Origin of the sequence: Mediterranea sp. An20, assembly GCF_002160055.1 — a bacterium.
In the GTDB taxonomy this organism is placed as follows: Bacteria; Bacteroidota; Bacteroidia; order Bacteroidales; family Bacteroidaceae; genus Bacteroides; species Bacteroides avicola.
On the sequence record NZ_NFJV01000007.1, the window covers coordinates 1 to 115343 of the forward strand.

At 47.4% G+C, this 115343-nt stretch carries 97 protein-coding genes, 8 tRNA genes and 1 pseudogene (1 of these 106 running past the window's edge); 56 read left to right on the forward strand and 50 right to left on the reverse strand.

Annotated elements, in window-relative coordinates:
- Positions 1–671: 671 nt before the first annotated feature.
- A complete protein-coding gene (rpsA, locus tag B5F34_RS05455; protein WP_087335914.1) occupies positions 672–2471 on the reverse strand; it encodes a 30S ribosomal protein S1 in 1800 nt (599 codons plus the stop codon).
- 538 nt (positions 2472–3009) lie between these two features.
- On the opposite strand from rpsA, the gene fldA reads away from it, so the two are divergent.
- Positions 3010–3516: a flavodoxin FldA gene (gene fldA, locus B5F34_RS05460; RefSeq protein ID WP_087335916.1), complete on the forward strand. Its 507-nt coding sequence runs from the start codon at positions 3010–3012 to the stop codon at positions 3514–3516.
- 114 nt (positions 3517–3630) lie between these two features.
- On the forward strand, positions 3631–3999 hold the full coding sequence (locus B5F34_RS05465) for a DUF2023 family protein (RefSeq protein ID WP_087335918.1): 369 nt from the start codon (positions 3631–3633) through the stop codon (positions 3997–3999).
- Positions 4000–4084: 85 nt separating this feature from the next.
- Here B5F34_RS05465 and B5F34_RS05470 read toward each other — a convergent pair whose 3' ends face one another.
- Both B5F34_RS05470 and B5F34_RS05475 read right to left on the reverse strand, forming a co-directional pair.
- Positions 4085–6649, reverse strand: a complete 2565-nt coding sequence (locus B5F34_RS05470) for a glycosyltransferase family 1 protein (protein WP_087335920.1) — start codon at positions 6647–6649, stop codon at positions 4085–4087.
- A gap of 24 nt (positions 6650–6673) precedes the next feature.
- Positions 6674–8344 carry a glycogen/starch synthase gene (locus tag B5F34_RS05475; protein ID WP_087335922.1) on the reverse strand — a complete coding sequence of 557 codons (1671 nt, stop codon included), beginning with the start codon at positions 8342–8344 and terminating at the stop codon, positions 6674–6676.
- Positions 8345–8579: 235 nt separating this feature from the next.
- Here B5F34_RS05475 and B5F34_RS05480 point away from each other — a divergent pair, with 235 nt between their 5' ends.
- Positions 8580–9065 (forward strand): hypothetical protein, encoded by a 486-nt coding sequence (locus B5F34_RS05480; RefSeq protein ID WP_087335924.1) that lies wholly within the window; start codon positions 8580–8582, stop codon positions 9063–9065.
- A gap of 18 nt (positions 9066–9083) precedes the next feature.
- On the opposite strand, the gene B5F34_RS05485 is transcribed toward B5F34_RS05480, so the two are convergent.
- Together B5F34_RS05485 and clpB are read right to left on the reverse strand one after the other, a co-directional pair.
- Entirely contained in the window at positions 9084–10223 is a 1140-nt protein-coding gene (locus tag B5F34_RS05485) for an acyltransferase (protein WP_087335926.1), read from the reverse strand.
- 497 nt (positions 10224–10720) lie between these two features.
- Positions 10721–13315, reverse strand: a complete 2595-nt coding sequence (clpB, locus tag B5F34_RS05490; RefSeq protein WP_087335928.1) for an ATP-dependent chaperone ClpB — start codon at positions 13313–13315, stop codon at positions 10721–10723.
- A 475-nt stretch (positions 13316–13790) separates the two neighbouring features.
- On the opposite strand from clpB, the gene B5F34_RS05495 reads away from it, so the two are divergent.
- Positions 13791–15080, forward strand: a complete 1290-nt coding sequence (locus B5F34_RS05495) for a histidine-type phosphatase (protein WP_087335930.1) — start codon at positions 13791–13793, stop codon at positions 15078–15080.
- A gap of 114 nt (positions 15081–15194) precedes the next feature.
- On the opposite strand, the gene B5F34_RS05500 is transcribed toward B5F34_RS05495, so the two are convergent.
- The 5 genes from B5F34_RS05500 to B5F34_RS05520 form a co-directional block, all read right to left on the reverse strand.
- Positions 15195–16763: a peptide chain release factor 3 gene (locus B5F34_RS05500; RefSeq protein ID WP_087335932.1), complete on the reverse strand. Its 1569-nt coding sequence runs from the start codon at positions 16761–16763 to the stop codon at positions 15195–15197.
- A 74-nt stretch (positions 16764–16837) separates the two neighbouring features.
- Positions 16838–17698: a dTDP-4-dehydrorhamnose reductase gene (rfbD, locus tag B5F34_RS05505; RefSeq protein WP_087335933.1), complete on the reverse strand. Its 861-nt coding sequence runs from the start codon at positions 17696–17698 to the stop codon at positions 16838–16840.
- 34 nt (positions 17699–17732) lie between these two features.
- Positions 17733–18275, reverse strand: a complete 543-nt coding sequence (locus B5F34_RS05510; RefSeq protein ID WP_087335935.1) for a DUF4924 family protein — start codon at positions 18273–18275, stop codon at positions 17733–17735.
- 29 nt (positions 18276–18304) lie between these two features.
- Positions 18305–18958 (reverse strand): LysE family transporter, encoded by a 654-nt coding sequence (locus B5F34_RS05515; protein WP_087335938.1) that lies wholly within the window; start codon positions 18956–18958, stop codon positions 18305–18307.
- 436 nt (positions 18959–19394) lie between these two features.
- A complete protein-coding gene (locus B5F34_RS05520; RefSeq protein WP_087335940.1) occupies positions 19395–20822 on the reverse strand; it encodes an aspartate ammonia-lyase in 1428 nt (475 codons plus the stop codon).
- Positions 20823–21101: 279 nt separating this feature from the next.
- Between B5F34_RS05520 and B5F34_RS05525 the strand changes: the two genes are divergently transcribed.
- From B5F34_RS05525 to B5F34_RS05560, 8 genes are all read left to right on the forward strand, one after another.
- Entirely contained in the window at positions 21102–22427 is a 1326-nt protein-coding gene (locus B5F34_RS05525; protein WP_087335942.1) for a DEAD/DEAH box helicase, read from the forward strand.
- Positions 22428–22698: 271 nt separating this feature from the next.
- Positions 22699–23766, forward strand: a complete 1068-nt coding sequence (gene serC / locus B5F34_RS05530) for a 3-phosphoserine/phosphohydroxythreonine transaminase (RefSeq protein ID WP_087335945.1) — start codon at positions 22699–22701, stop codon at positions 23764–23766.
- 98 nt (positions 23767–23864) lie between these two features.
- Complete coding sequence (locus tag B5F34_RS05535) at positions 23865–24788, forward strand: NAD(P)-dependent oxidoreductase (protein WP_087336128.1); 924 nt, start codon at positions 23865–23867, stop codon at positions 24786–24788.
- A gap of 95 nt (positions 24789–24883) precedes the next feature.
- Positions 24884–25117, forward strand: coding sequence for a hypothetical protein (locus tag B5F34_RS05540; RefSeq protein ID WP_140392964.1), 234 nt, complete (start codon positions 24884–24886; stop codon positions 25115–25117).
- Positions 25095–26348: a DUF1015 domain-containing protein gene (locus B5F34_RS05545; protein WP_087335949.1), complete on the forward strand. Its 1254-nt coding sequence runs from the start codon at positions 25095–25097 to the stop codon at positions 26346–26348. The genes B5F34_RS05540 and B5F34_RS05545 overlap by 23 nt, the downstream gene beginning before the upstream one ends.
- A 520-nt stretch (positions 26349–26868) precedes the next feature.
- On the forward strand, positions 26869–29550 hold the full coding sequence (locus B5F34_RS05550) for a TonB-dependent receptor (protein WP_087335951.1): 2682 nt from the start codon (positions 26869–26871) through the stop codon (positions 29548–29550).
- Positions 29551–29568: 18 nt separating this feature from the next.
- Positions 29569–31401: a choice-of-anchor J domain-containing protein gene (locus B5F34_RS05555; RefSeq protein WP_087335954.1), complete on the forward strand. Its 1833-nt coding sequence runs from the start codon at positions 29569–29571 to the stop codon at positions 31399–31401.
- Between the two features lie 81 nt (positions 31402–31482).
- A complete protein-coding gene (locus B5F34_RS05560; protein ID WP_087335957.1) occupies positions 31483–32478 on the forward strand; it encodes a DNA/RNA non-specific endonuclease in 996 nt (331 codons plus the stop codon).
- A gap of 93 nt (positions 32479–32571) precedes the next feature.
- Here the strand turns inward: B5F34_RS05560 and ettA are convergent, their stop codons facing one another.
- Complete coding sequence (ettA, locus tag B5F34_RS05565) at positions 32572–34266, reverse strand: energy-dependent translational throttle protein EttA (RefSeq protein ID WP_087336130.1); 1695 nt, start codon at positions 34264–34266, stop codon at positions 32572–32574.
- 459 nt (positions 34267–34725) lie between these two features.
- Between ettA and B5F34_RS05570 the strand changes: the two genes are divergently transcribed.
- The 6 genes from B5F34_RS05570 to B5F34_RS05595 all read left to right on the forward strand — a co-directional run bounded on the left by B5F34_RS05570 (position 34726) and on the right by B5F34_RS05595 (position 38291).
- Positions 34726–35166, forward strand: coding sequence for a transcriptional repressor (locus B5F34_RS05570; protein WP_087335959.1), 441 nt, complete (start codon positions 34726–34728; stop codon positions 35164–35166).
- 19 nt (positions 35167–35185) lie between these two features.
- A complete protein-coding gene (locus B5F34_RS05575; RefSeq protein WP_087335960.1) occupies positions 35186–35743 on the forward strand; it encodes an NADH peroxidase in 558 nt (185 codons plus the stop codon).
- Between the two features lie 137 nt (positions 35744–35880).
- The gene (locus B5F34_RS05580) at positions 35881–36396 is read left to right on the forward strand and encodes an RNA polymerase sigma factor (RefSeq protein WP_087335962.1); all 516 of its coding nucleotides are present in this window, start codon (positions 35881–35883) and stop codon (positions 36394–36396) included.
- The gene (locus B5F34_RS05585) at positions 36393–36824 is read left to right on the forward strand and encodes a hypothetical protein (RefSeq protein ID WP_087335964.1); all 432 of its coding nucleotides are present in this window, start codon (positions 36393–36395) and stop codon (positions 36822–36824) included. The genes B5F34_RS05580 and B5F34_RS05585 overlap by 4 nt, the downstream gene beginning before the upstream one ends.
- 19 nt (positions 36825–36843) lie before the next feature.
- The gene (locus tag B5F34_RS05590; RefSeq protein ID WP_087336133.1) at positions 36844–37302 is read left to right on the forward strand and encodes a DUF6108 family protein; all 459 of its coding nucleotides are present in this window, start codon (positions 36844–36846) and stop codon (positions 37300–37302) included.
- A 77-nt stretch (positions 37303–37379) separates the two neighbouring features.
- Positions 37380–38291 carry a hypothetical protein gene (locus tag B5F34_RS05595; RefSeq protein ID WP_087335967.1) on the forward strand — a complete coding sequence of 304 codons (912 nt, stop codon included), beginning with the start codon at positions 37380–37382 and terminating at the stop codon, positions 38289–38291.
- A gap of 132 nt (positions 38292–38423) precedes the next feature.
- On the opposite strand, the gene B5F34_RS05600 is transcribed toward B5F34_RS05595, so the two are convergent.
- Positions 38424–40094, reverse strand: a complete 1671-nt coding sequence (locus B5F34_RS05600) for a hemin receptor (RefSeq protein WP_087335970.1) — start codon at positions 40092–40094, stop codon at positions 38424–38426.
- A 102-nt stretch (positions 40095–40196) separates the two neighbouring features.
- A complete protein-coding gene (locus tag B5F34_RS05605; RefSeq protein ID WP_087335972.1) occupies positions 40197–41492 on the reverse strand; it encodes a hypothetical protein in 1296 nt (431 codons plus the stop codon).
- Between the two features lie 155 nt (positions 41493–41647).
- Here B5F34_RS05605 and prmA point away from each other — a divergent pair, with 155 nt between their 5' ends.
- On the forward strand, positions 41648–42499 hold the full coding sequence (gene prmA / locus B5F34_RS05610; protein ID WP_087335976.1) for a 50S ribosomal protein L11 methyltransferase: 852 nt from the start codon (positions 41648–41650) through the stop codon (positions 42497–42499).
- Positions 42500–42651: 152 nt separating this feature from the next.
- On the opposite strand, the gene B5F34_RS17305 is transcribed toward prmA, so the two are convergent.
- Positions 42652–42927 carry a hypothetical protein gene (locus B5F34_RS17305; protein ID WP_140392966.1) on the reverse strand — a complete coding sequence of 92 codons (276 nt, stop codon included), beginning with the start codon at positions 42925–42927 and terminating at the stop codon, positions 42652–42654.
- Here B5F34_RS17305 and map point away from each other — a divergent pair.
- From map to B5F34_RS05640, 6 genes and pseudogenes are all read left to right on the forward strand, one after another.
- Positions 42914–43768 (forward strand): type I methionyl aminopeptidase, encoded by an 855-nt coding sequence (map, locus tag B5F34_RS05615; protein ID WP_087335978.1) that lies wholly within the window; start codon positions 42914–42916, stop codon positions 43766–43768. The two genes, B5F34_RS17305 and map, sit on opposite strands and share 14 nt — an antisense overlap.
- Before the next feature lie 33 nt (positions 43769–43801).
- Complete coding sequence (gene xpt / locus B5F34_RS05620) at positions 43802–44368, forward strand: xanthine phosphoribosyltransferase (RefSeq protein ID WP_087335980.1); 567 nt, start codon at positions 43802–43804, stop codon at positions 44366–44368.
- Between the two features lie 7 nt (positions 44369–44375).
- Positions 44376–45697, forward strand: a pseudogene (locus tag B5F34_RS05625) (nucleobase:cation symporter-2 family protein).
- A 230-nt stretch (positions 45698–45927) separates the two neighbouring features.
- Positions 45928–46629, forward strand: a complete 702-nt coding sequence (locus tag B5F34_RS05630) for a hypothetical protein (RefSeq protein WP_087335982.1) — start codon at positions 45928–45930, stop codon at positions 46627–46629.
- Between the two features lie 14 nt (positions 46630–46643).
- Positions 46644–47654: a GGGtGRT protein gene (locus B5F34_RS05635; RefSeq protein ID WP_087335984.1), complete on the forward strand. Its 1011-nt coding sequence runs from the start codon at positions 46644–46646 to the stop codon at positions 47652–47654.
- A gap of 287 nt (positions 47655–47941) precedes the next feature.
- Positions 47942–49174 carry a DEAD/DEAH box helicase gene (locus B5F34_RS05640; protein ID WP_087335987.1) on the forward strand — a complete coding sequence of 411 codons (1233 nt, stop codon included), beginning with the start codon at positions 47942–47944 and terminating at the stop codon, positions 49172–49174.
- A 181-nt stretch (positions 49175–49355) separates the two neighbouring features.
- Here the strand turns inward: B5F34_RS05640 and rfbC are convergent, their stop codons facing one another.
- Complete coding sequence (gene rfbC / locus B5F34_RS05645; RefSeq protein WP_087335989.1) at positions 49356–49904, reverse strand: dTDP-4-dehydrorhamnose 3,5-epimerase; 549 nt, start codon at positions 49902–49904, stop codon at positions 49356–49358.
- Between the two features lie 317 nt (positions 49905–50221).
- On the opposite strand from rfbC, the gene B5F34_RS05650 reads away from it, so the two are divergent.
- The 5 genes from B5F34_RS05650 to mobV all read left to right on the forward strand — a co-directional run bounded on the left by B5F34_RS05650 (position 50222) and on the right by mobV (position 55244).
- Positions 50222–51430 (forward strand): site-specific integrase, encoded by a 1209-nt coding sequence (locus B5F34_RS05650; protein WP_087336134.1) that lies wholly within the window; start codon positions 50222–50224, stop codon positions 51428–51430.
- 10 nt (positions 51431–51440) lie between these two features.
- The gene (locus tag B5F34_RS05655; protein WP_087335990.1) at positions 51441–51812 is read left to right on the forward strand and encodes a hypothetical protein; all 372 of its coding nucleotides are present in this window, start codon (positions 51441–51443) and stop codon (positions 51810–51812) included.
- A 296-nt stretch (positions 51813–52108) separates the two neighbouring features.
- Positions 52109–53302: a DUF5906 domain-containing protein gene (locus tag B5F34_RS05660; protein WP_087335992.1), complete on the forward strand. Its 1194-nt coding sequence runs from the start codon at positions 52109–52111 to the stop codon at positions 53300–53302.
- A gap of 90 nt (positions 53303–53392) precedes the next feature.
- On the forward strand, positions 53393–53659 hold the full coding sequence (locus B5F34_RS05665; RefSeq protein ID WP_087335994.1) for a hypothetical protein: 267 nt from the start codon (positions 53393–53395) through the stop codon (positions 53657–53659).
- 214 nt (positions 53660–53873) lie between these two features.
- Complete coding sequence (gene mobV, locus B5F34_RS05670; protein ID WP_087335996.1) at positions 53874–55244, forward strand: MobV family relaxase; 1371 nt, start codon at positions 53874–53876, stop codon at positions 55242–55244.
- Between the two features lie 78 nt (positions 55245–55322).
- Here the strand turns inward: mobV and nim are convergent, their stop codons facing one another.
- The 5 genes from nim to B5F34_RS05695 all read right to left on the reverse strand — a co-directional run bounded on the left by nim (position 55323) and on the right by B5F34_RS05695 (position 59327).
- Positions 55323–55817 carry a NimABCDEF family 5-nitroimidazole reductase gene (gene nim, locus B5F34_RS05675; RefSeq protein ID WP_087335999.1) on the reverse strand — a complete coding sequence of 165 codons (495 nt, stop codon included), beginning with the start codon at positions 55815–55817 and terminating at the stop codon, positions 55323–55325.
- Between the two features lie 12 nt (positions 55818–55829).
- Positions 55830–56150: a multidrug efflux SMR transporter gene (locus B5F34_RS05680; RefSeq protein WP_087336001.1), complete on the reverse strand. Its 321-nt coding sequence runs from the start codon at positions 56148–56150 to the stop codon at positions 55830–55832.
- A gap of 12 nt (positions 56151–56162) precedes the next feature.
- Positions 56163–56489, reverse strand: coding sequence for a multidrug efflux SMR transporter (locus tag B5F34_RS05685; protein ID WP_087336003.1), 327 nt, complete (start codon positions 56487–56489; stop codon positions 56163–56165).
- A 362-nt stretch (positions 56490–56851) separates the two neighbouring features.
- Positions 56852–58096: an ABC transporter permease gene (locus B5F34_RS05690; protein WP_087336005.1), complete on the reverse strand. Its 1245-nt coding sequence runs from the start codon at positions 58094–58096 to the stop codon at positions 56852–56854.
- Between the two features lie 31 nt (positions 58097–58127).
- On the reverse strand, positions 58128–59327 hold the full coding sequence (locus tag B5F34_RS05695; protein WP_087336006.1) for a pyridoxal phosphate-dependent aminotransferase: 1200 nt from the start codon (positions 59325–59327) through the stop codon (positions 58128–58130).
- Positions 59328–59736: 409 nt separating this feature from the next.
- On the opposite strand from B5F34_RS05695, the gene B5F34_RS05700 reads away from it, so the two are divergent.
- From B5F34_RS05700 to B5F34_RS05715, 4 genes are all read left to right on the forward strand, one after another.
- On the forward strand, positions 59737–60972 hold the full coding sequence (locus B5F34_RS05700; RefSeq protein ID WP_087336008.1) for a fucose isomerase: 1236 nt from the start codon (positions 59737–59739) through the stop codon (positions 60970–60972).
- 118 nt (positions 60973–61090) lie between these two features.
- Positions 61091–61297 (forward strand): hypothetical protein, encoded by a 207-nt coding sequence (locus B5F34_RS05705; protein WP_087336010.1) that lies wholly within the window; start codon positions 61091–61093, stop codon positions 61295–61297.
- 98 nt (positions 61298–61395) lie between these two features.
- Positions 61396–62706: a HAMP domain-containing sensor histidine kinase gene (locus tag B5F34_RS05710; protein WP_087336011.1), complete on the forward strand. Its 1311-nt coding sequence runs from the start codon at positions 61396–61398 to the stop codon at positions 62704–62706.
- 98 nt (positions 62707–62804) lie between these two features.
- Positions 62805–63512 carry a response regulator transcription factor gene (locus B5F34_RS05715; protein WP_087336013.1) on the forward strand — a complete coding sequence of 236 codons (708 nt, stop codon included), beginning with the start codon at positions 62805–62807 and terminating at the stop codon, positions 63510–63512.
- A gap of 118 nt (positions 63513–63630) precedes the next feature.
- On the opposite strand, the gene B5F34_RS05720 is transcribed toward B5F34_RS05715, so the two are convergent.
- The 9 genes from B5F34_RS05720 to B5F34_RS05760 form a co-directional block, all read right to left on the reverse strand.
- Complete coding sequence (locus B5F34_RS05720) at positions 63631–64092, reverse strand: hypothetical protein (protein WP_087336015.1); 462 nt, start codon at positions 64090–64092, stop codon at positions 63631–63633.
- Between the two features lie 29 nt (positions 64093–64121).
- Positions 64122–64484, reverse strand: a complete 363-nt coding sequence (locus tag B5F34_RS05725; RefSeq protein ID WP_087336018.1) for a hypothetical protein — start codon at positions 64482–64484, stop codon at positions 64122–64124.
- Positions 64485–64534: 50 nt separating this feature from the next.
- A complete protein-coding gene (locus B5F34_RS05730) occupies positions 64535–65089 on the reverse strand; it encodes an RNA polymerase sigma factor (RefSeq protein ID WP_087336020.1) in 555 nt (184 codons plus the stop codon).
- 51 nt (positions 65090–65140) lie between these two features.
- Complete coding sequence (locus B5F34_RS05735) at positions 65141–66055, reverse strand: ribonuclease Z (protein ID WP_087336022.1); 915 nt, start codon at positions 66053–66055, stop codon at positions 65141–65143.
- A 134-nt stretch (positions 66056–66189) separates the two neighbouring features.
- Positions 66190–66759 carry a crossover junction endodeoxyribonuclease RuvC gene (gene ruvC, locus B5F34_RS05740; protein ID WP_087336024.1) on the reverse strand — a complete coding sequence of 190 codons (570 nt, stop codon included), beginning with the start codon at positions 66757–66759 and terminating at the stop codon, positions 66190–66192.
- On the reverse strand, positions 66756–67058 hold the full coding sequence (locus B5F34_RS05745; protein ID WP_087336026.1) for a DUF4286 family protein: 303 nt from the start codon (positions 67056–67058) through the stop codon (positions 66756–66758). The genes ruvC and B5F34_RS05745 overlap by 4 nt, the downstream gene beginning before the upstream one ends.
- A gap of 153 nt (positions 67059–67211) precedes the next feature.
- Positions 67212–67802, reverse strand: coding sequence for a YqgE/AlgH family protein (locus tag B5F34_RS05750; protein WP_087336028.1), 591 nt, complete (start codon positions 67800–67802; stop codon positions 67212–67214).
- A 27-nt stretch (positions 67803–67829) separates the two neighbouring features.
- On the reverse strand, positions 67830–69143 hold the full coding sequence (locus B5F34_RS05755; protein ID WP_087336030.1) for a pyridoxal phosphate-dependent aminotransferase: 1314 nt from the start codon (positions 69141–69143) through the stop codon (positions 67830–67832).
- 215 nt (positions 69144–69358) lie between these two features.
- Positions 69359–70111 carry an ATP-binding protein gene (locus B5F34_RS05760; RefSeq protein ID WP_087336136.1) on the reverse strand — a complete coding sequence of 251 codons (753 nt, stop codon included), beginning with the start codon at positions 70109–70111 and terminating at the stop codon, positions 69359–69361.
- Positions 70112–70640: 529 nt separating this feature from the next.
- On the opposite strand from B5F34_RS05760, the gene B5F34_RS05765 reads away from it, so the two are divergent.
- From B5F34_RS05765 to B5F34_RS05825, 13 genes are all read left to right on the forward strand, one after another.
- Entirely contained in the window at positions 70641–71786 is a 1146-nt protein-coding gene (locus B5F34_RS05765) for an SPOR domain-containing protein (protein ID WP_255376953.1), read from the forward strand.
- Between the two features lie 8 nt (positions 71787–71794).
- Positions 71795–72322 (forward strand): FHA domain-containing protein, encoded by a 528-nt coding sequence (locus B5F34_RS05770; RefSeq protein WP_087336035.1) that lies wholly within the window; start codon positions 71795–71797, stop codon positions 72320–72322.
- A 342-nt stretch (positions 72323–72664) separates the two neighbouring features.
- Positions 72665–73870, forward strand: a complete 1206-nt coding sequence (gene pncB, locus B5F34_RS05775; RefSeq protein ID WP_087336038.1) for a nicotinate phosphoribosyltransferase — start codon at positions 72665–72667, stop codon at positions 73868–73870.
- Positions 73871–73941: 71 nt separating this feature from the next.
- Positions 73942–75387, forward strand: a complete 1446-nt coding sequence (locus tag B5F34_RS05780; protein WP_087336138.1) for an RNase adapter RapZ — start codon at positions 73942–73944, stop codon at positions 75385–75387.
- 1 nt (position 75388) lies between these two features.
- Positions 75389–76126 carry a nucleotidyltransferase family protein gene (locus B5F34_RS05785; RefSeq protein ID WP_239448824.1) on the forward strand — a complete coding sequence of 246 codons (738 nt, stop codon included), beginning with the start codon at positions 75389–75391 and terminating at the stop codon, positions 76124–76126.
- Positions 76127–76502: 376 nt separating this feature from the next.
- Positions 76503–78782 (forward strand): UvrD-helicase domain-containing protein, encoded by a 2280-nt coding sequence (locus tag B5F34_RS05790; protein WP_087336040.1) that lies wholly within the window; start codon positions 76503–76505, stop codon positions 78780–78782.
- A 56-nt stretch (positions 78783–78838) separates the two neighbouring features.
- Positions 78839–79975, forward strand: coding sequence for a carboxynorspermidine decarboxylase (nspC, locus tag B5F34_RS05795; protein WP_087336044.1), 1137 nt, complete (start codon positions 78839–78841; stop codon positions 79973–79975).
- A gap of 109 nt (positions 79976–80084) precedes the next feature.
- Positions 80085–80157, forward strand: a tRNA-Gly gene (locus B5F34_RS05800).
- A gap of 48 nt (positions 80158–80205) precedes the next feature.
- Positions 80206–80287: transfer RNA gene (locus B5F34_RS05805), tRNA-Leu, on the forward strand.
- A gap of 33 nt (positions 80288–80320) precedes the next feature.
- Positions 80321–80404, forward strand: a tRNA-Leu gene (locus B5F34_RS05810).
- Positions 80405–80421: 17 nt separating this feature from the next.
- A tRNA-Gly gene (locus B5F34_RS05815) sits at positions 80422–80494 on the forward strand.
- A gap of 30 nt (positions 80495–80524) precedes the next feature.
- A tRNA-Leu gene (locus tag B5F34_RS05820) sits at positions 80525–80606 on the forward strand.
- A 28-nt stretch (positions 80607–80634) separates the two neighbouring features.
- Positions 80635–80707 (forward strand) — tRNA-Gly (locus B5F34_RS05825).
- A 58-nt stretch (positions 80708–80765) separates the two neighbouring features.
- Here the strand turns inward: B5F34_RS05825 and B5F34_RS05830 are convergent.
- Both B5F34_RS05830 and yihA read right to left on the reverse strand, forming a co-directional pair.
- On the reverse strand, positions 80766–81362 hold the full coding sequence (locus B5F34_RS05830; RefSeq protein ID WP_087336047.1) for a DUF4923 family protein: 597 nt from the start codon (positions 81360–81362) through the stop codon (positions 80766–80768).
- Positions 81359–81970, reverse strand: a complete 612-nt coding sequence (gene yihA / locus B5F34_RS05835) for a ribosome biogenesis GTP-binding protein YihA/YsxC (protein ID WP_087336050.1) — start codon at positions 81968–81970, stop codon at positions 81359–81361. Before yihA ends, B5F34_RS05830 begins: the two co-directional genes overlap by 4 nt.
- A 221-nt stretch (positions 81971–82191) precedes the next feature.
- Here yihA and B5F34_RS05840 point away from each other — a divergent pair, with 221 nt between their 5' ends.
- From B5F34_RS05840 to B5F34_RS05850, 3 genes are read left to right on the forward strand one after another with little or no spacing between them, the layout of a single operon-like run.
- Positions 82192–82797 (forward strand): thiamine phosphate synthase, encoded by a 606-nt coding sequence (locus B5F34_RS05840; protein ID WP_087336052.1) that lies wholly within the window; start codon positions 82192–82194, stop codon positions 82795–82797.
- Between the two features lie 6 nt (positions 82798–82803).
- The gene (locus tag B5F34_RS05845) at positions 82804–86004 is read left to right on the forward strand and encodes a UvrD-helicase domain-containing protein (protein ID WP_087336054.1); all 3201 of its coding nucleotides are present in this window, start codon (positions 82804–82806) and stop codon (positions 86002–86004) included.
- Between the two features lie 8 nt (positions 86005–86012).
- The gene (locus tag B5F34_RS05850) at positions 86013–88898 is read left to right on the forward strand and encodes a PD-(D/E)XK nuclease family protein (protein ID WP_087336056.1); all 2886 of its coding nucleotides are present in this window, start codon (positions 86013–86015) and stop codon (positions 88896–88898) included.
- Positions 88899–89197: 299 nt separating this feature from the next.
- On the opposite strand, the gene B5F34_RS05855 is transcribed toward B5F34_RS05850, so the two are convergent.
- The 4 genes from B5F34_RS05855 to serB all read right to left on the reverse strand — a co-directional run bounded on the left by B5F34_RS05855 (position 89198) and on the right by serB (position 92743).
- Positions 89198–89746, reverse strand: a complete 549-nt coding sequence (locus tag B5F34_RS05855; protein ID WP_087336058.1) for a ParB/RepB/Spo0J family partition protein — start codon at positions 89744–89746, stop codon at positions 89198–89200.
- Positions 89743–91032 carry a DUF3440 domain-containing protein gene (locus tag B5F34_RS05860; RefSeq protein ID WP_087336060.1) on the reverse strand — a complete coding sequence of 430 codons (1290 nt, stop codon included), beginning with the start codon at positions 91030–91032 and terminating at the stop codon, positions 89743–89745. Before B5F34_RS05860 ends, B5F34_RS05855 begins: the two co-directional genes overlap by 4 nt.
- Positions 91019–91429 (reverse strand): hypothetical protein, encoded by a 411-nt coding sequence (locus B5F34_RS05865; protein WP_087336062.1) that lies wholly within the window; start codon positions 91427–91429, stop codon positions 91019–91021. Before B5F34_RS05865 ends, B5F34_RS05860 begins: the two co-directional genes overlap by 14 nt.
- 75 nt (positions 91430–91504) lie before the next feature.
- Entirely contained in the window at positions 91505–92743 is a 1239-nt protein-coding gene (gene serB / locus B5F34_RS05870) for a phosphoserine phosphatase SerB (protein ID WP_087336064.1), read from the reverse strand.
- Positions 92744–93029: 286 nt separating this feature from the next.
- Between serB and B5F34_RS05880 the strand changes: the two genes are divergently transcribed.
- The gene (locus B5F34_RS05880; RefSeq protein ID WP_087336066.1) at positions 93030–93530 is read left to right on the forward strand and encodes a thioredoxin-like domain-containing protein; all 501 of its coding nucleotides are present in this window, start codon (positions 93030–93032) and stop codon (positions 93528–93530) included.
- Between the two features lie 376 nt (positions 93531–93906).
- Positions 93907–93979: transfer RNA gene (locus B5F34_RS05885), tRNA-Lys, on the forward strand.
- Between the two features lie 177 nt (positions 93980–94156).
- On the opposite strand, the gene B5F34_RS05890 is transcribed toward B5F34_RS05885, so the two are convergent.
- The 5 genes from B5F34_RS05890 to B5F34_RS05910 form a co-directional block, all read right to left on the reverse strand.
- A tRNA-Arg gene (locus tag B5F34_RS05890) sits at positions 94157–94230 on the reverse strand.
- Positions 94231–94713: 483 nt separating this feature from the next.
- The gene (locus B5F34_RS05895; RefSeq protein ID WP_087336068.1) at positions 94714–95676 is read right to left on the reverse strand and encodes a D-2-hydroxyacid dehydrogenase; all 963 of its coding nucleotides are present in this window, start codon (positions 95674–95676) and stop codon (positions 94714–94716) included.
- 34 nt (positions 95677–95710) lie between these two features.
- A complete protein-coding gene (locus B5F34_RS05900; protein WP_087336070.1) occupies positions 95711–96994 on the reverse strand; it encodes a replication-associated recombination protein A in 1284 nt (427 codons plus the stop codon).
- A gap of 168 nt (positions 96995–97162) precedes the next feature.
- Positions 97163–99751 carry a DUF5686 and carboxypeptidase-like regulatory domain-containing protein gene (locus B5F34_RS05905; protein ID WP_087336072.1) on the reverse strand — a complete coding sequence of 863 codons (2589 nt, stop codon included), beginning with the start codon at positions 99749–99751 and terminating at the stop codon, positions 97163–97165.
- Between the two features lie 336 nt (positions 99752–100087).
- The gene (locus B5F34_RS05910) at positions 100088–101176 is read right to left on the reverse strand and encodes a UDP-N-acetyl glucosamine 2-epimerase (protein ID WP_087336141.1); all 1089 of its coding nucleotides are present in this window, start codon (positions 101174–101176) and stop codon (positions 100088–100090) included.
- 92 nt (positions 101177–101268) lie between these two features.
- Between B5F34_RS05910 and B5F34_RS05915 the strand changes: the two genes are divergently transcribed.
- On the forward strand, positions 101269–101889 hold the full coding sequence (locus tag B5F34_RS05915) for a trimeric intracellular cation channel family protein (RefSeq protein WP_087336073.1): 621 nt from the start codon (positions 101269–101271) through the stop codon (positions 101887–101889).
- 624 nt (positions 101890–102513) lie between these two features.
- Here the strand turns inward: B5F34_RS05915 and lysA are convergent.
- The 8 genes from lysA to B5F34_RS05955 all read right to left on the reverse strand — a co-directional run bounded on the left by lysA (position 102514) and on the right by B5F34_RS05955 (position 109717).
- A complete protein-coding gene (lysA, locus tag B5F34_RS05920; protein ID WP_087336075.1) occupies positions 102514–103674 on the reverse strand; it encodes a diaminopimelate decarboxylase in 1161 nt (386 codons plus the stop codon).
- Between the two features lie 174 nt (positions 103675–103848).
- Positions 103849–105165 carry an aspartate kinase gene (locus B5F34_RS05925; protein ID WP_087336144.1) on the reverse strand — a complete coding sequence of 439 codons (1317 nt, stop codon included), beginning with the start codon at positions 105163–105165 and terminating at the stop codon, positions 103849–103851.
- A gap of 26 nt (positions 105166–105191) precedes the next feature.
- Complete coding sequence (locus B5F34_RS05930) at positions 105192–105899, reverse strand: ATP-binding cassette domain-containing protein (protein WP_087336077.1); 708 nt, start codon at positions 105897–105899, stop codon at positions 105192–105194.
- Positions 105884–106495 carry a bifunctional phosphoribosyl-AMP cyclohydrolase/phosphoribosyl-ATP diphosphatase HisIE gene (gene hisIE / locus B5F34_RS05935; protein WP_087336079.1) on the reverse strand — a complete coding sequence of 204 codons (612 nt, stop codon included), beginning with the start codon at positions 106493–106495 and terminating at the stop codon, positions 105884–105886. Before hisIE ends, B5F34_RS05930 begins: the two co-directional genes overlap by 16 nt.
- A gap of 32 nt (positions 106496–106527) precedes the next feature.
- The gene (hisF, locus tag B5F34_RS05940; protein WP_087336081.1) at positions 106528–107286 is read right to left on the reverse strand and encodes an imidazole glycerol phosphate synthase subunit HisF; all 759 of its coding nucleotides are present in this window, start codon (positions 107284–107286) and stop codon (positions 106528–106530) included.
- 52 nt (positions 107287–107338) lie between these two features.
- A complete protein-coding gene (gene hisA / locus B5F34_RS05945; protein ID WP_087336083.1) occupies positions 107339–108076 on the reverse strand; it encodes a 1-(5-phosphoribosyl)-5-[(5-phosphoribosylamino)methylideneamino]imidazole-4-carboxamide isomerase in 738 nt (245 codons plus the stop codon).
- Between the two features lie 12 nt (positions 108077–108088).
- Positions 108089–108679 (reverse strand): imidazole glycerol phosphate synthase subunit HisH, encoded by a 591-nt coding sequence (gene hisH, locus B5F34_RS05950; protein WP_087336085.1) that lies wholly within the window; start codon positions 108677–108679, stop codon positions 108089–108091.
- A gap of 333 nt (positions 108680–109012) precedes the next feature.
- Positions 109013–109717 carry a NigD-like protein gene (locus B5F34_RS05955; protein ID WP_087336087.1) on the reverse strand — a complete coding sequence of 235 codons (705 nt, stop codon included), beginning with the start codon at positions 109715–109717 and terminating at the stop codon, positions 109013–109015.
- A gap of 242 nt (positions 109718–109959) precedes the next feature.
- Between B5F34_RS05955 and B5F34_RS05960 the strand changes: the two genes are divergently transcribed.
- From B5F34_RS05960 to hemW, 3 genes are all read left to right on the forward strand, one after another.
- Positions 109960–110508: an RNA polymerase sigma factor gene (locus B5F34_RS05960; RefSeq protein WP_087336090.1), complete on the forward strand. Its 549-nt coding sequence runs from the start codon at positions 109960–109962 to the stop codon at positions 110506–110508.
- 22 nt (positions 110509–110530) lie between these two features.
- Positions 110531–111814, forward strand: a complete 1284-nt coding sequence (locus B5F34_RS05965; RefSeq protein ID WP_087336092.1) for a porin family protein — start codon at positions 110531–110533, stop codon at positions 111812–111814.
- Positions 111815–112224: 410 nt separating this feature from the next.
- Positions 112225–113352 (forward strand): radical SAM family heme chaperone HemW, encoded by a 1128-nt coding sequence (gene hemW / locus B5F34_RS05970; RefSeq protein WP_087336094.1) that lies wholly within the window; start codon positions 112225–112227, stop codon positions 113350–113352.
- Here hemW and B5F34_RS05975 read toward each other — a convergent pair whose 3' ends face one another.
- Positions 113353–113958 carry a TetR/AcrR family transcriptional regulator gene (locus B5F34_RS05975; protein WP_087336096.1) on the reverse strand — a complete coding sequence of 202 codons (606 nt, stop codon included), beginning with the start codon at positions 113956–113958 and terminating at the stop codon, positions 113353–113355.
- Positions 113959–113962: 4 nt separating this feature from the next.
- Positions 113963–115343, reverse strand: the final stretch of a protein-coding gene (locus B5F34_RS05980; protein ID WP_087336097.1) for an acyl-CoA dehydratase activase. It continues 2825 nt past the right edge of the window; 1381 of the gene's 4206 nt are visible here — the last part of the coding sequence; the start codon falls outside the window, past its right edge; it ends in the stop codon at positions 113963–113965.

Sequence of the window (115343 nt, forward strand, 5' to 3'; positions counted from 1 at the left end):
TACATCTCTTACGAAGAGATGTAGCGTTTTCCCAAATTTTCCCTCTTTTTATATACACTTTTATATCCCCACACATATACTTTGCGTGGGTTAGAATTGCGCATTTCCACATTGCCTGCCCTGCATGCACTGACATCTCGCACGCCTGACTCTTTTTTGCCTCGCACATCTGCAACGGAGAGGTTGAACTATGAGTAAGAGGGGTAAGTAAATGTGCAAAATTAAATGATACTAAACACAGAGGCACGGAGACACAGAGTTTTTGTTTTCTTGCCCATAGAGTTTATTTTCCTTCTCTCGTATGCGGCGAAGCCGCGAACTCTGTGCCCTCCCGTCATTTTCCCGACAGACAGTTACAGAACTTTGTGTCTCTGTGTTTGATATAAACCAATTCTGATTGATTAGTTAAACTAAATCTGACTACAAAAGATTCGCAGGGTAGCAGTCACTTACTTTTGCACAGCCCGATTCTGCCCCTCCCCATAAGAAGGTGTGTAATTCCCGCTATCAGGGCTTATCGGGACTTGCGCCCGTTTGGCAACATTCATGCCGGGCGAACTAAAAAGGAGGATGCATCCTTCGACACACCCTCCTTTCATCAATAAGGAAATATTTATCCTGTTCTTTTCCGGACTCAGTCCTTTCCGATTGAATCAGCGTAAAGAATCAGTTTATTTCTGCTTTTCAGCTTCCATTTGTTCCTTCAACGCAGCCAATGCGCTAATGTCACCCAATGTAGTAGAAGCAGCCTGATTCTGGATTACCGGAATTTCTTCCTTATCCTTCTTGCTGTTGACCTTCTTAGCAGCCTTCTTCTCGGCTCTTTCTTCTGCCTTGGCTACATCTTCGAACACCCGGCTGTGAGAAAGAATGATGCGCTTGGCATCCTTGTTGAACTCAAGCACCTTAAAAGGCAGCTTCTCGTTCAACTGGGCCTGCGTACCGTCTTCCTTCACCAAGTGCTTCGGAGTAGCGAAACCTTCTACGCCATAAGGCAGGGCAATTACCGCACCCTTGTCGAGCATCTCTACGATAGTACCTTCGTGAACAGAACCTACTGTGAATACAGTTTCGAACACATCCCAAGGATTGTCTTCCAACTGCTTGTGACCGAGGCTCAGACGACGGTTTTCCTTGTCTATTTCCAATACAATCACATCAATATCGGCGCCGATCTGAGTGAATTCAGAAGGATGCTTAACCTTCTTTGTCCAAGACAGGTCGGAAATGTGAATCAGTCCGTCTACACCTTCTTCGCATTCTACAAATACACCGAAGTTCGTGAAGTTGCGAACCTTTGCCGTGTGCTTGCTGCCGATAGGATACTTCTCTTCAATAGTTTCCCAAGGATCGGGTTTCAGCTGCTTAATGCCCAAAGACATCTTACGCTCTTCGCGGTCCAGAGTCAATACAACAGCCTCTACTTCGTCGCCCACTTTCATGAAATCCTGAGCCGAACGCAGGTGCTGCGACCAAGACATCTCCGACACGTGAATCAGACCTTCCACACCCGGAGCGATTTCGATGAATGCTCCATAGTCGGCCATAACCACTACTTTACCCTTTACATGGTCACCCACCTTCAAGTTAGGATCGAGGGCATCCCAAGGATGCGGAGTGAGCTGCTTCAGACCCAAAGCGATGCGTTTCTTCTCGTCATCGAAATCGAGAATAACCACGTTCAGCTTCTGGTCGAGTTCAACAACTTCATGCGGATCGCTTACACGGCCCCAAGACAAATCTGTGATATGAATCAGACCGTCTACGCCACCCAGGTCGATAAATACACCATAGGAAGTGATATTCTTGACAGTTCCTTCGAGAACCTGTCCTTTCTCGAGTTTGCTGATGATTTCTTTCTTCTGCTGTTCCAGTTCGGCTTCGATAAGAGCCTTGTGAGAAACAACCACGTTCTTGAATTCCTGGTTAATCTTAACCACTTTGAATTCCATTGTCTTTCCTACGAATACGTCATAATCGCGGATAGGCTTCACATCAATCTGAGAGCCGGGCAAGAATGCTTCAATGCCGAATACATCGACAATCATGCCACCCTTGGTACGGCATTTGATGTAACCCTTAATAATTTCTTCGTTCTCCAACGCTGCATTGATGCGGTCCCAAGCACGGGCAGCACGAGCTTTGCGGTGAGACAGAACCAACTGGCCTTTCTTGTCTTCCTGGTTCTCGATGTAAACTTCCACCGTATCACCCACTTTCAACTCGGGATTGTAACGGAATTCGCTCATCGGAATGATACCGTCAGACTTGTAACCGATGTTTACAACTACCTCACGCTTGTTCATTGCAATAACGGTACCGTCTACAACTTCGCGATCGCTCACTTTGTTCAGCGTATTATCATACGCTTTTTCCTGTTCTTCGTGGCTTACGTTTGTTGCCGTTTCGCCATTTTCATACGCTTCCCAGTTGAAGTCTTCAACAGGAGCTACATTCTTTAAATTTTCCATTAATAAATAAATTGTTAAAACTCAATTAATTAAGTGAGACATTATATTGACTCAATAAATCGGGTGCAAAGATAGGAGTATTTTCTTGAACGACAAGACAAAAGAACATTTTTTATCGCAAAAACGAAGTTAGTTTGCGAGAAAAGTCGAACGCAGAGACGCAAAGACGCAGAAGAATCATTTAGAGAAGGCAAAGAATACTTTATATCAAACACAGAGGCACAGAGACACAGAGACACAAAGTTCTGTAATTCTCTGTCGGAAATATGACAAGGGAGGCCACAGAGTCCGCGGCTTCGCCGCATGAGAAAAGGGGGAATAACTCTGTGACTTCAGGAAGATATGTCTAAAAAAACTCTGTGACTCCGTGTCTCTGTGTTCCATCCCCTACTTATCCACCTAAAACATAACACTGATTATCAAAAAGATAGAATACACACTAAACCTACATACCCTCAAAATCCCTACAAATAGGTATTTCAAAGTCCGCTACAAAGCCCTTACTTTGCAAGCGACAAATTTAATCCAGATACAAACAATGAAGAAAATTGGAATTTTTTACGGTTCAAGTACAGGAACCTGTGAAGACCTGGCTCACCAGATAGCCGGGAAGTTGAATGTAAGCGAGGCTGATATCTATAGTGCAGAAAAACTATCTGCCGAGTTGGTCAGCAAGTATGAGGTACTGATACTGGGCACCTCCACTTGGGGAGACGGAGAAATGCAGGATGACTGGTATGACGGCATCAAAGCATTGAAGGCAGCCGACCTCAGTGGAAAAGAAGTGGCTCTCTTCGGCTGCGGAGATTCAGAATCGTATGCCGACACTTTCTGCGACGGGATGGGAGCCATTTACGATGCCGTCAAAGACAAAGGATGCTCCATTATCGGCAACCATGTAGATGCCGGCAGCTACAACTATTCGTCTTCCACCGCTGTGGTAGACGGTTATTTCGTGGGACTGGCACTTGACGAAATCAACGAAAGTGAGAAAACGGCCTCCCGTATCGAGGAATGGACCGGCGAGTTGAAGCAATGCCTGTGAACCGTGAACAGGAAAACAAAAACTCTGTGTCTTCGTTCCCCTGCGTTTAGTATCATCTCATTTTGCACATTTACTTTACCGTACACCCTATAAAATTATCCACTCTTGTCCACAATGACGACCCACTGTCCAGAACAATACACTGCCGACCTGAAAGTATTCCTCAACCACATCTATGAGTTGAAGAAAGGCGTGCGGCACATGGTGCTTTACACCATGAAACAGCAGTATAAGACCTATGCCATCCAACGGTTGGAAAGCCAGCACATAGCCTACGTAATCCAACCGGTAGACCAGTCTAAAATAAATATCTTCTTTGGCAAAGACGAATGCATACATGCCATACGCCGCTTGATAACACGCCCTTTAAACCAGTTGACACCGGAGGAAGATTTCATTTTAGGAGCCATATTGGGATATGACATCTGTGCGCAATGTGAACGGTATTGCAGCCGCAAAGACAAATGTGCAAACAGGGCCTGAGCGGACACCCTAAAAAGAAAAGGGAATGCCGGTTTGCAGGCATTCCCCTTTTCTTTTAAAGGTCTTTCAGTTATATTCTGTCAAATCAATAGAACCAACGTACATAACAGAAGTCCTGGCGGTGAGGCAGATCCTGGTTCTTCGGGAACATGCGGTATGCTACCTTGAAGCTGCCTGCATTTTCCAGTTTATGCTTTACCTGGAAAGTATAAAGCGTACCTTCTTTCTTGACCACCTGGAACGGCTCAACCGAATAAATGTGTTGCTTACCATCCTGGCCGGCATGAGTAGTTACCAATTCCAAGCCGATGGCATCGTCCAGACCCTTTTCGTCGATGACATAAGTAATGGTGTACTCCTTGCCACTTTCGATAGAGCCCTTTACCAGTTCTTCCGTCTTCTCAGAGGAAACCACCTCAATGCTGTCCCACTTCTCAACGACCTGTTCCTTCCAGGCAGCGATTTCCTTTGCCTTGGCATAATCGTTAGCAGCCAGCATCTTGAAGCGGTCTGCTTCCTTGTTATAGAACTTCTTGTAATAATCGTCCAACTGACGTTTCATTGTATAGTGAGGAGCGATTTGTGCAATAGAGTTCTTGATGGTACGCACCCATCCTTCGGAATACCCCTTCTTGTTGCGTGCATAGAACAACGGCAGAATCTCCTGCTCCAGAATGCTGTAGATTGTGGCAGCATCCAGCTGATCCTGATATTCCTGGTTCTGGTAAGTACGCTTCTCGGTCAATGCCCAGCCGGCACCTTCGCGATAGCCTTCCAACCACCAGCCGTCGAGCACGGAGAAGTTGACAACACCGTTCATCAAAGCCTTTTCACCAGATGTACCGGATGCTTCGAGCGGACGGGTCGGAGTGTTCAGCCAGATATCTACACCCGAAATCAGGCGACGTGCCAACTGCATATCGTAATTCTCAAGGAAGATAATCTTACCCAAGAACTCGGGACGGCGTGAAATCTCAATGATCTTCTTAATAAGCCCCTGGCCGGCACCATCATGCGGGTGAGCCTTTCCGGTGTAAAGGAACTGAACGGGATAATCGGGATTGTTCACAATCTTGGCCAGACGGTCGAGGTCGGTAAAGAGCAGGTGAGCACGCTTATAGGTAGCAAAACGGCGACCGAAACCAATCAGCAAGGCATTCGGATTAATCTTATCCAGCAAAGACACGATGCGTGAGGGATCTCCCTGGTTCTTCAGCCACGTTTCGCGGTACTGCTTGCGCACGAAGTCTATCAGCTTGTTCTTCATCTGCATGCGCGTCTTCCAGATTTCCTCATCGGGCACATCATAGATAGCCTCCCAAATCTTGGGGTTGGACTGGTCGAACCAGAAGTTCTCATCGAAATGAGCGGCATAAAGCTGCTTCCATTCAGTAGCACTCCACGTGGGGAAGTGTACACCATTCGTCACATAACCTACGTGCATTTCTTCAGGGAAGTATCCCTTCCAGATGGGAGCAAACATCTCCTGCGAAACCTTTCCATGCAGCCAGCTTACGCCATTCACCTCTTGCGAGGTGTTGCAGGCGAAGATAGACATGCAGAAACGCTCTCCCTTATCGCCCGGATTGTTGCGGCCCAGATCCATCAGGTCGTCCCAGCTGATGCCCATCCGTTGCGGATAACCGCCCATGTACTTGCCGAAGAGACCTTCGTCGAAATAGTCATGTCCGGCAGGAACAGGAGTGTGGACAGTGTAAAGAGAAGAAGCACGCACCAGTTCGATGGCCTGGTCGTAGGTCAGCCCTTCTGCCACATAATCGCAGATGCGCTGCACATTAATCAGCGCAGCATGTCCCTCGTTGCAGTGATAAATGTCTTTCTTAATGCCCAGCTTCTTCAGCGTCAGGATACCGCCGATACCCAACAGGATTTCCTGCTTCAGGCGGTTTTCCCAATCACCTCCATACAGCTGGTGCGTAATACGGCGGTCGAACTCACTGTTCATATCGTTATCGGTATCAAGCAGGTAAAGAGATACACGACCTACATTGACACGCCACACATAAGCATGTACGTAATAATCCAGATAAGGAACATCAACGATGACCTGGTTGCCATTCTCGTCCAGCACACGGTCAATAGGCAGCTGTCCAAAGTTCTGAGCCTCATAGTTGGCTATCTGCTGGCCATCCATAGACAAAGTCTGGGTGAAGTAACCATAACGATAGAGGAAACCGACGCCACACATATCTACATTGCTGTCCGAAGCTTCTTTCAAGTAATCGCCGGCCAGCACGCCAAGGCCTCCGGAATATATCTTAAGCACATGGGTCAACCCATATTCCATGCTGAAATATGCCACAGAAGGACGTTTCTTATCGGGCTCCACATCCATGTAGTTGCGGAACTTGGAATATACCGCATCCAGCCGACGCAGAATCACTTTATCGTTGGCCAGAGCTTCCAATTTGGCATAGCTCATACGCTCCAACAGAAGAACCGGGTTCTGGCCCACTTCCTTCCAGATAACAGGGTCAAGGTCTCTAAACAATTCGGTAGCCTCGTAATTCCATGCCCACCAAATGTTGCGAGCCAGTTCAGACAGTTTCTCCAATTCGGCCGGAATGTGAGATTTCACATTCACGTCTTTCCAATTGGGAGTGTTTACATTACTAACTTTAATCTTCATTGTATGATAACTTGAGTAAAAAATTTAATTCTGTCCATTTAAAAGGCGTTTCATGGCATTGCGAAGAGCGATGTCATACGCCTCATAATAATATTGTATAAAATATTTCCACAAAGCCTGTTCGGCCACTTGCCCGGCACGCCGACGAATAACCTTCACCTCGTCCTCGCTTTTGTTCGAGAAGAGAGAAACCGTGTCTTTGATGCCATCTGCCACCTCCGAATAATTATAGTCAGAGCGATGCAGCACCTGTACCCCATCTTCAATGCCATGCTGGTTGCGCAAGCTGTTGACCCACAACCCGAAACCAGCCAAGTCGGTAGTAATGGTAGGAACATGGAAAGCCACACTTTCCAGCGGCGTGTAACCCCACGGTTCGTAATAAGAAGGATAAATCGTCAGGTCCTCGCCCACAATGAGGTCGTAATAGTGTTTATTGATAATGCCGTCTTTGCCATCCAGATAGCAGGGAACAAAGATAACTTTGACCGGGTCTTGCGGACGGTTATTGAGGTCGAGATACTTCAGCATGTCCAGCACCTGGTCGTGCGTCATATTATGCAGCCAATGCGTAATCAGAGGAGCCGGCAGAGGAGTGGTAAACTTTTCCTTGCTCTTCATACGCTCCAGCAGGTCTTCACGCGGACTGCCCACCCATCCGGGTACGCTGACCATGGCCAAGACTTTCTTCTTCAGGTTCCTATCGCGATTCAGCCGGTTCATAGCCTCCAGGAACACATCAATGCCCTTATTCTTGAATTCATAGCGCCCGCTGGTTCCCACAATGAGCGTATCATCGTCGAACTCCTCCCCTATCAGACAATTGGCCAGTCGGAAGAAAAGCGAACGGGCCCGTTTGCGCTTGCCGGCATAAGTGCTGCCTTTGGGCACAAAGTCATCCTCAAAACCATTCATCAGGATGACATCTGCAGGCTTGTCGAGCAGTTCCTTACATTCGTTGTTGGTTATTTCGCTCACGGTAGTGAAGCAATCCACATAATGGGCAGTCTGTTTCTCGATGGAATGTTTAGACTGCATATTCAGCTCCTGTGCCATCTGGTCGCCGTTATAGGCAAAAAGATAATCGTAGAGAGGCTTATTGTTGCCTGCAATGGAACGACCTATCGAAGTAGCATGTGTTGTGAATACGGTAGCAATCTCAGGCACAGCCGTCTGCAAATAGAGGGCAGCCATACCCGTCATCCACTCATGCGCCTGGAAAACCACCTTGTCCGTTTCAGTCAGATTGAAACGGTAAAAGCTTTCCACCACTTTGCCGGTAGCAAAAGCGAACATGCTCGACTCGTCATAATCGCCGTAAGCATGAAGGGAATCCACCTGGTAGCGGTTCCACATGTCCGTATAAATATCGTTCTTTTGAGAATAGAATTGTTGGAAATCAACCAAAAAGACAATAGGTTCACCCGGGATATTCCAGCGCCCCACACGAACCTTGAGATGATCTTTTTCAATGGCATATTGCCGCCAGGCGGCACAAAGGTTGTCTGACTCGATAAACAGCGGGTTGTCTTTTCCCTGCCAAAAATCAGGACCTATATAAAACAATCTGTCATGAAATTTAGCCTGCAAAGTGTTAGCCTGCGTAGACAAGACGGTGTAAATACCGCCCACTTTGTTACACACTTCCCAGCTTGCCGCGAAGACGTAATCGGGGGTTTGTAGTCCTTCAATCATATATGTCCGTAAATCACTCTGTTATAAATGCGGTGCAAAGTTACACATTCTTCTTTGAAAAATAGCCTTTTAATGCAAAAAACTGACAAACGCAACAAAAGAAAATCCTCTCCCCCTTTCACAATACCGTGTAGACAAGGTTTGCGCGGGAAATAAGCAAAAATTAAACAAGCTATAGGGCAGAAACTACGAAATGCTTTTGTATCTTTGCCGCCGGAAAATTATCTGAATACAAATGGAACCGGAAAAGAAAGAAAACGAAATCCCTTTGTTGAACGCGCACAACAAAGAAGAACACCGTCCCTCGCATACCTGTGAGCACATTGTCAACCAAACCATGATCCGGCTCTTCGGATGCGGACGCTCTGTTTCTGCGCACATTGAACGCAAGAAAAGCAAACTGGACTACCGCCTTGACCATTGCCCCACGGCAGAAGAAGTGAAGCAACTGGAAGAAGCTGTCAATGAAGTCATAAGCCGCCACCTGCCCATAACCACCGAATTCATCACTCAGGAAGAGGCCAAGGGACGTTTCGACATGGAACGCCTGCCCGAAGGCGCCTCACAAACAGTAAGGGTGGTGCACGTTGGCGACTATGACGAGTGTCTTTGCATTGGTTCCCATGTGGAGAACACATCAGAAATAGGCACTTTCCATATCATCAGCCACGATTGGAATGAAGACAAGAAAATCTGGCGGATGCGGTTCAAAGTAGGCTGATGGCACGCAGGAAACACCTCATTGCCGGGCATGTTTCAGGAAACGGTTGGTCAGCCAACGGCGAACAGGCTCATCGTAAAGCTTTAAGGAACCATAGGCCAGACCGGCAGCCCCTACCAGCACCAATGCCATATAAGGAAGTCCCTGCGTGATGGTAGTCCCCGTGTTGGCAACCCAGGCCGTATAAATATATATCAACGGATAATGGGTGATGTAAATGGGATAAGAAAGCTCACCCAGGAACTTGCAAATGGCTGTAGAGCGACGCCCGGTAACTTTTCCACCCGCTCCCATCGATACAATGACCGGAAAAACAAGAATGATACAAAACGCTTCGTAAAGCCCATTCATCCAAAAGTGTTCCTCGCCTCCCAAGCGAGGAACAGAAAGTATCGCCACGATAAGTAGACTACAATACCAGAACGCCCTTTTCCTTACCCGGATTAACCACCCCAGACGGGATAGCAGCAGCCCGCAGAAAAAAGGAAACATCAGGCGCACGAATCCCACATACTGCTGTTCCCACGTCAGCGACCAGCCTCCCACCATATCACCCGACGGAGCAGTCTGACTGTGGTAAACCGTGAAGCAGGCTGCCACTGCCACCAAAACCGCCAAGGCTGTCTTGCTGAAACGTCTGACAAACAATGCATACAGAATGTTGGCAATGTATTCATAATAAAGCGACCACGCCGGTCCATTGAGGGGGTGCATTTCCGACCATCCCCTCACATCCCACTTCAGCGGAAGCGGCAGCAAAGTACATCCCCACACCATCAGCAGCAGCAGTTTCCATACCGGGGTCTCCCCCATTGCCGGGAAACAGATATCCGACTGCTGAAAATAGAAAAAGGCCGCCCCCACTATGCTGCCCATAATCACCATAGGATGCAGACGGATGATGCGGCGTTTGAAAAAAGACCCCAAAGTCATACGGTCCCAACGGTCGTCGTAGGCATAACCGATAACGAAACCGGACAACATAAAGAAGAAGTCTACGGCCAGATAGCCATGATTGACGATTTGTTCCAAATGATTGCCGCCCGAATGAGCTTCAAACATGTGAAAGATTATCACCATGACAGCAGCTACACCGCGCAGGCCGTCCAGAATTTCATAATGGGGCTTTGATGACAGATAAACAGGGGTTGTCTTCATCGGTAGATAGATTATCAAGCAGTTTTATGAAGTTGTTTTTTAATACAGGCAAAGGTAATTAAATTAAGTAAATGTGCAAAATTAAATGATACTAAACACAGAGGCACGGAGACACAGAGTTTTTGTTTTCTTGTCCATAGCTCACAGAGTTAATTTCTCTTCTCTCGTATGCGGCGAAGCCGCGGACTCTGTGCCTTCCCGTCATTTTTACCGACAGACAGTTACAGAACTTTGTGTCTCTGTGTCTCTGTGTTTGATATAAACTAATTCTGATTGATTACTTATTAATCTGCTTTAGTCCCCTGTGCTTAAATTTTCTTCGTAAAGATTTTTATCCAACCGTTCAGAGTCAGTTTCCGGCCCCATAGTTGTTTCCCGTCACGCGCAACCTGACGATGATTGCAGCAGAAACAACAAAGGCAGGCTGCACGGTTCTTAGTAAGCCATGCAACCTGCCCTGTTTTCATTCAAAGCCTGCCAAAGACCAGGCTTTTCACTCAATTCCGGAATGCAAGTCCGTCGTTGCTGTCATTTACATCTACAACTATAGGCTTGCTGCGGTCTACTTCCTGTGCCAACAGCTTCTTGGAAAGGTTGTTGAGCATATAATGCTGTATGGCACGCTTAACCGGCCGGGCACCGAATTCGGGATCGTAGCCCATACGCGCCAAGAAGTCGACAGCTGCGTCGGTCATCTTCAGTTCAACGCCATTCTCATGCAACATCTTTTGCACACTGCCAATCTGCAGGCTGACTATTTGTTTGATTTCCTTCTCCGTCAACGGCAAGAACATAATAGTCTCATCAATACGGTTCAGGAACTCAGGACGAATGGTCTTCTTCAGCATGTTCATCACCTCATCCTTGGTTTCCCGGATAATCTGGGCACGGTTACTTCCCGTCATTTTCTCCATCTGGCTCTGAATATACGAGCTGCCCATATTCGAGGTCATAATGATGATGGTGTTCTTGAAGTTTACGGTACGTCCCTTGTTGTCAGTCAGCCGTCCGTCGTCAAGTACCTGGAGCAGTATGTTAAATACGTCCGGATGAGCTTTCTCGATTTCATCGAACAACACTACCGAATAAGGCTTACGCCGTACAGCCTCCGTCAACTGGCCACCCTCATCGTAACCTACATATCCGGGAGGAGCTCCAATCAGGCGAGATACCGTATGCTTCTCCTGATACTCACTCATATCAATACGCGTCATCATCGACTCATCATCGAAGAGGAATTCGGCCAACGCCTTTGCCAGTTCGGTCTTTCCGACACCCGTCGTACCCAAGAAGAGGAACGAACCGATAGGCCGTTTCGGGTCCTGCAACCCTGCCCGGCTGCGCCGTACCGCATCGGATACAGCCTCAATGGCTTCTTCCTGCCCGATGACACGTTTGTGAAGCTCATCCTCCAGGTGGAGCAGCTTCTCCCGTTCACTTTGCAGCATCTTGCTCACCGGGATGCCTGTCCAGCGAGATACCACATCGGCAATGTCTTCTGCATCCACCTCCTCTTTAATCAGAGCTTTGTCGCCTTGCATCTGATGAAGCTTCTGTTGCGTCTCTTCGATTTCTTTATTCAAAGCCTGCAACTTGCCGTAACGAATTTCAGCCACCTTTCCGTAATCGCCTTCACGCTCGGCTTTTTCCGCTTCAAACTTCAGATTTTCAATCTCTACTTTATTCTGCTGAATCTTGTTGACCAGCGTCTTTTCACTCTGCCACTTGGCCTTGTATGAGCTTTCCTGCTCTTTCAATTCCGAAAGTTCCTTGCCAATCTGTTCTAATTTGGCCGTGTCGTTTTCCCGTTTGATGGCCTCACGCTCAATCTCCAGTTGTTTGATTTTACGCGAAATCTCATCCAACTCTTCCGGCACGGAGTCAACCTCCATGCGCAGTTTGGCAGCAGCTTCATCCATCAGGTCAATCGCCTTATCCGGCAAGAAACGGTCGCTGATATAACGGTTACTCAGTTCAACGGCTGCAATAATAGCATCGTCTTTGATACGCACATGATGATGGTTCTCATAACGTTCCTTCAGTCCACGCAGAATGGAGATCGTGCTTGCCGTATCCGGCTCGTTGACCATCACCACCTGGAAACGGCGTTCCAAAGCCTTGTCCTTCTCAAAGTACTTCTGATACTCATCCAATGTAGTGGCACCAATGCTACGCAACTCACCCCGCGCCAGAGCCGGCTTCAGGATATTGGCAGCATCCATGGCACCTTCGCCCTTACCGGCGCCTACCAAAGTATGAATCTCGTCAATGAAAAGGATGATATTGCCATCCGACTTCTTCACCTCATTGATAACCGCCTTCAGACGTTCTTCAAATTCACCCTTGTATTTGGCACCAGCCACCAAGGCTCCCATATCCAGCGAATAAACCTGCTTGTTCTTCAGATTTTCGGGCACATCTCCCCGCAAGATACGATGGGCAAGCCCTTCTACGATAGCCGTCTTACCGGTACCCGGCTCACCTATCAGGATAGGGTTGTTCTTCGTCCGGCGGCTCAGAATCTGAAGAACCCTCCGGATTTCCTCGTCACGTCCGATGACCGGATCCAGCTTTCCGTTCCGGGCAGCCTCGTTCAGGTTAATGGCATATTTCTCCAACGCCTGATACGTGTCTTCACTCGACTGAGAAGTCACCTTGTCACCTTTACGCAATTCCTCAATAGCTTTGCGCAACTCGCTCTCCGTCATCCCGGCATCTTTCAAAATAGACGATGCCGTACTCTTTACATTCAGAATAGCCATCAGTATGGGTTCCAACGAAACAAACTCGTCTCCCAACTGTCTGGAATAATCCATGGCCTTCTGCAACACCTCATTGGCTTCACGGCTCAAATAAGGCTCACCGCCCGATACCTTGGGCAACGAATCTATTTGCCTGTCAAGCAACAAGGCTATCTGCTGAGGATTCATGGCCAACTTCTGGAATATAAAGTTGGTAATGTTCTCCCCCACTTTCAGCACACCAGCCAGCAAGTGTTCCGGCCCCACAGCCTGCTGCCCCTTGGCTTGCACCAAGTTCACAGCTTCCTGCACAGCCTCTTGCGCCTTGATTGTAAAATTGTTGAAGTTCATATCTTCTTCTCCTTTCTTTATTTATCTTTTTCAAAATCACTCATACCCCAGCAAAACACTTGCCAGCTGGACAAAGCAGACAAAATGTCGTTATTTTTCTTCAACAAAAAGACATTATGACAGCATTCGCATGTTTTCTACCCAAACAGAAAGCTTCATTACATTTCTGTGACAAACAAGCATCAGGGAAACACCCACACAAGAAAAGCCTTATTTTTGCATCCGGAAACCCCATAAGCATTCGGCAAGCGGCTTATATCTTGTTTCTGCGGATAAACGACCGACACGCGAAGTATGTATCTTGCTAACCGACAACAAGTTGCGTTTCATGCGTTTCGAGCCACTTCCAAAGCGCTCCGAAGTCGGCTTCCAAGCGCTTGGAAATTTGCTCCTTATCGCTCCGCAGTCTGCCTCCGGAAGCTTACAAGGTTTGCCCACCAATAAAGAAAAGATGAACCATTCAACCCATTACGCAATGAAAAAGAAATTGGCAACATGGACAGCCACCGTGATGTTTTCGCTGACCATCACGGCTCAGACAGCCTGGCAGGAAATTCTTCAAAACCCCTCATTGGCTGCAGGGAAGTATTTAGCCTACCAGGCTCCCCAAGAAAAAGTTATCACTCCACCGGAAGGCTACACGCCATTCTACCTCTCCGTATTTGCACGCCACGGTTCGCGTTATCTTACCGATCGGGAGAAATATGATGAACCTGCCGCCATCCTGAAAGCGGCCCGGCAGGCAGGCAAACTGACAACCGACGGACAACGCGCCTTGGACATTATCTGCCGACTGGCCCGGGAAGCCGAAGGACGCTACGGAGAACTGACAGTCAAGGGGGCCCGGCAACACAGAGAATTGGCGAACCGGATGTTTCACCACTATCCAACCATATTCTGCGATGATGTACACGTTGATGCCCGTTCTACCACCAAAAGCCGAGCGTTCCTTTCTATGGCCAACGGGTGTGTGGAATTGGCACGGTTGAACCCCAGGCTGAACATTACGATGGATGCCAGCCTGCACGACTCCTACTACATCAAATATAAGAATAAGAATTACGAACAACGCCATCTGGCTAAAGCCGACAGCATATACCGCATAGCCGACAGCATCTATGTGCATCCGCAACGGCTAATGAAACAATTATTCTCCGATGCCGGTTATGTAGAAAAACACATCACTTCTCCCGCTACCCTGATGCAACAGCTTTTCGAACTGGACGGCATCAGTCAAAGCAGCCGGAATATGCCAGACCTCGGTTTCTTGTTCAACAAACAAGAACGATATGACCTGTGGCAACGCAACAACTTCGAATGGTACTACGAAAAAGGTCCCTCGCCTTTAAGCGACACCTGCATGTACAAACTGGGAAGGAATCTTCTGGAAAACTTCATACTTACGGCAGACACCGTCATCGCCTCCGGACGCCCTTGTGTTACCCTCCGTTACGGACATGACACCAACCTGGCTCCCCTTGTCACGCTGATGGGCTGCAACAGTCTGTCACACCCCACCACAGACTGGCAAGCCATAGCCGACACTTACCGCACTTACCAACTAATTCCGATGTGCGGCAACATACAACTTGTGTTTTACCGTAAACCAAACAGCGATGATATTCTGGTACGTGTATTACTGAATGAGAAAGATGTGACCCTGCCCGTCCAGACAGAGACAGCCCCATTTTACCATTGGAAGGACCTTCGCTCCTACTGGATGGCCACAGTCCGCTCCATTTCTTTGGATGACGGTGCAAGATAAGCATCCTGCCAAACAGAAATTCAGTTGACAGAGCTACAGAACGCTTGATTCCTGCTTCTCTGTCAACTGAACGCTATCGGCTTAACTCAATGAGAGAAAAGCTGATTGTATTTCCTAAAACTCGCTGGTAAAGTGGAACTTGATGTGTTTGAAATCATTCTGTGCCATTTGCAGTACATAGTTACTGTCTGCCAAAAACACATCGCGACCATCCCGGTCCTTTGCCAGGAACTGATACTTACGTTTCTTGAACGCCTCCAGCTCAGCCGGATCATCGCTTTCAATCCAACAAGCCTTATAGAGACTGAGCGGTTCCCAACGGCAAGAAGCATTGTACTCATTCAACAAACGGTATTGAATGACCTCAAACTGCAACTGACCTACAGTCCCAATGATTTTCCGCCCGTTGAACTGGTTGACAAACAATTGCGCCACACCCTCATCCATCAGCTGATCGATGCCTTTAGCCAATTGCTTTTGCTTCATCGGGTCAGCATTCTCAATATACTTGAACATCTCTGGCGAGAAACTGGGCAAACCACGGAAATGAAGTTTCTCTCCTTCGGTCAGCGTATCACCAATCTTGAATGTCCCATTGTCCGGCAGACCAATGATGTCACCAGCCCAAGCCTCGTCAATGGTTGTCTTGCGTTGCGCCATAAACTGAGTAGGACTGGAGAAACGCATAGTTTTGTCGTGACGCACATGATAATAAGGTGCATTGCGTACGAATTTTCCAGAACATATCTTACAGAAAGCCACACACGAACGATGATTTGGGTCGATATTGGCCGTTATCTTAAAGATAAAACCGGTGAATTTGGGTTCATCCGGATTCACCACCCGTTCTTCAGCCTGCACCGGACGCGGACAAGGAGCTATTTCCACGAAAGTATTCAACAGTTCTTCTACCCCGAAGTTATTCAGAGCCGAACCGAAAAACACAGGCGCCAGATGTCCTTCCAGATAATCAGCCACACTGAAATCGGGATACACGCCCTCTATCAGTTCCAACTCACCCCGCAAACGGTCGGCCAGTTCCTTACCTATTCTATTATCCAGTTCCTCCGTGTGAATATCTACCGCCACTTTCTCCGTCACCACCTGCTTGCTTGGCTGAAAGAGATTCAGGTTATGTTCATAAATATTATATACTCCCTTGAAACGCACACCGCTTTCGATAGGCCAAGTCAGAGGACGTACTTTGATGTCCAATTCTTCTTCCAGTTCATCCAACAAATCAAAAGGGTCTTTGGCCTCACGGTCCATCTTGTTGACAAAGATAATGACAGGAGTATTGCGCATACGGCAAACTTCCATCAGTTTGCGTGTCTGCGTCTCTACACCCTTGGCTCCGTCCACCACAATGATAACACTGTCTACAGCAGTCAATGTTCGGTAAGTATCCTCCGCAAAATCCTGGTGTCCCGGCGTATCGAGAATATTGATTTTATATCCATGGTAATCAAACTCCATCACAGAGGTGGTTACTGATATGCCACGTTGCTTTTCTATATCCATCCAATCGGACGTGGCTGTTTTCTTGATTTTATTGCTTTTTACCGCACCTGCCACCTGAATCTGCCCACCGAACAGCAACAACTTTTCCGTAAGCGATGTTTTACCGGCATCGGGGTGTGCTATGATGGCAAATGTTCTTCTTCTTTCTATCTCCTGATTCATATCTGACTATTTGAAAGTTTGAAAAATAATCTTCCTTTCAGTTACAAAAAATCTCTATTCCCAACCTTCCCTTACTAACATTCTGTCTCCAACTTCTTCAAACACGTTTCCAAGCTGCTTTCCCAATGAGGTATCTCTATGCCGAATGTTTTTTTTATCTTTGTCTTGTCCAACACGGAATAATGAGGCCGGGGAGCTTTGGCTGGATATTCATCTGTGTGCAACGGACTGACCCTACAAGTTGTAATGCCCGCCAGACGATGGATAGTTACCGTGAAATCATACCAAGAACAAACACCCTCGTTGCTGAAATGGTATATGCCCGGTACAACACCTTTCTCAATGGCTTCAAATATAACAGCAGCCAAATCTCCTGCATAAGTCGGCGTCCCAATCTGGTCAAAGACAACCCCCAATGTCTCGCGCTCTCTGCCAAGACGCAACATCGTCTTCACGAAATTATTTCCATACTCTGAATAAAGCCAGGCTGTACGGATAATCATGGCACGGCTGCAACGCTTCATCACCTCCTGCTCTCCAGCCAGTTTTGTAACACCATACACTGAATTCGGGCAAGGAGCCACCTCTTCAGTATAAGGCACATGCGCCGTACCGTCGAAGACGTAATCTGTCGACACATGGATGAGCGCCGCCCCACAGTGTTCTGCCACATCAGCCAGACCGGCGGGTGCCCAGTGGTTCAGTTTGTCGCACAATTCACGATTGTCTTCAGCTTTATCTACTGCAGTATAAGCGGCACAATTCACAATGAGGTTGATATTATTGCCTTCCACGAAAGACTGTACAGCTTCCTGGTTACAAATATCCAAATCCTGTACATCCGTAAAAAAATATGCATGGTGCGGATATTTCCGAGACCACACACGCATTTCATTACCAAGTTGACCGTTGGCACCGGTTATCAATATATTCATATCGTTCCCTATATTTGTTTTACAGTAATAATCTTCAATCAAAGTCCAACTCTCCGTTACGTTCCTTATTATAATAACTTGCCAATAAGGAGATAAAACCGCTTATACTTTCCATGGCCTTAGCCGTGGCAGGAGAAACTTCTTTTTTCTGAAGACGCAGCAACAATACTCCATACAAGGCTTCGAAGCAGGTTTCTAATTCCGGTTCATCGGTATGCCTGTTCTTATGCCTCAATTCAACAATAAAAGGAAGTGCCTTGAAATAAGCGGCATTGTAAAAAGGGAACTTTGTAGAAGCCAGAAGGCGGGCATGCAATTCTGTCAGATTTAAAATGACATTCTGATTAATCTGCAAATGGCCTTTTTCTTTCACTCCTTCCGAGTGCATCATGTCTACCAAGTTTCCATACCATTCTTCCAACGCGGGATGCTCTTCGGCCGGGAACAAACGGATAACGTTTGCCCGGATTTTGTTTAAATCGCAATCATTAGCCCGAATCAAGTCTTCCGTCTGCCACATGTATAGAAGGTATTCTGCTATGTTCTTTTCTTTCAACTGTTGCGCTATCTTATCCATTTCCGGTCTATGTTTAAATCAAGCATCCATTAGTAAAGCGACTCGCCCATCAATGTAAAACCCAACCCCAAGAGAGAGACAACCACCACAATACTGCCGATAACCCGGTTCAAAATCCAAATGCCCCGCAGGTTAAACTGCTTACGGACTTTGTTGACAAAGTAAGTTATGCCGAACCACCAGGTCAGAGCACCCAGTATGATGGCTACATATCCGGTGACAGTTTCTGACACCAAAGCTCCATTTCCTACAAACGAAAAACGAGCGAAAAGTCCGATAAAGAGGAATATGACAAGAGGATTGGAAAGTGTAACAAAAAAAGCCGTTACAAAATTATGCAGGTAGGTACCTTTGGTTCCCGATGGGGGCCGCAATGAACGCACAGGATTACTGCGAAAGGTATAAACGCCAAAGCAAAACAGCAAAATACTGCCAAACAGCTGCAAATAAAATATATTCTTATTGACATAGTCAAAGACGAAACTCATTCCATAGCCCGTCAGCAAAGCGTAACAAATGTCACTCAGTGAAGCCCCTACGCCTGTGACAAAGCCATACCAACGCCCCTTATTCAGAGTTCGCTGTATGCACAACACTCCTACCGGCCCCAACGGCGCCGATACGATAACACCGATGATGAAGCCTTTCCACAATATGTCAAATATAGTCTCTATCTGAATCATGTCTGCAAATATCGGACTTTTTTGCGATATGACGAAAACTTTTCTATGGTATTTCCAATACGTCAAATTCCGCTTACACCCATCTCCGGATATTGTATAGCCTTACCCTCAAGCAGTTCTTATCCGAAAAGACACAAATGACCGGCCATGACATTTCCGTATCCACCGGCTCTCTGCAACTGTCCTCACGGCTATGCGAAATAGTAAGGATAAAAAAAGACATACCATCCTGTATACCAATAGATTACTGCTTATATACAAGAAGCCCGCTCCTTATAGGTAAGAAACGGGCTTCTAATATAGAACGAATCTGATCCTTCTATAGAAGGAGTTCTACGCAAAGGGTAACTACAGACAAACAACACCCAAAGACACGGAAAGCCCTCGGCTCCCGTGCCTTTGTATTGATACCTGAATTAAAAAGTGCATACCCGACCTATTTCCGGGCACGAATATCCAATTTCACCGGGCGAATCATATTCTTAGGATCCAAAATGGCATTCAAATCCTCCTGGGTCAGGATGCCCTCCTCCAATACCAGGTCATACACACTACGTCCCGTCTCCAAGGCTTTCTTGGCAATATTCGTAGAATGATCGTAACCAATATAGGGGTTGAGTGCCGTCACAATGCCGATGCTGTTCCGCACCTCTGCCTGACAACGCTCCGGATTAGCCGTGATACCTTCCACACAAAGAGTACGTAAAGTATCAAAAGCATGTAGCATAAGCTCGACAGACTCAAAGCAGCATTGAGCCATTACCGGCTCCATGGCATTCAGTTCCATCTGGGCAGCTTCGCCTGCCATCGTGACACAAAGTTCATTGCCTATCACCTTGAAAGCCACCTGGCTCACCACCTCCGGAATTACCGGGTTGACCTTGCCCGGCATGATGGAGGAGCCAGGCTGGCGAGCGGGAAGATTGATTTCTTCGAACCCACAACGAGGACCACTGGCCAGCAGACGGAGGTCATTGCAAATCTTGCTCATCTTCACAGCCACACGCTTCAGTGCAGACATATAACCGACCATGCACGAAGTGTCGGAGGTAGCTCCCACCCAATCTCTGGCAAGTTTTACATTCCATCCGGTGATACGCCCCAAAGCTTCTACGGCTTTTTCTGCATACCCCGGCTCCGAACAAATGCCCGTGCCAATGGCCGTAGCCCCCAGATTGACAGTCAGGAAATCGGCCGCAGCTTCATCCAAATGCTGCAACTCGTCTTCGAGAATGCTGGCAAAGCCATAGAAGGTCTGTCCCAAAGTCATAGGTACGGCGTCTTCCAACTGCGTACGTCCCATTTTCAGGATATGTGCAAAATCATCGCCCCGATGGCGAAACTCAGCAATCAACTCCCTCAAGTGCGGCAACAGAGCCAAGTGGCTGGCATAAAGCCCCATGTGAATAGCTGTGGGATAGGCATCATTGGTCGACTGCGAACGGTTCACCTGATCGTGAGGGGAGCAATATTCATATTCGCCCGGCTGGTGTCCCATGTGCATCAGGGCCACATTGGCTATGACTTCGTTGGCATTCATATTCGTGGTGGTTCCGGCACCGCCCTGAATCATGTCTACGGGGAAAGCATCATGGTATTTACCATGCAGAATATCTTCGCAGGCAGCCTTTATGGCATTGTATTGTTCATCAGTAAGCAGTCCCAACTGGTGATTGGCATCGGCAGCAGCCATTTTGGTCCAAGCCAGTCCGTTGATGAAAGCGGGGTAATACGACAACTTGAAACGGCTGATAGAAAAGTTCTCCAACCCGCGCAATGTCTGAATGCCATAAAGCGTATGGGCAGGCAATTCTCTTTTGCCCAGTAAATCGTGCTCGACACGTGTATTGTTTTCTTTTTCCATGATTATATATAGGTGTTTAATGTTTTTTTGTCAAAAGCCATGCCTGTTGGATGGTCTTCCACAACTAACACTTTGACAACAAAAACCATTCCAAACAGGTATTTCCTGGGGGATAAAACAGCTTCAAGCGGTAATACACAGCACTTTCTGTTACATTTTTGCAAGAAACATGTCTCCCACTCCATAAAGCTGTTGGCTGCTATGGCAGAATTTTCTAAATTTGTGCCATGAAAAGGAAATGAATTTATTCACCTACATATTTTAAATAGCAGCATTCTCATGGAAACTACCGACATCTTACTCCGGCTGGGCATCGGTGCCCTTACTCCCATGCAGCAGGCTATGGACAAGGCCTGGGATACGGACAATGACATTGTACTACTCTCTCCTACCGGAACGGGCAAAACTCTGGCCTTTCTTCTGCCACTGGTCCGCTCGCTAAGCCCCTCGGCCGAAGGAGTGCAAGCCGTGGTGCTGACTCCTGCCCGCGAACTGGCTCAACAAACCGAACAGGTGTTCCGCTCTATGGGTACCCCTTATGGAGTAATGAGCCTGCATGGCGGAAGACCTGCCATGGACGAGCACCGGCTGATGCGTGCCTCACAGCCTTCGGTACTTATTGCTACACCCGGTCGTCTGGGAGACCACCTGCGCAAGGGAAATTTCAATGCAAACACGGTGGAGACACTTGTCATTGATGAATTTGACAAATGCCTTGAATTGGGCTTTCAAGAAGAAATGGAAGGCATCTTGAAACAGCTTCCCAACTTACGCCGGCACATCCTGCTCTCTGCCACCGATGCGGAAGAAATACCTCGTTTTGTGGGAATAGGTAAAGAGACAACAAATACTGTCCGCCTTGACTTCTTGTCGGCAGACACCTCAGCCTCACGCCTGCAGCTGTACACTGTAGCCTCCATGCAGAAAGACAAACTGGAAACCCTCTTCGGGCTGCTCTGCACATTGGGCAACACTCCGACACTGGTATTTGCCAACTACCGGGAAAGCGTAGAGCGCATTGCGGCCTTTCTTCGCGACAAGCGTTTCCCATGCGGAGCTTTCCACGGAGGAATGGAGCAGGAAGACCGGGAGCGGACCCTCTACAGGTTTCGCAATGGCACTCTGCCTGTGCTGATTTCTACCGACTTGGCCGCACGCGGATTAGACATCGAAGGAGTGGAAAACATCGTCCACTATCATCTGCCCGCCTCGGCCGATGCCTTCACACACCGCAACGGACGCACCGCCCGTTGGGAGGCTACAGGCAATGCCTACCTCATTATCGGTCCCGAAGAGCATCTGCCTGACTATCTGCCTCAGGTCCCCTCTGGCTTCCGTCTGCCCAATCCGCTTCCCGCTTTACCCCGCCCGCAATGGACTACATTATATATAGGTAAAGGCAAAAAAGACAAGCTGAGCCGGGCAGACATCGTAGGGTTCTTATACAAAAAGGGAGGATTGGGACGCGACGACGTAGGAAGGGTGGACGTATTGCCCCACTTCGCACTGGCTGCCGTGCGCCGCGACCGCCTGCGCCAGGTGTTGCAACTGACACAAGGTGAGAAAATAAAAGGGATAAAGACACGAATCGAAGAAGCGAAGTAACAGACCTGTAGTCTCCAAGAGACAACAACAACAAACAACGCCATAAACCGTCTTATTTTCTACAATTTGAAAGTTGCAAAAAGCAGTTGCTACATACACTTGACAAAAAGGACGTCAAGGTCCCGCTAAAGCAATAAAAAGACAGAAAAATGCACCTCAATCCCTAAAAAAACAGCAAAATGATTGGGATTGCAGAAATTAATCTGTAACTTCGCCTTGTCGATTCATACCGACAAAAGAACCCAATGTATAACTAAAAACACATTTACCTATGAAGAAACATAACTTCAATGCGGGACCTTCCATCCTTCCTCGTGAAGTGATTGAGAAAACAGCTCAAGCCATTTTGGACTATAATGGTTCGGGACTTTCGTTGATGGAAATCAGCCATCGTGCCAAAGACTTCCAGCCCGTTGTGGACGAAGCCCGTGCACTGTTCAAAGAACTGCTCGGCATACCCGATGGATACTCAGTCCTCTTTCTGGGAGGAGGCGCCAGCCTGGAGTTCTGCATGGTGCCCTATAACTTCCTGGAACATAAAGCAGCTTACCTCAACACCGGCACATGGGCCAAGAAGGCCATGAAAGAAGCTAAAGGATTTGGCGAAGTGGTGGAGGTGGCTTCATCGGCCGATGCCAACTTCACTTTTATCCCGAAGGATTACACTGTACCGGCCGATGCTGACTATTTCCATATCACGACCAACAACACCATCTTCGGCACGGAAATGCGCAAAGACCCCGATGCTCCGGTTCCCCTTGTGGGCGACATGTCTTCGGATATCTTCTCACGCCCTGTAGACGTATCGAAATATATCTGCATCTATGGCGGTGCACAAAAGAATCTGGCCCCTTCGGGCGTGACGTTCGTCATCGTGAAGGAAGACGCATTGGGCAAGGTGAGCCGCTACATCCCCACCATGCTGAACTATAAGACGCATGTTGATGCCGGCACCATGTTCAACACGCCACCTGTAGTGCCCATCTATGCCGCCCTGCAGACGTTGCGCTGGATTAAAGAACAAGGTGGAGTACCCGAAATGGAGCGCCGTGCTATCGAACGTGCCGACATGCTTTACGGCGAAATAGACCGCAACAAGCTCTTCCAGGGAACAGCCGTACAGGAAGACCGATCTCGCATGAACATTTGCTTCGTCATGGCACCCGAATACAAGGAACTGGAGGCTGACTTCCTGAAGTTTGCCACCGAACGCGGCATGGTAGGTATCAAGGGACACCGCTCAGTAGGCGGATTCCGTGCTTCATGCTACAATGCCATGCCTAAAGAGAGCGTACAGGCTCTCATCGACTGCATGCAGGAGTTTGAGAAACAACATTAATATACAACGGCGGGCGAATCGGAAAGCAGGAGGAGGAAAGACAGCCGATGCCCTTCCGATTCTCCCGCCCTAACTTTACCTATTTATTGTTAATCCCCATGAAAATATTAGTAGCAACCGACAAGCCGTTTGCCCAAGTGGCCGTAGACGGCATACGCAAAGAAGTGGAAACTGCAGGCTATACGCTGGCACTGCTGGAAAAATATGGCGAGAAAGCCAAATTGCTGGAAGCTGTGGCCGATGCCGATGCACTCATCATACGCAGCGACGTGATAGATGCTGAAGTGCTGGACGCAGCCAAACAGTTGAAGATTGTGGTACGAGCAGGAGCTGGATACGACAATGTGGACTTGGAAGCCGCCACCGCCCACGGAGTGTGCGTAATGAACACCCCCGGACAAAACTCGAACGCCGTGGCAGAACTGGCCTTCGGACTCATGGTAATGGCTGTACGCAATCTCTACAACGGTACTTCGGGTACAGAACTCAAGGGCAAGAAGTTGGGCATCCATGCCTATGGCAACGTGGGACGCAACGTGGCTCGCATCGCCAAGGGGTTCGGCATGGAAATCTGCGCCTATGACACTTTCCCCGCCGCTGTGGAAGCCATGAAACAGGATGGCATCATGCCCATTGAGCATGTAGAAGACCTTTATGCTACATGCAATATTGTTTCTTTGCACATCCCCGCCACTCCCGAAACGAAAGGCAGCATCGGCTACGACTTGGTAGGCCGTATGCCTAAAGGAGGCGTACTCATCAACACGGCACGCAAGGAGGTGATTGATGAGGAAGGTATGCTCCGTCTGTTGGGTGAACGTACCGATCTGAAGTACATGACCGACATCATGCCTGTACGTCATACCGAATTCCAATCTGTGGCAACCGGACGATACTTTGCTACCCCCAAGAAGATGGGTGCACAAACCGCTGAAGCTAATATCAATGCCGGCATAGCCGCCGCCAGACAGATTGTGGGATTCTTCCGTGACGGCTGTGAACGCTTCCGCGTGAACAAATAAAGAGAGCCTGCTCCTCCTCTCTCCAGTGAAAGGGGAGAGAAGGGGCAGCATACATCTCTCCACACATATTTATATATAGAAGACAAGCAATGAATATGAAGAATGGAACCAGAAAGACGCTGAAGATATTCGTGCCCCTCATCATCTCCAGCATCCTGCTTATGGCAAGTAGAGGGTGTGTAGAAGATTCCTACGAGATGGGACTGCTGCATGGGTTGGCTTGTGGTGCGCAATTCTTCGCCCTGCTACAGATAGTGGCTTTTTTCCGAGAAGCTTTCCGTTCCAGACCTCCAAAACAACAACGCCATGGCAACAATCAAACCATTTAAAGGCCTGCGCCCGCCCCGCGAACTGGTGGAGCGTGTGGCATCACGCCCTTACGATGTGCTTAACTCCGACGAGGCACGCCGCGAAGCCGAGGGTAACCCTATGTCCCTTTATCATATCATACGCCCGGAAATAGACTTTCCCGAGGGCACCGACGAGCACGATCCGCGTGTCTACCAGAAGGCTGCTGACAACTTCCGCCTCTTCCAGGAAAAGGGCTGGCTGGTACAAGATACGGATGAACACTACTACATATATGCCCAGACGATGAACGGAAAGACACAATACGGACTGGTGGTGGGAGCTTATGTGCCCGACTACATGAACGGCACTATCAAGAAACATGAACTGACACGCCGCGACAAGGAAGAAGACCGCATGAAACATGTTCGTGTGTGTAACGCCAACATCGAACCGGTGTTCTTCGCCTATCCCGACAACGATTCGCTCAACGCCCTCATAGCCCGATATACCGCACGTGAACCCATCTATCACTTCACAGCACCTGACGATGGATTCGGACACTCGTTCTGGGTGATTGACAGCGAGGAGGATATTGATGCCATAACCGCTGAATTCGCCCGAATGCCTGCCCTTTATATTGCCGACGGACACCACCGCAGTGCAGCAGCAGCCTTGGTAGGAGCGGAAAAGGCAAGACAGAACCCACACCACAGAGGTGACGAGGAATACAACTACTTCATGGCTGTATGCTTCCCTGCCGGACAGCTCACTATCATCGACTATAACCGCGTGGTACGCGACCTCAACGGCATGACGCCCGCCCAACTGCTGGAGGCGCTAAAAACACATTTCGACGTAGAAGACAAAGGCAGCGCACAGCCTTATCGCCCCACTGCTCTACATAACTTCTCGCTCTACGTTGACGGTACTTGGTACAGCCTCACCGCGCATACCGATACGTATGACGACACAGATCCCATCGGCGTGCTCGACGTAACCATCTCATCGCGTTACATACTCGATGAACTACTCGGCATCAAAGACCTGCGCTCAGACAAGCGCATCGACTTCGTGGGCGGCATACGAGGGCTGGACGAACTGAAGCGGCGCGTAGACTCTGGTGAGATGTCGATGGCATTGGCCCTTTATCCCGTGAGCATGAAACAGCTGATGGATATTGCTGACACAGGCAACATCATGCCACCTAAGACCACATGGTTTGAACCCAAACTGCGGTCGGGTCTTGTGATACATAAACTGGACGATTAATTTATCTTCTTCCCAATAAGACTACTATCTGAAAGCTCCAGCAAGGCAATGTTGGAAAATGCCTTTACCATAGGCCAATCCTCTCACCAGCCATCCTTTCGAAGAAAAGAAGGAGCTTTAGGATAGCTTTTCTGACACGGGTATATGTTTATCTATTGACATATACCCGTGTCTGTATATGACTATTCCTCTTCTTTCCCTTAGAGCCTGTTTAAATTTTGCTCAGCTTTATTTTGAGTGTTGTTTCCAAGGATATTTTCCAGTGTACTGAGGAGCGTAGCGGGCTACGTGACGAAGTATGCTGGGAAAAGTGATCGGAAAGAGGCTCAAAGAAAGCTGAATATAAATCCTAAAAGAGGAAAATTTAAACAAGGGCTTACATTTAACATCCCCTCTCCACAAATAGTCATGCTTTTGTAACATACATTTGAAGTATATTGCGTATCTTTGCACTACGAAACAGATATTAAACCCTGTTTAACACTATCTATTCATTTATTATTCACCTAAAACAGAAAGTATGAAAAGACATTTGATGCATTTCCTGTTGACAGCCCTGTTGTGCGTGGGTAGCCTCATGGCCTATGCGCAGACCGTCACGGTGCGGGGCCAGTTGGTCGATGCCGAAACGGGCGAACCGCTCATCGGCGCCAGCGTCCTGATAGAAGGCACAAAGCAAGGCAGCGTGACCGATGTGGACGGCAACTTCACACAGAATGCCCCGCACGGCGCTACGCTGGTATTCTCCTATGTGGGCTACAAAGAACATCGGTACACACTTGACCGTGACGAAAAAGACCTGGGCGTCATCCGCATGCAGCCTGATGCCGTGATGCTGCAAGACGTGGTTGTCACCTCTACCATAGCCATCGACCGCAAGACGCCTGTTGCCGTGTCTACCATTGGGCCAGCCTTCATTGAGGAAAAACTGGGCACGCAGGAGTTTCCCGAAGTGCTGAAGTCCACCCCCGGCGTCTACGTTACTAAAGACGGCGGCGGTTACGGTGATGCTAATACCCGTGTCCGTGGTTTCGAGAGCGAAAACGTGGCAGTAATGATCAACGGTGTGCCCATGAATGGTATGGAAAACCAAAAGGTATATTGGAGCAACTGGGCAGGCCTGAGCGATGTAACCCGCACCATGCAGGTGCAGCGCGGACTGGGTGCCTCAAAGGTGTCATCGCCTGCAGTCGGCGGATCTATCAATATCATTACCTTGGGCACTGAAGCCAAGAAAGGCGGTTCCGTATCCTATGCCATGGGTAATGACGGCTACAATAAACTGCTCTTCACCGTCAACTCCGGTCTCTCCAAAGATGGCTGGGCTTTCACCTTGCTGGGTGGCAAGACTTGGGGTAACGGCTACATTCAGGGTACTGAGTTCGAAGGATACAACTACTTTGCCAGCATCTCCAAGCGTATCAACGATAACCACCAGATTTCATTATCGGCTTTCGGAGCCCCGCAGTGGCACAACCAACGTAATTACAACAACGCCCTCTCCATCAAAGAATGGCAACGCGTACAGCAATACATGGGCGAACAGAGCCCTTACCGCTACAATCCCACTTTCGGTTACCGCAAGGGACAGGTGTTTAACTCCAGCCGCAATTCCTATCACAAACCCCAGATTTCACTGAACCACCTCTGGCAAATCAACTCCAAGTCCAGTCTGAGTACTGCCCTCTACGCCTCCATAGGACGAGGGAACGGCTACAGTGGAAACGGTGACAGCGAACATCGCAGTTTGTGGTATGGTGCCAGCAATGGACTGGTGAACAACAACTTCCGTCATCCTGACGGCACCTTCGATTACGATGCCATTGACGAAATGAACGCCGCAAGCAACACCGGTTCGAAGATGATCATGGCCAAGAGCATGAACAACCACGAGTGGTACGGACTACTCTCCACCTACACAACCAAATTCGGCGAATATCTCGACTTCTACGGCGGCATCGACTTCCGCTACTACAAAGGTTTGCACCAAAATATCATCACCGACCTGTTCAGTGGCCAATACTACGTGGACAGTAACCGCGACAACGTGCTGGCCTCCAATAACGCCGCCGCCAACGACCCTGCTTTCCGTAACCAGAAGCTCGGTGTAGGCGACGTCATCTACCGCGACTACGATGGCTACGTCATGTCCGAAGGTGTCTTCGCACAACTGGAATACAACCGTGACAAGATCTCTACCTTCGTAGCTGGTGGACTGTCCAATACCGGATACTGGCGCTACGACCGCTTCTACTACGATGCCGACCATGCCAAGAGCGGCAAAAAGAACTACTTAGGCGGCAATATCAAAGGAGGTATCAACTACAACCTGACAGAGAAGCACAACGTATTCTTTAATGCAGGCTTTATCAGCCGCGCTCCGATGTTCGATACTTCGTTCATCAATTCCCAAAACTCCCACGAACGTAACCCGGATGCCCTCAACGAGAAAGTGATGTCATTTGAAGTAGGATACGGATTCCGCAGCCATACCTTCGCTGCTAACCTTAACGCCTACTACACACAATGGATGGATAAGAGCCTCTACGACAGCAGCACAGGACGCGATGGCGACCGCTACGTGCTGAACATGACCGGAGCCAATGCCAAACACATGGGTATAGAGTTCGACTTCAACTACCGACCCACAAACTGGCTGAGCGTAGACGGTATGTTCTCATGGGGAGACTGGCGCTGGGACGGACTGGCCACCGGATATTACTTCAACTCCGAAGGTCAGATGGTAACAGGTCCCGACGGTCAAGTAGTATCTGACATGAGCAATGCCGAACAGTACCGTTACAAGATACGTATGGATAAGGTCAGCGTGGGTGGCTCCGCACAAACCACCGCAGCACTGGGCATTACCGTACGTCCGATGGAAGGACTGCGCATCGGCCTCGACTGGAATTTTGCAGCACGTCTCTTCGCCGACTATGACATCGAAGCTGGTAATGCCCTGCCCGGCGAAGAATACATCGTGGACAAACCTTGGCAAGTACCCTCTTACCACGTATTCGACCTCAACGCCGGCTACACCTTCGATTTCGGTAAAGTGCGCGCCACTCTCAGCGGCAACATCAACAACCTGTTCGACCAGGAATACATCGCCGATGCCTGGGACGGCAGCACGTGGGAGGAAAGCACCGTGTTCTACGGATTCGGACGTACCTACTCCGTCAGACTGAAGTTCAATTTCTAACCCTTAAGAGACACTATTATGAATAAAAAACTTACATACAGCCTGTGTGCCGCTGCCCTTCTGCTGACGGGCTGCGACTACAACGAAGATAACTTCCCTGGCTATGACAGCAATGTCATCCCTGACAACGTGACCAACATAGTCTACACCCTGACCGATGCCGACTATGAAACCATAGGCGGCAACGTGGGCACCAATAAGTATTTCTCGGCCAACGATATGCCCGACACCTACCTGCCCGCCTGGCTGGCTGAAACCTATTTCACCGCCGATGCAGGCTCATCTGCCAACCTGACATACCGCTTTAAAACCATCTACCCCCATTACCAGGACATCCCCTATGATGTGCTGACGGAAGACGACTACACCGTCATCTACGGCGAAGGCTATAATAATGCCAACTTCCTCAACGCCAGCAATGTGGGACGTATGTACCGCATACTTAACGCCAAATACCCCGAACCTAAGACGGACGACTTGGTGATGGTGGAATACCAATATAGTGAAGACGGAGTGCCTTCACGCGGCGAAACCATCGCCAGCTGGAACTTCGAGGACTTGGAAGAGGGCGATGTGGACGCCATCGACGGCTGGTACGTAAACAACTCGGGCGAAGCATGGGCTGTACGCGAATACAGCAATAATAAATACGTACAGTTCAGTGCCAATGGTGCTGAGGGTGCAGCCGAGGGCTGGCTCATAACACCTGCCATCAGTATCAGCAGCACTGGCCTGAACCTGGCATTTGATGTATGTGTGGGCTACTGGAACGCCGACTGCCTCTCCGTGCTTGTCAGCACAGACTTCGCAGGCAATCCCGCCACTGCTACGTGGACTGATGTCACCTCGCAATTTAACCTGCCCCAAGAACCTGCCAGCGGCTACGGCACAATGGCATCGGCAGGCATCATGCCGTTGGACGACTATGCCGGTCAGACCCTTTATGTAGCTTTCCACTACGTGGGCAACGGAAGCAGCGACAACCGCCGTACCACTACTTATCAGATAGACAACGTTATGGTGGCCAACGAAATCGCAGCACCTGTAGAAACTGAAATGCGCTTTGCCCTCTACGAATACACGGGCAACGGCTGGTATGAATTTGAAAACTCCAACCACGCCATCTGCCTCTCCATGGCCGACTACGAAGAGATGGGCGCTCCGGGTGACCACTACAACTTCGATGATGACACGCCCAGTCAGGTCTATCTGCCCCAGTATCTGGCCAAACACGGAGGCTATGCTCTGGACGGAGACACTTGTACGGTTATCTTCCGCCGCTACGATGGAGCCAATTCCGTAGATAACGAACAGTATATCTACAGCGACTCGCTGGGTAGATGGACATACTGTGATCTTGTCCGCGAAGAAACACGCCCCTACAGACTCAACGGCTCTGCATGGACCTATGATCCCAGTGTAACCATCACACTGGAAGTAGGACGCAACATCGCCGAATCGGCCACCTTCTATCAGGCCATCGTAGACTGGGTAGCCGACAATTATCCGGAATACGTGACCTCATACGGAAATAACGAATATTATTTCGGCAGCTCTGCTTATCAGAATAACTTCGACTTCCGTATCAATGCATGGCAAGGTCAGGGAACTTATCCAGACATGACAGGCGAACAAATCAGCGCCCTGATGTGGGAACGTCTGCCCGAAGCTTTCCCGCACGCTCTGGAAGCACTCTATCCCAATGCAGCTCCGGTAGAAGGCATGGATGTGACCTACACCATCAATTTTGGTATTTACGACGGTTCCACTGTGACCTACACCATCCAATATAAGGTGGTTGGCCAAGGTCAGTTTGAATACGTAGAAAACTCGCTGCAGCGTATATCGTAAGCCGAACCTATCTCAAACAGACAGCCCCGGAAGTATTCCTCCCGGGGCTGTTTTTCACCCATAACCTAATTGACAACGAATATGACACCACTGAAATCCCTACTGCTTTCCCTCTGCCTGCTGACCCTGCTGGCAGCCTGCAGCGGAGACGATCCGACAGAAACGCTACCGCCTGTCACTCCCCCCGATGAAGAAGAACCGATTATCCCGCCTGGAGATGACGAAGACAATGCCAACGCTAACGAGGCCGACGAAGCTCACCCTTTTGCCACCGACCTCTCCATCCCCCATCTTGATGCAGAAAATCAGTACGTGGAACACACGGTTTCTTTCCGCGGACAGGAAATATTAAACTACGCCCTCGAATGGGTAGAAGACAAAAGACATGCCGCCTGGGTGGCTTTTAGCTTCGACAGCGAGACCTGCCAGAAAAATGTAAACCGAACCAATACCTGGATGCCCGACCCCTTTATCTCATCCAGTCCACAGGAAAGTGACCACAAGAGCGACGGTTTCGACAAAGGACATCTCTGCGCATCAGAAGACCGAGTCTATAACCGGACAGCCAACGAACAGACCTTCTACTACACTAACATCAGCCCGCAGATGACTTCCTTCAACGGAGGCTATTGGGTGACTTTCGAGAAACTCCTGCAAACATGGGCACGCTCCGGTGCCTACGAACATGTATATGTCACCAAAGGAGGTACCCTGAATCACCTGCTGACAAACTTCACCGGTACGCAAAAAGCTGCCGATGGCCGCCTGCCTCAAACGGATGCCGACGGACTGACTAACCACGGCCTGGCCTGCCCTGCCTATTACTTTATGGCCATACTTGCCAAACAAGGAGAAGACTATCAAGCAATAGGGTTCTTAGTAGAACACCGTGATGATTATGGATATAGCAATGACCATCAGGCTCCCGTGGAACTTATCCAGGCTCACGCCATAAACATAGACGAACTAGAAGCACAAACTGGACTGGACTTCTTCTGCAACCTTCCCGACAAGACAGAAGCACAGGTCGAAGCCACTTACGAAGAAAGCGCATGGGAATGGAAGGTGACAGAATAGCTTCTGTCATGCACACTATACGCAAGAAAAACGCGGATGCACTGTTCTTTTCAGCTGCATCCGCGTTTTTCTTGTATGAATTGGTCAGATATATTACTCCAGTTTTCTGTAACGTACCCGTGTCGGTTCCTCGCGCCCCAGACGCTTCAGCTTATTGGCTTCGTATTCCGTATATGAACCTTCGAAGAAGAATACATTCGAATTGCCTTCGAAAGCTAAAATATGCGTACAGATACGGTCGAGGAACCAGCGGTCGTGGCTGATGATAACAGCACAGCCGGCAAAGTCCTCCAGACCTTCTTCCAAAGCACGAAGGGTATTGACATCAATATCGTTGGTAGGCTCGTCCAGCAGAAGCACGTTGCCCTCTTCCTTAAGTGCCATGGCCAAGTGCAAACGGTTGCGCTCACCACCAGACAATACGCCGCACTTCTTTTCCTGGTCGGCTCCCGAAAAGTTGAAACGCGAAAGATAGGCACGGGCATTGATGTCACGTCCTCCCATCCGAATTAACTCATTACCACCCGAGATGACCTGATAGACCGTTTTTTCCGGATCAATATCCTTATGCTGCTGGTCCACATAAGCCAATTTCACCGTTTCGCCTACTTCAAAATCTCCCCGGTCGGGTTGCTCCAGTCCCATGATAAGCCGGAACAAGGTAGTCTTGCCTGCCCCATTAGGACCGATGACTCCCACGATTCCATTGGGCGGAAGAGTAAAGTTCAAATCGTCAAACAAGAGCTTTTCGCCGTAAGCCTTTGCCACATGACGGGCTTCGATAACCTTATTACCCAGACGCGGACCATTAGGAATGAAGATTTCAAGCTTTTCTTCCTTCTCCTTCACATCCTCGTTCAGCAGCTTGTCATACGAATTCAAACGAGCCTTGCCTTTGGCTTGGCGGGCCTTGGGAGCCATGCGCACCCACTCCAGTTCACGTTCCAGTGTTTTGCGGCGTTTGCTGGCCACCTTCTCCTCCATCTCCATACGGCGGGTTTTCTGCTCCAGCCAACTGCTATAATTACCTTTCCAGGGGATTCCTTCACCACGGTCCAGCTCCAGAATCCATCCCGCCACGTGATCCAGGAAGTAACGGTCATGTGTAACGGCAATCACCGTACCCTCGTACTGCTGCAAATGTTGCTCCAGCCAGTCGATAGACTCGGCATCGAGGTGGTTGGTAGGCTCGTCCAGCAACAGCACATCAGGCTTCTGCAACAGCAATCGGCACAAGGCCACGCGTCGGCGTTCACCGCCCGAAAGGTGTGCCGTAGGTTGGTCGCCGGGCGGACAGCGGAGAGCATCCATAGCCCGCTCCAGACGGGTATCGAGGTTCCAAGCATCGGTGGCATCAATCTGATCCTGCAAGGCAGCCTGACGGGCAAAGAGCTGATTCATTTTCTCCTCATCCTCGTAATATTCAGGCAGGGCAAATTTCTGGTTGATTTCCTCATACTCCTGCAAAATATCCACCACGGGCTGTACGCCTTCCATCACTACTTCACGCACTGTTTTTGCGGGGTCGAGATAAGGCTCCTGCGGCAAATAGCCCACTGTATAGCCGGGGGAGAACACTACTTCACCCTGATACGATTTATCCAATCCGGCAATTATCTTCATCAATGTCGACTTACCCGATCCGTTCAGACCGATGATGCCTATCTTCGCTCCATAGAAAAAGGAGAGATAAATATTCTTCAGCACCTGCTTGTTGTTTTGCGGGATGGTCTTGCTAACGCCCACCATCGAGAAAATGATTTTCTTGTCGTCCGTTGTTGTTGCCATAAACATTCATTTTTTTAATCGACGGAAGGGCAAACCGGCAAGGCCAAAGTTTAAGCATCTCCCATCATCTGTTTCTAAATCGCTGGCACAAAGGTACGAAAACTCGCCCACATACACAAGCTGTCGGCAATGAAAGCCATACAACCAGTCCGCAGCCTTTCTATTGCAAACTGCATCCGAAAGTCATTTTTCCACCGGTTCTTTCCGATACCTTGGAAGCAGATTGCCCATAGCTTGGAAGTCAGCTTCTAATAGCTTGAAATCAGACAGCATCTGTATAGCCGACTTTTGATGCGGGGATATTGCGTTGGAAAAAGGAATAAATGAAGGGGTTCAGAGGGAAATTGAAGCTACTCTCAAGAAAACACAGAAAAAAACTCCCAAACATTTGCACATCTCAAATAAAAGCCTTTTCTTTGCAACGAAATTAAAAATGTAATAATTACAAACCTGGAACCAATGGATGTTATAGAACGATTGCAAACCCACCACGTAAAGCCCTCCGTACAGCGGATAGCCATCATGGGCTACCTGATGGAACATCGCACGCATCCGACGGTGGATGAAATCTATGTGGCTTTGTCGCCCTCCATCCCCACGCTCTCCAAGACAACTGTCTACAATACATTGAAACTGCTGAGCGAACACGGAGCGATACAGACTCTGACCATAGACGGGAGAAATACGTGCTACGATGCCGTCACTACCCCGCATGCCCATTTCTTGTGCAAATGCTGCGGACGGATTTACGACCTGGCTCCTACGCCCAGCGACTCGCATCCCGGAGAAATGGAACGCGAAGGACATCAAATACAGGAAATCCACCATTATTATAAAGGTATCTGTAAACAATGTATAGAAGAAAAGCGTTTAAATAGAATAAACTCATTAACTAACTAATTCAAAAGGAGAAAAGAACATGAAAAAGTTTAGATGTACTGTCTGCGGTTATGTATATGAAGGCGACGCCGCTCCCGAAAAGTGCCCTCTGTGTAAAGCTCCCGCCAGCAAATTTGTAGAAGTTGAAGAACAAACTGCAAACGGCCCACTGGTATTTGCCGACGAACATGTTATCGGTGTAGCCAAAGGCTGCGATGACGAGATGATTAAGGACCTGAACAACCACTTCATGGGCGAATGCACCGAAGTAGGTATGTATCTGGCCATGAGCCGTCAGGCTGACCGTGAAGGTTATCCTGAAATTGCCGAAGCTTTCAAGCGTTACGCTTGGGAAGAGGCTGAACATGCTTCTAAGTTCGCCGAACTGCTGGGTGACTGCGTTTGGGATACGAAGACCAACCTGGAAAAGCGCATGGAAGCTGAATGCGGCGCTTGCGAAGACAAGAAGCGCATTGCTACTCGCGCCAAGGCTCTGAACCTGGATGCTATCCACGACACGGTTCATGAAATGGCCAAAGACGAAGCTCGTCATGGTAAAGGCTTCGAGGGTCTGTATAACCGCTACTTCAAGAAGTAATTTCAGACTTACTGATGTAAATAGGAAAAAGGATGTGCCACGGGGTGCATCCTTTTTTTATGCCTCCGGCAGACTTTCATATTTTTTTCACCCTACCCATGTCACGTTTCTCCCACTTGTTCGTCATATAGATGTAAATGGAAATCGAAACATTCAAAATACAGATAGAACCACTCCGCCAGCCGATGCTGCACTTGGCACGTAAACTGACGGGAGAAGCGGACGATGCCGAAGACGTGGTACAGGATGTACTGCTCAAACTATGGAACCGTCGGGAAGAATTGGAGCAATGCCATAACCTGCGCGCTTTTGTCTTCACAATGGTACGAAATGCAAGCATCGATTTTCTCCGAACCAGGCACACCGATACCACCTCTCTGCTCGATGCGCTGAATGCCACCGATGAGCAATCGCCCGACCGGTATCTGGAGGCCAAGGACGAAATGAGACTGATGCACGCCATTATTCACTCGCTCCCCCCGCTGCAACAGACTATCTTACGGATGAAGGACATAGAAGAATACGAGACTGAAGAGATAGCGCAAATCACCGGGTGCAGCCCTGAAGCCATACGAAGCAACCTCTCACGAGCCCGAAAACGGGTGAGAGAAACTTATCTGAACATTACCCAAGAAAGGAGAAACAAGATATGACTGAAATTGACAAACTCATAGAAAAATACTTCGACGGGAACACCTCCTGCGAGGAAGAGCGTGCCTTGCGCCGGTTCTTCACCCACGAAGAAGTTCCTCCCCGACTGGCTATATACCGACCACTTTTTGTCTATCTGGACCAGGAAGCGGAAAAGCATCGTCATAGCAAGGAAATAACACGCACACGCCGTAAAACTCCCTTGCGCTCCATACTCCGCATGGCAGGAAGCATTGCTGCAGGCATTCTGCTTTGCGTGGGCGTCAGTCGCCTGCTGATTCCAACAAGCCATGCGGAAAACTTTGTAATTATCGATGGCAAACGTTATACCGACCCGGCCTTGGTACAGGCTAAGGCACGCGAGGCCCTGCACAATGTTGGCTTTTCGCAAGAAGAACTCAATGACTTACTATTTTCTACAGAACCCTGACCTACATACTACCAAGCGTATGAAACAAGATTACCTCAAACTGACCGCTGTCCTGCTCCTGCTCCTCAACGCTCTCACCCTATACGCGCAGGATGATTTGCAAACCACCCGGCTATTCGACCGGTATGGAGAACAAAAAAGCGTGACACGCGTGGAACTGAACGGAGAAATACTGGATAGCTATAACATGAATACTTACAGAAGTCTGGTATTCGACGATGTAACTCCTTTTGTACAAGAGATACAAGACTGTCTGAAAAGAGATGCCCAATCGGCCAATGTCAAAAAACGACAAGAAGTGACAGAAAACGGCTTGTTGATGAGTGCCTACTACCAACTGACTAACGTCCGGCGGCAAGGGAAAACCTTGCAACGTTACATTCTCTTCAAACGGGGAAAGAACACAACGGCTACCCTTATCTACATAGAAGGCGGGCTGAATGAAAAAGAACTGATGGACATGCTATATAAAAAGTAAAATGCAGAGACATCTCCCAACCCCAAAACATTACAGAAAATAATCATTCATCATAACAACAAAGCAATAACAAAGCTATGAAAGCAAAAAACATCCTTGCGGGACTGCTCGTGGCAAGCATTTGCCTCCCCGCTTTCGGCCAAGAACCGGAAATGCCCCAAAGAGCTACTGTGGAAGCACGCGGAGACTCTGTCATCATCCGAAAAGGACAGGGAAATCTGCGTATCCGCATTTACGAAGAACAGGTGAATAACGAAGATGAAACGCCTCAGGAAGTGGAAATCTACGAAGGCATCTATCTGGAAAAAGAAGAATCCCGACCCAACGCCTTTCTGGATGCGCTGCCATTCATCCCCCAAAAGAAGAGAAAGAATTCGTATGAACCGCACAACTCAGGTTTGTACATCGGCTTCACACGGATGACAGACCAATTCTTAGGGTTCGGTGGCAGCAAGCACTTCCCGCAAGACTTGTCCCAGTCGTGGGAATTCGGATTCAACTTTCTTTCTGTCTACCACAACTTCAAAAAGAATCCTCACTGGGGATTCAATATTGGAACCAGCTGGGGTTACCGCTCATTCAATATTGACGGAAACGTGGCATTGGTGAAAGAGAACGGGCGAAGTGCGTTCTCTGTTGGCGATGAAAATACCCGCTACAGCCACAGCCGCCTGCGCCACTTCTTTTTCCGCATTCCCATCACTTTGGAGTGGCAACAACGACTCTCGCGCCACCGACTGATATTCTTCAACTTCGGTCCGGAATTTGAGATACGGCACGGTGTAAAATCGTTCTCGCACATCAACGGCAGCAAAAAGAAACGGGTAGGAAAAGGAATGTATGTCAACCCTGTAGGCGTCAGCCTTCTGGCACAAGCCGGATACGGCAACTTGGGATTCTACCTGCGTTACAATACATATAGTTTCTTCCAGAAAGACAAAGGTCCCGATGTAATGCCTTGTTCATTCGGTATCGCATGGTATTGGTAAGCAGCCAACTGCAAGACACGCCCATGAACATGGATAATAACAAATTACGCGAATATGCCCTCCGCTCCCCGTACTACCAGAAAGAGGTTTGGCATGATTCGCGTAATTTATGTTATGATACCGGACCGGCAATCAGAAACGGAAGCCCAGGGTCAGAAGCACCTGGCTCCGCGTGTTCTTCACCGTCGTAGCCTCCGGCGTAACCAAAAATGCAGATTCATTGCCCGTAATGATATAATCATTGGCTGCATTCTCGGACATTTCGTTAAAGAAAGGATAGAAATCGGCTTTATAGGTCAGGAATTTGTAGGCCAAATCCATATAAAAAGACGACCAACGGTAACCGATACCTAAAGTCACAGTATTCATCGACTGGCTGTTGGTAAAATCAGTATCCGTGTCCAAGGCATTGGTCGGCAGATATTTCAAAGCTCCTTCTTCATAGACAGCGGTAGAATAATTATAACCAGCACGCAGGGCAAAAGCCGATATAGGACGATATTCGGCACCCAACCGCAAAGTGTGGACAGCTTTCAGGTTGTTCTTTGCTTCATTGGTTTCTGTCGACATTTCCCCGCCACCATCGGGATATTTGAATTTCATGGCAGAATAATTTTCATATTCATATTCCGCCCCCAAAGCCAAGGCATTGCCTACCGTATACCCCAAACTGGCATTCACCAGCCACGGCGTCTGCAAATTGAAATCCCGATCCATGTCCCTGCCACCCAAGATGCTGTATGTATCTACCACATCAGGCAGAAATTCCTCACCGGTATTGTCGTCCGTCAAATAGATATCGGGAGTAAGGAGTGCTCCTGTAGTATAAGTTAATGAATAAAAGATAGGTGTATGTACGGCCAATCCGATACGCAAGGGAGAGTATTCAAAAGGACGGATAATCGCCCCCAGCTTTACATCAAAACCGGAACCGTGAATACTCTTGAAAGTCTCCAGCGAATAACCTTCCTGGTAAGCAGTCCCATCCGTTCCCTGTGAGGAGTAACGTTCATCATAGAAAGTATATTTGCTATAATCCACGTCATATAGTCCGACTGTAAATCCCAAGTAAAAGCGGTCATTTATATTGAAAGCCACATTCAAATCATACTGGTCTATCCCGCCACGTTCCTGCGAATGGAAATAAGCATCGGCTTCGGAAGGTACGTATGGATAGAAGATATTTCCATTGCCTCCCGCATCGGTCAGCCATCCTTGGTATCCCATAATTCCCAGCCAACCCGCATCTATATTATGATAGATTTCATCCGATGCCAACTCATTCCCGTAAAATCCCATATCGGTAGCCTGTTGGGCCATGTAACGTACTTGCGACACAGGCGTCCAGTTTCCGTCCGCCATCTGCACACTCCCCATAAGCCCCGACATCGTCATGTTTTTATAAAAAGACTTTGTCTTATGATAATTGAATCCGAAATTGACATAACGCAATGGGGTCACGTTGCCGATTTTAGTGGAAATCACCGCACCGATATTATCGAAGCTCCACCGTGCCTTATCGTTCTCAAACTTGACTCCCGCATAATCACTTTCGGTACCCGTGATAGAGTAACCGAAAGAAGTCATCACATCATTGCTCCGGAAAATGCCTATGCCGGCGGGATTGGTGCCTATCGTAGAAATATCTCCTCCCAAAGCTCCCATGGCTCCTCCCATCCCCACGAAACGGGCTGTTCCGTTCAAGTCTTTCTGAGTCACATTAACGGCATCATATATGGATTGCGCGCCTGCACTGGCTGCCATCAGCAGCGCACAAGCAAAAATCAAAGGTCTTTTTTTCATCTTCTGTCAGAATTAAATTGATAATATATGATTAATGGCTAATGAATAAAGCCTATTTAATCATTAACCATTAAAAAGATCAGACTCTCCCCGCAGGCGTGCTTATCTTCTTCTCGAACCGCCACCGGACGATCGGCTTACACCTCCACCCCGCGCACCGCCGCCTGACGAACGGAAAGAACTGCCTCCCGTAGAAATGCTGGAACGCGATGAACTGGAGCGCGAAGGAGTGCTATACGAACGTGAATTGCCCGAACTGCGGCGCACATTATTATACATGCTATTCCGCGTAGAAGTGCTTGAACCCCGGTTATAAGTGGCAGAAGACCGGCGCACGGAGGTATTCCCTTGTCTGGTTGTTACCCGGCTTGTTCCTGTAGAACTTCCTCTACGAATAGTAGAAGCATTGCTTGGACGAGTATAGGTGCCAGAGCGGCGAACAGATGAAGACACTCCGGTACGGGTAGTAGCCGAACTTCTGCGCTGTGTTGAGCTGCGAGTGCCTACCACCCGGCGGTTCGTGCCTGTCGACGAGCGGCGCACCGACGAAGTACGGCGTGCACTTCCTCCATTGATGATAGACGTACGGCGTCCCGTAGAAAGGCTCCTGCGCGACGAATAAGAACGGCGAGCCGTATAGGCATTTCCCCAGTGAGAATAATGTGGTCCCCAATAGCCAGGCCCCCAATAATGCGGGTAATGATAATGAGGATGATGCCAAGCCCAACCTCCTCCCCAATACCAGGGATCATACCAACTGTTCCAACTCCAGCCCCAGGCATAATAAGGATAGCCCCACCAGCCGTAGGAGTTAAAACGCCAGTCCCACCACAAGCGATTGGTGAACGTCGGGAACGCATACGCATAGAATCCGTCGTAATACACATTCCAATCCCACGTGTTCAGTCCATAAACTACATCGAAATACAAGGGACTGCTGATAGGAATGGCGTAACGCGGATTACGAAAACGGATGATACGCGTAGCATATTCGTAGTCATCTGCAGAGCCTTCGAACTCTCCGCCTACCCACTCACCGTCCAGCCCGTCGTATGGCTTTTCATCGATGTAAAGAGTATCATTCTGTGCCGTGAAATCGTAGTCCGATGCCTCATACCGGCGATTATATTCATCTACATCGCGCGTATTTCCCTTGGCATCGCGCACCACCACAGTTGTTTGTCCGTCCGAAGCATGCACCGTCATCGGAGTATTGGATTTTACCACGACTTCATCGGCCGGGGTTACTACCACGGTCTCATTCTTCGGCCTATCTTTCTTCTGCTCAGCCTTTTCTTTCTTGGAAGGCACGTAGTAAAGGTCGTCTACCACACTCTGAGCCGCCAATGTCCACGGCAGACACAGGGCTACCAGCGATAAAAAAACAATCTTTTTCATATCCTTCTACTTTTATTCGTTCAACATATTGCCTACCTTTGCATAGGCTAAACAAAGATAGTCATTTTTTGGTTCACTTGTATACCATTTGCCTTAAATGAGCCAGCAATTTAACAAACTATCGTAGTAATTAATGAATCAAACACTATAATCTTATGAAGTATTTGGAATTTATCTTCAAGGCTGAACCATCAGACCAAACAATCAGCGACGTGCTTTGTGCCGTGTTGGGAGAAACAGGTTTTGAAAGTTTTGTGGAGCAGGAAGACGGAACACTGGCAGCCTACATCCAGGCAGCCGACTATGACGAAAACAAACTGAAAGAGGCTTTGGTCGACTTCCCCATAGCCGCTACCCAAATCTCCTATAGTTGGAGCGAAGCCGAAGACCGCGACTGGAACGAAGAATGGGAAAAGAATTTCTTCCAGCCCATCGTCATAGGCGGAGGGAGGTGCGTAGTACACAGCACTTTCCACCACGATGTACCCCAAGCCGACTACGACATTGTCATCAACCCGCAAATGGCCTTCGGGACCGGACACCACCAAACCACGGGGCTGATGATGAGCGAACTGCTGGAAACAGACCTGACTGGCAAACACGTGCTGGACATGGGGTGCGGCACGTCCATCCTGGCTATCCTGGCCAAGATGCGGGGGGCAGCCGATTGCGAGGCGGTGGACATTGACGAATGGTGTGTGCGCAACTCGCTGGAGAACATTGCACTGAACCACATGGACCATATCTGCGTGCGGCAGGGAGACGCCTCTGTCTTGAAGGATATGGGACCGTTTGATGTCATTCTGGCTAACATCAACCGAAACATCTTGCTCAGAGACATGAATCAGTACGTAGAGCGGCTGGTGCCCGGCGGAGAATTGCTGATAAGCGGATTCTACGATGCCGATGTGCCCCTCCTGACACAAGAAGCAGAAAAACTGGGGCTGAAAACAATCCGTATCTGCCAAGATAAAGAGTGGACAATGATTCGGTTCCGGCAAAACTAACCTCCGTTTTGACACACCCGTTACCTGCTGCCAAAAGGGAAAAGGGAATGCAGGTCACATTACGCTGATAATCAAGAATATTACTTCTTATAGTCCAGAAGTCTGCTGCTAAGCGCTGGGAAGCCGACTGCTTATCCTTGGGAAGTCTGCTGCTAAGCGCTTGGCAGTTTTTCTACCGAGAAACAGCCGGTAAAATCAGCAGGCACGTCATCTGTTTCCCCGGCCGGAGTGTTTAAAATCCCCCTGTCCGGAAAGGAAAAAGGAGAAAAACATCTGCATGTTTCACAATAAAGGCCGAATATTTGGCTATTTTCTTCAGTTTGGCTAATTTTGTCCAATTTTAAAACATAACGGCTTCTTTTTTCAAGAGCAAGGAAGCCAAACAAGAATAAAAAGAAAGGACAAAAAAGACAAATGAAAAAGTTCATCCATCAGCCCCGCTTCACTCCCAAAGGATATTCAGACGAAGTGGAAAACAAGATACAGCGTTACCGCAAAGAAGGAGCCAGACTGCCCCAACGCCATTTGCTCCGCACGGAAGAACAACTGGAAGGCATCCGGCAAAGCGCCCGCATCAATACAGCCTTGCTGGATTATATTGCCCAAAACATACACGAAGGCATGACTACGGCAGAAATCGACCATCTGGTTTATGCGTTCACTACCGACCACGATGCCATCCCTGCCCCATTCCTCTACGAAGGATTCCCCAAAAGCGTATGCACCAGCATCAACGATATAGTGTGCCACGGAATACCCAGCCCGAATGTGCGCCTGCAAAGCGGAGACATTGTCAACGTGGATGTTTCTACCATTTATAAAGGCTATTTTTCCGATGCCTCCCGCATGTTCCTTATCGGCGAAGTCAGCCCGGAACGCCGCCGGCTGGTAGAAGTCACCCGCGAATGCCGCGACATCGGCATCAAGGCCGCCCAACCGTGGGCGCGCTTGGGAGATGTTGGCGCAGCCATCCAGGAACATGCCGAGAAAAATGGCTACAGTGTGGTGCGCGACTTGTGCGGACACGGATGCGGCATCAAGTTTCACGAAGAACCCGACGTGGAACACTTCGGGAAAAAAGGCACGGGCATGCTCATCGTACCGGGCATGACATTCACCATCGAGCCTATGATTAACGCCGGGCGATATGACGTCTGCATTGATGAAGAAGACGGATGGACTGTCTTCACCGACGACGGCTCTGATTCCGCCCAATGGGAAAGCATGATTCTCATTACAGAAACGGGCAATGAAGTGCTGACAGAATAACCTCCCCACGCACACATCAAACAGCAAAGAGATATGAAGATCCTGAAAGAACGCATCCTGCAAGACGGCCGCTGCTTCCCCGGCGGCATACTGAAAGTAGACAACTTCATCAATCACCAAATGGACCCCATCCTGATGAAGTCCATCGGGGTGGAATTTGTCAAACGCTTTGCATCGGCAGAAATCAACAAGGTCATTACTGTCGAAGCCAGCGGCATAGCACCGGCCATCATGGTGGGATACCTGCTGGAATTACCGGTGGTGTTTGCCAAGAAAAAGAAACCCAGCACCATGGAGAATATGCTGGTCACCTCGGTTTACTCTTTCACCAAACAACGCAATTATGAAGTATGTGTCAGCCGCGACTTCCTCTGCCCGGGCGACAAAGTGTTGTTCATCGACGACTTTCTGGCCAACGGAAACGCAGCCAAGGGTATGATAGATTTGGTCAGACAAGCCGGTGCCGAACTGGCGGGCATGGGCTTCATCATCGAAAAAGCGTTTCAACATGGCGGAGACGAACTGCGCAAACTGGGCATACACGTGGAATCGCTGGCCATTATCGAAAGCCTGGACAATTGTGAAATAAAAATCCGCTGAAGCCTATATGGAAGAACGTCATCCTTCTGCCGACAACGGACTGATATATGGGTTGAACGACCGGCCGCCTTTCAAAGAAGCTTTCTTTGCAGCCTGCTCGCCATCTTCGTGGCCATCATCACACCGCCCCTCATCATTGCCGGAGCATTGAAACTGGATACTGAGACCACCGGCTACTTAGTGTCTATGGCGCTCTTGGCATCGGGCATTTCCACCTTCGTACAATGCCGCCGGTTCGGCTGCATCGGAACAGGCCTGCTGTGTATCCAGGGCACCAGTTTTTCATTCATCGGGCCAATCATCAGCGCCGGCATGGCAGGAGGCCTGCCGCTGATATTCGGCTCCTGCATGGCAGCTTCCAGCATCGAGATGATTATCAGCAGCCTGCTGAAATACACGCGACGCATCATCACCCCGCTCATATCGGGCATTGTGGTGACACTCATCGGCATGAGTCTTATTAAGGTAGGCATCACGGCCTGCGGAGGAGGCGCCGTTGCCCAGGCCGACGGCACGTTCGGCAGCCTACGGCATGTAGGACTGGCAGCCTTGGTGCTCGTGCTCATCATCATTTTCAACCGGAGCAACAACCGATATTTGCGCATGAGTTCCATTGTCATCGGTCTGGTGACGGGCTATGCCGTGGCATGGTGCATGGGTATGGTCGACTTCTCTTCCATCCAAAGTTACGGTGGAATCAACCTCCCCATGCCTTTCCGCTACGGACTGGATTTCAGCCTCTCCTCTTTTATCTCGCTGGGACTTATCTTCATGATTACCGCCATTGAAGCATACGGTGACATTACCGCCAACTCTCTTATCTCCGGCGAACCGGTAGAGGGCGAAAGATTCATACGGCGTGCCTCAGGAGGCATCCTGGCAGACGGTTTCAACTCCATGCTGGCAGGTGCGCTCAACTCTTTCCCCAACTCCATCTTCGCCCAGAACAACGGCATGATACAGCTGACGGGCGTAGCCAGCCGCTACGTGGGTTACTACATAGCGGGATTTCTTGTCCTGCTGGGACTCTTCCCCGCCGTAGGACTGGTTTTCTCGCTGATGCCCGAACCCGTCTTGGGAGGAGCGACCTTGCTGATGTTCGGAACCGTAGCGGCAGCAGGCATACGCATCATCGCTTCCCAACCTATCAACCGCAAAGCCACTCTGGTGATGGCTCTCAGTTTCTCGCTGGGGTTGAGTGTAGAACTGGTGCCGGACATCCTGTGCCAGCTACCGGAAACATGGCGCAGCATCTTCTCTTCAGGCATCACTACCGGAGGACTGACAGCTATCATATCGAATGCGGCCATACAGATTAAAGAAGCGTAAAAGTCACAGTTACGTGGCTAAAGTTAAGGGTTACGCTGCTAAAGTTAAGGGTTACGTCGCTCAAATTGAGGTTTACTACTCCGACTTCGTTACTTAATCATAAAAAGCTCTGCACAATATTGGCAAAATAAAAAGAAAAACGCTAACTTTGCAGACGGTTACACGAAGAATGAGAAAACAACATATATGTTGTATATCGATTATAACTAACTAATTAATTAGAGCTGATTATGATTTATTCACACGAAGTCGAACACATGTGTGTCGTGAAGAAAGGTCCTAACCACGGACCGGCTCCCATCCCCGAAGAAGGCAAGTGGGTAAAAGCAAAAGAAATCGTTGACATTTCAGGTCTGACTCACGGTGTGGGTTGGTGCGCCCCCCAGCAGGGTACTTGCAAGCTGACCTTGAACGTGAAGGAAGGCGTTATCCAGGAATGCCTGGTAGAAACCATCGGTTGCTCGGGCATGACTCACTCTGCCGCCATGGCATCGGAAATCCTGCCGGGCAAGACTATCCTCGAGGCACTGAACACGGACCTGGTGTGCGACGCCATCAACACGGCCATGCGCGAACTGTTCCTGCAAATTGTCTACGGCCGTACCCAGTCTGCTTTCTCTGAAGGCGGTTTGATGGTTGGTGCCGGATTGGAAGACCTGGGCAAGGGCTTGCGCAGTCAGGTAGGCACCCTCTATGGTACACTGGCCAAGGGTACACGCTATCTGGAACTGACCGAAGGCTACATTACCCGTATGGCTCTCGATGCCGACAATCAAGTTATCGGCTATGAATATGTTCACATGGGTAAGTTCATGGAACAAGTGAAAGCCGGCAAGGATGCCAACGAAGCTCTGAAAGCCGTAACCGGCACGTACGGACGCTTCAAACCCGAACAAGGTGCAGTAAAATACATTGACCCACGTAAAGAATAAGGAGGATACAGATTATGATAAGACCCGTACAATTTGAAAGCCAAGACCGTCGTATCAAGCAAATACTCGCTGCATTGAACGAAAACGGTATCAAAGACATTGAAGAAGCCAACGCTATCTGTGACGCCGCAGGCCTTGACCCGTATCTGACTTGTCAGGAGACGCAGGGTATCTGCTTCGAAAACGCCAAGTGGGCATACGTAGTAGGTTGTGCCATTGCCTTGAAGAAAGGCTGCAAGAATGCTGCCGATGCAGCCGAAGCTATCGGTATCGGTCTGCAGGCTTTCTGTATCCCCGGTTCTGTAGCCGATGACCGCAAGGTAGGTTTGGGACACGGCAACTTGGCAGCCCGTCTGCTGCGCGAAGAAACACAATGCTTCGCTTTCTTGGCTGGCCACGAATCATTTGCTGCTGCCGAGGGTGCTATTAAGATTGCTGAAATGGCCAATAAGGTTCGTAAGAATCCGCTGCGCTGTATCTTGAACGGCTTGGGCAAGGATGCTGCTATGATCATCAGCCGCATCAATGGCTTTACTTATGTGCAGACTCAGTTCGATTACTTCACCGGCAAGTTGAATATCGTGAAGGAAACTCCGTATTCTGACGGTCCTCGCGCCAAGGTAAAATGCTATGGCGCCGATGATGTCCGTGAAGGCGTAGCCATCATGTGGCATGAGAACGTAGACGTATCCATCACAGGTAACTCTACGAATCCTACACGCTTCCAGCATCCGGTAGCAGGTACCTACAAGAAGGAACGTGTATTGGCAGGCAAGCCCTACTTCTCCGTAGCCAGCGGTGGCGGTACAGGTCGTACTCTGCACCCGGACAATATGGCCGCAGGTCCTGCTTCTTACGGTATGACCGACACGATGGGTCGTATGCACTCAGACGCTCAGTTCGCAGGTTCTTCATCAGTTCCCGCACACGTAGAAATGATGGGCTTCCTCGGCATCGGTAACAACCCGATGGTAGGATGTACTGTAGCTTGCGCTGTTAACGTGGCTCTGGCCCTGAGCAAGTAAATTCAATTACTTTACTATAAGAAAGTCCCTGTAACTCTTAAGTTATGGGGATTTTTATTTTCCTGTCTTACTACAACACTACACACCGGATTCCTATACACAGCAGACTAAAGATATTGACTGCGAGAAAATGAAAAGAGAAAACAGAAAAACGTCTCTATGAAGCCGTTTGCTCCCATTAACATATAGATTTATTCTACATTTTCCCGCAAAAACACCAACCGGAATGCTTTCGAACTTGACATTCTGCAAAACTTTCACTAACTTTGCCCCGTAATTTGAACCTTATGAAGTTTGCTGAACTGAACTTGGACGAGCAGGTGCTGGAAGCACTGGACGCCATGCGCTTTGAAGAGTGTACACCCATACAAGAGAAATCTATCCCCATTATTCTGGAGGGACGTGACCTGATAGCTGTAGCGCAGACAGGCACGGGCAAAACTGCTGCCTATATGTTACCCATCTTGAACAAGATTGCGAAAGGTGGGTATCCTGAAGACTCTATCAACTGCATTATTATGGCACCTACACGCGAATTGGCACAACAGATAGACCAACAGATGCAGGGCTTTTCCTACTTCCTCCCCGTGTCAGGAGTAGCTGTATATGGAGGAAATGACGGCGTTCTGTTCGAGCAGCAGAAGAAAGGACTGACACTGGGTGCCGATGTAGTGATTGCCACTCCGGGAAGACTGATAGCACACCTCAGTCTGGGGTATGTTGACTTATCGCGCGTGTCGTTCTTTGTGCTCGACGAAGCCGACCGCATGCTGGACATGGGGTTCTATGACGACATCATGCAGATTGTGAGTCACCTGCCCAAAGACAGACAGACAGTAATGTTCTCGGCTACCATGCCTGCCAAGATACAACAACTGGCACAGAATATCTTACACGACCCGGCAGAGGTAAAGTTGGCTGTATCAAAACCTGCCGACAAAATCGTACAGGCTGCTTATATATGTCGCGAAAGTCAGAAATTAGGCATTATACGTAACCTCTTCGCAGACGAAGTGCCCGAGCGTGTCATTATCTTTGCCTCCTCTAAGCTGAAAGTAAAAGAAGTGACCAAGGCACTGAAACGCATGAACCTGAATGTTGATGAGATGCACAGTGACTTGGAGCAGGCAGAACGTGAAAACGTGATGTACCGGTTTAAAGCAGGACAGGTGAACATATTAGTAGCTACGGACATCGTGGCACGCGGCATTGACATCGACGACATACGCCTGGTCATAAACTACGATGTACCTCACGACAATGAAGATTATGTGCACCGTATAGGACGCACTGCGCGTGCCAATAATGACGGAGTGGCACTAACCTTTGTCAATGAGCAGGAACAAACCAAATTTCATGGCATCGAGCGTTTTCTGGGCAAAGACATCTATAAAATTCCTCTGCCTCCCGAAGTAGGTGAAGCCCCCGAATACCGCCCTGCCGAACGACGCAAGAATAGTAACGGAAAACGGAAAAACGGCAACGGAGGAAACCGGCGCCGAAATACAAGGAAGTCATAACATATCAGTATATATCAAATACTGAAGACAGAAATCTCTGTGCCTGCCCCGACAGAAACGACGGGGAAAGCACAGAGATGTTGTTTTATTGCATGCAGGACAGAAAAATTACCCCATACGGAGCATTTCCGGCATCTTTCAAAGTCATCAGCCTGCATTCCTTCCTACACGGCTTTCATGGTCATTCGAAATGGAAAGCATCCTTTAATGCCACTCCGCTCCTGTCTTTTTCCGAAAGTACCATTTGTTCCTCAGCTATCGGCCAGTCAATGCCCAACTCCGGGTCATCGAAACGGATGGATGCTTCAGCCTGAGGAGCATAATAATTGTCAACCTTATAGGTGAACACCGCTTCATCACTCAATACAAGAAATCCATGCGCAAAACCACGAGGAATAAAAAATTGGCGTTTGTTGTCTTCACTTAACAAGACGCTGACATGTTTACCGAATGTAGGTGACGAACGGCGCAAATCCACCGCTACATCCAACACCTTGCCACGAAGCACACGCACCAACTTTGCCTGACTGAACTCTCCTTTCTGGTAATGAAGCCCCCGAAGGACTCCAAATGTTGACTTGGACTCATTATCCTGCACAAAATGCACATCACCTATTTGCTGACGAAATTCCTCTTCTTTGAATGTTTCCATGAAATAACCACGGGCATCAGCAAATACTTTAGGCTCAATCAGCCATACACCATCAATTTCAGTTTGTATATAGTTCATCTTTCAGTATATAATATATAAAAACAAGGGCAAAAATAGAAATATTTTTCCGAAAAATAATAGGATAAAGAGCAAAAATAAGCAGATTTGAGCATTTTCTTTGACTGTCAGAGAGTTTGGCTTCAAGTGGCACAGAACGGCATAAGGTCGGGAAAACGGATTTAGGAAGATTGCAGCAGCAGATGCACTTCCAAATCATTACCCGACACCAATGCATATTTAACGCTAACAGGCTCTATTTCTGCGTTCTGCGCAGGTTTACATTCTGCCTTTACAACTCCCATAAACTAATTTTGCACCAAACAAAAAGAATGATTATGCGGAGCACTTTCAAGACGGTCTTCTATGTAAACGGAAGCAAGGAAAAGAACGGAATTGTCCCCATCATGGGACGGGTTACAATCAACGGAACCATCGCGCAGTTCAGTTGCAAGCAGCGCATCTCGAAGGAACTTTGGGATGCCAAAGGCAACAAGGCGAAAGGAAAGAGCCGTGAGGCGGTGGCGGTAAACTATGCCCTTGACAACATCAAGGCGCAGATAACGAAACACTACCAGCGGCTTTCCGACCGCGAGGCGTTTGTCACGGCAGAAATGGTGCGCAATGCCTATCAGGGCATCGGCATGGAGTATGAGACATTGTTGCGTGCCTTTGACAAGGAGAACGAGGCATTCGCCAAACGGGTGGGCAAAGACCGCTCCAAACGCACGTACCAAAAGTACCTGACCGTCCGCAAATACGTGGCGGAGTTCATCAAGCGGCAATACAAGCGGACGGACATGGCAATGAACGAACTGACAGAGGATTTCATCCGTGACTACTGCCTGTACCTGCGCAATGAAGTCGGGCTGGCGCAATCGTCCGTGTGGATATACTCCATACCGTTGAAACACATCGTCACCACTGCACATTACAACGGAAAGATACCGAGAAACCCGTTTGCGATGTACCACGTGGACCCCGACCACAAGGAGCGTGGCTTTTTGACGGAAGACGAGATGCGGACACTGGGCGTAATCAAGCTGGACAATCCCAACTTTGCACTGGCAAGAGACCTGTTCCTGTTCGGTTGTTGGACGGGCATCTCGTTCACGGACATCAAGAACCTGACCACCGACAACATTGTTGAAATGAACGGCGCATCGTGGATTGTGTCGAAACGCCAAAAGACGGGCGTACCGTTCCAAATCAAGCTGATGGACATCCCCATGCAGATTATCAAGCGTTACGAGCCGTTCAGGAAAGACAAGCGGCTGTTCAACATCGGCTCGCTTGACATGGTGAACAAGCGCATCAAGGCTGTGGCGAAGAAATGCGGGATAAAAAAGCCGATTTCATTCCACCTGAGCCGCCACTCCTTCGCTGTCTTGGCTCTCAATTACGGTATGCCGATAGAGAGCGTGAGCAAAATTTTAGGACACACGAACATCACAACCACGCAGATTTACGCGAAGGTGACCAACACGAAACTTGAAAACGACATATCTGCTTTCGAGAGCAAGGTAAGCGGACGTTTCGCCATATAACGCACAGCCTATGGAACGGACAAACATCACGATGGACAAGTACGGCAGGATTGCCGTACCGTCCGATGCCGCCAGCGTATGGATGAGCGAAATGGAATTGGTGGAACTTTTCGACGTAATGGCCCCGACACTCCGTGCCGCCATCCGAGCCGTGTATAAGAGCGAAGTGTTGCAATCTTGCGAAATAGAAAGGCGCATCAGGCTGCCCAACGGTTATTATTTGGAAGTGTATGCACTGCCAATGGTAGTGGCACTTGCTTTTAGAATTGATACGCCAAGTGCGGCAAGTGTACGTAATGCCATTTTAGAAAGACTATACTGGCGAAAAGAAAGACAGGTATTGTGGTTGTCGCTAAGCAACATGACATCTTATAAGTGTTAGTGGGCGCGATTATTCGTCAATACCTCCATTCATCAATACGCCCGTGTGGTTACACATCCATACCAATGTCATATCAGCCCGAAGAAGTGCGGTTTTGCTTCTTCGGGCTTTTTCTTTTCGCCTTTCGATAGCTGATATTACCTATTTCCGCCGCATTTTCTTATCCGTCAGGTTCTTTTGCGCCGTTTTGCATAGTTTTACGTATCAAGGTTTTAGCCGTCCTTCCGTAGCTTTGCACCCATGTTCAACCCGCTTGCCGACAAGGTGTCGGCGGCACTAAAATCTGTATTAAAGATATGGAAAAGAAAGAAGAATTCATCCGAGTAGGCACAACGCTCTACAAGATTGTAAACCAGCCCCGCATTGACGGCGGCTATGTGAGGAAACGCATCGCATGGAACTCCGAGACCTTGCGGCAGGACTACGGCAAGGACTACATGGCGGGCATCCCCAAGTATGACGGCTTCTGCACCGTACCCGACCATGTGGGCTACCAACCTGTAGTCGGCAAGTTCCTTAACCTCTACGAGCCGATAAGCCATCAGCCGCAGGAGGGCGACTTCCCCTGCATCCGTTCGTTGATGGAACACGTCTTCGGCGAACAGTACGAGTTGGGCATGGACTACCTGCAACTGCTCTACCTCTATCCCGTTCAGAAGCTGCCCATCCTCCTGCTCGTGTCCGAAGAAAGGAACACGGGCAAAAGCACGTTCCTGAACTTTCTGAAAGCCGTATTCCAGAACAACGTGACGTTCAACACCAACGAGGACTTCCGCAGTCAGTTCAATTCCGACTGGGCGGGCAAGCTGCTCATCATGGTGGACGAGGTGCTGCTTAACCGCCGTGAGGACAGCGAGCGGCTGAAGAACCTAAGTACCACGTTATCCTACAAGGTGGAGGCGAAAGGCAAAGACCGTGACGAGATAGGCTTCTTTGCCAAGTTCGTGCTTTGCTCCAACAACGAGCACCTGCCCGTCATCATCGACGCAGGGGAAACACGCTATTGGGTGCGGAAGATTGTGCCGTTACAGAGTGACGACACCGACTTCCTGCAAAAGCTGAAAACGGAAATACCCGCTTTTCTCCATTTCCTGCAACACAGACATCTATCCACCGAGAAGGAAAGTCGTATGTGGTTCAACCCGAAGCTGCTGGAGACGGATGCCCTGCGGAAGATAATCCGAAGCAACCGCAACAGGTTGGAGATTGAGATGGCTGAACTGTTGCTCGACATCATGGCAAGTGTCGGCGTTGAGTCTGTCTCGTTCTGTCTGAATGATATTGTTCCGTTGCTCGTCTGCTCGCAAGTCAAGGTGGAGAAGTCGCAGGTTCGGAAAGTGGTGCAGGAATGCTGGAAGCTCACCCCTGCTTCCAATTCACTTTCCTACACCACCTACCAATGCGACTACAACCGTGAGTGCGGATATTCACCCGTCAAGCGAATTGGACGCTACTACACGGCAAGCAAGGCGCAGTTGGAAATACTCTGATATTTTGATGAAATGATGAAAGTGTATATAAACATAAAGAATAACAGCAGTTTACATCCTCATCAAAAGCTCAACAAAAGGATTGGGCTGATGAAAAGAGAAAGCGGACGCAGACTTACACATCATTTTTCTTTTGGCGAGCGGTTTGATGAAACGCTGATGAAGTATTATTTTACTTGTTATCAATACATTAGACTGCCTAATCATCAATTCATCGGAATTTCATCCCTCATCAAGTCCGCTGTGGGAAGCAACAGAGGTGAACACCGCCATCCGCAGGTCGGTCGGACGGACTTCCGGTCTGCCGACCGACAGGGGAAAGCCGATGTCGCAGGCGAAAAGAAGAAAGGCAACTGAAAACCGCCGACACCGCCGCAGGCTTTTGGAAAGCAAAAAGCCATAGCTCATTAGGGCGTTTTCTTCACGCACCGCTTCGCTCATGCTAAAAACACCCCAATGAGCCAACGGGGTTACACCCCTCTGGACACCCCCGTTTGCCCGTGCGGCACGAACCGCAGACAAACGGATACCGACAAACAAGTTTGTAGAACCTAAAAAACGAGAAACGAACATGGGATACATAAGCATCCAAATCAACAAGGCGAAAGGGTCGGCTGACACGGGCGCATCTGACCACATCGAACGCAAGACCACGCCCAAGAACGCAGACCCCACACGCACCCATCTCAACCGCGAGCTGGTGCAATTCCCTAACGGTGTGGCTGACCGCACCGAGGCGATAAGCCACCGCATCCGCACGGCAGGCATCAAGCGGAAGATAACGCCCGACCAAGTGCGGGCAATCCGCATCGTGCTTTCGGGCACACATGAGGACATGATAAGAGTGCAGGACGAGGGCAGGCTGGACGAATGGTGCGGTGACAACCTGCAATGGCTGTACTGCACGTTCGGAAAGGAGAATACCGTATCGGCAGTGTTGCACATGGACGAGCATACGCCGCACATCCATGTCACGGTCGTGCCGATAGTGACGGGCGAGCGCAGGAAAGCAAGGAGGAAGCAAGCGGAGGGCAGACGCACCTACCGCAAGAAATCCAACGCCGTGCGCCTGTGCGCCGATGACCTGCTGACACGTGAGAAGCTGGTAGCCTACCACGACAGCTACGCCGCAACAATGGCGAAATACGGCTTGCAGCGTGGCATCCGTGGTTCGGAGGCACGGCACACCACCACCGCCCAATACTACCGTGACCTGAAACGGCAGACGGGAGAGCTTGAAGCCAATGTCCGGCAGTTGCAGACCGAACAGCAACAGGCGGAACGGCAGCTTGACGAAGTACGGAAAGAAATCAAGTCGGAGAAGCTGGAAGCCGTCAAGACCGAAGCGAAAACGGCACTCGTGGCAAGGGTCGGTTCTATTTTGGGCAGTGGAAAGCTGAAAGAACTGGAAGCCGACAACCGCACCCTGCAAGGCGAGGTTGCCGCCCGTGACGAAAGCATAGAACTGTTGCTGCAACAGATTGAGAGGCAGCGGGAGGAACACCAATGGCAACTGATGGAACTGCAAACTAAGTACCGCAGGGAGATGTCGGACAAGGAAGCGGAGCATCAAAAGGAAGTGTCATTCCTGAAATCCATTATCCAAAAAGCCAAGAAATGGTTCCCATTGTTCCAAGAGCTGGTGTACATGGAGAAATTCTGCCTCAAAGTTGGTTTCAATGAGCGGCAGACCGCCACGCTCATCAGCGGCAAGCCGCTGTTCTACGAGGGCGAACTCTATTCAGAAGAACACAGGCGAAAATTCACGACCGAAAGGGCTGGCTTCCAAGTGGTGAAAGACCCGAAAGACAGGTCTAAACTCGCACTTGCCATCAACGGGCAACCGATTGGCGAATGGTTCAAGGAGCAATTTGACAAGCTGTTTTCATCTATTCGGAGGACAATTATACCGCCTCGTAAAGACAAAGGAATAATGCTGTAAATCTGACAAACGGGAGGTTAGCAAGTTTGTGTTTTGGGCAGACCAAAACCGTTTGCTGTCCTCCCGTTGGTAGCAATGTCAAGGACGGTCATTCCTATCTTTGGTCAGTTCTATGGCTTCCTTGCCCGTAATATGCTCAATTGTAATTTCCACCATTAGCAAATGATTGAACCCTTTAGCTATTTCAGCCTCCATACCAGCTTCGCCATACGAATACTTGTCTGCCAATAAACCCAAAGCAACACGTTTTTCGAGTTCATCTGTTAATATGCGGGCTTTACCAAAGACTATCACACTTCGAAAGTAAGTGGTAAACTCAGACGGTCTGATGTCATCCTGTTCTACTACACAGAATGATACCTTGTTATTCTGCAAAATGGCATCTACCTTATGACCTTTCATGGCACTATGGAAGTATATTTTGCCATCAGCATATACATAACTGACTGGAACGGCATACGGGTAACCATCGTCCCCATAAAGAGCCAATGTCCCGTTCATCATCCTTTCAAGGATGGCAACGCTTTCTTCTGTTGGCAATAATTGCCGCTTACGTCGCATTTCTCTAAACATATCAATCCGTTATTAAACCATTTTCAAACCAACAATAGACGCTATCAGTGTCACCATAAAGAAGATGCGGGCAAAAAAAGCCCGTTCATGGAAGCATACAATGCCAAGCAATACCGTCCCGACCGCTCCGATGCCCGTCCATACCGGATAGGCTGTACCGATGGGCAAAGTCTGTACAGCAACGGCAAGCAACCACATGCTGGCAATGAGGCATCCGATAAAGCCCATAGCCCATAGGCGGTATTCTCCGCCTCGCTTTCCTTTCATCTTGCCAAGACAGAAAGCAAAAGCCGTCTCAAACAATCCGGCAACAATCAAAATCATCCAATCCATACCGACAAGGTTTTAATGTGATACCATTTTCAAACCAATAATAGACGCTATCAGTGTGGTGATGAAGAACAAGCGGAGAAACGATGCTGGCTCATGGAAGAATACAATACCAAGCACCACTGTTCCCACTGCACCGATGCCTGTCCACACAGGGTAGGCTGTGCCGATGGGCAGAGTTTGCACAGCCTTGGCTAATAGCGTCATGCTCAGCGCAAGGCTGACAAGAAACCCGGTACCCCAAAGATACCATTCGGTGCCTGACACTTCTTTCATCTTCCCCAAACAAAAAGCAAAGCCGGATTCAAAGAATCCGGCAACAATCAGAATAATCCAGTTCATACGGCTTTCTTATTTCTTTGATAATATGTAAAATGTGTATGCAAAGATAATGTTTTTCCAGCATATTCCATTTTACATTTGATAAAAAAGCCACATTTCTTTTCATTTTTCAGATTTTTTGTACCTTTGTATCAAACAAGAGTTGTTTGACAGAAATATACCGCATATCACAGAATTAGCAACTGTTTCCAAGTCATTACCTCGCCCTTTGAAAAAAGTTCATAAGTTATTTATTTTTAATATATTCCTATTTACATATCGAATTTTTCCGAAAAAACTATCTTTATCCAAACAACACCCCGGACAAGGATGAAAAAATTAAGGCAAACCAGCCTATCTATCGCATACACAGGGCATTTGGCTTATTCATACCGCATTGAATCTGCAGGCCGAATCCGGGCTATCAGACAAGATGGTCCGACCAGCATAAGTATGGACACTCCAAAGGTGCCGAGATTTAAAAGAACAAGATAGCCTACATTAAACACAATAGGCACCGTATCCATATAATAGGTATCGGAGTCGAGGGTAAACATTCCGGTGAGAGATTGAATCAGGCAAATCCCCAGCCCCACCACATTGCCCCAGAGCATTCCGCGCCCGATAAGGAACACCGACAACCACAAAAACACCCGGCGGATAAGGGCATTTTCTGCACCTAACGATTTCAGAATGCCAATCATAGGTGTGCGCTCTATAATAATGATGAGCAGACCGGAAATCATCGTAAAGCCGGCCACGCCCGTCATCAGCGCCAATATCACCCAGATATTCACATCCAAAATGCCCAGCCATGCAAAAAGAGCCAGGTTCAGCTGCTCCACATTACAAACGGCATATTCTGCCCCATAACGGTCGGTACGTCCTGCCAAATAAGAAGCAATCTCCCATGTGCAATCCTCCAAAGCAGCATAGTTTGTCAAACGCACTTCCAATCCTCCAGCCTGGTCATGCTGAAACCCATTCAAGCGGTTCACCGTATGCAAGTCTGTAAATATAAAGAGATTATCGTATTCGGAAAAGCCCGTACGATAAATGCCTGCCACCCGCGGACGACGAACGCGCACCTCGTCTTCAATGAAATAAGCATCCAGCTTGTCGCCCACTTTCAGTTTCAGTTTATCGGCCATTGTTTGGGAAATGACTACCAGATTGGACGAGACGGAATCGGTAAAAGTCGGGAATTCTCCTTCCAGCAGATGAGCGCGGAAAAATGAATAGTCATACTCCTGCCCCACCCCTTTCAATACCATGCCTTGGAAGGCATCCTCCGTCTTAAGCATTCCCGGCTTAACGGCATAACGCTGGATGTGCTCCACTTGCGGGAATTCCAGCAGCGTATCCATCAGGCTCTTCTCTACCCCGACAGGCATCGGTTCGTAAGGCTGCGTCTGCTCCAGATTATTGATTTGAATATGTCCTCCGAACCCTACCACCTTATCACGCACCTCGCTTTTGAAGCCGACAATGACGCATACGGCTATAATCATCACCGCCAGACCGATGGCAATGCCTGCTTTGGCAATAAGCACGGCCGGCCGAGACACTTGCCGCTCTTTCTGTCCGCCTTGATAAAGGCGACGTGCAATGAACAGAGACAAACTCATAAAGCCTGATGGTTAGGATGACAACTCAAGCTCATTCCACCCGTCCGGGATACGCTTCCAGGGCCTTTTGCAGGATGAAAAGCGCCCGTGTCAGGTCTTCTTTCTTCAATGTATACGAGATGCGCACCTCATTACGCCCGGCACCCGGCGTGGTATAGAAACCGGAAGCCGGTGCCATGAACACCGTTTGCCCCTCGTATTGAAAATCGGAGAGGCACCAGGCACAGAACTTGTCGGAATCGTCTACCGGAAGACGTGCCACTGTGTAGAAAGCTCCCATAGGAATGGGCGAGTAGACACCGGGAATCAGGTTCAGCCCATCAATAAGGCACTTACGGCGCTCTACATATTCATCGTACACGTCACGCAGATATTCTTCGTCCACATCCAGCGAAGCTTCGGCGGCAATCTGTCCAATGAGCGGAGGACTCAGACGAGCCTGACAGAATTTCATGACGGCCCGGCGGATTTCCTCGTTCTTTGTGATAAGGGCTCCGATACGGATGCCGCATTCCGAATAACGTTTCGATACCGAGTCGATAAGCACCACATTCTGCTCTATCCCTTCCAGGTGACAGGCCGAGATGTAGGGCGAGCCTGTATAGATGAACTCACGGTAGACTTCGTCCGAAAAGAGGAAGAGGTCGTATTTCTTTACCAGGTCACGTATCTGATTCATTTCCCTGCGGGTATAAAGATAACCCGTCGGGTTGTTGGGATTGCAGATGAGAATGGCACGGGTACGCTCATTGATAAGTTCTTCAAACTTCTCCACCTTGGGCAGCGCAAACCCTTCGTCGATGGTAGTGGTTACGGTGCGGATACGGGCTCCGGCTGAGATGGCAAAAGCCATGTAGTTGGCGTATGCAGGTTCGGGGACAATAATCTCGTCTCCCGGATTCAGACAGGCCAGAAAAGAAAAAAGCACCGCTTCGGAGCCACCGGCGGTGACGATGATGTCATCTGCCGTCAGATGAATGTTGTATTTCTCGTAATACCCTACCAGCTTCTCGCGGTAACTCCGGTATCCGGCACTGGGGCTGTATTCCAGCACCTTGCGGTCGATGTTGCGGATGGCATCCAAAGCCACTTTCGGCGTAGGCAGGTCGGGCTGTCCGATGTTCAGGTGAAACACGTGCACACCGCGCTGCTTGGCGGCATCGGCCAGAGGAGCGAGCTTACGGATGGGCGAAGCGGGCATCTCTGTCCCGCGGATGGATATGACTGGCATATTCTGTTTTCTTAATTGTTAGGATTGGTATTTTGGACTGCAAATGTACGCAATATATTTTAATAAGTAAGTAATCAGTCAGATTTAAGTAACCAATTAGATTTAATTCATATCAAACACTGAGACACCGTGAGACAAAGTTTCGTAACATTCCGGCCTTCGTTTCTCCGCGTTTTATGTCGGTTTCTCTGGCAAGCCCTTCACAAAAAGAAGCTAAGCGATAAGCAGTCTGCTGCCAAGCCATAAGCAGCAGGCTCGTTATATATTAGAAAATACCGTTCTGTACCTGCTCTGCCACTGTATCGGCACATTAGCTTGCTTTTGCAATAATTAAAGCAAATCAACGGGAAAAGCTATGCGGTTTCAATCGAAAGGACTACCTTTACAGCGTAAAACCAATATCGACACTATGGTAATCAACCTTATCGCTTTTGCATCTATGCTGCACCCCGAGACCACCGTCCGCAGGTGCCACGAAATCATATTAGCCGAACTCGAAAAATATTTCACCGTCCGCTTGGTAGACTATCGGGAGATGTCGCGCCTCAAACCGGATGATTTTGCGCTGGTGTTCATTGCCACAGGAGGCGTGGAGCGACTGGTCATCCAACATTTCGAACAACTGCCCCGCCCTGTGCTTCTCCTTGCCGACGGCATGCAGAACTCGCTGGCTGCTGCCCTCGAAATCTCTGCCTGGCTCCAAGCCAGAGGCATGAAATGCGAGATTCTGCACGGCGAACTTTCCAAGGTCATCAAACGTATCTTCGTACTACATGCCAACTTCAAGGCGCAACGTCGCCTGGCCGGTTCGCGCATTGGCGTAATAGGTACCCCCGCCCCGTGGCTCATTGCCAGCGAAGCAGACTACCTGTTGAGCAAGCAGCGCTGGGGCATAGAGTACGTGGACATTCCGCTGGAAAGAGTCTGTGAATACTACCGGCAGGTAACAGACGATGAAGTAGGCGAAGCCTGCGCTCACCTGGCTACCCGCGCTCTGGCTTGCCGTGAAGCTACACCGGATGACATGCTGAAAGCCATGCGACTTTACCGTGCCATCCGGCGCATAGTGGACGAAGACCGACTGACGGGCCTCACACTGAGCTGCTTCCGGCTGTTAGAAGAGACTGATACCACCGGATGCCTGGCGCTGGCACTACTGAACGATGAGGGCATACCTGCCGCCTGCGAGGGCGATTTGCAGGCCATATTCACCATGCTGGCAGTCAAGGCCATGACGGGAAAGGAGTCGTTCATGGGCAACCCGTCGCTGGTCAATACCCATACCAATGAGGTGGTGCTGGCACACTGCACCATTGGCCTGAAGCTGACCGACCGCTTCGTGCTGCGTAGCCATTTCGAGACAAAGAAAGGCATAGGGATACAAGGACTGGCTCCGACGGGCGAGGTTACGCTCGTGAAATGCGGAGGGGAATGCCTGGATGAATATTACCTCACTACCGGCACACTGACTGAGAACACCAATTATCTCAACCTCTGCCGGACACAAGTGCGCATACAACTCAACTCTTCCGCAGACTACTTCCTCAAGAATCCGCTGGGCAACCACCACATCGTGCTTCAAGGCAACTATGAGCTGATGATGGACGATTTCTTCCAGACCAATGGATGCAGGAGAAGGAAATAATGCTGATGTTTCAATGACCGACGGTCGGAGTGTTAACCTAACATTAACCTAACCTTAACCCGTCCCCTATCTTCGTCTGCCTACCTTTGCCGCACGAACTTAAACATTGAAACAACGTATGAAATGCTTAACTATCTTTCTGGCCGTAGCGGCAACGGTCTTTGTCAATCTGTTCATCCCCGCTTCTGCCGACGCACCGCATGCCGACACAACCGACAGTCTGCATACCGGTGCGATACGGCCGACGCCTTGCCAAGACACCCTCTTTTCACTGCAAAGAAACTGCGAAAAGGTCTTGTTCATATTACCTCAAAAGCCTTTTTAGCCATCTCTTTCTACTGCCACGACAGCCTCATGTCCCTATCAAGAGCATGCCGTGGCAGTGTAACGAACTGATTTTATCACCCGGAAACGAACGCTGATATGAAAAAACTACGTATCTTTGGCCCTATGATTGAAAACAAGAAGTATATACACTGGATGGCACTGCTCGGCCTGGTAGTCATTATCGGGCTGCAAGGAGTGTGGCTGTATAATTCGTTCAATGTGTTGAAAAGAGAACTAATAAAAACGTATAACGAAATCTTTGAACAATCCACGCTAGAAGAAGCAACAACACATTTCAAAGAATTGCCTAAAGGTACAAGATTCTTAGGAGCACCTCGCACTGGTAAGAAAGAGACTTTCCCAGAAGCAACATACCTATTTCAGAGCTTAAGTAAATACGACATCAATATTAATCTCAATAACTTAGACTCCATCTATAAAGCTGCATTGGCGAAACATCATATAGAAACGGATTTCTATTTTCTGATGAATAAAACAGAAAAGAAACAACGGTGGAATGTGATAGAAACAAAAATAATTCCCCTCAGAATAGATGAATCACAAAGCGTTCAAGCTATTCTATTAAATCCATATCGCATAATATTCTCCCGCATGGGCCTCCTCCTCGCCGCCACCGCCGTGATGATGCTCTTCGTCATCTTCTGCATCGTGTGGCAGGTGAAGATATTGCGCCGCATGAGCCGCGTGCTCCGCATCCGCGAGGACTTCTCCTACGCCATGGTGCACGACCTGAAGACGCCCCTCTCCAGCATCATCATGACCCTGCGCCCCCTGCACGAAGGCCGCCTGGACGACAAGCCCGCCCTGCGTGACCGCTACTTCCAGATAGCCCGCGACGAGGCCGACCACCTGCTGGCCCTCACCAACAAGATACTGACCATCTCGAAGCTGGAGAACCACAAGATGCACATGTCGCCCGAGCCCCTGTCCCTGCAACCCCTGCTGGACGCGCTGGCCGAACGCCTTGCCCCCAAGTGCCCCAAGCCCCTGCGCATCACTGCTGACCTCCGCGTGCCCACGCTCCTGGCCGACCCCGAGTATTGGCCCGAAGTGATGCAGAACCTCGTGGACAACGCCATCAAATACACCCGCCCCGATGCCGACGCCGTGGAGATACACGTCAGCACCCGCCCCGCGAGCCGCCACGAGACAGAACTGCGCGTTCGCGACAACGGCCGGGGCATCTCCCGTCGACACCTGCGCAGCATCTTCAACAAATACGAGCGTGCCTCCGACGAAAGCAACGCCCCCGCGCAAGGCTTCGGGCTGGGGCTGAACTTCGTACACCAGGTGGTCGAGGCACACGGCGGACGCATCCGCGCCGAGAGCGAGGAAGGGCGGTGGACGGAGTTCATCATCTTAATGAAAAATGAAGAATTTAGTTAATCAGTTAGTCAATAGAAACAACAAAGAATGTGAAGAGCGAAGAACACCGACGCCACGCGCCCAATTCTTCATTCTTCATTCATAATGCTTAATTAATTATGGTAAAACTATTACTTGTAGAAGACGATGCCAACCTGAGCTACATCGTGCAAACCGCCCTCGAAGACCTCATCGGAGGCTATCAGGTATTCACCGCCACCAATGGCGCTGAAGGCCTGAAGCAATGGGAGGCACACAAACCCGACATCATCGTGAGCGACATCGACATGCCCGTGATGAACGGCTTCGACATGGTGCGCCGCATCCGCGAGACAGACAAAACAACGCCCATCCTCTTCGGCTCTGCCCTCACCTCACCCCGTGACGTGAAGGAGGGCTACAAACTGGGCGTGAACAACTACGTGAAGAAGCCCTTTGCTCCCGATGAACTGGATGCCCACGTACATGCCATCCTGCAAATGACGGAAAACAACCCGCGCTCTCACGATGAAACAGAATGCTACCGACTGGGACGTTTCACCTTCGACGCTCCCCACGCCACCCTGCGCGACGACAGCACAGGCAAGGTGCAGACACTGAGTGTGCGCGAGGCCCAGGTGTTGCAAATCTTGGCTGCAAACAAAAACGAAACAGTGCGACGGGAGGTTATTCTCAGTCGTTACTGGGGTACGGAAGACAAAGACTATTTTGCTTCACGCAGCCTCGACGTATTTGTCAACAAGCTGCGCAAGCTGCTGGAAGACGAACCGCAGGTTACTATCAAGACAGTACGCGGCGTGGGACTGATGCTGCAAGTAGAGGGATAAAAACAGAAAGGCGCGGATTACACGAACCACACGGATAGCATATAACACTTATCCGTGAACAATCGCGTAATCCGCGCCTACGAGATGGTATCTTTCACCACTCCACCAAGAGAGCAGCCTACTTCCTGCCTTTACGGGGAGCACCTTTACCGCGCATACCTTTCAGCAGCTCTCGGTGGAAACTCATCTCTGCCCGCTGCACCAGATAAATCTTCCTACAAGTCAGTATATCCCTGAACTTACCAAAATATGCCTTCTCCAGTTTGTCTGCCGAGATACGGGCATCATATACACCTTCCATTATTTCTTCATACCGTTCTTCGCTCACACCTTCTTTCTTGCCTTCGCGCAACAAGCTCCAAGCTTCTTCGTTCAATTGTTGCTTTTTGTCCTGCAATTCAAAGTAAAGGGGAAAGAAAGCAGCTGCCTCTTCCTCGGTCAGCCCGGCCTTCTCTACGATGTAAGCCTTTTGCCGGTTGCGGAACTCATCTTTTGTCAAATGTTGGTCGCAGCCTTCTGCCGCTACAAGCCACGGAAGAAATCCGCACAGCAATACCACTGCCACAAGTAATCTTTTCATTGTTTTCACCTGTCAAATAAATTAAATGTTTATTCACCGTCATCCGCCGACAGATAGACATAGAGAGAATAATCGTCCATCATGCTATTTTCCATAGCCATGTCGATATATTCCACTTCTTGTTCTATTTCTTCATCGGCGGCAACATCGGCCCCCGGTGTGTAGTGCGACGAAGCGACTCGGATAATCAGCATAGCTCCCACAAACATAGCTGCCATGTAGAGCAGGGGTCTTACCTTCTCCCATGCAGTAGGCTTACGGGGCTCTTCTATTTTCTCTTTCTCCGGAAGGCTGTTCATTACTTTCGAAGTAAAGCTCTCAAAGTACCCGTCGGGCACCCGGAAGGCATTTTCCTTTCCAATTCTTTTCTGCAAGCTGTCTTCTGTTGTCATAAGCTGTCCTCCTTTCTCTGTTCATTTAGACATCTGTTCATAGCAAAGGTTTAAAATGATTCTTCCAAAAACTTCTGTATTTTTTTTACCGCGTGATGATACGAAGCCTTCAACGCTCCCACCGAGGTGCCGAATATCTCGGACATTTCTTCGTATTTCATTTCCTGATAGTACTTCAGATTGAACACCATGCGTTGTTTTTCGGGCAGTGTCAGCAACGCTTTCTGTAGCAGCAGCTGTGCATTGTCGCCCGAAAAATACGGGTCGCTCTCCAGCCTCTGCAACACGGCAGCATCGGGGTCGTCCAACGAAACCGTGGCTTCCGCGCGCTGTTTGTTCAAGAAAGTAAGACACTCGTTCAAGGCTATGCGGTAAAGCCAGGTAGAGAGCTTGGCTTCTGCCCGGAAATAGTCTATATTCATCCAAGCCTTGATGAATGTATTCTGTAATAAGTCGTCGGCATCTTCATGCGAGAGCACCAGACGGCGGATTTGCCAGTAAAGTTGTTCGCTGTATTGCGCCACCACCATCTCAAACCCTTTCCGCTGCGTGCTTTCGTCCCGCAAGAGTTCCAGGACTTTACTTTCATCGTAAGAGGAATTCATATTTATGTTTGTCAACTGTTTACTGATAATTAAACTCCATTAAAAGGGCAGTTAAAGGGAAATCCGCAACATTTCTTTCGCCAGCACCGTATGTGGAAAGATGTCAGCCGCTTCTTTCAGCAACACCGATTCATCCTCGTAACGGGCAGAAAAATGCCCGATAAGCAACTGCTTCACTTCTGCATCACGGGCCAACGTGGCAGCCTGGGCAGCAGTGGTATGGAACGTTTCCCGGGCACGCGGAGCGTTGTCTGCCCCGAAAGTTGCCTCATGAAACAACAGGTCCACACCTTTAAGCTGTCCGACAAGCCCCGACAAACAAACCGTATCCGAACAATAAGCATACCGGCGGGGAGGTTCGGATGGGCGGGTCAACAGCCGGTTGGGAATCACTTGTCCTTCCGGTGTCACATAGTCGGATCCGTTCTTGATGCGGTTCATCTCATATACGGGCACACCGTAGAAATCGGCCATATCACGGATGATGTGGTTGGGACGCTGCTTCTCGGCAAACAAGAAACCGCTACATGGTATGCGATGCTGCAAGGGGATGGTAGTAACGGTCAGCGAACGGTCTTCATAGACAAGAGAAGGAACCTCCGTATCAAACTCATGAAACTGAATCTGATAAGTCATCTGCCTGTTGAAGAAAGCAAGCAAGGGCAACAACAATTCTTCCAGGCCGCGAGGCGAATGAATATGCAACCCGGCTGTACGTCCCAACAGGTTGAGCGTGGAAATCAGCCCAAACAAGCCGAAACAGTGATCGCCGTGCAAATGAGAAATAAAGATATGATTCAAACGTGAAAACTTCAGCCGGGCTTTGCGGAACTGTAACTGCGTTCCTTCCCCGCAATCAATCATAAATAACTTCTCGCGTACATTCAGCACCTGCGATGTCGGGAAATGCCGCGTGGTGGGCAAAGCCGAACCGCACCCCAGAATATTTAATTCGAATTTCTCCATAGGCTACAAAGGAACACAAATTGCAGTAATTACGCAAATCCATTATCTATGATTTCACATAATTAATTTATGTTTCGCAAGTCATACGCCTGATTTAGCACGGATTTCTGTCTAATATGCCATACCGCTTTCTGCTAAAACTTCACTTTATCGGAATTCTTGATAGCAAAATCTTTCCAGCTCCGATATCCTTTCTCTGCCACCGGACGCCCCATTTGCAAGAAATGACAATAAGCCGCAGCCAATCCGTCGGTAGCATCCATAAAAACAGGCATGTCATCTTTGCTGAGATGCAACATACGCTGTAGCATATCGGCCACCTGTTCTTTCGATGCCTGCCCGTTTCCTGTTATGGCCATTTTAATCTTCAGCGGGGCATATTCGGTGATAGGAATATCCCGACTCAACGCAACAGCCATAGCCACACCCTGTGCACGCCCCAATTTGAGCATGGACTGCACATTCTTTCCGTAGAACGGAGCCTCAATAGCCAGTTCGTCGGGCAAATAACTTTCGATAATGCTCAACACCCTCTCGTGTATGTGCTTCAGCTTCAGATAATGATTGGCAAACTTACGCAAATCTATGATGCCCATTGCCACCATTTCCGGCTTTGTTCCAACCACACGAAGCACCCCGTATCCCATGATGGTAGTTCCAGGGTCAATGCCCAGGATAATCTTCTCGCCCACAACCGGCATCACACAATCACCTCCATCAATGTAGGAAATCCTACCACTTTATCCTTAAATATCTTCTTCATTTCCTCGGCCAGTTGCACACCTTGCCGTTGATACCACTGGTGCAGAAGTACCGAGTCTTCCACTTCGAATTGCACTGAAAAACAAATGCCATCTTCATAATGACTCAACACACGTGCAATGCGCGGTGCATGCAATAATCCCATTTTCTCTACTTCCGGCAAGTAATGCTCCTGCATCCATATCAGGAAATATTTCTCCTGAGCCTCATCGACTTGATAAGTTGTATTAAATATCAGCATAATCAATTCTTTCGATTTTTCTGCAAACTTAGCAAATATTCAGATACAAGTCGCCCTCACGCTGCAAAAAAAGACAAGCAGAAGCCTTTCAGGCACCTGCCCCACTCTGCTCTATCCGGACGGCAAACCTTTAACTTCGTCTGCCGAACACCCCTAATTCAGAATAGGAATCTGTGGAAAGCGCGACCAAAGCCGGTATTTATAGCCTAATTTGCTTAACTCATTTTCCCAAAAACCGGTCACATCATCATTCATTACAGTTGTAGCTCCTCCATATCCTACCATCCAAGTATTATCTTTCACCTCATCACACAACTGTCTTTCATTCCATCCGGAATATCCTAAGAAAAAACGCAATTTCCCTTTTATGGGATTTCCCTGCATAATATAATCACGAATCGTATCAAAATCTCCATTTAAAAACAGATTCTTCCCTATCGCAAGCGCCCCTTGCACTCCTTTTAATGTATGCAGATAAAAAAGTGTATCCATACTAAGCGGACCTCCCCTGCAGACCGGTATGCGGCAGCAATCTTCAAAGCCTGTCAGGATTTCGTTCAGACATAGCGGCAAAGACTTATTCAGGACAAGTCCCATAGCTCCACTGCCTGAATATTCCACAAGCAAAACCACAGACCGACCAAAAAAATGATCCTGCAAGAATGGCTCAGAAATAAGGACATCTCCCTGTTCTGGCATTCTATGATTGGTCTCTATCCGGAACAAGTCCTGATTTATATTCATAGTAATTCTATATTGAATGTATCTTTCTTAATAAGGGTGCTGCCGGGCAAACAGAGCCATGCGCTCGTCCAACACAGCATATTGGTCATCACGCACAAACGAAGTGCAAGCACGCAAGCCCTCCTGGCAGCTTCCGGTAGTAGAAAGAGGAATGGCACTTACTCCATAATACATCAATTCGCGAGCCAACTCCGCCCCTGTCATCCCCGGATAACCGATAGTGAAATAGAAACCGTCAGCCACGGGCTCATCCAAGTCCTTGTCATATACCAGATAAAAGCCATGACTGAGAAAAATATTCTTGAGCCGATGAGCCCGTTCACCGTACACACGCACATCATCCAGGAAACGATAAGTACCGTCACTGGCTGCGCGCATCATTGCCGCCAAAGCGTATTGAGCCGAATGGCCTGTGCCCGACGAAAGTGCATAAAGCACACGGTGAATGAACACCGTACCAAACGTACCACCGCCGTATCGGGCTGTCAATCCCGGGAAAGCGCGGTGATAAAGCCGATCGGAGATGCACGCCACTCCAATGCGCTGACCGGCATAGCTGAACGCTTTCGAACCGGATATAAGCAACACATACTGATCGGTATAGCGGGCCACAGTAGGCTGATAAGGTGCCGTGAAAGGATGACCCAAATCACGACGGAAGTCCATGGCAAAATAAGCCAAATCTTCCAGCACAATCACGTCATAACGGGTTGCCATCTGACCGATAGTTTGCAACTCGTCTTCCTTGAGGCATATCCACGAAGGATTATTAGGATTAGAATATATCACAGCTGCGATATGTCCTTGTTTAAGGTAGCTTTCCAATTTAGGACCAAGTTTGTCTCCCCGATAATTGTACACATCGAAAGTTTCATATTTGGCGCCCATCACCACTATCTGCTGCTTCTGAACGGGGAATCCGGGGTCAATAAACAATATCGTGTCACGCTCCGGATGACATTGGGTGCAGGTGAGAAAAGCCGCATACGTGCCCTGCATGGAACCGGTCACAGGCACACAGCCTTCCGGACGAACATCTACCCCCACAAAGGCACGCACAAACCGCGAAGCTTCGGTCTTCAGCACCGGCTCTCCGTTGATATCCGGATAAAGACTGGCCACCCCGCGATGCAACGCGTCAATCTCCGCCGCCACCCCCACTTGTGAAGGAGGCAACCCGGGGACTCCCATTTCCATCTTGACAAAAGACACCCCCGAAGCTTTTTCGGCCTGTGCAGCCATAGCTTTTATCTCGCGAATGGTGGCGCGGGAAAAATCAGTAACACCGCTTTCGCGGATTATATCATCCATCAGTTGACGGTCGACTGGCGTATTCACCATAATCCTATTCTTTGAATTATATAAATCTGTTTTTAATACGGACAAAGTTAAGGAAAACTTCAATAAATTCAAAGACAAAGAGAAAAAAATAAGGTTTTTCTTTTCTCGCCACCCAGACAGTCCTTCCCCCCAGAAAACAATTTGATTATGACCTACCGGCTATTGAGAAACCGAGGAATGACATTCCCAAAACTTTAAGCACAGAAACGCGTCACTTACCCTTTCACTTTTTGTGGCAAAAGTTCTTCCTGAACATTGGTCATTGCCCCCCACAAGCTATAACGCGCTTCCGGATTCAGTTGCTCCAACCGACGAAATATATCTTTCATTTCCGAACGCCCCGACTGGGTCTCGTAAGGACAATTTTTCTTTTGCTGCGGCCACCGGCGAAGCCGACTCATCTCAACCAAGTCCTGTTCATGCACCAAACAGAGGGGCCGGATAAGAGTCATACTGAATTTCTTCATCACCAACTTGGGCGGCATGGTGGAAAAAGCCCCCTGGTAAGTGAGATTCATCAGCAAGGTCTGCAAGATGTCATCCATGTGATGCCCCAAAGCTATTTTGTTACAACCGGTTTCATGCGCCAATGTGAAAAGGGCCTTGCGACGATTCCACGAACAAAGGAAGCAAGGCGACTTGCGGCTGTCGGTAGAAGCATCGAAGGATTCTTCGCGCACGTAAAAAGGAATACCCAATTCCGCACAAAAACCAGACAGCCAATCGGTATCTGCCTGATAGCCTATGTTTGTCATGGTTACATGAACGGCCACGACCTCGAAACGCGGCTTCCAAATGTGCGACCGGCGAGCCAGCAATTCAGTCAACGCCAACGAATCCTTGCCACCCGACACGCCCACCAGAATGCGGTCGCCATCCTCAATCAGTCCATAATCCACAATACCCTTCATCAGCCGCCGTTCGATGCGAGCCATAAGCAACTTCTCATCCCTGTCTATCTTATCCATATTTATTTTCAGTTCATTATAAATGCCGGTCACTCTTGCCCGATACAATTCCGGAGAGTTGGCGGGGCAAAGATAAACCATTCGGAGGTGGCACACAAAAAAAGAGGTGCCTAATATGAGAGTCCGTTTAAGATTTACTCTGAAAGGTTTCTGTTTCAGCTAATCTTGAGTTCCTATCCGGACTGGTGGCTATTTTCACACGAAATTCTGATTTGTATTACGGCACTTTCAGGACTATCCAATCCTTTAGCACTGCGATTAGCCAATCTCATACAATTCTAATAATCAAATACTTACTTTCCATATATAACCAGCACGGTGCTTATCGCTTAGCAGTATGCCGCTTATCGCTTAGCAGTTTCTCCCAAAAGGGTTACCAACAAGGTTCTTTATACACACGGAGCATCAGCGCTGAGCATAAAAAGTTTAACACTTCTCCATTTAAAGGCAAGCCGCAGAGGTTGTTTTTAGAAGAAAAAAAGCGAGAAAAATTAAATTATTCAAGAAAAAGTCTTACCTTTGTAACATGATGACTTTAGCACAACATATAGAGAAATTATTAGCAGACAATGATTGTGTCATTGTTCCGCATTTGGGGGGATTCATTTCTTGTTATAGTCCGGCTCAATGGATAGAAAAAGACAATCTTTTTTTACCCCCTGGACGTATGACGGGATTCAATCCGCGCCTGACTATAAATGACGGACTGTTAGTCCAATCTTATATGGCAGAGCGCCACATATCTTTTGCAGAAGCCTCCCGGCAAGTGCAAAGAGAAGCCGATGCACTCTTGGCTGAACTACATGCGCAGGGCAGTGTAGAACTACCTCGTATCGGCAAACTTCATCTTTCCATTCGCAATACGTTCGATTTCACACCAGACCACCAGACCACATCTGCCGAACTCTATGGTTTTTCCAACTTCCGGATGCAGAAGCTGGACCGCCATGCAACAAGTGCAAAGCCTGTGAGTTTCACTCCACCTGTGCCGGAAAAAAGAGTCCAGAGACAGCGTATCAGACTGCACTTCAGTGCTTCTTTCTGGTCGAATGCCGCAGCCGTGGCAGCTATTATCATCTTGTTCTTCGCCATCTCCATACCCGTAAAAAACACGGAAATCATAAACGGGAACTACGCTCAACTGCTCCCTACGGAAATGCTCAGCACAATCAGCCAACAGTCGCTGGCCATTACCCCCGTAGCTCCCACCCGCCAAAGTTGTCCCACTCCCCCAAGCGTGCAAGCTATGCCGCAGGCAGAAGATTCGCCGGTGGCAACAGAAGCTCTTCCCAAAGCATCCACAGCTCCGGCAACCAAGGTCCAAACCACCCCTGAAACAGTCAAGGAAAAAGCCCCTAGGAGTACACAAACAGCTGTAAGCCATCCTACCAAGGCCCCAGCAGCTCCCAAGGGTAGCAGCGAAACCTCTCGCGCCACATCTTCTCCTGCCAGAAAATACCACATCATCGTGGCCAGTGTCGGCACCGAAACAGATGCAAGAAGACTGGCAGCCGATTTAGTAAAGAAAGGCTATACCCGCGCACAAGCCATTATTGGAGACGGGAAAATGAGAGTAAGCATAGATTCTTTTGCCAATGAAACCGAAGCGTATCAGGCAGTGAACAAACTGCGCCAGGAAGAAATTTACCAAAACGCCTGGGTACTAAAGAAATAATATAAAAGATGAAACGTATACGTTGTCCCAAATGTGAGAACTACCTGACATTTGACGAAACCAAGTACAAAGAAGGCCAATCGTTGGTCTTCATCTGTGAGCATTGCAAAAAACAATTTGCCATCCGGATAGGAAAAAGCAAAACAGAAGCTACGCGTAAAGAAGCATCCCCTGACGAGAATGCCAGCCGGAATGAATTCGGCAACATTACAGTGATTGAAAACATCTTCGGCTATAAGCAAGTACTCCCACTACAAGAAGGAGACAATATCATTGGACGCCGCTGTGTAGGCAACACTATTCAAGTTCCTATCGAAACTTCAGACATGAGCATGGACCGAAACCATTGCATCATCAACGTGAAACGCAACAAACAAGGCAAGCTGATTTATACATTAAGAGATGCTCCCAGTCTGACCGGTACTTTTCTAAACAATGATATTTTAGCAGATAAAGACAACATTCGCATTGAAGAGGGGGCTGTGGTCACCATCGGTGCTACCACATTCATATTGCATACGCCCTGTGAGGAATAAAAAAAGAGAAAAATAAAAGGGCTATCTATCACAGACAACCCTTCTTGGTAAACCTTAAATCTAATACTATGAAAAACACACACTGCAAAGGTAGAGTTATTCTGGCATATACCAAAACTTTCCCACTAAAAAACCGCTTATACAACATTTTTTAAGAGATGACACCATCAACAGTAACCAGACAAGGGAAGAATCTTTTTCCGGGTCCTATACGAATCAAGGCATGAAAACCACTGAGAATCAATCTATAGTTGAAGTTCTTCACGCAAAAGTGGCATCCAACCTAAAAAATCACTATCTTTATCGCCCAAAACCAGATTACCATTACTAAAGCTCCTCAATATGATAAACTCTATTTTAGATACAGATCTCTACAAATTCACTACTTCCTATGCGTATATCAAACTATTCCCCTACGCTATAGGAACCTTCGGATTCACAGACCGAGATGAGACCTCCTATACGGAAGAATTTCTGGAAGAGTTAAAAGAGGCTATCAAACAACTCGCACAAATACGGCTTAAGCCTGACGAATTAGAATACATGACAGGACATTGCCGCTTCCTTCCACGCGTCTATTGGGAATGGCTTTCCTCTTTTCGTTTCCAACCGGAAAAAGTGGCAGTATATCTCGACTCCGACAGGCACCTCCACATTGAAGTGACCGATTACTTGTATAAAGCCACGCTCTATGAAGTCCCTATCCTGGCCATTGTCTCCGAAAAATTAAACGAATCTTTGGGACGTGTAGCTAATATGGACCAGGTCATACAAAGACTCAGCGACAAAGTAAAGCTGTCGAACCAACACCACCTGTCCTTCTCAGAATTCGGCACCCGAAGACGTTTTTCAGCTGAGGTACAAGACAGGGTCATTGAATATCTTACCCATCAGGCTCTCTATTGCACCGGCACTTCCAATTGCTATTTTGCCATGAAATACGACATCAAGCCTATGGGCACCCATCCTCACGAATGGTTTATGTTTCATGGAGCTCAATTCGGTTATATCCATGCCAACTACATGGCTCTGGAAAACTGGGTAAATGTCTACGACGGCGACTTAGGAACCGCCTTGGCTGATACCTATACCACAGATGCATTTCTCAATAATTTAAGCCGCAAGCAAGCTAAACTATTCGATGGAGTACGATGCGATTCGGGCAATGAATACGAGTTTACAGACAGACTCATAGCGCGCTATCAAGAATTCGGAATCGACCCCACCACTAAAACAATTATCTTCAGCAACGCTCTTGACTTCGATAAAGCACTTGATATACAGAGACACTGCGCAAATCGCATCCGCTGTGCTTTCGGAATAGGTACCAACCTGACCAACGACACTGGCTTCAAACCCTTAAACATCGTAATGAAACTGACCCGCTGCAAAATGAATGCCAACCAAGAATGGCGGGAATGTGTCAAACTGTCTGACGATGCCGGCAAACACCTGGGAAGCACAGCAGAAGTACAAGCCTGCTTATACGATCTGCGGTTAGTGCCCCTAACAATCAAAAATGCGCTACCAACAACAAGTATCGGGTAAGAAACATACTGCATCTTACTGTAAACATCAATACTTATCGCAATAAATATCTGACCAGCCGTATGAATAACATAATCTTAGAGCTGCTACAAAAACAGTACAAGGCTTATACGGGACACGCCCCCGAGCAAATAGAAGAATTACCCCCTTCTGGCTCTCACCGCCATTATTTTCGCCTGAAAGGACCGGTTTCATTGATTGGAGTAAGAGGCGACTCTACGGAAGAAAATCGCGCTTTCATTTATATGTCTGAATATTTCAGCCGAAAAGGCCTTCCCGTGCCTCGGGTCCTCAGTCGGTCTGCCGATGACAGCCTGTATTTGCAGGAAGATTTAGGAAACATATCCCTGTTCAATATCATAGAAAGGTGTCACCAGACCGGCACATTCGGTAAGGAGGACAAAGAACTGTTGCGCCAGACAATTCATTACCTTCCGGACTTTCAGTTTGCCGGTACCGAAGGAATGGACTTTTCCTTTTGCTATCCGTATCCGGAATTTGACTCCCGTTCTATCTTCTGGGACTTGAACTATTTCAAGTATTGTTTTCTTAAAGCTACCGGACTCAGTTTGCAGGAAAATGACTTGGAAAACGATTTCCACCACATGGCCGATATACTATTACAGGACAATTCTGCCACTTTCATGTACCGCGACTTCCAGAGCCGCAACGTGATGATAAAAGACCAGAAGCCTTGGTTCATTGATTTCCAAGGTGGACGAAAAGGTCCGATTTATTACGATGTAGCTTCGTTCCTATGGCAAGCTAAAGCCAACTTCTCAGACAGCCTGCGCCAAGAACTGCTTGACGAGTATATCACTGCCCTGCAAAAATACCTGCCTGTTGACAAGATGCACTTCTGCAACCGACTGCGCCATTTCGTACTCTTCCGTACATTGCAAGTACTGGGATGCTACGGATTCCGAGGCTACTTCGAGAAAAAGCCGCATTTCATACAAAGCATTCCCTATGCCATTGAAAATTTGCGCCGTTTACTTCAAAACCCTTGTCCAGAGTATCCATACCTGTATCACGTGCTCCGACAACTGACAGAGCTCAAACAATTCAGTGCCCCCCTCCCCTCTCCGCTTTTATCTCAGCAACGTCTCTGCGTCAGAGTTACAAGTTTTTCCTACAAAAAAGGCATACCCGATGATCCCACTGGAAACGGAGGCGGATTTGTGTTCGATTGCCGGGCCATCAACAACCCTGGCCGATACGACCGCTACAAAACTTTCAGCGGATTGGATGAACCGGTCATCCGTTTTCTGGAGGAGGACGGAGAAATCATCACTTTCCTTGCCTATGCCTATGAGTTAGTAGATGCTTCTGTGCGCCGCTACCTGGAACGAGGCTTTACCAGCTTAAGCGTGTCTTTTGGATGCACCGGCGGACAGCACCGTTCTGTCTATGCTGCCCAACACATGGCAGAACATCTCCATAAGACCTTCGGCATACAGGTCAACCTGATACATCGGGAGCAACACATCGAACAAACGTTTTATGCAAAATACTGACATGAAAAAAGCAATGATATTTGCCGCTGGCACAGGCAGCCGCCTGCGCCCACTTACCAACCAGATACCCAAAGCGCTGGTACCTATAGCCGGAGTACCGCTGTTAGAACGAGTTATCTGCAAACTGGCTGATGCCGGTTTCTATGACATAACCATCAATATTCACCATTTGGGACAGCAAATCATTGACTTTCTGCAGGCTAAGCAAAACTTCGGGCTCCACATACATATCAGCGACGAACGGACACAGCTTCTCGACACTGGAGGAGGCATCCGCCATGCACGCCATTTTCTGGATGGCAACGAGCCTTTTCTGGTACACAATGTCGATATACTGACCGATGCCAATATAAACGTATTATGGGATAACCATATCCGCAATGGAGCCGAAGCCACTTTGCTGACAGAACACAGGAAGACATCCCGCTACCTGCTGTTTGACCCTACCATGCACCTGCGTGGCTGGTTCAACCAATCCACACAGGAAATACGCCCGGCCGGGTTGACCAATACCTATGAAAGCTGGGCTTTTGACGGTATCCATGTCTTCTCTCCTTCTCTTTTCCGGCGCATGGAAGATGCACGTTGGGAATCTTCTTTCTCTATCATTGACTTTTATCTCCATGTATGCGCAGATTCCTTTATCCAAGGCTGCCCCATTCAGGCCACTCACTGGTTCGACACCGGCACTCCCGACACGTTGGCCAAGGCAGAAATATGGTACAGCAATAAGAAGTAAGATGATAACTTCCAAAGGAGCGCCCTCCTTAAGCCCTCTATGTAGTGATTCATAGAATAAGACGCCGATACTTAAACTTTAGGAGCAGATTCCCAAGCGCTTGGAAACAGCATTCTGAGGGCTTCGGAACCTGCTTCTTGTATATTAAAGATAACAACCTGTCTAACAACAACATACTCTAAAGCAAAGAGCAACGGGAAGCGGGTGCTTGACGGAATATGGTAAACATCCTGCAGCCCTGCTGTCCTTTGCCTCCTGTCAAGATAAACCTGGGCTTGCAGAAGTTGAATGAACTATTTATTTCGTCCCAAGTTTGGTCAGACGAGTATATATATGTATCTTCGCCCCAGTTTAAAATAAGACCTTACGCAGAAATATGTCCGACTATATCAACGAATTGAACGAAAGCCAACGGGCTGCAGTAATCTACAACGAAGGACCTTCGCTGGTCATTGCCGGTGCCGGTTCTGGAAAGACAAGGGTACTGACCTATAAAATAGCCTACCTTTTAGAGCAAGGATATAAGCCTTGGCACATTCTGGCACTGACCTTTACCAACAAGGCTGCCCGTGAGATGAAAGAACGCATAGCCCGCCAAATGGGCGAAGAAAATACACGCCGCTTGTGGATGGGAACTTTCCACTCCATATTCTTGCGCATCTTGCACGCCGAAGCCGAGACATTAGGATTCAGCCCCAACTTTACCATCTACGATACAGATGATTCGCGCAGCCTCATACGCACCATACTCAAAGAAATGCAGTTGGATGAGAAAATCTACAAACCCGGATTAGTCCAATCACGGATATCCCATGCCAAAAACCGCCTGATAACCCCGGCTACCTACGCCAATAGCCGCGAATCATACGAAGCAGACCAATCTGCCCGCATTCCTGCCGTGCGTGATGTCTATCGGCGCTACTGGGAGCGTTGCCGCCAATCGGATGCAATGGACTTTGACGACCTGTTGCTTTACACTTTCCTGCTATTTCGCGACCACCCCGACATCCTGGAAAAATATCGGGAGCATTTCCAGTATATTTTAGTCGATGAATATCAGGACACCAACTTTGCACAACACAGCATTGTGCTCCAACTGGCCCAAAAGCACCGGCATATCTGCGTAGTGGGCGACGATGCCCAAAGCATCTACTCCTTCCGGGGAGCAGATATTGATAACATTCTCACATTTACCAAAAGCTTTCCCGGCACACAGATATTCAAACTGGAGCAGAACTACCGTTCCACACAAACTATTGTAAGTGCTGCCAACAGTCTGATTGAGAAAAACCAGCGCCAGATTCATAAAAACGTGTTTTCTGAAAAAGAAAAAGGCGACGTCATAGATGTCTTTCAAGCCTACAGCGATGTGGAAGAAGGAGAAATTGTGGCCAATAAAATCACCCAACTTCACCGTCAGAACGATTACCATTGGGAACATTTCGCCATACTCTACCGCACCAATGCCCAAAGCCGTATTTTCGAGGAAGCCTTGCGGAAAAGGTCGATACCTTATCGCATATACGGCGGGCTCTCTTTCTATCAGCGCAAAGAGATAAAGGATGTCATCGCCTATTTCCGTCTGGTAGTAAACCCAAACGATGAAGAAGCACTGAAACGAATCATCAATTATCCAGGCAGGGGCATAGGGACAACCACCATAAACAAAATCCTGGAGGCAGCCAACAAGCACCACACCAGCTTGTGGAACATCTTAAGCAGTCCTGCAGCTTTTGACTTGAACCTCAACAAAGGAACTGCCGCCAAACTACAAGGCTTTCGCGAATTAATAGAAGGTTTCATGCAACTGGCATCGCAGCAAAATGCTTATGAAACCGGTACGGAAATTATCCGCCAATCGGGTATCATTGCAGATATTTGCCAAGATAACTCACCGGAAAACCTCAGTCGCAAAGAAAACGTAGAAGAATTAGCCAACGGTTTGAGTGACTTTTGTGCACGACGGCTGGAAGAAGGAGAGCCGCGCATCTCTTTGGCCGATTTCCTGTCGGAAGTTTCCCTCCTGACAGACCAGGACACGGACAAAGATGGCAACGAAGACCGCATCACCCTAATGACAGTACATTCGGCCAAGGGACTTGAGTTTAAGAACGTCTTTGTAGTCGGCTTAGAAGAAGGACTGTTTCCCAGCAACATGGCAGGAGATTCCCTCCGTGCATTGGAAGAAGAACGCCGTTTATTCTATGTAGCCATTACCCGCGCCGAAGAACATTGTTATCTTTCTTATGCCAAAACCCGTATCCGCTACGGTAAGATGGAGTTCGGAAGTCCCAGCCGTTTCCTTCATGACATAGATACGTGCTATTTAAGCATTCCGGAAAGCGAGAGCCGCTCTTATCACAAACAGACCTCCCCAAGCAGTCATCTGTTTCCCTCCCGACAGACGACAAGTGTTTCCAGCAGTTGGAAACGAATCCCTTCCAATGGGCGCCCTGCTCCTAAGGAGGCAGCACAACGTTCAGGCTCTCATGCACAAATATCAGAAGGGCAAACCATTGAGCATGAACGTTTCGGCATTGGACAAATCATACACATAGAAGGCTCAGGAGAAAATACCAAAGCCACTATCCGCTTTCAAAACGTGGGTGAAAAGCAACTCCTGGTCCGCTATGCCCGCTTTAAGGTAATCAAATAAGAACGAATCTCTCAGACGTAAGGCACTTTTATCATAACTTCAAAACTGATTATAACATGATAGACTTTTCTCTTTTCCCCTCGCCCTGTTACATCATGGAAGAGGAAGCATTGCGAAAAAATCTTTCGTTAATTAAAAGCGTAGCCGACCGTACCGGCACAGAAATCATTCTTGCATTCAAGTCGTTTGCCCTTTGGCGCTCGTTCCCTATTTTCCGCGAATACATCCAGGCCTCTACCGCCAGTTCGCCTTATGAAGCCCGTTTAGCCCTTGAACAGTTCGGCAGTAAAGCCCACACCTATTCACCGGCTTATACCATCGAGGACTTCCCGGAAATCATGCACTGCAGCAGCCATATCACATTCAACTCCCTGACGCAATATCAACGTTTCTATCCTTTGGCCAAGGCTCACGGCGGTATATCCTGCGGAATCCGCATCAACCCCGAATACTCTGAGGTAGAAACCAGCTTATATAATCCCTGCGCGCCCGGTTCCCGGTTCGGTATTACAGCCGACCAACTCCCCGACATACTTCCCGAAGGAATAGAAGGCTTCCATTGCCATTGCCATTGCGAGTCTTCCTCCTACGAACTGGAACATACTCTAAAGCACATAGAACAGAAATTTTCCCGTTGGTTCTCCCAAATCAAATGGCTCAACCTTGGCGGCGGGCATCTGATGACACGCAAAGACTATGACATCGAACACCTTGTCCACCTCCTTCAAGGTTTGCAGGCGCGCTATCCGCATCTCCACATTATTTTAGAACCCGGTTCTGCCTTTACTTGGCAGACAGGCGTTCTCGCCTCAAAGGTTGTAGACATCGTTGAAAATAAAGGCATTCAAACAGCCATTCTCAATGTCAGTTTCACTTGCCACATGCCCGACTGTTTAGAGATGCCATACCAACCCGCAGTGCGTGGAGCCCAAATGGGAAGTGACGGTCCTCACGTCTACAGACTTGGAGGCAATTCTTGCCTAAGCGGCGATTTCATAGGCTTTTGGAGCTTTGACCACAAGCTCCAACCAGGCGAACTGATAATATTCGAAGATATGATTCACTACACTACCGTCAAGACAAATATGTTCAACGGAATCCAGCATCCAGCCATGGCCATGTGGACCAGAGACGGTCGTGCGGAGATTTTCAGACAGTTTTCTTACGAAGACTATAAAAACAGAATGGACTGATAATCAGAATTGTGTGTGCAATAAGAAAGAGAAAACGCATTTTTTCTAAAAAAAGCATCTGAAAAAGCTTGTCGGTTTAAAAAAAATGCCTACCTTTGCAACCGCAATCGCGGAAATAGCTCAGTTGGTAGAGCACAACCTTGCCAAGGTTGGGGTCGCGAGTTCGAGTCTCGTTTTCCGCTCCTTGTTCTTTGACATTCAGAATGGCTTTGTATGAGTTAAGAAATAATGCCCAGGTGGCGGAATTGGTAGACGCGCACGTTTCAGGTGCGTGTGCCGCGAGGCGTGCAGGTTCGAGTCCTGTTCTGGGCACTATATCTGATGTCAAAGAACATTCTTTAAAATGGAGAGATGGCGGAATTGGTAGACGCGCTACTTTGAGGGGGTAGTGACAATTATGTCGTGGGAGTTCGAGTCTCCTTCTCTTCACACAAACAAAGCGTTATGCGGCAATAGCTCAGTTGGTAGAGCACGACCTTGCCAAGGTCGGGGTCGCGAGTTCGAGTCTCGTTTGCCGCTCATCATTCTTTGAAATAGTGAGATGGAAAAGCCCAGGTGGCGGAATTGGTAGACGCGCACGTTTCAGGTGCGTGTGCCGCGAGGCGTGCAGGTTCGAGTCCTGTTCTGGGCACAGTTATCGTAGTATAACACACCATCTTGCGGCAATAGCTCAGTTGGTAGAGCACGACCTTGCCAAGGTCGGGGTCGCGAGTTCGAGTCTCGTTTGCCGCTCATATTTCAAACAATAAAGCCTTGCATTTTTTGCAAGGCTTTATTGTTTTCTTGACTATCACTGTTTTTCTAATGCAAACCCCAACATCATGCCGTCATAGCTGTCCGCTAAAGAATTAATGGACTTGAGCGTAGAGTTATTACTTTTGCTGGTAAGAAAAGTTATTAAGTCAAGAATCTTGTCTGAAGGGAAAAGCAATTCCATGTTCTCAGATGTACAATTCACCGTAGTCTGTATATTCAGCAACTTGGAAAATTTGAGATTCACTTTCTTCGAAGCAGCATCATAAGAAAAAGTTCCCTTCAGCTCTTTACCACGGATTTGAGTGCAGAATGTACTGTCAGCCTCAAAGGTAAAACTCATCTCACCCGCTGTAATGCCTACTTTTTCCAAAAATCCATCCAATTTCTTCTCTACTGCTGTTGCAGCCACACTTCCTCCGGCCTTTTGAAGCAAATTGTCCGACTCAAACTCAAGAGCAGCTCCCGTAAAACTCCACGTTCCAATAACACTGGCCGTATTCTTTCCCGTCACTACGCTGACAGCTTTCTCCAGATTCTCTTTGTTAAGAATATCCTTCAAAGATTGCGCCTGAATTTGAACCGAACACAATAAAGTCATTATCACAAATGACAATCTCATAAACTTTTTCATTTTTCCTTCATTTTTAGTTCACTATTTATACTATCAATATAATTAAGAAGTTCTTCACGTCCTATTTTATGCTCAGATGAAGTAACAAAATAAGGAGGAAGCTCTTCCCATTGCTCACTTAATTTTTCCAGATAAATGTCAACATTACCCTGCAACTTCCCACTGCTCAGTTTATCAGCTTTTGTAAAGACAATAGCAAAAGGAATTCCATTTTCCCCTAACCACTCAATAAAATCCAAGTCAATGCGTTGAGGTTCCAGCCTACTGTCAACAAGGACAAAAAGACAAGTCAAAGCCTCTCTATAAAGAATATAACTCCTAATAATGTACTGAAGCCGTTCTTGCATTTTTTGCCCGCGTTTAGCGTAGCCATATCCGGGTAAGTCAACTAAATACCAATTATTGTTTATAATAAAATGATTGATAAGCAACGTCTTGCCGGGGGTAGCCGAAGTCATGGCCAATCCTTTACGCCCTGTCAACATATTGATGAGGCTGGATTTTCCTACATTAGACCGCCCAATAAAAGCATATTCAGGGAAAGACGTGGCCGGACATTTCCGAAAATCAGTATTACTTACGACAAACTCTGCAGATGAAATTTTCATTGTATGGAGTATTTAATTTATAAATCTCTTATTCATAGAATATTCGTTATCAGAAATCTTCCTCGGAATGCAAAGATAGCACTATTTTTCAATCAAAAGCACATTTTTTTCTTCCTGATATAGACTTTACTAACATATTTTAGGGGAAAAACTTCTCAACACAAATAAGTATTTCTTAACTTTGCCCAAGTAAAGAACTAACATAAGTACCAATAATAGCAATGAAACTTATCGTTGTAACTACTCCCACCTTTTTTGTAGAGGAGGACCAAATATTGACCGCACTTTTCGAAGAAGGACTTGATATTCTTCACCTTCGCAAACCGGAAACACCTGCAATGTACTCCGAACGATTGCTCACGCTTATTCCTCAGAAATATCATAAACGCATTGTGACTCACGAACATTTCTATTTGCAAGAAGAATTCGGTCTAATGGGTATCCACCTTAACCGTCGGAATCCCTCAGAGCCTCATGATTATTCCGGTCACATCAGTTGCACATGCCGTACACTAAGTGAATTAAGCAGCAAAAAGCACTTCTATGACTATCTCTTTCTAAGTCCGGTTTTCGACTCGGTTTCGAGCCCGCGCCCTGCCTCATTCACAACAGAAGAACTTCGCCAAGGCAGTCATGACAAATTGATAGACAATAAAATAATGGCACTGGGAGGAGTACGGTGGGAAAACATCCCTTTAGTACGCGACCTGGGATTCGGTGGTGCCGTCATTATGGGTGACCTATGGAGCAAATTCAACGCCTGTACCGACCGCGACTACCGAGGTATCATCGAATATTTTAAAAAGCTGAGAAAAGCAGTAGACTGATTGACAATGGAATTATTAGTCTACAAAGCCTCTGCCGGTTCGGGTAAAACCTTTACCTTGGCCGTAGAATACATCAGGCATCTTATTCTGAATCCACGCGCCTATCGGCAACTGTTGGCCGTTACTTTTACTAACAAAGCAACGGCAGAAATGAAAGAACGTATCTTACAACAGCTTTATGGGTTGCACGAAGGTGCCTCTTCATCAGATGCCTACCTACAGAAACTGATAGAAGACCTTAAGGCACAAGGCCAGCCGATGGATGAAAAAGAGATTCGCGTGAGAGCCGGAACTGCTCTGCGATATATGCTGCACGACTACAGCCGTTTCCGTGTAGAAACTATTGATTCTTTTTTCCAATCCGTCATGCGTAATTTAGCCCGCGAACTCGAACTTAGTCCCAATCTAAATATTGAATTAGATAACGACCAAGTCTTGAGCGATGCTGTCGACCTCCTTATAGAAAGCTTAACCCCAACCTCTCCCGTACTATACTTATTATTAGATTACATCAATGAGCGTATAGCCGACGACAAACGCTGGAATGTATCAGACGAAGTCAAACGATTCGCCCATAATATCTTTGAAGAAAGCTATATCGAACGCGGCGCACTCTTACGCGAAAAACTGCGTTCACCGTCGACAATCCGCCTCTATCGGGAGGTGCTTCGCGAAATGGAGGAGCAAGCGGGAAAAGAAATGAGAGCCATCAGCCAGCAGTTTGAAGAAACACTGAAAGCACACGGCATTGCCCCCGATGACCTGAAGAATGGAAAGAAAGGCATTGCAAGTTATTTCAACAAACTGAAAAACGGACGTTTAACAGACAAAGAAATTGTAAACGCCACGCTAAACAAATGTCTGGAAAGTCCAGAAAACTGGGCTACAAAAACCTCAGCCCGCCGAGCAGACATCATCGCCTTAACACAATCAAAACTACTGCCACTTTTACAAGAAGCAGAAACGAAAAGGCCCAAATGTCTTTATACCCTCAATAGCAGCCGACTTTCATTGCAACACTTGAATAAATTGCAATTATTGAACTACATCGATGAGACCGTACGCCGATTTAATAACGAACAGAACCGATTCCTCTTATCGGACACAAACGCTTTATTACACCAACTGATGTCCGAAGGAGATTCTTCTTTTGTATTCGAGAAAATAGGTGCAAATATCCGCCATGTCATGATTGATGAATTCCAGGACACCAGCCGCTTGCAATGGGACAACTTCTGCCCACTGCTGACCGAAGGATTGGCACAGGGCGAAGATAGCCTCATCGTAGGTGATGTGAAACAATCTATTTACCGCTGGCGAAATGGAGACTGGACCATCTTAAACAACCTAAAACCCGGCAACGGACCTCTGACACAATACGTCCGAGTTAAGACTCTCCATGTCAACCGGCGAAGTGAAGCCCGTATCATAGAATTCAACAACCACTTTTTCCGGGCAGCAGTCGATTTCTTTAATAACATCCACTTACAGGATCAGGAAGAAATCTGCCGCCCGCTCACAGAAGCCTACGCTGATGTAGAGCAACAATCGCCCAAGAAAGAAGTTGCCGGATATATCAAAGTACAGATGATAGAACCGGATGCAGACAAAGATTATACAGCCTCTACCTTACAGTCACTTGCCGAAGAAGTGCAAGAACTTTTAGCTCAGGGGGTCAAACTGAATGATATTGCCATCTTGGTGCGGAAAAACAAAAATATACCCGCCATAGCCACCTATTTTGATAAAGAACTGGGGCTTCCTATTGTATCCGATGAAGCATTCCGCCTTGATGCGTCTCCTGCCGTATGCCTGCTGGTAGATGCTCTGCGTTGCCTTATGTATCCTGACAATGAGATTGCCCGCGCCACTCTTCTGCTGGATACCGGACAATGGGTTGACGGACATTTGCCCAGCGACTTCATCTCCAGACAAGATGAATTGCAGTTAATGCCCCTCTATGAATTACTGGAAGAACTTTTCATGCTTTTCCAAGTCAACCGGATGCAAGGACAAGATGCGTACCTGTTTGCTTTCTTTGACGAAGTGTCTGCATATCTGACAGAAAACCCTGCAGACGGCTTTCTGAATTATTGGGACGAAAAACTTTGCAGCAAGACCATTCCCGGTGGAGAAATAGAGGGCATACGCATCTTCTCCATACACAAATCCAAAGGATTAGAATTTCATACGGTCCTCATTCCGTTCTGCGATTGGCGTCTGGAAAATGAAACCAACAACCAACTGGTATGGTGTTCACCCGAAGAGTTCCCTTACAACCAGCTTGATCTCGTGCCGGTAACTTACTCTTCGGCAATGAACGACTCTGCCTACCACAAAGCCTATCTGAATGAACGACTGCAACTTTGGGTAGACAATCTCAACCTGCTTTACGTAGCTTTCACGCGTGCTGGGAAAAATTTAATATGCTGGAGCCGGAAAGACCAGAAGGGCACGATAGCTGCTCTCTTGTCTGATGCCCTCCCCCACATGGCACAAAATGGCACTGGCGACTGGGATGAAGAAACCGATACCTATACATTCGGACAACCTTGTCCGTCTGAGACACCCGAACCACAAACGGAGGCAGACCATCCAGCCAATCGTCTTACTTTGAGAGCCTTGCCCTTAACGGTACGGATGACAGGTATGCGACATGATATTGAGTTCCGACAATCCAACCGTTCTGCCGACTTTATCGCAGGGACAGACGGAGAAGAATCTCCCTATCATTACATCAAACGGGGCCGTTTGATGCATACTCTTTTTTCTACCATTGAAACGATTGATGACATTGACACAGCCATCGACCGCTTGATATTCGACGGCATTATTGCAGAACAGGAAACTGAAAATAACATCCGACATCTGACCCATCAGGCATTTTCTCTTCCACAAGTGCGCGACTGGTATTCTGGCCGCATGCAAGTATTCAATGAATGCGACATCATCTGGATGGAAAATAACGAACTGCAATTGCGACGGCCGGACCGTGTAATGACGGACGACAACGGACACGTCATTGTAGTCGATTTCAAATTCGGCAAACCGCGGCGTACGTATGCCCGGCAAGTACAAAAATACATAGAACTGCTCGCCCGCATGGGTTATGACCGTTCGCAAATCCAAGGTTACTTGTGGTATGTAGACGAGAATCGGATAGAGCCCATTGATGAAACAGTAAAACCGGAACAATATAATCATTAAAAAATACAATGGAAAGTTTTCTCCAGCAGGTCGCACGCGACCTTCAACATAAGACAAACGGTGATTTGTCGCGCACAGCCATCGTCTTTCCCAACAAACGCGCACGACTCTTCTTTAATGAATACCTGGCTGCCAACAGCAACCGACCTATATGGTCGCCAGCCTATGTCAGTATCAGCGACCTCTTTCTCCAATTATCTACCCTGAAGTTAGGAGATCCGATCCGGCTTGTCTGCGAATTATACAACATTTTCCGTGAAGAAACCTCCAGTTCCGAAACCCTCGATGACTTTTACTTCTGGGGCGAACTGCTTATCAGTGACTTCGATGATATAGACAAAAACCTGGTAGACACCAAACGCCTATTCCGCAACTTGCAGGACCTGCGGGATATGATGGATGACAATACCTTCCTTTCACCCGAACAAAGTGAATCCCTCCGCCAGTTCTTCCTGAACTTCAACATCGAAAAGCATACAGAATTAAAGCAACGCTTCATTTCACTATGGGACAAGCTGGGCAACATTTATCAGCGCTTTCACAACAGGCTTTCACAATTGGGCATCGCTTACGAAGGAATGATGTACCGCAAGGTCATTGAGGACATCCACCCCGAACATCTTTCTTACGAACGCTATGTGTTTGTGGGTTTCAACGTACTCAATACTGTCGAGACCAGGCTCTTCCAATTACTGCAAAAAGCCGGTAAAGCCATGTTTTATTGGGATTACGACATATCCTACACCAGCCTCCCTCTCCAACAGCAATTGACTTATACTCATGAAGCGGGTGAGTTTATCCTGCGCAATCTGAAATTATTTCCCAACGAGCTTCCCGAAGCCTACTTTGACATGCTGCGCCGCCCCAAACACATCAGTCTGATTTCATCTCCTACCGAGAACGCACAGGCACGGTACCTGTCGGAATGGGTGCATCTGATAAAAACCGGAAACGACGGCCCTGAAAAAGAAAATGCCGTTATCCTTTGTAACGAATCCCTGTTATTGCCAGTGCTCCACTCCATTCCTTCCGAAGTAAACAACGTAAATATTACCATGGGATTTCCTTTGGCACAGACCCCTGCATTCAATTTCCTGAATGCACTGGTCGAATTGCAAACCAAGGGATATAATCCTTCAACCGGACGTTACAGTTATGAAAAAGTACTTACCGTCTTGCAACACCCCTATACCCGCAGTCTCTCACTGGCTTCCGTGCAATTAGAAAGACATCTTGCTCAAAACAAGCGTTTCTATCCCCTCCCCTCAGAACTAATGGCCGACGAATTCCTGCAAGCTGTCTTTACCCCACAGAACGGAATAGCATCGCTATGCCGCTACCTGATTGACTTGCTCCGGCGCATTACTGTAATCTATCAGCAAGAAAAAGAGGAAACTGACATTTTTGACCAACTCTACCGAGAATCGCTATTCAAAAGCTACACTGTGGTCAACCGCTTGCTGAGCCTGATAGAATCAGGAGAACTGGCCGGTTTACGCACAGATACTTTCCGTCGGCTCCTCAATCGCTTACTGGCAGCAGCCAGCATACCGTTCCACGGCGAACCAGCCATCGGCATGCAAGTAATGGGCGTATTGGAAACCCGCAACCTGGATTTCCGCAACCTGCTCATCCTTTCTCTCAACGAAGGACAGTTGCCCAAAGCCGGAAGCGAAGCTTCGTTCATCCCTCATAACCTACGGCATGCCTTCGGTATGACAACCATCGAACACAAGAATGCGGTGTATGCCTACTATTTCTATCGGCTTACCCAAAGAGCTGAACATATTACTTTGCTCTACAACACCTCATCCGATGGTCTGAACCGGGGAGAAATGTCACGGTTCGCCTTACAGTTCCTCATAGAATACCGCCATCCCATCAAACGTTTCTATCTGGAAGCCGGGCAGTCTCCCCGCCGTATGCTTCCTATTACTGTTGAAAAGAACAGTGAGATGCTGAATAAACTCAGATGTGCTTACGACATACGTTATTCTCCAGAAAGCCTCCTATCACCTTCGGCCCTCAATGCTTATCTGGATTGCCCGCTGATGTTCTACTACCGATATGTAGCACGCCTGCATGCTCCGGAAGAAATAAATGCAGAAATTGATTCGGCACTATTCGGCACTATTTTCCACCGCTCTGCAGAATTGGTTTACATGGATTTGACTGCTATGGGTAAAAATATCCGCAAAGAAGACCTGACCACTCTGCTAAAGGACGATGTACGCCTGCAAGGCTATGTGGACCGCGCATTCAAAGAAAAATTCTTTCATGTAAATACAGACGAACACCCCGAATATAACGGAACGCAACTCATCCATGCCCGTGTTATTGCCTCTTATCTGCGACAATTGTTGCGTAACGACCTGCGCTATGCCCCCTTCTGTATGGAAGGCATGGAGCAGAGAGTCTTAGAAACTATCGAAGTGGACACAACGCAAGGAAAACTTCTGCTAAACCTCGGAGGAACCATCGACCGCATGGACAGTAAGGAAGACACCATCCGTATTGTAGACTATAAAACCGGAGGAGTCCCCAAAACGCCCGACAACATTGAGCAACTTTTCACGCCTGCCATCGACCGCCCCAATTATATCTTCCAGACATTCCTCTACGCTGCCATAATCAGCCGCAAGCAATCGCGCAAGGTGGCTCCCGCCTTACTCTATATACACAAAGCGGCTTCCGATGAATACGAACCAATTATTGAAATAGGACCAGCACGGAACCGAGTGAAAGTCAATGACTTTTCCCTTTATGAAACAGAATTCCGTAAACGCCTTCAGAAACTGTTGCAGGAAATATTCAACCCGGATATTCCTTTTACACAAACTGATGATAACAAAAGATGCGCGTATTGTGACTTCCAACAATTATGTAGAAGATAAAACAATTCCAGTTTCTTGCCGTTAAAACATAAATTGCTGGTCCACAGCCCGCAGCAACAGTTTTTTCGGCAATAAACTGCCAAGCTACATGGAACGGACTTCTACGCCCTGAGAAGTATGGTTCTAAGCCCTGAGAAACAAACACGGCATGAGTATCAGACAAACGCCAGTACCGAAAATAAAATCGCAGCGTCCTTTTTCCACTCTTTCAAACAGAAGAAAAAGGACGCTGTTCAACGGCTTCCCTGTCAACCCGCAGAGGTGACAAGTGCCAGGCGTAAATTATCTATCTGCCCGTCTTAATCTTCATCTGCATTAAAAGTATATTTATCCGTCTGGTCCGGAATAGTAAAATCCCTGTGCGAGAACAACTCTGCCAAACCGGAAATCTGTTTTAGCCGCAACACTTCATCACGGTCCATACCGATATTTTTCATAATCCATTCATCGCTCATACCCGCTTTGTCCAACTCAGCCACAATGTTGCACATCAATTCTATGTTATGCGTTCCCCTCGCTCTATTATGACGAATGGTTGACGCCATTCTGTTAGAAATATCTTTCTGAATCACCACTACCGGCAACAATCCTTTCTCCCGCTCATAAATTCTCTTTGAGGTCTTCAACACCCTATATCTATGAAACCCATCTACCAGAATATAGCGATCTGTTTCTTCTTCATAATAACATACACAAGGCATTGTAAAACCATCCTCCCAAATGGAAAGCTCCAACAAACGCATTTCAGGCGGAGCCACCACATTCGGATTATAATCATTGGCAAAAACCTTCTCTACCGGCACAGCCCTCACATCATACACAGGGCTTTTATATTCAACATCATTCATAAGTTCATATTTTTAAATTGTTGCATAATCTTATCCCGTTTATACACTTCTTCCTTGGTCAAGGCAAATCCCATATATTTGCATGCATGGTCATTCTTCAGAATACAAATGCACATGCGTTTGTAAGTAGGAATCTCTCTGAACTCCGGGATGTCAATATCATCCAAATAATCCATGCGCACCGGATGTTTCTTGGTCTTATAGTTGGTAGAATTCATAACCTCTATAGACACTCCGGCATCGCGCAACCTTTGGATCGTTTCATCAGACAAACATCCTCCTTTTGTACGCCAAAATTCGATACTGACTGTCAGTTTGCGCAAATAATTCCGGCGGGTTTCTTCTGGTAAAGTAGAAAGAAGAAACTGCATGAAACTTTTCCATGTATATCCCTTAGGTAAGCGAATGCTTTGCCATCCCATAGCACGCGTTCCTCCATATATACCCGTAAAGTTCACACCATTTACCCGCCCCAACATTTTTCCCCAAGTATTGGGGTCAATGGCACGATAAAGACGCAAACTGTCTTGGGCCTCACACAAGAACGGACTGGCCACCCGCTGACGCTCAATATTAACTCCCGCCATATAGTACAAATCATACAAATGGTTGTAATCAAACTTAAACTTGCCGTTAGCCGTCCAGATATCCACCGTCTTCCAATCGTAAATAGGATACGCATTGTAAATATCGCTCCCAATCTTGGAAGTCCACCGATAATTATGATACATTTGATATTTACGGTTCAGGTGAATACTACGCCAGCGGTTAAAGCTCTCCTGTGTGCGGATGCCTATCAAGAAACAAGTACGGCTTGCATCTTTCTGCCAATGCAGCCATTTGGCAAAATGCATCTGAAACTCATAATCCCACATCTCAGACGTATAAAAAGGAAAGCATTCCTTTGTCATGCAATCTTCAGGCATGGAACGTACCCATATATCCTTCATGTCTTCATCCCACGGGCGCCAAAAATTCTGGAACATCGAAGTACAAGTGGCCACCTTAAAAGGTACACAGATTCGATAGACATCCAAAATGTCTTTATTATCACTCAGAATCCGATTCACATAATCTATGGTCTGATGATACTGAATCTCATAATCCATATGAAAGACACACAATTTACGCTCCGGACAATGTCTCCTTACGTAATCCATACAAAGATTAAGCAATACGCCACTGTCTTTTCCACCAGAAAAAGACACACACACCGTATCAAACTCACGGAATATAATATCCAAGCGTTCCATTGCCAGTTCATATACATTTTTAATCTTCTGCATGAGCCGGCTCCTTTCTCATCTTTACATAACGTGTCCACTGTTTTTCTTCCACAAATCCCAAGCGGCGGAAAACTTCTTTATCTTCCCGAAAAGACACGGCAGACAATGTTTTCTCTGACAATGCCTCCATAGACTGTTTCACAAGCTCCTCCAGCACATCCGCATCCTTATTCTCCACATAATAGTTATTTATGACACCTCCTGTGCGTCTGCATTCTACCGGTACAAACCCGATAACCCGCTCCTCCTCATTCAGAGCAACAAACCATTGAAATTTCTCGGAAGTGCGAAAAGGAAAATTATTATTTTGCTTCAATACGGCTGGATTCATTACCAATGGAGCCACCAACCTGTACAGTTCCTCTTCTGTTCCATGCAATCGTTTAATATGAATCATTCTATTTTTATAATATAAACCCAACAACAATACTATAGCTATCCTCAAGCAATCTTAAGGAACCAAATACTCCTTTCATTTAGGCAAATCTATGTAAGAGTCCTTAAACCCTAAGAAATAGAGCACCCCATCAAGCCCAATTGTATTGATAGACTGACGGGCATTAGCTGCTACCTTTGGTTTGGCGTGAAAAGCGATACCTAATCCTGCCACCCCTAACATAGGCAAATCATTTGCTCCATCTCCCACGGCTATTGTCTGTGCAATATCTACTTTTTCTACCTGTGCAATAAGCCTCAACAACTCTGCCTTGCGTTTGCCATCTACTACATCTCCCACATAGCGACCTGTCAATTTGCCGTCTTCTACCTCCAACTCGTTGGCATACACATAGTCTATACCATATTTTTTTTGCAGATACTCTCCGAAATAAGTAAATCCACCCGACAAGATAGCTATTTTATAACCATATTTCTTCAATACATACATCAATCGGTCTACCCCTTCGGTAATAGGCAAATGCTCTGCAATATCCTGCATCACCGAGACATCCAACCCCTTCAGCAAAGCCACTCTCTCGCGAAAACTCTCCGTGAAGTCTATCTCTCCCCGCATGGCTCGCTCAGTGATGGCTTTTACTTTATCTCCTACCCCTGCACGCATGGCCAACTCGTCAATCACCTCCGTCTCGATCAGCGTAGAATCCATATCAAAACAAATCAGACGACGCATACGGCGATACATATTATCCTGTTGGAAGGAAAAATCCATCTCCAAATCCGAAGCCATTTTCATAAGCTGCGCCTGCATCTGCTCACGATCCCGCGGAGTACCTCGCACGGAAAATTCGATGCACGCTTTTGTCTTTGCCTCGGTCTCATTCAACGGGATACGCCCAGTCAAACGTTTGATAGCATCAATATTCATCCCCTGGTCAGCCAAAATACGCGTGGCGGCCGCTATTTGTCCAGCCGAAAGTTTACGCCCTAATAGTGTCAGTATATATCGGTTTTTACCTTGCATACCTACCCAATCCTCATACTCTTTGGCACTGATGGGATAAAAACGCACCGATACCCCCAGCGAGGATGCCTTAAACAACAGCTCCTTCATGATGAACCCCGAATGCTGCTCTTCGGTCTTACAAAGTATGCCTAACGACAAAGTACTGTGGATGTCGGCCTGACCGATGTCCATAATAGTTGCATCATACTTTGCCAATATCTCCATGACCGAAGCTGTCAGCCCCGGACGGTCTTCTCCTGTGATACGTATCAGGATAAGTTCTGTATTCAATGGTACTTGTTCTTGCATGTCAGCCAATCTAACAACAATTAATATGACGCAAAATTAGGCAAAATTCCCGGATAAAAGGAAGAGAATACCCATTTTTATGCTAAACAACATAAAAAAGTAGGCATAAAAACAGAGTTTTATACTTGTTTATTTGGAAATTAGTTTTATAAATGCTTACCTTTGCACCCGATTTCAAGATTGAAGGCTTTTGAATGACAGCATTCAAGGCCTGGGATAACAAAGATCCGGAAATGAAATCCCCGCACAAACGGGTTCCGGATAGTATTAACCAAAACCGTATTGCATGAGACATGTAAAATGGATTTTTGTTGTATTGCTGATTAGTTCCTTGACATCTTTTATGAACAAGAACAAAACCGCGGGAGGTTTGAATGTGGGCGACACGGCTCCGGATTTCGCTATCCAGACCTTGTCTGCCGGATCACACGGACAAAGCCTTTCTGACTTGAAAGGCAAACGTGTATTATTAAGTTTCTGGGCAAGCTACGATGCACCGTCCCGCATGTGCAACGCCGCACTCAATCAAGTGCTGATTGCTGCCCACCCGGACAATCTGGAAATGGTTTCCGTATCGTTCGACGAATATGAATCTATCTTTAAGGAAACTGTTAGAAAAGACCAGATAGCGACTTCGTCATGTTTTGTGGAAACAGACGGTGAGTTATCCGACCTTTATGAAGCATACCAGCTTAACCGGGGATTTGCAAATTACCTGCTGGATGAAAATGGCACCATTTTGGCGAAGAATATCTCTGCCGATGAATTTTCTGCTTACTTAAACTGACACGCAGATGAATCAGTTTCTGTAAGCACTTGTTTTGCTTACTGCTTCACAGCATCATGACCGTAAGGCAGAAATATATTAGCGAGGAAATTTAAATACAACAAAAAAGTTCCCCTCATACTTGACCGCTCTTGTGGTTAGTATGAGGGGAACTTCTCTTTTTATATACAGCACACTACCCCCAAACGTCTCCACGTCTGCCCAATAAGAATGTTCTCATAGAAAAATGAGCGGATGTTTTGATTTCACACGCATGATACATTGAAGTAAAAGAGCCTTTTATACCGTACACTACAATTATCTTTCAGAAATCCAACTGAAAGTTTGGCTGTTTCAAATAAAAGCAATACCTTTGCAGCCGAAATAATAAAGACAAGCACTCTTAGCTCAGTTGGTAGAGCAACTGACTCTTAATCAGTGGGTCCAGGGTTCGAATCCCTGAGGGTGTACAAAGAGGACTAAAATTTTTCCCTTTTGAAGGAATGATTTTAGCCCTTTGTTTTTGCCCATCCTGAACCCAAGAGACCGGAACAGAAAATCTTTTTTTAACCACCGCAACAGTTTATATAAAAAACATAGAGGCTAAATACTTATAAATATCAGTATTTTAGCCTCTAATCATATTGTGATTCCGCTGCGATTCGAACGCAGGACCCACGCCTTAGAAGGGCGTTGCTCTATCCAGCTGAGCTACGGAACCGACCTTATTTTTTAATTTGGGTGCAAAATTACGCTTTTTTTTTGAATTAGCAAGCAGATTTGCCGAAAAAAATATACTGAGTTGATTTTTATCTTTCTGCCCTGTACATGAGCCATATAGGGAACAAAGGCATATTTAATTGATAATCAGAATAATATTTCTTATATATAAGGAGTCGGCTGCTTATTGCTTGGAAAACTGCTGCTTATTGCTTGGCAACTTGATACAAAGAGTTTGCCAGCATCATCGCCATATACCGGTTTAGATTTTGCCTAACATGATTTGAGGACTTTTACCACAGATATTTTTCTGTCTTATGAAGAAGCGAAACAGGCCACTTGACGAAAGAAAACAGAAAAAGAAACAGGTAAAAGTCCTCAAAAGATACTAAGCAGAAGCTTAAAAGGAAAAATCTAAACGGGCTCTAAATGCACAAAACAACACAGCATATCATACAAATTGACCACAACAAACCACCTGACATTATTTTTGCGTCACGTCATTCACTGTTCTGCCTTCTATCCAAGAATGAAGGTTGTTGACGGCTATGCGCATTAAACGCTGCCTTGCTTCTATACTTGCCCAAGCAATATGGGGAGTAATGAAACAATTGCGGGCAGTGAGCAAGGGATTATCCGAACGTGGAGGCTCAGAGGAAAGCACATCAAGCCCTGCTGCATAAAGTTGCTCATTGTTAAGCGCATCTGCCAGAGCTTGTTCGTCCACCAACGGGCCACGAGCCGTATTAATAAGCACCGCGGTTTTCTTCATGACCGACAAACGACGACGGTCAACGAGATGATAAGTATCGGACGTTAACGGACAATGAAGACTGACGATGTCGCACCCGGAGAAGATTTCATCCAAGGTCTCTGCCTTATGGATTTCAGGAGGAAGCTGCAGGGCAGATTTAGAGGTCCACACATCGACATGCATACCGAAAGCCAGGGCAATACGAGCGGTTCGGCTACCGGTATTACCAAAACCAATGATACCAATGCGTTTGCCGCTTAATTCCTTAAGAGGGGTATCCCAAAAACAGAAATCTTTCGCGGTGACCCAACGCCCCTGGCGAACGGCTTCGGTGTGATGCCCCACATGTACAGCAATGTTCAGCAAATGGGCAAAAACCATTTGGGCAACAGAGTCCGTACTGTAAGCCGGGATATTTGTCACCACAATGTTCCGTCTGCGTGCAGCATCAATGTCTACAATATTATATCCGGTGGCCAATACGCCAATGTAGCGCAAGGCAGGAAGCGAGTCTATATTTTCGGCCGTGATGACGGTCTTGTTGGTAAGCAACACCTCCGCACCGGAAGCGCGTTCCATAAGTTGCTCAGGCGAAGTCCGGTCGTAAATCACACACTCACCCAATGCTTGAAATTCATCCCAACGCAGGTCGCCGGGATTGGCAGCGTAGCCATCCAATACTACAATTTTCATAATAGTTGCAATAATTGTTGTTTAAAATACTCTTCTATTTTTTCTCTTTCCCCCGTTCTTTCCCCCACAATTGTTCCATGCGCTCCCGATGGCGCGCTTCGGCAGGATTGTCTTGAGGAACCCAAATTGAACGTTCTTTCAAATCATCCGGAAGAAACTGCTGACGGACAAAATGACCGGGATAATCGTGTGCGTATTTATAGCCATCCGAATATCCCAATTGCTTCATCAATGTAGTGGGGGCGTTCCGCAGATGTAGCGGAACAGGCAGATTGCCTGTCTGCCGCACCAAGGCAAGAGCATCGTTAATAGCCATATAAGCAGAATTACTTTTAGGACTTGTCGCCAAATAAACGGTACACTCAGCCAACGGAATTCTCCCTTCAGGCCAGCCAATTTTCATTACAGCATCAAAAGTGGCGTTGGCCAAAAGAAGTGCGTTGGGGTTGGCAAGTCCGATATCTTCTGCTGCACTGATAACTAAACGCCGGGCAATGAAAGCCGGGTCTTCTCCCCCTTCTACCATGCGGGCCAACCAGTAAATAGCTGCATCGGGATCGGAACCTCGTATGGACTTAATGAATGCGGAGATAATATCATAATGCATCTCGCCATCCTTGTCATACGCCAACGGATTCTGCTGAAGCCGGTCTGTAACCATAGCATCGGTAATGACAACCGGGTCTTCATCGCCTGCAGCTTCCACCACAAGTTCAAGAATGTTTAACAATTTGCGGGCATCTCCTCCGCTATAACGCAACATGGCATCATACTCCCTGATTTCTATTCTGCGTTCTTTAAGCAACAAGTCTGTATCAAGTGCCCTATGCAACAAGGCCAAAAGGTCTTCTTTTTCCAACGGTTTAAGCACATAAAGCTGACAGCGGGACAGTAAAGGACGTATTACTTCAAAAGACGGGTTTTCCGTGGTGGCTCCAATCAACGTAACAATGCCCTGTTCCACGGCTCCCAAAAGCGAGTCCTGTTGAGACTTGGAAAAGCGGTGGATTTCATCAATAAACAAAATAGGGCTTGCAGTAGAAAAGAAGCGGTTGTTTTTGGCACGTTCTATCACATCACGCACATCTTTTACTCCGCTTGTCACGGCACTTAATGTATAGAAAGGAGTTTCAAGCTTGTTTGCTATGATTTGGGCCAACGTGGTCTTACCCACTCCCGGAGGTCCCCACAAAATGAAAGAAGAGATACGGCCGGAGTCTATCATACGGCGCAAGACGGCACCTTCTCCCACCAAGTGCTTCTGCCCAATATATTCATCCAATGTTTTCGGACGCAGTCTTTCTGCCAATGGTTGCATAATTGATTATTGTAATTAACGGTCACAAGATAACAGCAACACATACCTGTCTTGCACGCATATGTTACCTCTATTCAATTTTATACGGCAAATTTACATTTTTATTCCCAATGCAGTCGTATCTTCCAAAAGATTTGATACAACTTCATAGCCTCTCCAGAGCAGAACTTAGAAAAGCGTCAGAACCATAAAACGTATGCCCCACTTGGTAGTTCCCGGCAAATCAGTATAAGTAAGCCTGCGCACATATTCAATATGCAGCAGCTTGAATATATTATAGATTCCGACACTAATCTCCACGTATGGCTTACGAGAATCCATCACATAGCTTGTAGGCACCCCGTCACGCATCGGGAAGAGGAAGAGATCTGGATCATGACTCTTATATGGATTATTTTTATCCGTCAAGGTTCCCCACAATGTGCGAACACGGAACATTTCCCTCCATTTCAGTTTGCGAATCAAAGGGATACGGTTAAAAAGCTTTCCGTTCAAATCATAGCTCAACGCCAATGAGGCATAACGGTCGTTCAGGAATTCCATATTATTGATTAAATTGAACGACTCATTATTTTGAGTAATATACGACAAATTGGCCATGGGTAAATTAAGTAAGGGGAAAGGCACTTTATTCCACTGGGCACCGGCACGCAACGTAGCATCAAGCTTACCCCATGACCCGAACCAAAAACGCTTACGGAAACTTACTTCTGTCAGGTTAAAATTATAATCTCCACCCAAGAACCCTTTAAATCCGGTAGTATGCGAAAGACTGAACACAGGAGCATCAAGTGAGACGGGTATGCGCCGCTGCTTGGTATTGACAAAGGTTTCCCCCGGAGCATAACGGAAAGTGACGCCCAATTCGGTGGTTGTCATATCATGCACCCGTGTGTTCCCCTCCAACTCTCCGGCTCTAATCCCGTCATTTTTCCAATATTCCAGTTTGCCACCCGGCTGGTCGTTACGATGGCGGAACATGGCTTGCATAGAGAATCCCGTATTGCGTTCCAATTCATAGGTAAGAGTGGCATCCCGTATGTAAGACATTTGGTCTACAGTCGCCCACTTCCATCCTACAAACATATTGTCCTTGTCCGTCATCAAATATTTGTCCATGGGATTCATCACATCATACGTGTACTTAAAAGCAAGATAATGTTTAGGAAACTCCCACAATACATATTCACGTTTATTGAAAGAATAAGCCACCTGACCGGAATAAAACCACTTCTTATCTTTAGTACCATAAGCGCCATAACCACTTACAGCCCAATGCGGACTAAGATTACCTGTAGTCATGGCAGAAAGACGAAAGCGTGTACCATTCAGATAGTTACTTGTAATCATGGTATTAATCGGACCTATGTCGACTTTGCTGGGATGCTTCTTACCACCTGTTTCCACAAAATTCTCAATGAGAGCTTTGGCCGCAAAGATGATATACTTAAAGCCGGGGATCTGTTCTATGCGATTCATAAACACATCCATAGTACTCTCCTTTTTAGTCAGCGGCACCTGACGCATCTGCGCCCAATATTCATCAGAACGGGAAAGCATATTGGCTTCCTTAATAACATCGCCTTTCAAACGGAAAAGGCGAGGTTCTATTTCACCAAACTGATAATCTGTATATTTGGTAGTACGCTGTACTTCAAGTCCCTGTATTCCTTTGGTAATACCCAGTTCCACTATCATATCATCATCTGTCAGCACCCAGTTTCCATCAACCAATTGCTCAAATTCCTGCACAATATCCATATTTTCCACCCAGTTAACGCCTGTATTCTTGGGTAGCTTCATCGTGCAGCGCTTTACGGCATAAGTGGAATCTTTCAATACATACAGATGCCCCGTAAAGCCAAAGTCTTGGGAATTTTGCGGCACAAAACTGAGATGGACACACTCCCGACCCTCCACCATCACAGTATCTTCCAAATAATATTTGTAAAATGCAATGGCACCGCGACCTATCGGACTTGTAAAATATCGTTGTAATAGACGGATATTATCCTCATAGATGTTCACATCAGAAAAGACATCGTTCAGGATGGTACCTAACATATCACCTGTATTGAAGAATTCTTCCACACCCGTTGAGTTCATTCCTTCAATAATAGTCTTTTTGCTTTCAGGCTTCTTACGATAGATACTGCGGCTGACGGTCTCTTTGATGCTGATGGGTAATATGAGTTTACCCGACAGAGAAGACTCCTCTACCTGATCTTTAAAAAACGCAAACTTTTTATAGATGCCTTTCTCTAACTTTTCCGGTGTGATGTCGTTAAGCGACATCTTCATCTTCTCATATTTCTGATATTGATAGTAATCATTCTCTTCCAGCTTAAGAGACTTTTTATGCGCAATGACTTTACGCATAAATTCGACAGCAGGATTATTCTTCCGTGAATACTTCTCACGTTTAGGTTTTACCACCACCTCACTGAGTAGAAAATTATCCGGGCTCATCTTGACATTGAGAGTGGTTGTACCGTTTTCCACACGAACCGTTTTCGTCACATAACCCACGTATGAGAAAACCAACTCATCCACTCCTGGCTGACGCGACAGACGGTATTCGCCCTGCTCATTGGAATGTGCCCCCAAGGTGGTCCCTTTCCATTGCACATTGACGTACATCAACGGCTCGTTGGTAAGCGAATCGGTAATAACTCCCTTGATTTGAGCTTCTGCCCGAGAGAAGATAAACGCAAACAACAAGAAAAGAAAAGTATATAAGATATATCGTTGCTTCATATTTTCATTATCAGGCTGCAAAATTAGCAAATAAGCACGAAACAGGAAGCAAATATAAACTAAAGAATAATAAAGGCAGAGACAACCTCCCCGCATTTCCTGTAGACAGAAAATGTCAGCAATAAGGCATAATACGCTCTCTACCTTCTATTCTTATGATTTCATAGAAGAATAATGATAACAACTCACGACTTCACAGCGAAGCAAGTGCATTGCTTTTCATGCACTTACTCATGCGCATGAAGCTATTGTCTTATTCCCCTTCTTACTCAGGCAACTCCGATTCTACCACACGTATCCTGCAACCTTGCCCATTATCCTCCACCAAGAAGATCGCTATACTTGTCCCATCAACAAGGTCTGCACAATACGTTCAGCCGCACGTCCATCCCAACGTTCAGGCAATGTCGCATGCTTCCACTCACCACACTTCAGTCGTTCAAGAGCTTTCGACAATGCATCAGGATCCTCACCCGTCAGTTCAGAAGTTCCCGTCCGCCACACTTCCGGATGTTCCGCATAAGGATTGAGCAGGCAACAAGGAGTGCCGGTGAAAGTGGCTTCTTCGGCTATATTGCCCGAATCGGTCACTACTGCATAAGCTTGATTCAGCAAGAAGCCAAAATGCAGATAACTTTGTGGAGGCAACAAGTGCAACTGAGGAGCATTCAGGCAGAGTGACCGCACCGCGTCTTCGGCATAAGGATGTAAAGGTGCCACAACAGGCAATCCTTCGCTATGAGACAAAAGCGTATTGAGCAATGAATAGAGCACCGTGCGCTTATTAAGCAAGTCATGACGGTTCAACGTAAGCAACAAGTAACGTCCCTTGCGCAACCCCAAACTATCAAACCACAGCGGTTGCAAAAGCCTATGCCGGTTGTAACGGATAGTATCAATAAGCACATTACCCACTACAACTGTAGGATTGGCCAGTCCTTCAGCATTCAAATTCGCATTGGTGCTGATGCTGGCTGCAAAAAGCACATCGGCAATAGCATCTATGATAGTACGGTTCACTTCGCGAGGTTCGCAAAGATTAAAGCTGCGGGTTCCTGCAATGACATGCGCCACCTTGAGCCCCCTTTTCTTGGCCACAACAGAACAAGCCATGGCAGCCGTACTGTCATCTACTACCAATATAAAATCGGCCGGATTAGCATCAAGCTCACGTTCGAAAGCCAACATGACCTCGCCTGCTATTTGTGATTGCCCGCCGGAAGCTGCACCTAAATAAGCATCTGGAATGGGCATGGCTAAATCAGAAAAAAGCGATGGCTCCAATGCCGTGTCATCCATACTTCCGGTATAAACAATCCGATAAGTGATATTATTTCCTGCCTCACGAGCCGCATCCGCAGCCCGACAGATAGGAGCTATTTTCATAAAATTAGGCCTTGCAGCCGAGATGATAGTCAGTTTCATCGTAAAAAGGATTATAAAATGACATGCAAATGTACGCATTTTGCGAGAAATTTCGTTCCTTTGTCCCCAAAATTAAATAGGAAAAAACAATTATGCCAACTTTTGTTCAAATACTCGATTTCATCGGTACCTTTGCTTTTGCCGTCAGCGGCATCCGTCTGGCTTCTGCCAAAAGATTTGACTGGTTTGGTGCTTTCGTATGCGGCTTTGCAGTAGCTGTAGGAGGCGGTACCATCCGCGACGTCCTGCTGGACGTAACACCTGCCTGGATGACTGACCCCATTTATCTTCTTTGTACCGGCTTAGCATTGGTATGGGTGATTTTATTCGGCAAGCACCTTATTCACATGAATAATACGCTATTTACATTTGATGCCATCGGGTTGGCACTCTTTACCGTGGTAGGATGTGGCAAAGCCCTGGCATTGGGCCATCCGTGGTGGGTTGCCATTATCATGGGAAGCATTACAGGTGCAGCGGGAGGAGTTATCCGCGATGTGCTCATCAACGAAACACCACTTATTTTCCGAAAAGAGATTTACGCCTTGGCTTGCGTGGCAGGAGGTACTATGTACTGGATTTGTTGGAAGTTCGGCGCAGAGTCTTTTGTGTGTCAGGTGGTTGGGGGAGTAGTAGTCTTCGTTACCCGCGTCATTTCCGTTAAATACAACATCTGTTTGCCTATCCTCAATGGGCACGAAGAAAAAGATTGAAGGTAACATACATATTATCTGATAATACTCCGGTAAAGATAGACCATGCTATTTGCCGGAGACGTGACTGAAAGTAAGCAGACGGAAGAACAGCCTACCACAGTGCAAAGCCAGACTGTAGATCAAACATGGCAAACGGGAAAAGCAAAGTTTCCAAGCAATAAGCAGTCCACTGCCACGCGATAAGCAGCGCGATCGTTATATATCAGAAATAGGACACTGATTATTAATAAGATACAAAGAAATAGCTACATAAATCAGACAAACGGAAGCCTATATCGTCGCAATAAGAAGACGCAATATGTACTTCAGCAGATGCTTACATCTTGCCGATAGCCAGCCCCCTTCAAAAGGGTATGGACCTCTTCTTATCCAAAAAAGTACGGATGAGAACGCGGTTATTCTTCCCGCATCTCATCCGTACTCAACGCTATAAACAACAAATATTTAAAGTCTGTTTAGTTTGACTTCTTTATGATTTTTATTCAGCCGCTTTGGGGTCTATTCCAGGTTTCTTTTCCAGTCATCCTTCGCCACGTAGCCCACTACGCTCCTCACGACCACCGGAAAAATGTCCTCAGAAACAGTTCTCAAAATCAGACTGAGCAGAACCTGAACAGGCTATTAAAGGAATTCGTCCGAAGTATATCCTTGAGGCAGTTCCCGGCAATTGTAACCAGAAGCCATGATTTCACCATAAGCTCCAGCCGAACGCAAAGCCACTAAATCGCCCCGATGTACAGTGTTCAAATCGACAGCCTTGCCAAAAACATCAGACGATTCACACACGGGACCAACCACATCGTAAGCCTGCACCGGCTCCTCTGACGAAAGGTTCTCAATTTTATGGTAAGCCTGATAAAGAGCTGGACGTATGAGGTCTGTCATACCGGCATCAAGGATAGCGAACTGTTTATTGGCTCCCTGCTTTACATAAAGTACACGGGAAATGAGTGAACCACATTGTCCTACGACAGCACGTCCCGGCTCAAAATGCAACGTCTGCCAGGAACGCAACTTCAAGTGGGTATGCCAAGTGGCAAAATACGACTTGAAATCGGGAATGGGCTGACGATTCGGATGCGCATAGTCAATACCCAGTCCTCCCCCGACATTGATATAGGGAATGCGCAACAGGCGCGCTTCCAGATGATCCTGCAATTCATTGATGCGATTGCACAATGCAACAAAATCTCCCATGTCCAGAATCTGTGAGCCTATATGAAAATGCAGTCCTATGAACTCTACATTTTGCATAGACCCTGCCAAATCAATGACATAATCCATATCTTCCATCCGTATGCCAAACTTATTCTCGGCCAAACCGGTAGTTATATTGGCATGTGTATGCGCACCGACGTCGGGATTAATGCGAAAAGCCACCCGGGCCTTCTTGCCTTTGTCATGTGCCAATTGGTTAATCACTTCCAGTTCAGGCACAGACTCCACGTTGAAGCAGCATATATCGTAATCCAGTGCCAGATTAATTTCCCAATCCGCTTTTCCCACACCAGCAAAGACAATCTTCTCCGGTGGAAATCCCGCTTTAAGGGCAGCCTGAATTTCACCCCCGCTCACACAGTCGGCCCCCAGCCCACTCTCACGGATAATAGACAAGACCTTGGGATTGGCGTTAGCCTTCACGGCATAATGCACAACGCAGCGTCCACACCGCGCTGATTCAACCTTGATAGCATTGAGCGTATCACGCAGCAACTGAACGTCATAATAATAGAAAGGAGTGCGCAAATCGCGGAATTTATCAAGAGGAAATGTTCCTTTCATACAAATGTTTAAGTTGTTTTGTAAATTGGATTAATCGCTAAAAAAGAAATTCATGTATGTCTATATACGCACATACCGATAAATGATTAATGATAAATGACAGACAGGAAACGCAAGTCACTCCTCACATATTTCCCCCATCATTTATCACCAATCGTTATATCCTTCAATCGCTTATTCATTAAATAGAGCCTTACTCAACGATTGAAGAGCCTCTTTCTTGTCGCATTCACGAATAAGGAAAGAGATATTGTAATTGCTACCTCCGTAAGAAATCATACGGACCGGAATATCGCGCATGGCATCGAGCGCTTTGGCTTCGAACCCTACATTCTCCCATTCCAAATCGCCAACCACACAAATGATACACATATCACGGTCTACAGTCACGGTACCATACTTCTTCAGGTCATCCAGAATCTCATTGAGATGCTTTACATTGTCAATAGACACGGACACTCCCACTTCGGAAGTACAAATCATATCAATAGAAGTCTGGTAGCTCTCAAAGATTTCAAAAACCTTGCGCAAGAATCCATAAGCCAGCAACATCCGACTCGACTTTATTTTAATAGCCGTAATGTTATCTTTGGCAGCCACGGCCTTGATTTTTCCTTTTTCCGTATCGTTCGAAATAAGCGTTCCCTCGGCCGAAGGATCCATGGTATTAAGCAAACGGACAGGGATATTGGCATACTTGGCAGGCTGAATGCACGTGGGATGCAGAATCTTTGCACCGAAATAAGCCAGTTCGGCTGCTTCCTCAAACTGCAGGTGACGCACGGGCGAAGTATTATCTACGATACGCGGGTCATTGTTATGCATACCATCGATGTCGGTCCAGATTTGAATCTCAGAAGCATTGACAGCAGCACCGATGAGTGAGGCTGTATAATCACTTCCCCCCCGTTGCAAGTTATCAATTTCCCCATAGGCATTGCGGCAAATGAATCCTTGAGTGATGTAAATATCGGCATCAGGATAAAGTTCCAGCTGGGCGCGGAGCTTGTCTTTAATGTAAACAGGGTCTGGTTCAGCATTTTTGTCCGTACGCATAAACTCCAAAGCCGGAAGTAAAACTGAATTTACACCGCATTCCTGCAGGTAATAGTTCATCATTCCTGTAGAAATCAGCTCGCCCTGTGCCAGGATGACTTTCTCTTCGAAAAGCGTAAAAAGGTCCTTTGTATAAGAGCGGATGTAATCAAAATGCGACTTAATAAGATCCATACCCTTCTGTTTATACTCGGGCGTAGCATACAACTCATCAATATGCCTGCGATATTTGGCTTCAAGGCGATTAATGATTTCATTGGCACCTTCGGGATTTTTCTTATAAAGATAATCAGAAATCTCCACCAATGTATTGGTCGTTCCTGACATGGCCGATAAGACTACAATCTTACGCTCACCGTCCGTAATCAGTCTGGCCACATCTTTCATTCTCTGAGCAGATCCTACCGATGTGCCTCCAAACTTTAAAACTTTCATTCCTGTATTCATTTCTAACTTTATATTTAATTATTCTTGCATTCAAAAGCAGTTGTAACATGCTCGTCTACTTCCATCAACCGATGAGCCTCGCACCGATATACTCTTCCCGGGAAATCCTGTAATAACTGAAGATTATGCGTGGTAACCACAACCAGGGTCCCTTTTTGAGCCAAGTCGTTAAGCAATCCCAGTATTATATGCCCAGTCTCAACATCTAAGTTTCCCGTCGGCTCATCGGCCAGAATAATACGGGGGGAATTAAGTACAGCACGTGCAATGGCAATGCGTTGTTGCTCTCCCCCGGAAAGTTCAAGAGGGAATTTATACCCTTTATGATCCATGCCGACCAAAGCCAGCACCTGTTCAATTCGTTCTTTCATTTTAGCCTTATCTTTCCAGCCGGTAGCGCGCAGTACAAATTCGAGGTTATGATACACGGTACGATCCGTGAGAAGTTGGAAATCCTGAAAGACAACGCCCAGCTTACGTCTTAATTCCGGCAAACGTTTCCGGCGTATGCGCATCATATCATAATCCAGCACTCTTGCCTGCCCCGAGTTCACGGCAAGCTCACCGTAAAAGGTCTTCAGCAGACTCGTCTTACCGGACCCCACCCTGCCTATCAGATACACCAGTTCCCCGGCGCGGAAATCGAAATTCACGCCGCTCAATACGCACAGTTCCTGCTGATGTATTTCTACATTCTTATATGCAATCAGTGCTTCTTCCATGTGGCAGTATGCCTCTCTTCCAATTCGCGAACCAAATCTTCGATACGGTAACCTTGAGAGGTCAAAAGGACGATGAGATGATATATCAAGTCGGCTCCCTCATAGATAAGCCGCTCTCCGGTTCCGTTACATGCTTCGATAACGGTTTCCACAGCTTCTTCTCCGACCTTCTGTGCCATTTTATTCACACCGGATTGGAAAAGGCTGGTAGTATAAGAGCCTTCGGGCATCTCATGATAACGCTGGCAAATAAAGTCTTGCAGAGTCTTGAGGAAGTGCATGGGTTCTTCATTCTTCTCACCCCAGCAAGTGTCGGTACCTGTATGACAGACGGGTCCCTCAGGATGTACCTGAATAAGTAAAGTATCGTGGTCACAATCCTCCTTTATCGACACGACATGAAGGAAATGGCCACTCTCCTCCCCTTTTGTCCAAAGGCACTGGCGTGTACGACTAAAAAAAGTAACCTTACCGCTTTGTACTGTCAGGTCATAAGCTTCCTGATTCATAAAACCCAACATCAACACTTTAGCCGTATCGGCATCTTGTATGATAGCTGGAACTAACCCGTTCAGTTTTTCAAAATTCAAGCTCATAATTATGTATACATTTTAGAGAGTTTCCGTGGCTATACCACTCGAACAGGGATTCCCTGGGTGCAAAGATACAACTTTAAATCGGGAATATTAATTTCTCTGAAATGAAAAACGCCTGCCGCCAATGCAGCATCCGCTTTTCCGTCCAGAAAAGCGTCACGAAAGTGCTCCTTGGTACCTGCCCCGCCCGATGCGATAACTGGGATAGAAAGTTTGTCGGCGAGAGTAGCCAGTGCTTCGTTGGCATAACCATTCCGTACCCCATCATGATCCATACTGGTGAACAGAATCTCCCCGGCTCCCCGCTCCTGTGCTTCGTAAGCCCAGGAAAAGAGTTCACGTTCCGTTTCTACCCTTCCCCCATTGAGAAAGCAGCGCCATCCCGACGGTGTATGCCGGGCATCTATAGCCAACACACATACTTGCGAGCCAAAATGACGGGCTATATCGCCAATAAGCTCCGGTCGGCGGATGGCTGCCGAATTGACAGATATTTTATCGGCTCCGGCGTTAAGCAAACGCTCTACATCACCCAACTCATGTATCCCACCTCCTACGGTAAAAGGGATATTGATGTTAGCCGCTATGCGTTCTACCAGTTCCGTAAAGGTTTTACGCTTTTCGAAACTGGCTGTTATATCAAGAAACACCAATTCATCAGCTCCCTGGTCGCTATAGACACGCGCCAGTTCCACCGGATCTCCGGCATGACGAAGATTGACAAAATTGGTTCCTTTCACAGTCTGCCCATCTTTAATATCGAGACAGGGTATGATTCTTTTAGCCAGCATATTTAATCTTGGTTTAATCCATTCATATTTATCTGAAACACCCACGTCACGGTCAATGTTCCATATCGGTCACTGCTTCTTCCAGGTCTTTCAGTGTGATATGTCCCTCATAAAAAGCCTTTCCAAGAATGACAGCTGGGATTTGGGCTTCTTCCAGCGCATAAATATCTGCCATACTTCCCACTCCCCCGCTCGCAATCAGTTTCAGCGAAGGCTGATGCCGACATATTTCCCGGTAAAGCTCCAGAGCAGGTCCCTTCAGCATGCCATCGCGACCTATATCGGTGCATATAGCCTGAGTCACTCCCAGCCTGACATATTTATCAAGAAAAGGCAAAAGCTGACATTCGCTCTTTTCTTTCCAGCCGTTAACCGCTATACACCCCTCCTTCACATCAGCACCTAAAATAATACGGTCAGAGCCATAGATCTGAATCCAGCGGCAAAAGGTTTCAGGGCTTTTCACTGCTATGCTTCCGCCAGTTACCATCTGCGCGCCACATTCAAAAGCGATACGCAAGTCATCATCTGTCTTAAGTCCACCGCCAAAATCAATCACCAGCGAAGTATGCGTTGCCAGTTGTTCCAAGACACGATGGTTTACAATGTGCTGTGAGGCGGCACCGTCAAGATCCACCACATGCAGACGGCGGATACCATGCGCTTCAAAGGCTTTGGCCACTTCCAAAGGTTGTCCGTCATACACTTTCCGGCTATCGTATTCTCCTTGTGAAAGCCGTACGCATTTGCCGTCAATCAGGTCAATGGCAGGAATAATCTCTATCTTCATAATAATCCGTATTCATAAAAGCAAGAAATTGCGCAAGATTCGCTCACCCACACTGCCGCTCTTTTCAGGGTGGAACTGGGTGGCATAGAAGTTATCACGGTGCAAAGCTGCACTGAAAGGATGTATATAATCCGTCACCGCCACTGTACAAGGATGCAAAGGAACATAATAACTATGTACGAAATAAACATATTCCTCCTGTTCAAAGCCCTCAAACAAAGGGCTCTTTGTGTGAGAAATAGTATTCCATCCCATGTGCGGTACCTTGTCTTCATGACGACAGGAATGAAACCGACGGACATCAGCATCAAAAATACCCAAACCGTCGACATCACCTTCCTCGGAATGGAGGCACATCAACTGCATACCCAGACAGATTCCCAGCACGGGTTGCTTCAAGTTCTTTATCAGAAGATCCAACCCCGAAGCCCGAAGAAACTCCATGGTAGTAGCAGCTTCTCCTACACCCGGAAATATCACACGGTCGCACCGGCGCAGCATATTCTCATCAGCCGTAATCACGGGTTCTACCCCTAAGCGCCGCAGTGCATGGTCCACCGAACGGATATTGCCTGCATTGTATTTAATGATTGCGATACTCATAAATCTTTTCCAAAAAAGTTATTCAGAGGAGAGGAACCGGCACGAGAAGATGCGAATAGGCAAAAGTCTTGCAAGAGCCCCTACCTTCTGTCTTTTTGCTTTACATCTTTCCTCTCATGGGTGCAAAAATAACGAATAATTGTAAAACTGGAAACATTTGATACGATTAAGTTTTGCAAAAGAAGAAAAAACAGACATCTTCTACAAGAATCACAAGAATGGCGTTTACTCCTAAGCAATAAGAAGCCTGCTGCAAAGGCATAAGAAATCGGCTCCTTATACCTTTGCAGCAGGCTTATCTTATATAGCGCAAACTCTACTTATCCCAACCACTCACTTTTTAACGAAAAAGTCATTCTCCCCCTGATATAGCGTATAAGCGCGGATGCACAATCCTTCATATTTATCCAATTGATCACGAATACTGTCTAACCTGAAGGAAACAATACCATTGCCACCTTGCAAAGGAGTGTCATTATAGGCATTGTGTCTGAACTCCAAATGCAGAAATCCGTCGTCGGAGGCTGAGGCATTCTCGTTTACCACCAGATTCAGCATGTGCTTCTTCTCGGCGTTATTGCTGTGATAGAATCTATAGACAATGTTGACATAATCTTCCGTGAGCCAAATATTATCTACATCGATACGGTCATGCCCAATGCTGTCCTCCTCTTCCGGTGTCATTTTATGAATGTCTTTCGTCAGTATATTCTCCACATGCTTTAAAGCGGCATTATATTCATAGCCAGGCAATGCCTGCTCCAATAACGTGAAATAAACAAAAGCACGCTGATTCTCCACCAGCGGATAATTGCTGATTGCAGTCGTATCTCCCGGATAGAGTTTGCTTCCCTCATCCAACTCGAAATAATAATCATTTCCCTCTATGATTCTTACGTTGCCGATGGCAAACAGCAATTCGTCAACCTCATACTCATCATCCTCCAGACATGACGAGACTGTCACTGTCAGAACCGCCACAGCCACCCACATCCTAAACAGGAAATGGATTCCCCACTTATTCTTTACACTTTTCATAATCTATTCTTTTCTTATTCCTTGATTTGAATTTTCCATCGGGCACAAACATCCGAGACGGATTCCAACATCTCCAAACAGATACCCGACATGAAAGCAATGTTATACAAAAATATGAATAGCACGTTAAATACTGCACCGGAGCGTGTTAAATAGAATTAATTACTTTTTTCCGTATATACCAATGCAGTATTTTTGGTCCTGTTGCATTTTCAGATTAAACACGTGTAGAAATACAAGAAATGGAAGAACAAGAATTAGCGGAACGCTGCAAGCAAGGAGACAGAGCGGCCTACAAAGAGCTGTACGAGCGATTTGCCGGGCGGCTGTTGGGTATATGTCTTCGCTATACAGGAGATCGTGATACCGCTGAAGACTTGTTACATGATGGTTTCTTGAAATTGTTTGATTCGTTCGACAAATTCACCTGGCGAGGCAACGGCTCCTTAAGAGCATGGATAGAACGCGTCGTGATAAACGTCGTGCTGCAACATCTTCGGCGCAACGATGTAATGAACCAGTCTACCTCCCTTGAGAATGCCCCTGAAGCTTATGCTGAGCCATCTCCGGATGCCATAGAAACCATCCCCCGCGAAGTTTTAATGCGGTTTATCGGTGAATTGCCACCAGGTTACCGCACAGTGCTCAATCTGTATGTATTCGAAGGAAAACCGCATAAAGAAATAGCAGCCCTACTGGGTATCAACGAGAAATCATCTGCTTCTCAATTGGTTCGAGCCAAGAGTTCACTGGCTGCTAAAGTACAAGAATGGATAAAAAAGAATTCTTAAACTGACAATAAAGGATACTCTTATGGAAAAAGAAATATGGTTACAAAAGTTGAAAGAACAGTTGGAGGACTACTCTGAACAGGTTCCAACTTCCGGCTGGCAACGCCTGGAAAAAGAACTTTCTGCACCGAAAAAGACAGAGTACCGGCTTACTCCCATGCGGCGATGGATAACAACAATTGCAGCCGCCATACTGACAGGTACCATCATCCTCGTGGGATTGCGCCTGACTGGTCCCTCGTCAACAACTCAAATACCCGTAGCCGATTTAACGCCCGAGAAGGTATCCTCATCCGACATCTTTTCGACCCCTGCTTCACCTGCCAAGCAGGTTACAGATGAACCGATTGCCACCAACCATTCGCGCAAACATGTCCTGCAAAAAGACTCTCACGACATGCAGACAATAGAAGTTATCAGCGTTGAAAAGACAAACGACGTTCCACCTCTTGTTGCTGAAAATGCCGAGAAGAAAGAAGATGCAAAAGACCTGGCTACCCCAACCACAGAAAACCAGAATAAAGACGCAAGCAAGAAAAGAAAGAAAAAGAATTCACTGCCAGCTACAAGAGAAGATTTATTGGCTTTGGCTAAAACGTCTCATTCATCTGATAACAACAAAGGCTGGTCCATAGGCGTATCTGCCGGAAATACGGGAGGATTTAGCAAAGGAATACAGCAACCTGAAATACAAAGCATCCTGCAAAATGCACCAGGAACCGGTTATATCAATATGGATCTCAGTGCCACTTCCGACGGTATTATCTATATTCCGAAAGGACAGGAGGTGATTTTCCAAAACGGAGTGCCTTATCTGCAACAGAATAAACGTACACTTCTTTCAGCAGACCACAAACAGCCGGTCAGCGTAGGGGTGTCGTTCCGGAAGAATCTGCCTAAAGGATTCTCTATAGAAACAGGATTAGTCTATACTTTCCTTGCTTCGGACTTATACTATCAGGGAGACGTTGAAAAAACAAAACAGAAATTACATTACCTCGGCATTCCTATCCGCGGCAACTGGAATTATCTGGACAAAAAGAATTTCACCCTATACCTTTCGGCTGGAGGGATGATGGAAAAATGTATCTATGGAAAAATCGGTTCAAAGACAGAAATCGTAGACCCCATACAACTATCTGTCATGGCATCAACCGGTATCCAATATAACATCAGCCACCGTGTCGGCATCTATGTAGAACCGGGTATCTCTTACTATTTTGACGATGGTTCTGAAATACAAACCATCAGGAAAGAAAATCCTTTTAATTTCACGCTTCAAGCCGGATTACGCTTCAGTTATTAAAAACTTGTATACCAGTGAAAGCGGCGGGGAGACACCGAGCGTCTGCTTTGCCACACGGCAACCCCCGCTGCTTAAACGAAGGGATAGGACGATAAGGTTAGGGAGTATGGCTTCAAATATGTTCTCATGAAGGTTGTCGTCTTCACGCTTTTCCCACGGTCTTTGTTATGTCTTTGGTGGAAAGGTATAACAAGCCGACTGCATATATATTCCGTACAGACTTCCTATACCTTGGCAGTAAGCTTCATACAGACAAGTAATCTGGGGCCTATGGGAAATGCGTGAAGGCGTAGTATTTCTCCAATAATCACCTGAACTACAAACACTTTAAACATCATTAAGGAAGAATTTGCATTTATCCGTCCCTTTACTTAACTTTGTCCGGCACAAAATCTGTTTTCAGTAATATTATGGCAGGCATCTATCTACATATACCGTTTTGCAAAACCCGCTGCATTTATTGCGATTTCTATTCCACTACCCGCGAAGATTTACGGCAACGCTACGTCCAGGCGCTTTGTCTGGAACTAAAAGAACGGAAAGATTATCTGAAAGAAGCGACTGTCGAAACCGTTTATTTCGGAGGAGGTACCCCTTCGCAGCTTAGTGAAGAGAATTTTGATAATATTTTCCAGACTTTGCAAGAGGTATATGGACTGGACAAGACTATAGAAATTACATTAGAAGCCAATCCGGATGACTTGACTGATGAATACGTACATACATTACGCCGCTTCCCGTTCAACCGGATTAGCTTGGGAATACAGACTTTTGACGACAGAACCTTACAGCTTTTGCATCGGAGACACAATGCCGCTCAAGCCCAAAATGCCGTCAGACGTTGCCGGGAAGCAGGATTCGACAATATCAGTATCGACCTCATTTATGGATTGCCTGGAGAAACTGAAAAGCTGTGGGAGAATGACCTGATGCAAGCCCTGCAACTGCATCCGGAGCACTTGTCTGCTTATCACTTGACTTACGAAGAAGGTACCCCACTCTATCGGCTACGACAGGAAAAACGGGTCAGGGAAGTGGATGAAGACATGAGCCTGAAATTTTTCTCCCAACTGAACTCCACTCTCCGCCAAGCGGGATATGTGCATTATGAGATTTCCAATTTCTGTCTGCCAGGCAAACATGCCCGTCACAATACCTCTTATTGGCAGGGCATCCCCTACTTGGGATGCGGACCATCTGCCCATTCCTTCGACACACGTAGCCGGGAATGGAACAAAGCTTCGCTGGAAACCTACATACAAGGCATAGAGCAGGGAAAACGCCCCTACGAAACGGAAGTGCTGAATGCCGACACCAGATATAACGAATATGTCATGACCGGAATGCGGACTATTTGGGGAATATCCTTGGACAAAATACGCACGGACTTCGGCACGGAACGCCTGGATTACTTACAGCGCATGGCAGCCCCGCATTTGAGGCGTGGAAAAATTGTCACACAAGATGGAAGACTCCGACTGACCGAAGAAGGCATTTTCATTTCGGATGACATCATCAGCGACCTGATGTATGTATAGTTATTTTTCCAGCAAAAAAGCACACATCTGCGAAACCACATGTTTTTTCCATTCAACCAACATATCCTTAAAGCTTTCGCCCTCTTTCAAAAGCAATGCCTCTGTGAGATGGCGGGTCAAGAAGGGAAAGACCAGTAAACCATAGAAGGTATAAAAAAGACTGCGGAGAGGAACTTTCCGCAATCTTCCCCCATCCATTTCGGTCTGCAAGGCGCAGATAATCTTATGGGCATAACGATCTATCTGTTCCTGACGCATCATGCGCACTAAGAAATCAAAATCCCGCTGTATCTCCCGTGCAACAAAAAGAGGCAAGCAAGGCTTGTTCATAAAAATGACCATATAAGCGTCAAGAACCTCAGACACACGCTCGGCGACAGGTTTCTCCGACTGCACAATAATGTCGTAGACACGAGGAACAAACGACAACACAATCCGCGAAAGAACGGCACGAAACATCTTGTCCTTCGTACGGAAATAATAATGTAATGTTGGTCGGTTAATTCCTGCGTTGGCAGCTATATCGCTCATGCTGGTGCCATCGAAACCTCTTTCCAGAAACAACTGTTCCGCACTGGCCAATATACGATCTTCCATTGATTCCATAAGTTCAATCCTTTAAATTATTGGTAAACAGAAGTAAGCGATTAGTCACATTCACCTCACTAACTCCACTGTCGAAATCCAGCGAGAGCAGATTCATATCAGGAAACAGCTGTGTAATGCGCTTTTCCATGCCTTTGGCAACAATATGATTGGCTATACATCCAAAAGGCTGGAGACTTACAACATGCCGCACTCCTTGCGAGGCATACGACACTATCTCTCCAGGCAAAAGCCATCCCTCACCAAACTGGGCATTAAGAGTAATAACCTTTGATGCCGCACGTGCCTGCTGGAAAATATCTTCAAAAGGCGTAAAGAATGGATGACGGGCTCCGATGAGGTTAACCCGTTCTACCTCTCTCCAAATCAGCTTGTATATCCAGCGTGCCACTGATGAAGGAAGGGTGTTGCGCTGAAGATGAGACCGCCCCCATGCTTCCCGATTGACGAAACTTTGCAGAAAGAAACCCATCATAAGGGGAGGCACCACTTCGATATGCTGCCCGATTAACCAGTCGGTTACACGTTGCTGCGCAAAAGGATTGAACTTCAAGAATATCTCTCCTACCACGCCAACTTTCGGATAGGTAACATCAGTAGATATGCCCGCAAAGTCCTGAGCTGCATGCGCCAATAAATCATACATCTCACCCGTACGCCCGCTACGGATAAGTTGTCCGGCCTTCTCCAGATACTGCTTCGCCAAGGCACGGGCACTGCCTTTCTCTTTTTCGCGCACAACCGATGCGTAATAAAACTTGGCCAAACAATCTGTATAGAGGACAGAACGAATGGCTATGGGCATCAGCTTCAACCAATTCATCCTGAACCCAGGCTGATAATTCCCCATCATGTCACCAAAGGTAACGGAAATGACCGGCACGTTGGCAAACCCGGCATCAACCAATGCCTTCTTGATAAGAGGCAAGTAATTGCTGGCACGGCACTGACCTCCGGTTTGGGTAATAGCCACTGCCGTTTCATCAGGATTATAACGTCCGCTCTTGAGAGCTTTAAGGACATCTCCCACTATCAGTGTAGCCGGATAGCAGACTTCATTGTTGGCATATTTCAAACCCCACTCTGCCGATTTAGCATCGCTGAGAGGAAGATTCTCTACATCGTATCCTGCCACCTTCATAATATCGGGCAACAAAGGAGACAGGAAAGGAGTAAAGAAAGGTATGAGGATTTTCCGCTTACGGGCTATCTTGTCAAAAACCGGTGTTGTGATAAACTGTTCTTCATGGGCAGCTTCTGTTGACACAGGCAATAACTTCAAGCTTTCCAATAGCGAACGCACACGTAACCGCATTGAACCTACATTGTTTATATCGTCCAGTTTCAGCAAAGTCAAAGACTTGCCATGACGCATCAACAGACTG

What these genes read in the sequence shown, in the direction of transcription:
- B5F34_RS05880 (WP_087336066.1), top strand. Translation starts at nt 93,030, where the DNA reads ATGAGACATGTAAAATGGATTTTTGTTGTATTGCTGATTAGTTCCTTG.
- B5F34_RS05730 (WP_087336020.1), bottom strand. Translation starts at nt 65,089, where the DNA reads ATGAATTCCTCTTACGATGAAAGTAAAGTCCTGGAACTCTTGCGGGAC.
- B5F34_RS05750 (WP_087336028.1), bottom strand. Translation starts at nt 67,802, where the DNA reads ATGAATATAAATCAGGACTTGTTCCGGATAGAGACCAATCATAGAATG.
- B5F34_RS05705 (WP_087336010.1), top strand. Translation starts at nt 61,091, where the DNA reads ATGAAATGCTTAACTATCTTTCTGGCCGTAGCGGCAACGGTCTTTGTC.
- hisIE (WP_087336079.1), bottom strand. Translation starts at nt 106,495, where the DNA reads ATGAGCTTGAATTTTGAAAAACTGAACGGGTTAGTTCCAGCTATCATA.
- B5F34_RS05680 (WP_087336001.1), bottom strand. Translation starts at nt 56,150, where the DNA reads ATGGATTGGATGATTTTGATTGTTGCCGGATTGTTTGAGACGGCTTTT.
- nspC (WP_087336044.1), top strand. Translation starts at nt 78,839, where the DNA reads ATGATAGACTTTTCTCTTTTCCCCTCGCCCTGTTACATCATGGAAGAG.
- B5F34_RS05845 (WP_087336054.1), top strand. Translation starts at nt 82,804, where the DNA reads ATGGAATTATTAGTCTACAAAGCCTCTGCCGGTTCGGGTAAAACCTTT.
- B5F34_RS05700 (WP_087336008.1), top strand. Translation starts at nt 59,737, where the DNA reads ATGGTAATCAACCTTATCGCTTTTGCATCTATGCTGCACCCCGAGACC.
- B5F34_RS05770 (WP_087336035.1), top strand. Translation starts at nt 71,795, where the DNA reads ATGAAACGTATACGTTGTCCCAAATGTGAGAACTACCTGACATTTGAC.
- pncB (WP_087336038.1), top strand. Translation starts at nt 72,665, where the DNA reads ATGATAAACTCTATTTTAGATACAGATCTCTACAAATTCACTACTTCC.
- B5F34_RS05470 (WP_087335920.1), bottom strand. Translation starts at nt 6,649, where the DNA reads ATGAAGATTAAAGTTAGTAATGTAAACACTCCCAATTGGAAAGACGTG.
- B5F34_RS05570 (WP_087335959.1), top strand. Translation starts at nt 34,726, where the DNA reads ATGGATGTTATAGAACGATTGCAAACCCACCACGTAAAGCCCTCCGTA.
- B5F34_RS05605 (WP_087335972.1), bottom strand. Translation starts at nt 41,492, where the DNA reads ATGAAAAAGATTGTTTTTTTATCGCTGGTAGCCCTGTGTCTGCCGTGG.
- B5F34_RS05755 (WP_087336030.1), bottom strand. Translation starts at nt 69,143, where the DNA reads ATGGTGAATACGCCAGTCGACCGTCAACTGATGGATGATATAATCCGC.
- B5F34_RS05840 (WP_087336052.1), top strand. Translation starts at nt 82,192, where the DNA reads ATGAAACTTATCGTTGTAACTACTCCCACCTTTTTTGTAGAGGAGGAC.
- B5F34_RS05500 (WP_087335932.1), bottom strand. Translation starts at nt 16,763, where the DNA reads ATGAATCAGGAGATAGAAAGAAGAAGAACATTTGCCATCATAGCACAC.
- B5F34_RS05655 (WP_087335990.1), top strand. Translation starts at nt 51,441, where the DNA reads ATGGAACGGACAAACATCACGATGGACAAGTACGGCAGGATTGCCGTA.
- B5F34_RS05695 (WP_087336006.1), bottom strand. Translation starts at nt 59,327, where the DNA reads ATGCCAGTCATATCCATCCGCGGGACAGAGATGCCCGCTTCGCCCATC.
- nim (WP_087335999.1), bottom strand. Translation starts at nt 55,817, where the DNA reads ATGTTTAGAGAAATGCGACGTAAGCGGCAATTATTGCCAACAGAAGAA.
- B5F34_RS05850 (WP_087336056.1), top strand. Translation starts at nt 86,013, where the DNA reads ATGGAAAGTTTTCTCCAGCAGGTCGCACGCGACCTTCAACATAAGACA.
- serB (WP_087336064.1), bottom strand. Translation starts at nt 92,743, where the DNA reads ATGCAAGAACAAGTACCATTGAATACAGAACTTATCCTGATACGTATC.
- B5F34_RS05525 (WP_087335942.1), top strand. Translation starts at nt 21,102, where the DNA reads ATGGAAACTACCGACATCTTACTCCGGCTGGGCATCGGTGCCCTTACT.
- B5F34_RS05735 (WP_087336022.1), bottom strand. Translation starts at nt 66,055, where the DNA reads ATGGAGAAATTCGAATTAAATATTCTGGGGTGCGGTTCGGCTTTGCCC.
- B5F34_RS05855 (WP_087336058.1), bottom strand. Translation starts at nt 89,746, where the DNA reads ATGAATGATGTTGAATATAAAAGCCCTGTGTATGATGTGAGGGCTGTG.
- rpsA (WP_087335914.1), bottom strand. Translation starts at nt 2,471, where the DNA reads ATGGAAAATTTAAAGAATGTAGCTCCTGTTGAAGACTTCAACTGGGAA.
- serC (WP_087335945.1), top strand. Translation starts at nt 22,699, where the DNA reads ATGAAGAAACATAACTTCAATGCGGGACCTTCCATCCTTCCTCGTGAA.
- B5F34_RS05925 (WP_087336144.1), bottom strand. Translation starts at nt 105,165, where the DNA reads ATGAAAGTTTTAAAGTTTGGAGGCACATCGGTAGGATCTGCTCAGAGA.
- B5F34_RS05600 (WP_087335970.1), bottom strand. Translation starts at nt 40,094, where the DNA reads ATGAAAAAAAGACCTTTGATTTTTGCTTGTGCGCTGCTGATGGCAGCC.
- B5F34_RS05955 (WP_087336087.1), bottom strand. Translation starts at nt 109,717, where the DNA reads ATGAAAAGTGTAAAGAATAAGTGGGGAATCCATTTCCTGTTTAGGATG.
- B5F34_RS05650 (WP_087336134.1), top strand. Translation starts at nt 50,222, where the DNA reads ATGCGGAGCACTTTCAAGACGGTCTTCTATGTAAACGGAAGCAAGGAA.
- B5F34_RS05900 (WP_087336070.1), bottom strand. Translation starts at nt 96,994, where the DNA reads ATGCAACCATTGGCAGAAAGACTGCGTCCGAAAACATTGGATGAATAT.
- rfbD (WP_087335933.1), bottom strand. Translation starts at nt 17,698, where the DNA reads ATGAATATATTGATAACCGGTGCCAACGGTCAACTTGGTAATGAAATG.
- B5F34_RS05520 (WP_087335940.1), bottom strand. Translation starts at nt 20,822, where the DNA reads ATGGAAAAAGAAAACAATACACGTGTCGAGCACGATTTACTGGGCAAA.
- map (WP_087335978.1), top strand. Translation starts at nt 42,914, where the DNA reads ATGAAAAAGTTCATCCATCAGCCCCGCTTCACTCCCAAAGGATATTCA.
- rfbC (WP_087335989.1), bottom strand. Translation starts at nt 49,904, where the DNA reads ATGAACTATATACAAACTGAAATTGATGGTGTATGGCTGATTGAGCCT.
- B5F34_RS05830 (WP_087336047.1), bottom strand. Translation starts at nt 81,362, where the DNA reads ATGAAAAAGTTTATGAGATTGTCATTTGTGATAATGACTTTATTGTGT.
- prmA (WP_087335976.1), top strand. Translation starts at nt 41,648, where the DNA reads ATGAAGTATTTGGAATTTATCTTCAAGGCTGAACCATCAGACCAAACA.
- B5F34_RS05545 (WP_087335949.1), top strand. Translation starts at nt 25,095, where the DNA reads ATGGCAACAATCAAACCATTTAAAGGCCTGCGCCCGCCCCGCGAACTG.
- B5F34_RS05640 (WP_087335987.1), top strand. Translation starts at nt 47,942, where the DNA reads ATGAAGTTTGCTGAACTGAACTTGGACGAGCAGGTGCTGGAAGCACTG.
- B5F34_RS05975 (WP_087336096.1), bottom strand. Translation starts at nt 113,958, where the DNA reads ATGGAATCAATGGAAGATCGTATATTGGCCAGTGCGGAACAGTTGTTT.
- clpB (WP_087335928.1), bottom strand. Translation starts at nt 13,315, where the DNA reads ATGAACTTCAACAATTTTACAATCAAGGCGCAAGAGGCTGTGCAGGAA.
- B5F34_RS05485 (WP_087335926.1), bottom strand. Translation starts at nt 10,223, where the DNA reads ATGAAGACAACCCCTGTTTATCTGTCATCAAAGCCCCATTATGAAATT.
- B5F34_RS05575 (WP_087335960.1), top strand. Translation starts at nt 35,186, where the DNA reads ATGAAAAAGTTTAGATGTACTGTCTGCGGTTATGTATATGAAGGCGAC.
- B5F34_RS05930 (WP_087336077.1), bottom strand. Translation starts at nt 105,899, where the DNA reads ATGGAAGAAGCACTGATTGCATATAAGAATGTAGAAATACATCAGCAG.
- B5F34_RS05660 (WP_087335992.1), top strand. Translation starts at nt 52,109, where the DNA reads ATGGAAAAGAAAGAAGAATTCATCCGAGTAGGCACAACGCTCTACAAG.
- B5F34_RS05895 (WP_087336068.1), bottom strand. Translation starts at nt 95,676, where the DNA reads ATGAAAATTGTAGTATTGGATGGCTACGCTGCCAATCCCGGCGACCTG.
- B5F34_RS05865 (WP_087336062.1), bottom strand. Translation starts at nt 91,429, where the DNA reads ATGATTCATATTAAACGATTGCATGGAACAGAAGAGGAACTGTACAGG.
- hisA (WP_087336083.1), bottom strand. Translation starts at nt 108,076, where the DNA reads ATGAAGATAGAGATTATTCCTGCCATTGACCTGATTGACGGCAAATGC.
- B5F34_RS05915 (WP_087336073.1), top strand. Translation starts at nt 101,269, where the DNA reads ATGCCAACTTTTGTTCAAATACTCGATTTCATCGGTACCTTTGCTTTT.
- B5F34_RS05510 (WP_087335935.1), bottom strand. Translation starts at nt 18,275, where the DNA reads ATGGATAAGATAGCGCAACAGTTGAAAGAAAAGAACATAGCAGAATAC.
- B5F34_RS05635 (WP_087335984.1), top strand. Translation starts at nt 46,644, where the DNA reads ATGATAAGACCCGTACAATTTGAAAGCCAAGACCGTCGTATCAAGCAA.
- B5F34_RS17305 (WP_140392966.1), bottom strand. Translation starts at nt 42,927, where the DNA reads ATGAACTTTTTCATTTGTCTTTTTTGTCCTTTCTTTTTATTCTTGTTT.
- B5F34_RS05665 (WP_087335994.1), top strand. Translation starts at nt 53,393, where the DNA reads ATGAAAAGAGAAAGCGGACGCAGACTTACACATCATTTTTCTTTTGGC.
- B5F34_RS05910 (WP_087336141.1), bottom strand. Translation starts at nt 101,176, where the DNA reads ATGAAACTGACTATCATCTCGGCTGCAAGGCCTAATTTTATGAAAATA.
- B5F34_RS05480 (WP_087335924.1), top strand. Translation starts at nt 8,580, where the DNA reads ATGGAACCGGAAAAGAAAGAAAACGAAATCCCTTTGTTGAACGCGCAC.
- B5F34_RS05465 (WP_087335918.1), top strand. Translation starts at nt 3,631, where the DNA reads ATGACGACCCACTGTCCAGAACAATACACTGCCGACCTGAAAGTATTC.
- B5F34_RS05725 (WP_087336018.1), bottom strand. Translation starts at nt 64,484, where the DNA reads ATGACAACAGAAGACAGCTTGCAGAAAAGAATTGGAAAGGAAAATGCC.
- B5F34_RS05535 (WP_087336128.1), top strand. Translation starts at nt 23,865, where the DNA reads ATGAAAATATTAGTAGCAACCGACAAGCCGTTTGCCCAAGTGGCCGTA.
- B5F34_RS05540 (WP_140392964.1), top strand. Translation starts at nt 24,884, where the DNA reads ATGAAGAATGGAACCAGAAAGACGCTGAAGATATTCGTGCCCCTCATC.
- B5F34_RS05790 (WP_087336040.1), top strand. Translation starts at nt 76,503, where the DNA reads ATGTCCGACTATATCAACGAATTGAACGAAAGCCAACGGGCTGCAGTA.
- B5F34_RS05560 (WP_087335957.1), top strand. Translation starts at nt 31,483, where the DNA reads ATGACACCACTGAAATCCCTACTGCTTTCCCTCTGCCTGCTGACCCTG.
- fldA (WP_087335916.1), top strand. Translation starts at nt 3,010, where the DNA reads ATGAAGAAAATTGGAATTTTTTACGGTTCAAGTACAGGAACCTGTGAA.
- hemW (WP_087336094.1), top strand. Translation starts at nt 112,225, where the DNA reads ATGGCAGGCATCTATCTACATATACCGTTTTGCAAAACCCGCTGCATT.
- B5F34_RS05585 (WP_087335964.1), top strand. Translation starts at nt 36,393, where the DNA reads ATGACTGAAATTGACAAACTCATAGAAAAATACTTCGACGGGAACACC.
- B5F34_RS05685 (WP_087336003.1), bottom strand. Translation starts at nt 56,489, where the DNA reads ATGAACTGGATTATTCTGATTGTTGCCGGATTCTTTGAATCCGGCTTT.
- B5F34_RS05515 (WP_087335938.1), bottom strand. Translation starts at nt 18,958, where the DNA reads ATGATTCAGATAGAGACTATATTTGACATATTGTGGAAAGGCTTCATC.
- B5F34_RS05745 (WP_087336026.1), bottom strand. Translation starts at nt 67,058, where the DNA reads ATGCTGATATTTAATACAACTTATCAAGTCGATGAGGCTCAGGAGAAA.
- B5F34_RS05630 (WP_087335982.1), top strand. Translation starts at nt 45,928, where the DNA reads ATGATTTATTCACACGAAGTCGAACACATGTGTGTCGTGAAGAAAGGT.
- B5F34_RS05720 (WP_087336015.1), bottom strand. Translation starts at nt 64,092, where the DNA reads ATGAAAAGATTACTTGTGGCAGTGGTATTGCTGTGCGGATTTCTTCCG.
- B5F34_RS05495 (WP_087335930.1), top strand. Translation starts at nt 13,791, where the DNA reads ATGAAAAAGAAATTGGCAACATGGACAGCCACCGTGATGTTTTCGCTG.
- B5F34_RS05785 (WP_239448824.1), top strand. Translation starts at nt 75,389, where the DNA reads ATGAAAAAAGCAATGATATTTGCCGCTGGCACAGGCAGCCGCCTGCGC.
- xpt (WP_087335980.1), top strand. Translation starts at nt 43,802, where the DNA reads ATGAAGATCCTGAAAGAACGCATCCTGCAAGACGGCCGCTGCTTCCCC.
- B5F34_RS05550 (WP_087335951.1), top strand. Translation starts at nt 26,869, where the DNA reads ATGAAAAGACATTTGATGCATTTCCTGTTGACAGCCCTGTTGTGCGTG.
- B5F34_RS05765 (WP_255376953.1), top strand. Translation starts at nt 70,641, where the DNA reads ATGACTTTAGCACAACATATAGAGAAATTATTAGCAGACAATGATTGT.
- B5F34_RS05555 (WP_087335954.1), top strand. Translation starts at nt 29,569, where the DNA reads ATGAATAAAAAACTTACATACAGCCTGTGTGCCGCTGCCCTTCTGCTG.
- B5F34_RS05860 (WP_087336060.1), bottom strand. Translation starts at nt 91,032, where the DNA reads ATGCAGAAGATTAAAAATGTATATGAACTGGCAATGGAACGCTTGGAT.
- B5F34_RS05690 (WP_087336005.1), bottom strand. Translation starts at nt 58,096, where the DNA reads ATGAGTTTGTCTCTGTTCATTGCACGTCGCCTTTATCAAGGCGGACAG.
- B5F34_RS05590 (WP_087336133.1), top strand. Translation starts at nt 36,844, where the DNA reads ATGAAACAAGATTACCTCAAACTGACCGCTGTCCTGCTCCTGCTCCTC.
- mobV (WP_087335996.1), top strand. Translation starts at nt 53,874, where the DNA reads ATGGGATACATAAGCATCCAAATCAACAAGGCGAAAGGGTCGGCTGAC.
- B5F34_RS05760 (WP_087336136.1), bottom strand. Translation starts at nt 70,111, where the DNA reads ATGGATAAGATAGACAGGGATGAGAAGTTGCTTATGGCTCGCATCGAA.
- hisH (WP_087336085.1), bottom strand. Translation starts at nt 108,679, where the DNA reads ATGAGTATCGCAATCATTAAATACAATGCAGGCAATATCCGTTCGGTG.
- B5F34_RS05905 (WP_087336072.1), bottom strand. Translation starts at nt 99,751, where the DNA reads ATGAAGCAACGATATATCTTATATACTTTTCTTTTCTTGTTGTTTGCG.
- yihA (WP_087336050.1), bottom strand. Translation starts at nt 81,970, where the DNA reads ATGAAAATTTCATCTGCAGAGTTTGTCGTAAGTAATACTGATTTTCGG.
- B5F34_RS05475 (WP_087335922.1), bottom strand. Translation starts at nt 8,344, where the DNA reads ATGATTGAAGGACTACAAACCCCCGATTACGTCTTCGCGGCAAGCTGG.
- B5F34_RS05595 (WP_087335967.1), top strand. Translation starts at nt 37,380, where the DNA reads ATGAAAGCAAAAAACATCCTTGCGGGACTGCTCGTGGCAAGCATTTGC.
- B5F34_RS05710 (WP_087336011.1), top strand. Translation starts at nt 61,396, where the DNA reads ATGAAAAAACTACGTATCTTTGGCCCTATGATTGAAAACAAGAAGTAT.
- hisF (WP_087336081.1), bottom strand. Translation starts at nt 107,286, where the DNA reads ATGCTGGCTAAAAGAATCATACCCTGTCTCGATATTAAAGATGGGCAG.
- ettA (WP_087336130.1), bottom strand. Translation starts at nt 34,266, where the DNA reads ATGGCAACAACAACGGACGACAAGAAAATCATTTTCTCGATGGTGGGC.
- lysA (WP_087336075.1), bottom strand. Translation starts at nt 103,674, where the DNA reads ATGAAAGGAACATTTCCTCTTGATAAATTCCGCGATTTGCGCACTCCT.
- B5F34_RS05580 (WP_087335962.1), top strand. Translation starts at nt 35,881, where the DNA reads ATGGAAATCGAAACATTCAAAATACAGATAGAACCACTCCGCCAGCCG.
- B5F34_RS05715 (WP_087336013.1), top strand. Translation starts at nt 62,805, where the DNA reads ATGGTAAAACTATTACTTGTAGAAGACGATGCCAACCTGAGCTACATC.
- B5F34_RS05965 (WP_087336092.1), top strand. Translation starts at nt 110,531, where the DNA reads ATGGAAAAAGAAATATGGTTACAAAAGTTGAAAGAACAGTTGGAGGAC.
- B5F34_RS05960 (WP_087336090.1), top strand. Translation starts at nt 109,960, where the DNA reads ATGGAAGAACAAGAATTAGCGGAACGCTGCAAGCAAGGAGACAGAGCG.